General features: G+C 58.4%; 110 protein-coding genes (2 of these 110 only partly in view). 70 read left to right on the top strand and 40 right to left on the bottom strand.

Annotation, left to right across the window (positions count from 1 at the left end; genetic code table 11):
• Window positions 1-703, top strand: the final stretch of a protein-coding gene (locus PKC29_09970) for a GNAT family N-acetyltransferase (GenBank protein HML95743.1). It extends 1,148 nt beyond the left edge of the window; only the last 703 of its 1,851 coding nucleotides appear in the window; the start codon falls outside the window, past its left edge; it ends in the stop codon at window positions 701-703.
• A 70-nt stretch (window positions 704-773) separates the two neighbouring features.
• Here the strand turns inward: PKC29_09970 and PKC29_09965 are convergent, their stop codons facing one another.
• Window positions 774-1,991 (bottom strand): MFS transporter, encoded by a 1,218-nt coding sequence (locus PKC29_09965; protein ID HML95742.1) that lies wholly within the window; start codon window positions 1,989-1,991, stop codon window positions 774-776.
• 84 nt (window positions 1,992-2,075) lie between these two features.
• Complete coding sequence (locus PKC29_09960) at window positions 2,076-2,732, bottom strand: FadR/GntR family transcriptional regulator (GenBank protein HML95741.1); 657 nt, start codon at window positions 2,730-2,732, stop codon at window positions 2,076-2,078.
• A 458-nt stretch (window positions 2,733-3,190) separates the two neighbouring features.
• On the opposite strand from PKC29_09960, the gene PKC29_09955 reads away from it, so the two are divergent.
• Entirely contained in the window at window positions 3,191-3,394 is a 204-nt protein-coding gene (locus PKC29_09955; GenBank protein ID HML95740.1) for a 4Fe-4S binding protein, read from the top strand.
• Window positions 3,395-3,412: 18 nt separating this feature from the next.
• On the opposite strand, the gene PKC29_09950 is transcribed toward PKC29_09955, so the two are convergent.
• Window positions 3,413-4,018 carry a DUF3793 family protein gene (locus PKC29_09950; GenBank protein HML95739.1) on the bottom strand — a complete coding sequence of 202 codons (606 nt, stop codon included), beginning with the start codon at window positions 4,016-4,018 and terminating at the stop codon, window positions 3,413-3,415.
• A 158-nt stretch (window positions 4,019-4,176) separates the two neighbouring features.
• On the opposite strand from PKC29_09950, the gene PKC29_09945 reads away from it, so the two are divergent.
• Window positions 4,177-4,647, top strand: a complete 471-nt coding sequence (locus tag PKC29_09945; GenBank protein ID HML95738.1) for a DUF3574 domain-containing protein — start codon at window positions 4,177-4,179, stop codon at window positions 4,645-4,647.
• A gap of 23 nt (window positions 4,648-4,670) precedes the next feature.
• On the opposite strand, the gene PKC29_09940 is transcribed toward PKC29_09945, so the two are convergent.
• Window positions 4,671-4,958 carry a helix-turn-helix domain-containing protein gene (locus PKC29_09940; protein HML95737.1) on the bottom strand — a complete coding sequence of 96 codons (288 nt, stop codon included), beginning with the start codon at window positions 4,956-4,958 and terminating at the stop codon, window positions 4,671-4,673.
• A 123-nt stretch (window positions 4,959-5,081) separates the two neighbouring features.
• On the opposite strand from PKC29_09940, the gene PKC29_09935 reads away from it, so the two are divergent.
• Together PKC29_09935 and PKC29_09930 are read left to right on the top strand one after the other, a co-directional pair.
• Window positions 5,082-5,399, top strand: coding sequence for a hypothetical protein (locus PKC29_09935; protein HML95736.1), 318 nt, complete (start codon window positions 5,082-5,084; stop codon window positions 5,397-5,399).
• Between the two features lie 52 nt (window positions 5,400-5,451).
• Window positions 5,452-6,780: an alpha/beta hydrolase gene (locus tag PKC29_09930; protein ID HML95735.1), complete on the top strand. Its 1,329-nt coding sequence runs from the start codon at window positions 5,452-5,454 to the stop codon at window positions 6,778-6,780.
• Between the two features lie 13 nt (window positions 6,781-6,793).
• Here the strand turns inward: PKC29_09930 and PKC29_09925 are convergent, their stop codons facing one another.
• Entirely contained in the window at window positions 6,794-8,410 is a 1,617-nt protein-coding gene (locus PKC29_09925) for a bifunctional GNAT family N-acetyltransferase/carbon-nitrogen hydrolase family protein (protein HML95734.1), read from the bottom strand.
• An 848-nt stretch (window positions 8,411-9,258) separates the two neighbouring features.
• On the opposite strand from PKC29_09925, the gene PKC29_09920 reads away from it, so the two are divergent.
• Both PKC29_09920 and ppc read left to right on the top strand, forming a co-directional pair.
• A complete protein-coding gene (locus PKC29_09920; GenBank protein HML95733.1) occupies window positions 9,259-9,573 on the top strand; it encodes a transcriptional regulator in 315 nt (104 codons plus the stop codon).
• Between the two features lie 18 nt (window positions 9,574-9,591).
• Window positions 9,592-12,366, top strand: a complete 2,775-nt coding sequence (gene ppc, locus PKC29_09915; protein ID HML95732.1) for a phosphoenolpyruvate carboxylase — start codon at window positions 9,592-9,594, stop codon at window positions 12,364-12,366.
• Window positions 12,367-12,980: 614 nt separating this feature from the next.
• Here the strand turns inward: ppc and PKC29_09910 are convergent.
• From PKC29_09910 to PKC29_09900, 3 genes are all read right to left on the bottom strand, one after another.
• Window positions 12,981-16,295 carry a PAS domain S-box protein gene (locus tag PKC29_09910; protein ID HML95731.1) on the bottom strand — a complete coding sequence of 1,105 codons (3,315 nt, stop codon included), beginning with the start codon at window positions 16,293-16,295 and terminating at the stop codon, window positions 12,981-12,983.
• Window positions 16,296-16,613: 318 nt separating this feature from the next.
• Window positions 16,614-17,609 carry a diguanylate cyclase gene (locus PKC29_09905; protein ID HML95730.1) on the bottom strand — a complete coding sequence of 332 codons (996 nt, stop codon included), beginning with the start codon at window positions 17,607-17,609 and terminating at the stop codon, window positions 16,614-16,616.
• A 241-nt stretch (window positions 17,610-17,850) separates the two neighbouring features.
• Complete coding sequence (locus tag PKC29_09900; protein ID HML95729.1) at window positions 17,851-18,120, bottom strand: hypothetical protein; 270 nt, start codon at window positions 18,118-18,120, stop codon at window positions 17,851-17,853.
• A gap of 156 nt (window positions 18,121-18,276) precedes the next feature.
• Here PKC29_09900 and PKC29_09895 point away from each other — a divergent pair, with 156 nt between their 5' ends.
• On the top strand, window positions 18,277-18,915 hold the full coding sequence (locus PKC29_09895) for a hypothetical protein (GenBank protein ID HML95728.1): 639 nt from the start codon (window positions 18,277-18,279) through the stop codon (window positions 18,913-18,915).
• Window positions 18,916-18,974: 59 nt separating this feature from the next.
• On the opposite strand, the gene PKC29_09890 is transcribed toward PKC29_09895, so the two are convergent.
• Entirely contained in the window at window positions 18,975-19,391 is a 417-nt protein-coding gene (locus tag PKC29_09890; protein ID HML95727.1) for a hypothetical protein, read from the bottom strand.
• Window positions 19,392-19,604: 213 nt separating this feature from the next.
• Here PKC29_09890 and PKC29_09885 point away from each other — a divergent pair, with 213 nt between their 5' ends.
• A complete protein-coding gene (locus tag PKC29_09885; GenBank protein HML95726.1) occupies window positions 19,605-19,928 on the top strand; it encodes a hypothetical protein in 324 nt (107 codons plus the stop codon).
• A 96-nt stretch (window positions 19,929-20,024) separates the two neighbouring features.
• A complete protein-coding gene (locus tag PKC29_09880) occupies window positions 20,025-20,555 on the top strand; it encodes a carboxymuconolactone decarboxylase family protein (GenBank protein HML95725.1) in 531 nt (176 codons plus the stop codon).
• 739 nt (window positions 20,556-21,294) lie between these two features.
• On the opposite strand, the gene PKC29_09875 is transcribed toward PKC29_09880, so the two are convergent.
• The 6 genes from PKC29_09875 to PKC29_09850 form a co-directional block, all read right to left on the bottom strand.
• Entirely contained in the window at window positions 21,295-22,056 is a 762-nt protein-coding gene (locus tag PKC29_09875; GenBank protein HML95724.1) for an ABC transporter permease, read from the bottom strand.
• The gene (locus PKC29_09870; protein HML95723.1) at window positions 22,053-22,979 is read right to left on the bottom strand and encodes an ABC transporter ATP-binding protein; all 927 of its coding nucleotides are present in this window, start codon (window positions 22,977-22,979) and stop codon (window positions 22,053-22,055) included. The genes PKC29_09875 and PKC29_09870 overlap by 4 nt, the downstream gene beginning before the upstream one ends.
• Before the next feature lie 300 nt (window positions 22,980-23,279).
• Window positions 23,280-23,594, bottom strand: coding sequence for a hypothetical protein (locus PKC29_09865; protein HML95722.1), 315 nt, complete (start codon window positions 23,592-23,594; stop codon window positions 23,280-23,282).
• A 277-nt stretch (window positions 23,595-23,871) separates the two neighbouring features.
• Complete coding sequence (locus tag PKC29_09860; GenBank protein ID HML95721.1) at window positions 23,872-24,333, bottom strand: DUF3237 domain-containing protein; 462 nt, start codon at window positions 24,331-24,333, stop codon at window positions 23,872-23,874.
• Between the two features lie 93 nt (window positions 24,334-24,426).
• The gene (locus tag PKC29_09855) at window positions 24,427-26,274 is read right to left on the bottom strand and encodes a chloride channel protein (protein HML95720.1); all 1,848 of its coding nucleotides are present in this window, start codon (window positions 26,272-26,274) and stop codon (window positions 24,427-24,429) included.
• A 191-nt stretch (window positions 26,275-26,465) separates the two neighbouring features.
• Complete coding sequence (locus PKC29_09850) at window positions 26,466-26,747, bottom strand: hypothetical protein (protein ID HML95719.1); 282 nt, start codon at window positions 26,745-26,747, stop codon at window positions 26,466-26,468.
• A gap of 137 nt (window positions 26,748-26,884) precedes the next feature.
• Here PKC29_09850 and PKC29_09845 point away from each other — a divergent pair, with 137 nt between their 5' ends.
• Window positions 26,885-27,775: an IPTL-CTERM sorting domain-containing protein gene (locus tag PKC29_09845; GenBank protein ID HML95718.1), complete on the top strand. Its 891-nt coding sequence runs from the start codon at window positions 26,885-26,887 to the stop codon at window positions 27,773-27,775.
• On the opposite strand, the gene PKC29_09840 is transcribed toward PKC29_09845, so the two are convergent.
• The 7 genes from PKC29_09840 to PKC29_09810 all read right to left on the bottom strand — a co-directional run bounded on the left by PKC29_09840 (window position 27,717) and on the right by PKC29_09810 (window position 37,356).
• Window positions 27,717-28,973, bottom strand: a complete 1,257-nt coding sequence (locus PKC29_09840) for a Glu/Leu/Phe/Val dehydrogenase (GenBank protein ID HML95717.1) — start codon at window positions 28,971-28,973, stop codon at window positions 27,717-27,719. The genes PKC29_09845 and PKC29_09840 overlap by 59 nt on opposite strands.
• 341 nt (window positions 28,974-29,314) lie before the next feature.
• Entirely contained in the window at window positions 29,315-30,415 is a 1,101-nt protein-coding gene (locus tag PKC29_09835; GenBank protein ID HML95716.1) for a cytochrome-c peroxidase, read from the bottom strand.
• 149 nt (window positions 30,416-30,564) lie between these two features.
• On the bottom strand, window positions 30,565-30,849 hold the full coding sequence (locus tag PKC29_09830; protein HML95715.1) for a hypothetical protein: 285 nt from the start codon (window positions 30,847-30,849) through the stop codon (window positions 30,565-30,567).
• A gap of 268 nt (window positions 30,850-31,117) precedes the next feature.
• On the bottom strand, window positions 31,118-34,213 hold the full coding sequence (locus tag PKC29_09825; protein HML95714.1) for a CusA/CzcA family heavy metal efflux RND transporter: 3,096 nt from the start codon (window positions 34,211-34,213) through the stop codon (window positions 31,118-31,120).
• A 12-nt stretch (window positions 34,214-34,225) separates the two neighbouring features.
• Complete coding sequence (locus PKC29_09820; GenBank protein HML95713.1) at window positions 34,226-35,425, bottom strand: efflux RND transporter periplasmic adaptor subunit; 1,200 nt, start codon at window positions 35,423-35,425, stop codon at window positions 34,226-34,228.
• Window positions 35,422-36,789, bottom strand: a complete 1,368-nt coding sequence (locus PKC29_09815) for a TolC family protein (protein HML95712.1) — start codon at window positions 36,787-36,789, stop codon at window positions 35,422-35,424. The genes PKC29_09820 and PKC29_09815 overlap by 4 nt, the downstream gene beginning before the upstream one ends.
• A gap of 114 nt (window positions 36,790-36,903) precedes the next feature.
• Window positions 36,904-37,356: a hypothetical protein gene (locus tag PKC29_09810; protein ID HML95711.1), complete on the bottom strand. Its 453-nt coding sequence runs from the start codon at window positions 37,354-37,356 to the stop codon at window positions 36,904-36,906.
• A 231-nt stretch (window positions 37,357-37,587) separates the two neighbouring features.
• Here PKC29_09810 and PKC29_09805 point away from each other — a divergent pair, with 231 nt between their 5' ends.
• From PKC29_09805 to PKC29_09780, 6 genes are all read left to right on the top strand, one after another.
• Window positions 37,588-37,872, top strand: a complete 285-nt coding sequence (locus PKC29_09805) for a GIY-YIG nuclease family protein (GenBank protein HML95710.1) — start codon at window positions 37,588-37,590, stop codon at window positions 37,870-37,872.
• A 309-nt stretch (window positions 37,873-38,181) separates the two neighbouring features.
• The gene (alr, locus tag PKC29_09800) at window positions 38,182-39,270 is read left to right on the top strand and encodes an alanine racemase (GenBank protein HML95709.1); all 1,089 of its coding nucleotides are present in this window, start codon (window positions 38,182-38,184) and stop codon (window positions 39,268-39,270) included.
• A gap of 68 nt (window positions 39,271-39,338) precedes the next feature.
• The gene (locus PKC29_09795; protein ID HML95708.1) at window positions 39,339-41,009 is read left to right on the top strand and encodes a hypothetical protein; all 1,671 of its coding nucleotides are present in this window, start codon (window positions 39,339-39,341) and stop codon (window positions 41,007-41,009) included.
• 3 nt (window positions 41,010-41,012) lie between these two features.
• Window positions 41,013-41,780, top strand: a complete 768-nt coding sequence (locus tag PKC29_09790) for an ABC transporter permease (protein ID HML95707.1) — start codon at window positions 41,013-41,015, stop codon at window positions 41,778-41,780.
• Between the two features lie 11 nt (window positions 41,781-41,791).
• Window positions 41,792-42,646 carry an ATP-binding cassette domain-containing protein gene (locus PKC29_09785; GenBank protein ID HML95706.1) on the top strand — a complete coding sequence of 285 codons (855 nt, stop codon included), beginning with the start codon at window positions 41,792-41,794 and terminating at the stop codon, window positions 42,644-42,646.
• 6 nt (window positions 42,647-42,652) lie between these two features.
• The gene (locus tag PKC29_09780; GenBank protein ID HML95705.1) at window positions 42,653-43,645 is read left to right on the top strand and encodes an MlaD family protein; all 993 of its coding nucleotides are present in this window, start codon (window positions 42,653-42,655) and stop codon (window positions 43,643-43,645) included.
• Window positions 43,646-43,689: 44 nt separating this feature from the next.
• On the opposite strand, the gene PKC29_09775 is transcribed toward PKC29_09780, so the two are convergent.
• Both PKC29_09775 and PKC29_09770 read right to left on the bottom strand, forming a co-directional pair.
• Complete coding sequence (locus PKC29_09775) at window positions 43,690-44,211, bottom strand: GNAT family N-acetyltransferase (GenBank protein ID HML95704.1); 522 nt, start codon at window positions 44,209-44,211, stop codon at window positions 43,690-43,692.
• Window positions 44,208-44,510: a DUF1778 domain-containing protein gene (locus PKC29_09770; GenBank protein ID HML95703.1), complete on the bottom strand. Its 303-nt coding sequence runs from the start codon at window positions 44,508-44,510 to the stop codon at window positions 44,208-44,210. The genes PKC29_09775 and PKC29_09770 overlap by 4 nt, the downstream gene beginning before the upstream one ends.
• A gap of 405 nt (window positions 44,511-44,915) precedes the next feature.
• Between PKC29_09770 and PKC29_09765 the strand changes: the two genes are divergently transcribed.
• Window positions 44,916-45,815: a MaoC/PaaZ C-terminal domain-containing protein gene (locus PKC29_09765; GenBank protein ID HML95702.1), complete on the top strand. Its 900-nt coding sequence runs from the start codon at window positions 44,916-44,918 to the stop codon at window positions 45,813-45,815.
• An 84-nt stretch (window positions 45,816-45,899) separates the two neighbouring features.
• Here PKC29_09765 and hflX read toward each other — a convergent pair whose 3' ends face one another.
• Window positions 45,900-47,363 (bottom strand): GTPase HflX, encoded by a 1,464-nt coding sequence (hflX, locus tag PKC29_09760; protein HML95701.1) that lies wholly within the window; start codon window positions 47,361-47,363, stop codon window positions 45,900-45,902.
• Between the two features lie 436 nt (window positions 47,364-47,799).
• On the opposite strand from hflX, the gene PKC29_09755 reads away from it, so the two are divergent.
• Window positions 47,800-48,558, top strand: coding sequence for a L,D-transpeptidase family protein (locus PKC29_09755; GenBank protein ID HML95700.1), 759 nt, complete (start codon window positions 47,800-47,802; stop codon window positions 48,556-48,558).
• 153 nt (window positions 48,559-48,711) lie between these two features.
• Here PKC29_09755 and PKC29_09750 read toward each other — a convergent pair whose 3' ends face one another.
• The 3 genes from PKC29_09750 to PKC29_09740 form a co-directional block, all read right to left on the bottom strand.
• Window positions 48,712-49,482: an IPTL-CTERM sorting domain-containing protein gene (locus tag PKC29_09750; GenBank protein ID HML95699.1), complete on the bottom strand. Its 771-nt coding sequence runs from the start codon at window positions 49,480-49,482 to the stop codon at window positions 48,712-48,714.
• A 246-nt stretch (window positions 49,483-49,728) separates the two neighbouring features.
• Window positions 49,729-51,708, bottom strand: a complete 1,980-nt coding sequence (locus PKC29_09745) for a hypothetical protein (protein HML95698.1) — start codon at window positions 51,706-51,708, stop codon at window positions 49,729-49,731.
• A 116-nt stretch (window positions 51,709-51,824) separates the two neighbouring features.
• On the bottom strand, window positions 51,825-52,019 hold the full coding sequence (locus PKC29_09740) for a hypothetical protein (GenBank protein HML95697.1): 195 nt from the start codon (window positions 52,017-52,019) through the stop codon (window positions 51,825-51,827).
• 216 nt (window positions 52,020-52,235) lie between these two features.
• On the opposite strand from PKC29_09740, the gene PKC29_09735 reads away from it, so the two are divergent.
• A complete protein-coding gene (locus PKC29_09735; GenBank protein ID HML95696.1) occupies window positions 52,236-52,742 on the top strand; it encodes a hypothetical protein in 507 nt (168 codons plus the stop codon).
• Window positions 52,743-52,745: 3 nt separating this feature from the next.
• On the opposite strand, the gene PKC29_09730 is transcribed toward PKC29_09735, so the two are convergent.
• Window positions 52,746-52,907, bottom strand: coding sequence for a hypothetical protein (locus PKC29_09730; GenBank protein ID HML95695.1), 162 nt, complete (start codon window positions 52,905-52,907; stop codon window positions 52,746-52,748).
• 204 nt (window positions 52,908-53,111) lie between these two features.
• Between PKC29_09730 and PKC29_09725 the strand changes: the two genes are divergently transcribed.
• Window positions 53,112-53,681: a hypothetical protein gene (locus PKC29_09725; protein HML95694.1), complete on the top strand. Its 570-nt coding sequence runs from the start codon at window positions 53,112-53,114 to the stop codon at window positions 53,679-53,681.
• Window positions 53,682-53,879: 198 nt separating this feature from the next.
• Window positions 53,880-56,309, top strand: a complete 2,430-nt coding sequence (locus PKC29_09720) for a hypothetical protein (protein HML95693.1) — start codon at window positions 53,880-53,882, stop codon at window positions 56,307-56,309.
• A gap of 68 nt (window positions 56,310-56,377) precedes the next feature.
• On the opposite strand, the gene PKC29_09715 is transcribed toward PKC29_09720, so the two are convergent.
• Window positions 56,378-57,136: a phosphatase PAP2 family protein gene (locus PKC29_09715; protein HML95692.1), complete on the bottom strand. Its 759-nt coding sequence runs from the start codon at window positions 57,134-57,136 to the stop codon at window positions 56,378-56,380.
• A gap of 188 nt (window positions 57,137-57,324) precedes the next feature.
• On the opposite strand from PKC29_09715, the gene PKC29_09710 reads away from it, so the two are divergent.
• Both PKC29_09710 and PKC29_09705 read left to right on the top strand, forming a co-directional pair.
• Window positions 57,325-58,221, top strand: a complete 897-nt coding sequence (locus PKC29_09710) for a radical SAM protein (protein HML95691.1) — start codon at window positions 57,325-57,327, stop codon at window positions 58,219-58,221.
• Between the two features lie 117 nt (window positions 58,222-58,338).
• A complete protein-coding gene (locus PKC29_09705) occupies window positions 58,339-59,277 on the top strand; it encodes an LLM class flavin-dependent oxidoreductase (GenBank protein ID HML95690.1) in 939 nt (312 codons plus the stop codon).
• Between the two features lie 155 nt (window positions 59,278-59,432).
• Here the strand turns inward: PKC29_09705 and PKC29_09700 are convergent, their stop codons facing one another.
• Window positions 59,433-60,446, bottom strand: a complete 1,014-nt coding sequence (locus PKC29_09700) for a DUF4238 domain-containing protein (GenBank protein HML95689.1) — start codon at window positions 60,444-60,446, stop codon at window positions 59,433-59,435.
• Between the two features lie 130 nt (window positions 60,447-60,576).
• Window positions 60,577-61,005, bottom strand: a complete 429-nt coding sequence (locus PKC29_09695; protein ID HML95688.1) for an IPTL-CTERM sorting domain-containing protein — start codon at window positions 61,003-61,005, stop codon at window positions 60,577-60,579.
• Window positions 61,006-61,481: 476 nt separating this feature from the next.
• Here PKC29_09695 and PKC29_09690 point away from each other — a divergent pair, with 476 nt between their 5' ends.
• The 6 genes from PKC29_09690 (at window position 61,482) to rpsT (ending at window position 65,899) form a co-directional block, all read left to right on the top strand.
• On the top strand, window positions 61,482-61,946 hold the full coding sequence (locus PKC29_09690; protein HML95687.1) for a hypothetical protein: 465 nt from the start codon (window positions 61,482-61,484) through the stop codon (window positions 61,944-61,946).
• 171 nt (window positions 61,947-62,117) lie between these two features.
• A complete protein-coding gene (xseB, locus tag PKC29_09685) occupies window positions 62,118-62,336 on the top strand; it encodes an exodeoxyribonuclease VII small subunit (GenBank protein ID HML95686.1) in 219 nt (72 codons plus the stop codon).
• A gap of 10 nt (window positions 62,337-62,346) precedes the next feature.
• A complete protein-coding gene (locus tag PKC29_09680) occupies window positions 62,347-63,240 on the top strand; it encodes a polyprenyl synthetase family protein (protein HML95685.1) in 894 nt (297 codons plus the stop codon).
• Complete coding sequence (locus PKC29_09675; protein HML95684.1) at window positions 63,240-64,001, top strand: TlyA family RNA methyltransferase; 762 nt, start codon at window positions 63,240-63,242, stop codon at window positions 63,999-64,001. Before PKC29_09680 ends, PKC29_09675 begins: the two co-directional genes overlap by 1 nt.
• A gap of 326 nt (window positions 64,002-64,327) precedes the next feature.
• Window positions 64,328-65,332 (top strand): copper-containing nitrite reductase, encoded by a 1,005-nt coding sequence (gene nirK, locus PKC29_09670; protein ID HML95683.1) that lies wholly within the window; start codon window positions 64,328-64,330, stop codon window positions 65,330-65,332.
• A 264-nt stretch (window positions 65,333-65,596) separates the two neighbouring features.
• The gene (gene rpsT, locus PKC29_09665; GenBank protein ID HML95682.1) at window positions 65,597-65,899 is read left to right on the top strand and encodes a 30S ribosomal protein S20; all 303 of its coding nucleotides are present in this window, start codon (window positions 65,597-65,599) and stop codon (window positions 65,897-65,899) included.
• Window positions 65,900-65,905: 6 nt separating this feature from the next.
• Here the strand turns inward: rpsT and holA are convergent, their stop codons facing one another.
• Window positions 65,906-66,907: a DNA polymerase III subunit delta gene (holA, locus tag PKC29_09660; GenBank protein HML95681.1), complete on the bottom strand. Its 1,002-nt coding sequence runs from the start codon at window positions 66,905-66,907 to the stop codon at window positions 65,906-65,908.
• Between the two features lie 88 nt (window positions 66,908-66,995).
• Here holA and lipB point away from each other — a divergent pair, with 88 nt between their 5' ends.
• A complete protein-coding gene (gene lipB / locus PKC29_09655) occupies window positions 66,996-67,679 on the top strand; it encodes a lipoyl(octanoyl) transferase LipB (GenBank protein HML95680.1) in 684 nt (227 codons plus the stop codon).
• 80 nt (window positions 67,680-67,759) lie between these two features.
• Entirely contained in the window at window positions 67,760-68,941 is a 1,182-nt protein-coding gene (locus PKC29_09650; protein ID HML95679.1) for an ATP-binding protein, read from the top strand.
• Window positions 68,942-69,232: 291 nt separating this feature from the next.
• Here the strand turns inward: PKC29_09650 and ndk are convergent, their stop codons facing one another.
• Entirely contained in the window at window positions 69,233-69,649 is a 417-nt protein-coding gene (gene ndk, locus PKC29_09645) for a nucleoside-diphosphate kinase (protein ID HML95678.1), read from the bottom strand.
• A 297-nt stretch (window positions 69,650-69,946) separates the two neighbouring features.
• On the opposite strand from ndk, the gene PKC29_09640 reads away from it, so the two are divergent.
• The 11 genes from PKC29_09640 (at window position 69,947) to PKC29_09590 (ending at window position 83,322) form a co-directional block, all read left to right on the top strand.
• Window positions 69,947-71,947 (top strand): DnaJ domain-containing protein, encoded by a 2,001-nt coding sequence (locus tag PKC29_09640; protein ID HML95677.1) that lies wholly within the window; start codon window positions 69,947-69,949, stop codon window positions 71,945-71,947.
• 188 nt (window positions 71,948-72,135) lie between these two features.
• Window positions 72,136-72,411, top strand: a complete 276-nt coding sequence (locus PKC29_09635; GenBank protein ID HML95676.1) for a hypothetical protein — start codon at window positions 72,136-72,138, stop codon at window positions 72,409-72,411.
• Between the two features lie 52 nt (window positions 72,412-72,463).
• Window positions 72,464-74,260: a carbamoyltransferase gene (locus tag PKC29_09630; protein HML95675.1), complete on the top strand. Its 1,797-nt coding sequence runs from the start codon at window positions 72,464-72,466 to the stop codon at window positions 74,258-74,260.
• 339 nt (window positions 74,261-74,599) lie between these two features.
• Entirely contained in the window at window positions 74,600-75,085 is a 486-nt protein-coding gene (locus tag PKC29_09625) for a hypothetical protein (protein ID HML95674.1), read from the top strand.
• Window positions 75,086-75,548: 463 nt separating this feature from the next.
• Entirely contained in the window at window positions 75,549-75,728 is a 180-nt protein-coding gene (locus PKC29_09620) for a DUF5989 family protein (GenBank protein ID HML95673.1), read from the top strand.
• Window positions 75,729-75,961: 233 nt separating this feature from the next.
• Window positions 75,962-76,561 (top strand): adenylyl-sulfate kinase, encoded by a 600-nt coding sequence (gene cysC / locus PKC29_09615; GenBank protein HML95672.1) that lies wholly within the window; start codon window positions 75,962-75,964, stop codon window positions 76,559-76,561.
• A gap of 41 nt (window positions 76,562-76,602) precedes the next feature.
• On the top strand, window positions 76,603-77,547 hold the full coding sequence (locus PKC29_09610; protein HML95671.1) for an SDR family oxidoreductase: 945 nt from the start codon (window positions 76,603-76,605) through the stop codon (window positions 77,545-77,547).
• A 142-nt stretch (window positions 77,548-77,689) separates the two neighbouring features.
• Entirely contained in the window at window positions 77,690-78,982 is a 1,293-nt protein-coding gene (locus tag PKC29_09605) for a glutamate-5-semialdehyde dehydrogenase (protein ID HML95670.1), read from the top strand.
• Between the two features lie 29 nt (window positions 78,983-79,011).
• Window positions 79,012-80,358 carry a sigma-70 family RNA polymerase sigma factor gene (locus PKC29_09600; GenBank protein HML95669.1) on the top strand — a complete coding sequence of 449 codons (1,347 nt, stop codon included), beginning with the start codon at window positions 79,012-79,014 and terminating at the stop codon, window positions 80,356-80,358.
• 5 nt (window positions 80,359-80,363) lie between these two features.
• Window positions 80,364-82,019, top strand: coding sequence for a DNA repair protein RecN (gene recN / locus PKC29_09595; protein ID HML95668.1), 1,656 nt, complete (start codon window positions 80,364-80,366; stop codon window positions 82,017-82,019).
• A 70-nt stretch (window positions 82,020-82,089) separates the two neighbouring features.
• Entirely contained in the window at window positions 82,090-83,322 is a 1,233-nt protein-coding gene (locus PKC29_09590; GenBank protein HML95667.1) for a DNA recombination protein RmuC, read from the top strand.
• Window positions 83,323-83,420: 98 nt separating this feature from the next.
• On the opposite strand, the gene PKC29_09585 is transcribed toward PKC29_09590, so the two are convergent.
• Window positions 83,421-83,969 (bottom strand): arginine decarboxylase, pyruvoyl-dependent, encoded by a 549-nt coding sequence (locus tag PKC29_09585; GenBank protein ID HML95666.1) that lies wholly within the window; start codon window positions 83,967-83,969, stop codon window positions 83,421-83,423.
• 305 nt (window positions 83,970-84,274) lie between these two features.
• Here PKC29_09585 and PKC29_09580 point away from each other — a divergent pair, with 305 nt between their 5' ends.
• The 11 genes from PKC29_09580 to PKC29_09530 all read left to right on the top strand — a co-directional run bounded on the left by PKC29_09580 (window position 84,275) and on the right by PKC29_09530 (window position 94,432).
• A complete protein-coding gene (locus tag PKC29_09580) occupies window positions 84,275-84,496 on the top strand; it encodes a hypothetical protein (protein ID HML95665.1) in 222 nt (73 codons plus the stop codon).
• Window positions 84,497-84,779: 283 nt separating this feature from the next.
• On the top strand, window positions 84,780-85,811 hold the full coding sequence (locus PKC29_09575; GenBank protein HML95664.1) for an NAD-dependent epimerase/dehydratase family protein: 1,032 nt from the start codon (window positions 84,780-84,782) through the stop codon (window positions 85,809-85,811).
• 103 nt (window positions 85,812-85,914) lie between these two features.
• Window positions 85,915-86,643 carry an ABC transporter ATP-binding protein gene (locus PKC29_09570; GenBank protein HML95663.1) on the top strand — a complete coding sequence of 243 codons (729 nt, stop codon included), beginning with the start codon at window positions 85,915-85,917 and terminating at the stop codon, window positions 86,641-86,643.
• A 327-nt stretch (window positions 86,644-86,970) separates the two neighbouring features.
• Window positions 86,971-87,645, top strand: a complete 675-nt coding sequence (locus PKC29_09565) for a heme exporter protein CcmB (GenBank protein HML95662.1) — start codon at window positions 86,971-86,973, stop codon at window positions 87,643-87,645.
• A 4-nt stretch (window positions 87,646-87,649) separates the two neighbouring features.
• The gene (ccsA, locus tag PKC29_09560) at window positions 87,650-88,309 is read left to right on the top strand and encodes a cytochrome c biogenesis protein CcsA (GenBank protein ID HML95661.1); all 660 of its coding nucleotides are present in this window, start codon (window positions 87,650-87,652) and stop codon (window positions 88,307-88,309) included.
• Between the two features lie 97 nt (window positions 88,310-88,406).
• Window positions 88,407-89,114 carry a TMEM198/TM7SF3 family protein gene (locus PKC29_09555; protein ID HML95660.1) on the top strand — a complete coding sequence of 236 codons (708 nt, stop codon included), beginning with the start codon at window positions 88,407-88,409 and terminating at the stop codon, window positions 89,112-89,114.
• A gap of 117 nt (window positions 89,115-89,231) precedes the next feature.
• A complete protein-coding gene (locus PKC29_09550; protein HML95659.1) occupies window positions 89,232-89,891 on the top strand; it encodes a CcmD family protein in 660 nt (219 codons plus the stop codon).
• A 41-nt stretch (window positions 89,892-89,932) separates the two neighbouring features.
• Window positions 89,933-90,364: a cytochrome c maturation protein CcmE gene (locus tag PKC29_09545; protein ID HML95658.1), complete on the top strand. Its 432-nt coding sequence runs from the start codon at window positions 89,933-89,935 to the stop codon at window positions 90,362-90,364.
• Window positions 90,364-92,370, top strand: coding sequence for a heme lyase CcmF/NrfE family subunit (locus PKC29_09540; protein HML95657.1), 2,007 nt, complete (start codon window positions 90,364-90,366; stop codon window positions 92,368-92,370). Before PKC29_09545 ends, PKC29_09540 begins: the two co-directional genes overlap by 1 nt.
• Window positions 92,371-92,403: 33 nt before the next feature.
• Window positions 92,404-92,961, top strand: coding sequence for a zinc ribbon domain-containing protein (locus tag PKC29_09535; GenBank protein ID HML95656.1), 558 nt, complete (start codon window positions 92,404-92,406; stop codon window positions 92,959-92,961).
• Window positions 92,962-92,989: 28 nt separating this feature from the next.
• Window positions 92,990-94,432 carry a c-type cytochrome gene (locus PKC29_09530; GenBank protein ID HML95655.1) on the top strand — a complete coding sequence of 481 codons (1,443 nt, stop codon included), beginning with the start codon at window positions 92,990-92,992 and terminating at the stop codon, window positions 94,430-94,432.
• Here the strand turns inward: PKC29_09530 and PKC29_09525 are convergent, their stop codons facing one another.
• Window positions 94,433-95,155, bottom strand: a complete 723-nt coding sequence (locus tag PKC29_09525) for a 16S rRNA (uracil(1498)-N(3))-methyltransferase (GenBank protein ID HML95654.1) — start codon at window positions 95,153-95,155, stop codon at window positions 94,433-94,435.
• Window positions 95,156-95,291: 136 nt separating this feature from the next.
• Window positions 95,292-96,824: a uroporphyrinogen-III C-methyltransferase gene (gene cobA / locus PKC29_09520; GenBank protein HML95653.1), complete on the bottom strand. Its 1,533-nt coding sequence runs from the start codon at window positions 96,822-96,824 to the stop codon at window positions 95,292-95,294.
• 179 nt (window positions 96,825-97,003) lie between these two features.
• Here cobA and PKC29_09515 point away from each other — a divergent pair, with 179 nt between their 5' ends.
• From PKC29_09515 to PKC29_09440, 16 genes are all read left to right on the top strand, one after another.
• On the top strand, window positions 97,004-97,594 hold the full coding sequence (locus tag PKC29_09515; GenBank protein ID HML95652.1) for a CBS domain-containing protein: 591 nt from the start codon (window positions 97,004-97,006) through the stop codon (window positions 97,592-97,594).
• Between the two features lie 109 nt (window positions 97,595-97,703).
• Window positions 97,704-98,120, top strand: coding sequence for an iron-sulfur cluster assembly scaffold protein (locus PKC29_09510; GenBank protein HML95651.1), 417 nt, complete (start codon window positions 97,704-97,706; stop codon window positions 98,118-98,120).
• A 4-nt stretch (window positions 98,121-98,124) separates the two neighbouring features.
• Window positions 98,125-99,372 (top strand): cysteine desulfurase, encoded by a 1,248-nt coding sequence (locus tag PKC29_09505; protein ID HML95650.1) that lies wholly within the window; start codon window positions 98,125-98,127, stop codon window positions 99,370-99,372.
• A 301-nt stretch (window positions 99,373-99,673) separates the two neighbouring features.
• The gene (locus tag PKC29_09500; protein ID HML95649.1) at window positions 99,674-100,066 is read left to right on the top strand and encodes a cytochrome c; all 393 of its coding nucleotides are present in this window, start codon (window positions 99,674-99,676) and stop codon (window positions 100,064-100,066) included.
• A gap of 34 nt (window positions 100,067-100,100) precedes the next feature.
• Entirely contained in the window at window positions 100,101-102,149 is a 2,049-nt protein-coding gene (nosZ, locus tag PKC29_09495; protein ID HML95648.1) for a Sec-dependent nitrous-oxide reductase, read from the top strand.
• Window positions 102,150-102,239: 90 nt separating this feature from the next.
• Entirely contained in the window at window positions 102,240-102,716 is a 477-nt protein-coding gene (locus PKC29_09490; protein HML95647.1) for a hypothetical protein, read from the top strand.
• Window positions 102,713-103,366: a cytochrome C gene (locus tag PKC29_09485; GenBank protein ID HML95646.1), complete on the top strand. Its 654-nt coding sequence runs from the start codon at window positions 102,713-102,715 to the stop codon at window positions 103,364-103,366. Before PKC29_09490 ends, PKC29_09485 begins: the two co-directional genes overlap by 4 nt.
• Before the next feature lie 12 nt (window positions 103,367-103,378).
• Window positions 103,379-104,815, top strand: a complete 1,437-nt coding sequence (locus tag PKC29_09480) for a nitrous oxide reductase family maturation protein NosD (protein HML95645.1) — start codon at window positions 103,379-103,381, stop codon at window positions 104,813-104,815.
• On the top strand, window positions 104,812-105,711 hold the full coding sequence (locus tag PKC29_09475; GenBank protein HML95644.1) for an ABC transporter ATP-binding protein: 900 nt from the start codon (window positions 104,812-104,814) through the stop codon (window positions 105,709-105,711). Before PKC29_09480 ends, PKC29_09475 begins: the two co-directional genes overlap by 4 nt.
• Window positions 105,701-106,540: an ABC transporter permease gene (locus PKC29_09470; protein HML95643.1), complete on the top strand. Its 840-nt coding sequence runs from the start codon at window positions 105,701-105,703 to the stop codon at window positions 106,538-106,540. Before PKC29_09475 ends, PKC29_09470 begins: the two co-directional genes overlap by 11 nt.
• On the top strand, window positions 106,537-106,968 hold the full coding sequence (locus PKC29_09465; protein ID HML95642.1) for a nitrous oxide reductase accessory protein NosL: 432 nt from the start codon (window positions 106,537-106,539) through the stop codon (window positions 106,966-106,968). The genes PKC29_09470 and PKC29_09465 overlap by 4 nt, the downstream gene beginning before the upstream one ends.
• Window positions 106,969-106,984: 16 nt before the next feature.
• Complete coding sequence (locus tag PKC29_09460; protein ID HML95641.1) at window positions 106,985-107,572, top strand: TetR/AcrR family transcriptional regulator; 588 nt, start codon at window positions 106,985-106,987, stop codon at window positions 107,570-107,572.
• 131 nt (window positions 107,573-107,703) lie between these two features.
• Complete coding sequence (locus PKC29_09455; protein HML95640.1) at window positions 107,704-108,099, top strand: CBS domain-containing protein; 396 nt, start codon at window positions 107,704-107,706, stop codon at window positions 108,097-108,099.
• A 43-nt stretch (window positions 108,100-108,142) separates the two neighbouring features.
• Window positions 108,143-108,598, top strand: a complete 456-nt coding sequence (locus PKC29_09450; GenBank protein ID HML95639.1) for a universal stress protein — start codon at window positions 108,143-108,145, stop codon at window positions 108,596-108,598.
• 66 nt (window positions 108,599-108,664) lie between these two features.
• A complete protein-coding gene (locus PKC29_09445) occupies window positions 108,665-109,495 on the top strand; it encodes a DUF2092 domain-containing protein (protein ID HML95638.1) in 831 nt (276 codons plus the stop codon).
• A gap of 12 nt (window positions 109,496-109,507) precedes the next feature.
• Entirely contained in the window at window positions 109,508-110,476 is a 969-nt protein-coding gene (locus PKC29_09440) for a DUF6515 family protein (GenBank protein HML95637.1), read from the top strand.
• Window positions 110,477-110,491: 15 nt separating this feature from the next.
• On the opposite strand, the gene PKC29_09435 is transcribed toward PKC29_09440, so the two are convergent.
• The 3 genes from PKC29_09435 to PKC29_09425 all read right to left on the bottom strand — a co-directional run.
• Window positions 110,492-113,164, bottom strand: coding sequence for a cation-transporting P-type ATPase (locus tag PKC29_09435; protein HML95636.1), 2,673 nt, complete (start codon window positions 113,162-113,164; stop codon window positions 110,492-110,494).
• 198 nt (window positions 113,165-113,362) lie between these two features.
• Window positions 113,363-114,952, bottom strand: a complete 1,590-nt coding sequence (locus PKC29_09430; GenBank protein HML95635.1) for an AAA family ATPase — start codon at window positions 114,950-114,952, stop codon at window positions 113,363-113,365.
• An 18-nt stretch (window positions 114,953-114,970) separates the two neighbouring features.
• Window positions 114,971-115,343 carry the 3' portion of a universal stress protein gene (locus tag PKC29_09425; GenBank protein HML95634.1) on the bottom strand. It continues 536 nt past the right edge of the window, so the window shows 373 of its 909 coding nt (coding positions 537-909); its start codon lies beyond the right edge, outside the window — the gene reads right to left on this strand; it ends in the stop codon at window positions 114,971-114,973.

Here is a 115,343-nt window from a genome sequence, read left to right as displayed (position 1 = left end):
CGACGCCGGGAACTTGCAGCGATTCCTTCATCCTCTCGTTATCTTCCTTCAGCGTATCGGGCGGCGGACCGCCGTTCGTATCTACGTAAATCACGAACAGCCCGGACCCGGTAGCCTTTACGATGGAGGCTACTTTGCCGAAAGGAACCGAATGCTCCGTGTCCTTGTAGTCGCACGAGAGCGCTATGCGCTCGATCGTTTTGTATTCGTAGTCGCCGGGGACGATGATTACCGGAACGTCTATTTTCCTGGCGACGGAAACCGCGCTGCTTCCGATGATTTTTTCCACGAATCTCCCCGAGCCGGTAACGCTCATGACGACGTATGCGGCCCCGTGCTTTTCGGCGGCATGTGCGACGCCGTAATCGAGGGGGTTGTAATCTATCTCCTTTATAATCTCGACGCCGCCTCCCGCCGCCTTTTTCACGGCCCCCGCGAAGGAGCTCATCCATTCGTCGTTCGCCGCCTGTATCTCGTCCTCGTTGACGAGTGTCATGCCGGGCATGTTGATATCGACGACGTTCGACTGCTGCCACGCGTGATAGAGCACGAGGCGCGCGATGCCGAGCTGGTTGCCGAGGGCGACCGCGTACGCGGCCGCGCGGTGGGCGACTTCGGAAAAATCGGTTGGAATCAGTATCGACTCGTCCATGCCTGTATAAGTTATAATGCGTCTGCGTCCTTTTTACATCCCCGCGCGTGATAATTCCCGAAAAAACCGCCCCCCTCTTTCGAGAACCGGCCCTTACGTGACCTGGCCGGATGCATGCTTTTCACTTCGGTTGCCCGGCCGGGGCGAGCGCGCCGTACCTTATGTTCGGAAGGAACGTGGCGACGATACCGATCAGCGGCAAATACGCGCATACCCTGAAGACGTATTCGATGCTTATCTCGTCAGCCATCCAGCCGAGCACCGCCGAGCCGATGCCGGCCATGCCGAACATGAAGCCGAAGAAGAGCCCCGCCATCATGCCGATCTTTCCGGGCACGAGGTCCGTCGCGTAGACCAGTATTGCGGAGAAGGCCGACGCTATGACCACGCCTATGACTATGGCCAGCACTATGGTCCAGAAGAGGTTCGCGTGGGGGAGCAGCAGCGTGAAAGGGGACGCCCCCAGTATCGAGAACCATATGATGTACTTTCTGCCGAAGCGGTCTCCGAGCGGGCCCCCGATGATGGTCCCGAGGGCGACGGCCGCGAGGAACGAAAAGAGGCAGTACTGCGACTCGCGCACGGAAATGCCGAATTTATCTATGAGGAAAAACGTGTAGTAGTTGATCATGCCCGCCATGTAGAAATACTTCGAAAATATAAGCGTCAGCAGGATGCCGATGGAGAAATAGACCTGCCTTTTGGACAGTCCCGGCGGGGTTTCCGCAACAACGGAGGACGGGTTCGTTCTCCTTAGATACAAGCGGCTCCTGTACCATCTGCCCACCCTTATAAGTATGGCGATGCCTATCATGGATATGATGCAGAACCATATCATGGAATGCTGGCCGTACGTGAGGACGATGACAGCGGCCAGGAGCGGGCCTATAGCCGTACCCGTATTCCCCCCGACCTGGAAAATCGATTGGGCCAGCCCTTTCTTTCCCCCGGAAGCGAGATAGGCCACGCGGGACGCCTCGGGATGGAAAACGGACGAGCCCAGGCCGAAGAGGGCGACGGCGACGAGGAAGAAGTAAAAGCTCGAAGCTATGGACAGGGCTATTATGCCCAGCGACGTGAACAGCATGGCCAGCGCCAGGGAAAAGGGTTTCGGCTTTTTGTCGGTATAGGCCCCGACGAACGGCTGCAGTATAGACGCCGTAAGCTGGAAAACGAACGTTATCACGCCTATCTGCGTAAACGAGAAATCGTACTTGTCCTTGATGATCGGATAGACCGCCGGAATGACCGACTGCATCAAATCGTTCAGGAGATGCGCAAAGCTGATCGTAAAGAGTATGGGATAGACTGTTTTTTGCACGCCGGCTTTCTGTTGCACTGGAGCTGCCGCCTGTAATTGTTTTTTCTTCAATCGTAATGATGCGGTCATATCATCTGATGACCAGGCTTAAAAAAAGAAGGCCTAGTCGTGGTTTAAAATATTGAGGACCATGTTAAGGGCCCCGGGGGCGTCCTTCGCTATGATGTATTTGCCGAGCTGCTCGTGGAGCTTCTGGGTTTTCACAAAGCTGTCGGTGTCGTCGTAGATGTGCTTAAAGCCCTTGCTTATGTGCATGGCGACGGACCTGTACAGGTCGGCAAGAATTTCATTGTGCGTCGCTTCAGCGATCGAAATGTGGAAATTGACGTCGGCCTCGATGCACTCTTCGAGCAGTCCTTCCTTGGCCGTCCGCGCCCGCTCGGAAAGATATTTTTTGATCCTGGCGATGTCTTCTTCGTTCCGCGTCAAAGCGGCTTTCTCCGCTATTTTTATCTCGAGTATCCGCCTGACCTCGTCTATCTCGTGCATGTCGGCGCGCTTCAGGCGCTGGCTTATGGGTTCGTTCGCCGTCTGGGATATGACGAACGTTCCTACCCCTTGCTGCACGTTCAGAAAACCCAGGTTGGATAGAATCTTGATGGCTTCGCGTATGCTCGAGCGGCCGACGCCGTATTTTTTCATCAGTTGCGGCTCGGCGGGCAGCTTGTCCCCGGTTTTGTACTTCCCCGAAGTGATCTGCTTCCGCAGCCGCTCGGCCACTTCGTCCGCCAGGGATTTCTTTTGAATTATCGCGCTCACAGATAAACATTATATCATCTGATGATTAGAAGGGCAAATTTTCTTTTCAATTAATGTGCCGGCGGGGAAGGCTGCCCGAGCTGTTTCATCGACACCTACGATAGTCACTCGTGCGTATTGCCGGATGTGCCGCGCTATGCAACAGGCGGCAGCGGCCGAAAGGCTTATATCAATTGGGGCTCTCAGGCGGTGGCGAGTGCCTCCGGCCCCGGCTGCGTGCCGAAGCACCGTGCGCTCGAGGCTCTTCTCAGGCGGGCGCCGCGTGATGAAGGTCATGACACTCATGACGCTCGGCCCGTACGACCATTCCGAATCCGTGGATGCCGTCCGTTGTCCTGCCGATTCGCCGGGGCGGTTCCGGGGGCTTTCGGGGCGCTCGCGATTTCGCGCGGAGTATGGACAAATCGACAGAATTATTACATAATTAAAGTATAGAACGTTATGAACGGGAGGTCATAATGAGCTACTTCATCATCCCAGAAAAATGCGTCCTCTGCGATGCATGTCGTCCGATGTGCCCCAGGAATGCGATCAGCGCGGCGGCGGTCGAAAAGACGTACATCATCGATCCCGACCTCTGCAACGATTGCCAGAATATCTCTCACGTTCGCTGCGTTCCGCAGTGTCCGGTGGATGCGATAGTCGCTTCCCGGCCGAACTGAGGGCCTGGCGCTTCCAAATCACGCGGCGAGAAATGCTATCGCGCCTTGTCTTGCCTGCGTGAACATGCGGCACCTTTCCAGCGAAAGGGCCGGGTTTCCGTAAATCCGCCATCCGCAGGTTCCCCTGCATTCGAGGGGAAGGAGGCCCATGTATCCCAGCACGTCCTCGGCCGGATATCCGAGCGCGATCCCTATCTCGTGTGGAATCCTGCCCGACTCTTTCCATCTCCGCCCGATTTCCGCCAGGAATTCGCCGGGCGACATGCCGGCGCTGTACCCGAGCTTGTCCTCTAGTATGCAGGGCGGCACGGTCGTCAGGGCTTCGCTCACCTTCTTCCGCTTGTAGAATATGACCTTCGCCGATTCTTCGCTCCGGCAAAGGGGGAGGTAGGAATAATTCCACTTCGCGGAAAGTTTTTCGATGACCTTCACCTGCCGCTCGTACCCGAGCCCGCACTGGCCCTCGGGTATGGTCAGGAGCTCGCCGGCCTTGCCGCCGAACAGTACCCCGGCGACGTGGACGAAGAGCCACTTCTGAAACTCGGGCTCCGTGCCCGAAAGAGTCCTCAATTCCTTTTTCCAGTCGAGGAATCCGCGGGATATCTTCTCAACAGTTTCCAGCATTCAGAACGTGGGGCCTGCGGGAGGTTAGGCCCCGACCTCCGGGATAATGATAATCATAATCAATATAAATACCAGCAGTTCGCGTGTCTGTCAAGATGCGCGAAATCGCTTCACGACCCGTTTACAACGCCTCGCGGTTAGAACTATAATTAGGGGCTATGAAAGGCAGGCGTGGTTCCATCCCGGGGGCCGGCTCTTTTAAGAGCGGCGTCCTGGTATTGCTCGTTCTCGTGGCGGCCCTCGGCGCGGGGTGCGCCGAAACCGAAATCAATGCCTACCCCGGCCGGCCGCAACTGAGAGGCGATCGTTACGTTCAAACCATACTCGTATTCGGCCTCTCCGGGACCGGCGGGAGCGCCGTCACCCAGGACGAGTGGCAGGCCTTCATGGATGCGTACATAATCCCGCGCTTCGGAGAGGGCCTCACGATAATCGACACGGACGGGCACTGGATGATGCAGTCGGGGGAGATGATAAAGGAGGACTCGCGGACAATACTCCTCCTTTACGACGCTTCCTCGGCGCAGCAGGCCGACGCCGACATAGAGAGCATAAAGGCGGAGTATAAAGAGCTTTTCGACCAGGAGGCCGTCCTCAGGATCGACAGCGAAGCGGCCGTTTCGTTCTAGCTAAAACCAGTGTGAGGAGTAGTTTATTTGTGAAGCGCTTCGATTGCGGCTTCGGCGTCCTTGTCTATTATCCCGAGGAGCGCCTGGGCGGGCCCCTGCGGGGCGCGCTTTCCCTGCTCCCACTGCCTGAGCGTCGATAATGGAATCAGGAATACCCCTGAAAATTCCTTCTGTGTGAGCCCGGTCTTTTTCCGAATGTGAGCCACGGCCATCGCTGTGTACCGCCTGACGCGCGCGCCGGTTTTCTTTCCCTTCTTCCACTCGCTCGCCTCTTCCACGCCTTTGCGTATAGATTCGAATCTTTCGCTCATATTCTATTAGAAAGTAACTCAGTGACTTACTCCCTGCAACTGTTTTCAGGCCGTATTGATTTCCACTCCGCGCTGTTCTATCATTTGCAAATCACATCCGCAGGACAAGGGAGGGGCAGGCTTATGTTCATCGCCAGATGGCAGGTAGAGGCGCGTTTCGGATACAAGCAGCCGGCATTGGATTCCATGAAAAAATGGATGGAGGAGATCGGGTCCCAGATAGGCTGGAAGCCCGACAAGGTAAGGACCGTAACGGGCTCCATCGGGGCGAACGAGTCCACGATCGAGACGGAGATAAAGGTCAAGAGTCTCAAGGACCTCGAAGACTCCTGGGCCAGGCTCGCAAAGCTCAAGGACCACAAGAAATGGGGCAAGGAGCTCGAGAAGTATATAGTCTCGGGCACCGCCCGGTGGACGATCTACAGGATAGTGAACGACTGACTCGAACATAAGGCCGCGGTTCTGACGGCGGAATCCACGAAGGAGGCCTGTTATGGATCTCGTAAATCCCGTGATCGTCGTGCCCGGGATAACGGCCACGTATCTCAGGAACGAGTACAAGCTGCCGCCCGACTTCGTCTGGACCGTGATGACGAAGGAGTACGAAAAGGTGGCGCTCCACCCGGACGACCTCAGGTACGAGATGCAGGAGCCGGCGCGCCTACGTCCCGACCAGCTCTACGAGATCGCCTACAAGGAGCTTATCGAGGAGCTAAGGTTTAATCTCAGCCGGAGCGAGGGCGAGAAGGTCCCCGTATACCCCTTCGGGTACGACTGGCGCATGAAGCTCGAGGACATCGAGTCGGCGCTCGACGAGTTCATCCGCGAAGTGATAGACAGGACGAAGCTCCTAAAGCACTACCACAACAACGGCTACGGAAAAGATCCCAGGGTCAACCTCATCGGCCACTCGATGGGCGGGCTGATTATCGCGGGCTATCTGAAGGATAAGGGAGCCGCCGCCCCGGTGGACAAGGTGGCCACGCTCGCGACTCCGTACCAGGGCTCGTTCGAGGCGGTGATAAAGGTCACGACGGGAACGGCGAATCTCGGCACGTCCCCTCCGTCTTCGCGCGAAAGGGAGGCGGCCCGCGTCACGCCGTCGCTCTACTACCTCGTTCCGAGCTTTAAAAACGGCCTGGTTATACTTCCGGAAAACTCCGGCCTGCCCGATACGCTCTTCGACCCGGCTCTCTGGCAGTGGAGCATAATAAAATCCATCGAAGCGTGGGTGAAGCTGAAGGGGCTTCCCGACAATACCCGCACTCATCTCCAGCGGGCGCAGGAGATATTCGAAAGGATGCTTTCGTGGGGGAGGGAGCACCGGAACAAAATAGACGGCTTCAGGCTGTCGGATGCGAAGCTGACTCCGAACAGGTGGCTTGCCGTCGTGGGCGTCGGCGCGGAGACGAGGGTTAAGCTCAGGATCGAGAAACGGGGGCGGTATCCCGAATTCGTCCTGAGCTCTTCCGACAGGGCGAACTTCTGGGACAAGGACAAGGTGTTGAGCCCGGTGTGCAGGTTGACGGGCGACGGCACCGTCCCGTTTGAGGGAGCCGTGCCGAAGTTCCTGGCTCTCGAAAATCTCGTCTGCGTCACGCCCGACGATTACGGCTATTGGGAGATAGGCGACAAGCTGCTGAATGAAGTCGGCGGGTTCCACGGCATACTGCCCAACATGAACATGCTCCACAGGCTCCTCGTCAGGTTCTTCACGGGCGCGCCGGATAAGTACGGCAACACGTGGGGCAGGCGTGCGCCCGGCGTCGCGAAAGGAGCGTGGGCCCCGCCGCTGGATCTCGCCGACAAGACGGAGAGATAAGTCCCCGTCGGGGCTATTTCCCGCTCTTCCGGTTCCACTGGACGCTGTAGAGGTCGAACCTTCTGTCCTTGAGGTTGAGCACCGTCCCGGCGTTACGGCTGGCGAAGAGGTTCTCGAGCTGTAAATCGGCGAATGCGATCGTCTCCGTGTTGGGCGGGGTCGTGGCCGCGATGCCGTCCCTCGCGAAGGGGAAGTCGCACGGCGTAAGTATGCAGCTCTCGGCGTAATTGATGTCCATGTTCTCTACGTCGGGCAGGTTGCCGACCGTCCCCGACATCACGACGAAGCACTGGTTCTGGACGGCTATCGCCTGCGAGCAGTACCTCACCCTTAAATAACCCTGCCTCTCGTCCGTGCAGAACGGGACGAAGATTATCACGGCCCCCTGGTCCACGAGATAGCGCGCCGTCTCGGGGAATTCCGTGTCGTAGCAGATCAGCACGCCTATGAGCCCGCAGTCGGTCGGGATCGTATGCAGCTCGTCGCCGCCCCGTATGTCCCACCAGTATTTTTCGTTCGGCGTCGGGTGTATCTTCTCCTGCGAATGGATGGCCCCGTCGCGGAGGAAAATGTACGAGATATTGTGTATGTCGCCGTCCTGCATCTTGGTCGGGTGCGAGCCGCCGATGATGTTGATGTTGTAGGAGATCGCCATCTCCTGCATGAACTTCGTATAGCGCTCCGTGTATTCCGTCAGGTGGTCGATCGATTCCTCGGGCCGCATCTTTTTCCTGGCCGCCGACAGCAGGGCGAGCGTGACGAGCTCGGGGAAGACGACGAAGTCCGAGCCGTAGTCCGAAGCTATGTCGATGAAATATTCGAGCTGCCCCTCGAACTGCTTTTCGGAGTCCACCTTGCGCATCTGGAACTGCACCGTGGCCACGCGGACGGACCGCGGCAGCCTGCCGCGCTTCTTCTTTTCCTTCGACTGGTTTTCGACGGCCAGCGGGTTACGCCATATCATGTGGACGGCGTTGCCCCCGGACTCGTGGTCGAACGGCAGGTAGTCGTGCAGTATGCCCATCGGCTCGAAATCGTTCGACAGGTGAAACATTATGACCTGGTCGCGTATCTTCCTGGCCTGGACGAGACGGAGATATTCCTCGGGGCTCCCGACCTTCGCGGCCCGCCTCTGGTATCCCGGCATGCGGCCGCCGAACACAATGCCCTTGAGCCCGAGCTCCTGGCAGAGCTTACGCCGCTCGTCGTAAAGCCGCGTCCCTATGCGGAGCCCCCTGTATTCCGGATCGACGCAGACCTCCATGCCGTAGAGGTAGTCGCCCTCGGGGTCGTGCCGCGAGGCGAAACCGCCGCCCGTTATCTCCTTCCACGTATGGGGGCGGAGACAGAGGTCGCCGCTTATCATGAACGTCGAGCAGTAGCCGACAATCCTGCCCTCGTATTCGACGAGGAACTGCCCCTCGGGGAATATCGATATCTGCCCGCGGAGCATCCCGTCCGTAACGCCGGCGGCGCCGTAGACCCTGGCGCTCAGCGCCACGAGCGCCGGGATGTCCCTGAACTCGGCGAGACGCGTGACGAGCTTGGGCCTGCGCCGCTGCCTGATGTGGTTCCCGTTCGCGTCGGGCTTTTTGTCTCCCCCGGGTTTTTTGTCTTCGCGGTTATCCATGCAGGGATTATTATACAGGCCGGGAGGACTCACTCCTAAATATTTTCCATGAATCCGTCGTCGCGGCATTGCCGCGGCATCACTCGTCCGTCATTTTGAACTCGATTCAGAATCTCGGTTTAATCCTTGAAAAGCAAAGACAAAAATAATTGCTTCTACTTTTGACTGACCAAAAGTACACACGTACGTGTGATTTTCGACGAATCACATTCAGAGGCATATGCATCGGAAGCGCGTTTGGAGGTTATAGCGGAAGGTGGCTACTTCGATTGCGTGCGGCTGCGAGCCGCCGGGCCGGACACATAGTGTCTTTTTCGACGTAGCAACGAAGTTGCTAAGACCACCTGAAGCGCGTCAGATGGTAATAGCAAGACTGCTGCTACTTCGGAATCCTGCACGCGAGGCGTGGACACGTAGTGTCGTTTTCGGCGTAGCGCGGGAGGTGCCGAGACCACCTGAAGCGCGGCTGGTGTCAAGGGCAGAGCGCTGCCGCTTCGATTGTCTGCGGACACAGTCCGCACGGCCCGGAGGGGTATTGCTGCGCTGCTTATGCAGCTTGCAATATGATTGCATTTCGACATAGCACCTCAGTCGCCAAAAACCACCGGAAGCGCGGCGGTCGATAATGGCAATGACCTTGCCGACTTCGATTGTCCGCGGACACAGTCCGCCGATTTCCAGCGCACGTGGTGCGCCGGGCGCAGTCCGTGGTAGATTTATCTGTAATGTCCGGGAGGATGACGAGCGCCATGCCGGGGTATAATCCCGCCTGTCTGCCCTTTCCCTGTTCGGGAGGCCGGGGCTATAATTCACTGGACAGACATCACATCACGAGGGAGTGTTATAAAGTGTCTACGCGGGGTATTAAGGATACCGTCCGCGCCAGGGTCAGGCGCGATCCGGAGTTCAGGGCAGGGCTTTTGAAGGAGGCTATCGAGCGTCTCATGGCCGGGGACCTCGCCGCCGGGAAGGCGGTGCTCAGGGATTTCATAAAGGCGACCAGCGGGTTCGAGGGGCTTTCCCGCACGATGCACAAAAAGCCCGAAAGCCTCATCCGGATGCTGAGCCCGAAGGGTAATCCGACGGCCCAGAACATCTTCCGTATCATAGCCGAGGTGCAGAAGCAGGAAGGGCTTCACCTCGAGATAAAGATCGTGCACTGACGACACCGGAGGCGCGTCATGGCGAAAAGGGGTTTCACCCGCAGCACCGAAACGATTGACAAGGAAAAGCCGCTTCGTAACGACGTCCGCTTTCTGGGGAACATCCTCGGATGGGTGCTCATAGGCCAGGAAGGCCGGGAGATCTTCGACATCGAGGAGAAGATAAGGGCCCTTACCAAGGAGATGCGGACCAGCTATCACAAGAGCCAGAAGGACGAGCTGGTAGCGACGATCAGGAGCCTTTCCGACGAAGACCTCTACAAGGTCACGCGCGCCTTCACCATATATTTCAAGCTCGTGAACATCGCCGAGCAGATTCACAGGATACGCCGTCGCCGGGAATATAAATACATCTCGGACGTAAAGGACTCGAGCGAGGGATCGATAGAAAGCCTTTTCGCCGTGCTGAAAGAAAGAGGCGTCCCCTACGATAAATTCAAGCCGCTCGTCGATTCGCTGTCGATAGACCTCGTCCTCACGGCGCACCCGACCGAAGTCAACCGCCACATCGTCCTCGAAAAGTTCCGCTACATCTCGTCGCTGCTCGCCGAGCTCGGGAGCGTCCGGCTGGACGAGGAGGGCAGGAAGGCCGTCGAGGACGAGATACACGCCGAGCTCATAGGGCTCTGGCAGACCGAGGAAGTCCCGCCGTTCAAGAAAACTCCCCTCGACGAGGCGCGAAATATTCACTATTACTTCCGCGAGACGATTTTCGATGCGCTGCTCAGGGTGTACGACGAGTTCGAAAAGAAGATAGAGGAGAGCTACGGCGTGCCCGATGTGCACCTGCCGTCGTTCCTCCGCTTCGGGTCGTGGGTGGGCGGCGACAGGGACGGTAACCCCTTCGTCACGCACGAGATAACACGGGAAGTCCTCGAAATGCAGAAGGCCATGGCCGTCGAGAAGCACCTCGAAAAGCTATGGCGTCTCAAGCGTCAATTGAGCTCGTCGGTAAAGATAGTCCCCGTGAGCCGCGAGCTCCGCCGCGCCGTCACGCCCGAGATGAAGCGCATGGCCGGCGAGAGGGGCATACACAACCCGGACGAGTACTACAGGATATTTCTGGAGCACGTCGAGATGAGGCTGGCCGCCGTTATCTCGGACCGCGAAGGCCCGGTGCGGCCATACGTCCTTTGCGAAGAATTCCTCTCCGACCTCTACATGATCGACAGGAGCCTCCGCGGGAACAAGGGCGGCAGGCTGGCCGACTCCACCCTCAAGATGCTCATACGCCAGGCCGAAGTGTTCGGATTCCACATGGCCCGGCTCGACATACGGCAGAACAGCGCCGTCCACACCGCGGCGCTGACGGAGATCACCGAGCGGCTCGGGCTCGCGAATTACGGCGGCATGACGGACGACAAAAAGTTCGAATGGCTCACGCGCGAGATCAAAAACCCCCGCCCGCTCGTCCCCGACTGGCTGCCGCTTTCGCCCGAGACGGACGAGCTCCTCCTCACATTCCGCACGATGAGGGAATGCCTCGACGAGGTGAGCCCCGACTGCATTAATACATACGTCATAAGCATGACGCGGAGCGCGGCGAACATACTGGAGGTGCTCCTGTTCCTCAAGGAGGCCGGGCTCTACCGCTCGGACGGCGGCAAGGTGACGAGCGCGATAAACATCGTCCCGCTCTTCGAGACGATAGACGATTTCCGCGCCGCCCCGGGCGTCATGCGGAGGCTCTTCTCCGAGCCCGTGTACAGGGAGCATATAAAAGCGCGCGGGAACTATTCCGAGATAATGATCGGCTACTCCGACAGCGGGAAGGACGGCGGCATATTCTGCGCCGGGTGGGAGATTCACAAGGCCCAGCGTCTCCTGAAGTCCATCGCCGACGAGTTCGGCATAAGGAACAGGTTCTTCCACGGGCGCGGCGGCACCGTCAGCAGGGGAGGGGGCCCGACGAACCAGGCGATACTCGCGCGCCCCGCGGGGACGGTAGACGGCGCGATAAAGATAACGGAGCAGGGCGAGGTCATTTACAGCAACTACTCCCTCCCGGAGATCGCCGAGGACAACCTGGAGCTCGTTCTCTCGTCCGTCGTGCTCACGAGCCTCAACAACGAGGACGTGAACCCCCTATGGGAAGACGTCATGGACGAGATAGCCGTCGAGGCGCGCTCCGCATGGCGCGGGCTCGTCTACGACGACCCGGACTTCTACACCTACTTCCGGCAGTCCACGCCGATTTCGATCATCCAGCAGATGGGCATCGGCTCGCGCCCCGCGCGCCGCTCGCGCTCGAAGAGCATAGAGGAGCTCCGTGCGATTCCGTGGGTTTTCAGCTGGACACAGAACCGTCATCTCATCACCGGTTTTTATTCCGTCGGCACCGCGCTCAAGAAATTCATCGACAAGGCACCACGTAAAAACCTCGAAATCCTCCGCGACATGTACGCGAACTGGCGTTTCTTCAGGTCGCACATCGACAACATCCAGATGACGCTCAGCCGCGCCGACATGTGGATCGCCCTCGAATACTCTTTTCTCGTCCGTCCGAGGGAGGTCGGCAAGCGGATCTTCGGCAGGATAAAGGACGAGTTCGATCTCACCGAGGAGACGATACTCCGCATAGCCGGCGAGAAGCGCATTCTCGACAACAACCCGTTCCTTCAGAAGTCGATAGAGCTCAGGAATCCCTACATCGATTCCCTCAGCTATATACAGGTGGGGCTGCTCCGCCGTCTCCTCAAGGGCGATTTCACCCCGGGAGAAAAGGCCGCCCTCGTCGACGACCTCAAGCTCAGCATAAACGGCATATCCGCCGGCCTCAAGAACACCGGCTAGGCGGGCCACGCCCGCAGACAATCGAAGTAGCGGCGTATTGCCATTATCACCAGCCGCGCTTCAGGTGGTATTTGGCAACCAAGGTGCTACGTCGAAATGCGACACTACGTGTCCGCCACGTGCGCTGGATATCGAAGCGGGGATATTTTTGTTGTCATTCCCGAATGCTTGTATCGGGAATCCAGTCTTTTAATAAAAAGAACAAATACAAAAAAGGCGAACGACTTCTACTTTTCCTTGATGAAAAGTAGCAAAAATCACGGGCCGGGAAAAATTGCGCTAAAAATCATCGTTTCTTCGCTAAATCTTCCACCTTCCCCATCCCCTGGTCAGATTTTTAACGCTCATCCACTCGATTTTCTTAACGCCAATTTTGACGGCCCGGGAATGTATTGCTGCGCCGTTTACACGGCTTGCAATTTATGTGTTGCATAGAACAGGCAGCGATTCTAAGGTGGGTAGTGTGCGAATGGTACTTTGAATCTCTAACCCTACTACGTCGAATTCCAGCGCACGCGGTACCAGATAGACGCCTGCGAGATAAGAGAACGGCGTCCAACTCCTCGCTCGCTCAAAATCGTTGGGAATGACAAACTGGTGGTGTTTGCTGTGTTCTACACATTCCTTCCCATAACCCCGGACAGCGTCCTCAGCAGCGTCTCGGCGCTGAAAGGCTTCGGTAAAAACGCATCGATGAGGTTGTCCTCGACACTTATGAGCTCGTGCTCCTTCTGGTAGCCGCTGACGGAAATGATCTTCAAACCGGGGAGCCTCTCCTTCAGAGCCTTCACGACCTGGGTCCCGTTCATGACGGGCATCATCATGTCCACTATGGCGGCGTCGATGTGCTTCTGCCCGCCGTCCACGATTTCGAGGGCCTTCCTCCCGTCCTCCGCCGTGAGGACGTCGTAGCCGAACTCCTCCAGCACCGAGCTCGTGATGTCGAGAATGGCCTTCTCGTCGTCCACCACCAGGACGGTCTCGCCCCTGCCGGTGATGGAATCATGCTCGGGACGAGCGTCCTCGGACTCCCTGCCGTCAGGCTCGATCGCGGGCAGGTAGACGTAAAACGCGCTTCCCTTCCCGGGCACGCTCTCGACGTGAATGGCCCCGCCGTGCTCGTTCACTATCCCGTACGCCGTCGCAAGGCCGAGCCCGGTCCCCTTGTCGGGCTCCTTCGTCGTAAAGAACGGGTCGAATATCTTGTCGATTATCTGCGGCTCGATTCCGCACCCCGTATCTTCTATCTTTAAGAGGACGTAATTCCCGGGCGGGAGCCCGTGCATCCTGTCGTCCGGGCCGCCTTTTCTGCGCACGTTCTCCGCTGTCAGCGAAAGCCGCCCCCCCTCGGGCATGGCGTCCCTCGCATTCAGGCAGATGTTGAGTGCCACCTGATGCATCTGCGTATAATTCCCCGAGATATTCCACAGGTCCTGGGGCGAGCTCAGCGACACTTCTATATTCTTCTGGAACGTCTCGTGTATTATCGACGCGATATCGTCCAGGAGGCATTTCATTATGATGGTCTGCTTCTCGGAGTGTATGCCCCTGGCGAAAGAGAGCACCTGTCGGATGAGGTCGGCCCCGCGCCGCGCGTTCGCTTCCAGAACGTCCAGTGTTCTTTCGTTCGCCGCCTCGCTTTTCCCCGATTTAAGAAGGCCTATGGACATCAGTATCGGCTGGAGGATGTTGTTGAGGTCGTGCGCTATTCCCCCGGCGAGCATGCCTATGCTTTCGAGCCTCTGCGTCCGCAGGAGCATCGCTTCGAGGCTCTTCTTTTCGGTTATGTCCGTGCCGACTCCGACGTAGCCGATTACCTCGCCGCTGTCGTTTTTTATCTCCGTGCTTACTACGTGCGTCGGGAACGTCGTCCCGTCCTTCCTCTTCGTAACCAGCTCGCCTTCCCAATGTCCGGTCGTCCTGAGACGCCTCATGATATCCCAGGCATTTTCGTCGTCCAGGCGGGGGAGGGATATTTCCCTTATATGTCGGCCGAGCACTTCGTCCTCCTTCCAGTGTATGAGCTCCTCGGCGAACTTGTTCCAGTATATTATCTCGCCGTCGAGGTCCGTCGCTATAACGGTATTCCTCACCTGGTCGAGGAGCGAGGCCTGAAAGCGTATCTTCTCCTCCGACAGCTTCCGCTCGGTTATGTCCGAGACCGTGCCGACGTATCCGTCTATCCTGCCGTCGCCGCTCTTGAGCGGCTGGGCCTGCACGGCGGCCCAGACGGCGGAGCCGTCGGTCTTCCTGTAGCGGTACTCCGATTTGAATTCCTTTCCCGCACTGGAGGTTTCCTTCCATAACCGCAATACGCTTTCCCGGTCGTCGGGATGCAGCCACGTCGGCCTGCTGCTGCCGTAGATCTCGGCTCTGCTCATGCCCGTAATGTCGCAGAAGCTCTGGTTGACGTATATGACCTTGCCCTTTGCGTCGGTCTGGAATATACCGAGCGGCGACACTTCGGTCAGTGTCTGGTAGCGCTCCTCGGAATACTTGAGCGCCTCTACGTGCCGGGCGTTGAGCATGGCCGTTTCTATCTGGGTTTTGATGATTTCGAGGAGTTTCACCTCGTCTTCGAAAAATACGTTTTTGGTGAACGAGTTTATGCCGATGCATCCTATCGTCCTCGTTCCCATCCTGAGCGGCATGGAGACGTAGCTTTTTATCCCGGCCGCCCTGCCCGCCGGCCCTATGGCCGTGTCCTCGTCCGTGTCCGGGACGACGAACGTCGAGTCCTCGATTATGGTTCTCCACGTAAGGCCCTTCGGGTAGGGGATTTTCGCCAGCTTCTCGGCGAGCCAGTCCGGGTGTCCCCAGTAGGATTGCATCACCGCATCGTCCCCGTCGACAAGGAATATCTGCACCATGTCGACGTACGCTATATTCTCTCCCATCACGCTGACGGCGTTCTCCATGATCTCCGCCGGGTCTATGGAGCTGTAGACGCTCTGCGTCACGATGTTGATTATCTTCTCGTACTGTTCTTTCTTCGATAGCTGCTCGACCTTCTCTTCGAGATCCCTTTCCGATTCCAGTATCGATTCGGTGAACCTGGCGTTGTTTATCGCTATCTCTATCTGCCTCGAAACTATCTCGAACACACTCAGCTCGCCGGCCCCGAATGCGTACGTCTCCCTGGAATTTATATTGATCACGCCTACGGATTTCCCTTCGGACTTAAGCGGTATGGACAGATAGCTCCTGGTCCCGAGCTCTCTGCCCGCAGGCCCCATTACGGTGTCGTTCTCCGTGTCGGGGACGTAGATCATCTTACCTTCCATCATCGTTTTCCACGTGAACCCCTTCGGGTACGGGATCTTGCTGACGCGTTTTATAAACCATTCGGGATATCCCCTGTAGGCCTTCATCACCGCCTCGTCGCCTTCCCTGAGGTATATGCAGACGGTCTCCACGGTCTCCATGTTCTGAGAGAGCGCTTCGACGGCGTTTTCGATGACCTCGTCGAGGTCGATCGATTTGTGGACCGCCTGGGTCACGAGGTTTATCACGGCCTCGTGGCTGTTGAGCCTGGACAGGTCTTCGAGCGTCTTCTTGAGCCGCTCCTCGGTGAGGGTCTTTCCGGTTATGTCGAGAGCGGACACCAGGAAGACCGGGTCGCCGGCGAGTGTCGAGAGCTTCATCTCGACCTCTACGGGATAGTGCGAGCCGTCTTTTCTGTGGTGAAACGTCGGGAACCTTACCGTGCCCTCGGGGTTTTCGGTCAGCCTCGAAAACAGCATGTCGATATATTCCGGGGAAAGCCCTCTTTTTATATCGGACGGAGCGAATCCCTTCACCTCGTCGGGGCTGTAGCCGAGGTTCTCGAGAGCCGTGTTGTTGGCGTAAAGGAGCAGCCTGCTCCCGGCGTCGCACACGTATATCTCGTTGACGAGGTCGTCGAAGAGACGGAAAACCTCCTCTCGCATGCGCGCCTTCTCCCGGGTATGTATCTCCCGCTCTGGATTATCCGGTTTGCCGATAGCGTATCTCCTTCCGTGCGTCGGATGCGGCTGTCTTCCGACCGGGCTCGACGGTTGAATCGCCGGCACAGACGCTGCTGTACTCGGAAGCCGCGTGAAGGAAAGCGTGCGGCATCTCCAGCCACTAATTATACGGCCGGTTTATCGAAATCTATAAATATACTTATGTGGGATTGCGGCGGGGCCGGCTTTATAAAAATGGCGTAACCGGCTGTAATGACGGGATAATACTGTGCCGCCCCGGGGCGGCCGAGGAGCGGCGGGCTATCTCGAAAGGGCGACGGTTTTTCTGACGAGCTTCATCCTGTACATGTCCCTGTCGGCCATGTCCACGAGGTCCTCGGCGGTGCGCTTGCAGCCCGGCGTGTATTCGGCCAGCCCGTAGCTGAACTCGATGCTGTAGGGCTTTTTGCTCCGGGCGTTCCGGGCATCGACCGCGGAGTGGATTCTCTTGAGAACTGTCCCGCTCCCCTCGATCGTCGTTTCGTGAAGCATGAGAAGAAGCTCGTCCCCGCCGAGCCTGCACATGACGTCCGATTCCCTCAGCACGCCGCCTATGAGCTTGACGATGGTGGTGATCGCCCTGTCGCCTTCCTTGTGCCCGTAGCTGTCGTTTACGAGCTTGAGGTTGTCGAGGTCGATATAGCACGCGGTAAAGCTCCTCCCGTGGCGCTCGCAGAGCTTTATCTGTTTCCGGAGCGCCTCGAGCCCCGCCCTCCGGTTGAGGATTCCGGTCATCTGGTCGGTCATGGAATGCTTGCGCGCGGCCAGCTCGGCCAGCTTCCTGGCGGTGATGTCCGAATAGGAAAGGACGGCGCCCGCCGGCTCGCCGCCGTTTATGAGCCTGGTTACGGAGAGCTGAAGCCACCTCTTTTTGCTGCCTGTGTGGCTCGGGATCTCGACGGTGAATTTCCCCTTATCGCCCCTCACGAGGCTCTTGATGTTCCTGATTACGGTCGAAATCTTGCCCCCTGCGGGGTTGTGCCTTCTCAGCCGCGCCAGGTAGTTGGTCCCGATGGGGGGCCTGTCGAGGACGCCCGCGGGCTGCCTGTCGGGGAAGCTTTCCCATGCGGTGTTTACGGCGACGATCCTGCCGGTTTTGTCGATTATGGCTATCTGCTCTTCGAAAGAATCGAGCGCAGCCTGCGCCATGCCTTCACGGTCGTCTTCGGCAAAGGGGTCTACGTACGTTTTCTTCGCGGCCATGAACGTGCTCGTGATGTCCGAATCCTGTGTTTGCAGCTCCGCAATAAATATCATTTTCCCGCCGACCGTCCTCCGGAATAAAAAACTCCGCTCTCGCGTTCTGTACCTATATACGTACGTACCGCGATAAACGGATTTGGTTCAGGGTTATTTTCCGGCCGCGGGCTTTTCGGCCTTCTTTAGGGTCGATGCCGCATCATCCTCAGAAAGTCTATCCTAATTTGTGCGAATATTGAAGTAAATAAAGGTAAAATGTATTTTTCGGCCGGCCGCGGGCAGCCCCGGGGGAGCGGGCTCAGGAGCCGCCCTGTTTTGTCGGCGGTTCCTTGTCGAGATTCGGGTCGTATCCGAGCTCGTCGAGGGCTTTCAGTATGCCGTCAAGGCAGCTCGAATTCGAGCCGGGCATGTTCTCTTCGGTGGCGACGTCGAGCTCCCTGGCGTCGTACTCCCACCTTTTAAGTATCTCCACCTTCTGCTCACGCGTAAGGCCTTCGGCCGAGAGCACGTCTTCGGGGCCGCTGAACACGGCCGAGGGGTTTAAGAGCGCTTTTTCGATATCTACCATTGGTCGTCCTCCTTTCCTCGACACTCTGTCAATAACTATAGTTTATTATACACCGATAACGAAGTCACCGCCTTCCAATTTCCCTCGTAATATATTATTCTTCGGTTTAACAGGCCCCGCGCTCACCAAAACAAGGGCATGCGTGGGAGGTGACTTATGGCGGATTCATGCCGCACGGTAAGGTACATTCTCGCTTTTTTAGTTCTCGTTCCTCTGTCGTTCTTTGCTTCGGGCTGCGATTCCGGCGGCGGCAGGGACGCCTTCGAGAGACGCTGCCTCGACGCCAACGGTGAAATCTGCGACCAGAGATACGCCCTCTGCATCGCCGCAAGTTGCGACCCCGACACCATGGACGGCGACACGATAGAATGCGGCCGCTGCGACGCGGACGACGGGAGCTGCGGCTACTGCTACGTCTTCGAGGGCAAGTCGTGCTCGTACAACGCCCCCTGCAGCGACGTCATACCGGACGGCGACGTCGTGTATTCGACGTATTCGGAGGTGCTGAGCCAAGAGTACGGCCTCAGCGTGCTCACGTGCAGCGAGCCCGACGGACTACAGGCCGGATGCATGGACGCCGAATGCAGGCTGACGGGGGAGACTGCCGAGATTACGGACAGCCTCGGCGTTACGCGGAACGTGCCGACTGCCATTTGCAGGTGCAGGCTCTTCAGCGGGAACGAGCAGTCGACGCTCGGCGGGAAGTGCGACACGGCGAACTGCTCGTCGATATGGTCGACGGCCGGCGATCACGGCGGGGCGGCGCTCAGCTTCGTTCCGCAGTGCTCCGATTGACGTCGGCCGCGGATATTGCGAGGCGGGGCTCGCGGCTCGCCGCCGGCGTGCGGCGGCGGTCAGCCGGGGACAATCGGCAGCGTGAGAAAATAACCCGCGGCTGCGCTGGCCGCGCCGATGGCTATGCCTCTTATGATTTCTCCAGCCGGGACTTTCAGCCCGGCGAGCGAAAATATCATCCCGGCCCACACGAGCGCCGCGAAGATGGTGAACTGCGGCGACTCGTAGAATATCGACGTGAAGGCGACGAGCATAAGGGCCCTCGCGATGTGGAGGTTCGAGCCCCGGACGAGCCTCGCCAGCAGGATCAGGACGGGCAGGGCGATCACCACCTGGGAGAGAAACGCGGGGTAGGGCCCTATAGCGGCCCTCGCCGCTACGAGCAGGTAGAACGGGAGCCCGCCGAGAGCGACGAGGTCCCTCGCGATTTCGCGTTTAACGTCTCCGGTTAGCTGCGGTGCATCGATCATGCTCATTTTCGGCCCTCCTTGCACTTACATAATACTGGACCCCGCCGGCCCCGGCTGCGGCGATTACATGCCGGTTTCCGAGCCGATTCCCCCCGCCGCATGCCGGGGGAGTTGATACGCGCCGCCCGGCGGGATACGTTATAGAGACGTTCTCTTCGTGAAAGGAGAACGGAAAAGGGCCGCCCGCCCATTCGGAACACACTCAAGGAGGTACAGGAATTGAACAGCTTCGATCTTTTAAGGGACGTGGAATTTAAAGAGGAGCATCCCGTCGCGGAGACGATACTCGCCGACAGGGACACGAGGCTGATAAGGTTCAGCCTGCTGCCGGGCCAGAGCATAAAGGAGCACAGCGCGCCGTCGTCGCCCGTGTATATAATCATCCTAGAGGGCAAAGGGCTATTCACCGACGGTGAGAGCAGCGTAAAGGAGCTCGGTGTAAACTCGTGCGTTAAATACGAGCAGGGCGAGAAGCATTCAGTCAGCGCTCAGGACGAAAAGCTCGTCTTCATCGCGCTGCTAAGGGGCTCACCGAGGGATTAACCCGGCTTGCATAGGGGCTTAACACTAATGTTAAGCCTTGCCCGCCTTTGTATGGATAATTAAATTCAAGGCATAGAGACCAGGAGGGGGTGAGACATGGCAAGAGTGCGGTACATAGAGGAAGAGACCTCGGATAATCCCGTGGTGAAAGAGGCTTTCGAGCGGATGAGGCTGAAGAGGGGGAAGGTTACGAACATCTACAAGGCGCTTGCGCACAAGCCGTCGATACTGGCCGCGATAGGGCCGTTCGTCGCGGCCGTTCAGGCCCCGGACGAGGTGGACGCGAAGCTCAAGGAGAAGATAATCCTCCGCGTCTCGAAGCTGAATCGCTCGGCATATTGCTGCCACGCGCACGAGCAGATAAGCGCGAAGATGGGCTTCACGCCCGAAGAGATAGCGGAGATGGACGCCCCGGCGGCCGCGGGCATCGGCCCCGGCGAGAAGGCCGCGCTCCGGTACGCCGAGGCTCTCACGCTTAACCCGGGGGACATCCCCGAGGACGTGTTCACCGAGCTGAAGAAGCATTTCAGCGAATCGCAGATCGTTGAGATAACGATGGTCGCGGCGCTTTACAACATGGTGAACAGGTTCAACGAGGCGCTCAAGCTGGATCCGGAGGAGTATTGAGGGGGGGGAGATAAGGAGCAAGGGCTTACCCGGAGGCAAATAGGGCTTGTCCCCCGGCATATTGTCCGGTATGGTAGCGGAGCGGAGGGCTCGATTCCGTATGCCGTTTTTTATTTTGTCATCTCGAACAACGATTCCGGGCGTGTGAGGAATTTCCCCGCTTCTGTCATTCCCAACGATTCCGAGCAAGTGAGGAATTGGACGCCGTTCCCTTATCTCGCAAACGTTCATCCAGTACCGCTCGCAACTTACCATCTTTAGCATAATGCCTGTATCGGGAATCCGGTTTTTAAAAGATAGATCTCTCACTTTGTTCGAGATGACAAAATTCTATGGGTGCGGGTTTTGGAGGCCTGACGGGGGACGTTTGCTACTTAACTGGTAACGTTTGAATAAGGCTTTTTACTTTGCTTCACCACACACGTATGTGTGATTCTCGGCTAGCAAGTTCTGAGACTATAACTAGGTGAAGCGCGACTGGAGGTTGTGGCAATGCCTTGCTACTTCGAAAGCTGGTAGAGGCTGCGGGGGTTGGCGGCCTTGCGGGGGACGTTCCGAGTTAGCTGGTAAATGAGGAGTAATATCTCTCTACTTTTGACTGACCAAAAGTAGCAAAAGTCACGGGCCGGACACGTAGTGTCGTTTTCGGCATAGCGCGATAGTTGCTAAGACCACCGGAAGCGCGTCGGGTGGCAATGGCAGAGCGATGCCACTTCGAATTCCCGCGGGCGTGGCCCGCCTAGTTCTTTATCTTGTGCCCCGTCCGGAAGATCCACCAGACCAGGACTATACACACCGTCAGGAAGACGAGGGTCATTCCGAGGCTTATGCGCACGTCCACGTCCGAGACGCCGTAGAAGCTCCACCTGAACCCGCTTATGAGGTAAACGACGGGGTTAAAGAGCGTCACCTTCTGCCAGAAGGGCGGCAGCATGTGGATCGAGTAGAAGCTGCCCCCGAGGAACGTGAGCGGCGTCACGATCATGAGCGGCACGATTTGCAGCTTCTCGAACCCGTCGGCCCATATGCCGATTATGAACCCGAACATGCTGAACGTGACCGCCGTCAGTATAAGGAACCCGACCATCCAGAGCGGGTGTTGTATGTGGTACGGGACGAAGACGCGCGCCGTTACGAGTATGAGCGTCCCGAGTATGACGGACTTCGACGCAGCCGCGCCGACGTATCCGAGCACGGCCTCCATGCTCGACACGGGGGCCGACAAAAGCTCGTAAATCGTCCCGGCGAACCTCGGCATGTATATCCCGAACGAGGCGTTCGATATGCTCTCGCTCATGAGCGTCAGCATCACGAGCCCCGGCACGATGAAGGCCCCGTACGTGACGCCGCCTATGTCGCCTATGCGCGAGCCTATCGCAGCCCCGAAGACGACGAAGTAAAGCGACGTCGAGATTATAGGCGAGGCGATGCTCCGAAAAAGCGTCCTCCACATGCGCGCCATCTCGAATTTGTATATGGCCATTACGGCGTAGAAGTTCAATTCCCGTTCCTCACGAGGTTGACGAATATCTCTTCGAGAGAGCTCTCGCTCGAATGCACGTCGCTGAAATCGACGCCCCGCTCGTCGAGCCGCTTCAGGAGCCCGGCTATGCCCGTCTCCCCGGCGTTGGCGTCGAAGTCGAATACGAGCGTCATCCCGTCCGGGGCGAGCTCGAGGCTGAACTCCGAAAACCCCTCGGGTATCCGGGATATCGGGCTTCTTAACGTGAGTCTGAGCTGCTTCCGCCCGAGCTTTCGCTTGAGCGTGTGCTTGTCCTCGACGAGTATGATCTCGCCGTGGTTTATTATCCCGATGCGGTCTGCAATCTGCTCGGCCTCTTCTATGTAATGGGTCGTCAGGATTATCGTTACGCCGCTTTCCCTGAGCCGCCTGACCATGTTCCACATGTCGCGCCTGAGCTCGACGTCCACCCCCGCCGTGGGCTCGTCGAGGAAGAGTATCCGGGGCTCGTGGGCGAACGCCTTGGCAATGAGGACACGCCGCTTCATGCCGCCCGAGAGCGTGATTATCTTCGTGTCCTTCCTGTCCCATAGCGAAAGATCGCGGAGAATCTTTTCGATGTAGGCGTCGTCGGGCGGCTTCCCGAACAGGCCCCGGCTGAAGCTCATCGTCGCCCCGACCGACTCGAAAACGTCCGTCGTCAGCTCCTGCGGAACGAGCCCGATGATGGAGCGGGTCTTCCTGTATTCGGTGATGATATCGTGCCCGTCGGCGAGCACCGTCCCCGAGCCGGGGTTCACTATGCCGCATATTATGCTGATGAGCGTAGTCTTCCCCGCTCCGTTCGGGCCGAGGAGGGCGAATATCTCCCCGCGCCTTATGTCGAGGTTGACGTTCTTGAGCGCGTGCTGCCCCGAGGCGTATGTCTTGCTCAGGTTCTTTACGGATATGATTGCGTCCATCTGTTTCCCGGAAAGCCGTATATTGTATCCTGAAAAAGCGCGTTTATCATACGCGCGGTGAACTGCTTTATTAGAGGTTAGATGCACGCATGCCGCTATCGGCTTCGCGGCGGCGGTCGGCGGTGATGAATTTCGGAAAATACGCCCGGCATTGGCGCGTCACGACAATATGCCGGACGTAGACAGCAACGAAAAGGGGGGAGAGCGGACTCCGCCCGCGCTCCCCCTCTGTCATGTCTTGGAAGAACCCCGGGGTCGGCCTCCTTCCGGCTTCCGCACCCGGGGGGCTATCGTAGCCGATTAGTCTTCTTCCTTCGACAGAATGTTGAGATGATGGTCCATCTTTATGTCGTACTTCTCGCCGTCGAAGCACAGGGCCTCCGTTTTGTAAATGCCCGGCATCAGTCCGCGCGGCTCGTCCTCGTCCACGACGTATACGCCGCTTACGGACTCGACCTCTATGTCGTCTGTAACCGTGCATCCCTGCGCCTTGAGGGCGCCGTAAACCGCGGCCTCCTCGGTCGGCGTCGCATCCCTGTCGGCGTACGAATTATCCGCCGCGAACAGGAATCCCGTGGCGAGAGCCGCTATTCCGAATACTATTCCCTTCTTCATGTCGTTCACCTCCGGTGTAGATTGGCGTGAGCGTTATTGCTCCCGCGTTCGGTCCCGCCCTTTACGGGACGGGATTATATGAAATGGGGCAAGAGCCGTGCCAGTTCGTAATATGTTAATAAATACAGTGCGTTATGAAGGGAAGAGTTTCCTGCCCTGGTATAAAAAGAGGCCGGGCCGTAGGATGCCGAACAGTATAAACTGTCCGTATAAGCACAAGCCGCGCTTAAAGCACGGTTAATTCCACTGGAGATATTTCAACAACCGCGGTCCGGGTTCAGCCGTTTTCGAGGGCGTAGATTTTGTACTCGACCTTGCCAGGGACGATACGCCCCTCGCCGGCCGAGACTACGCCGTTAAGCCACGCGTACCGCGGGTCGCCCGTCTCGAACCGGGGCTGTATCATGAAATACGCCTCGCCGAATTCCATGGCCCGCCCGGCCGCGCGCGCCTCGCGTATCCTGTCGTTCATTTCGAGAACGCCCGCATACTGTAGGTATATGAAAGCGCCGTCGTCGGTTTCGAGAACGAGCCGGACGTCGAGGTGCCACAGGCCGTCCTTGTCCGACAGTATGTAGTCGCCGCCGCCGGGGAGAACCTTCCCCATGAGGCGGGGCCCGTGGAACGTCCCTCCGGCGGCGCCGGCGACGAGCCGCGTGCCGAACGGGCCGGGGCCGACGGGGGAGGGGCCTTTGCCGCCGAGCTCTACGTTAAGCGTTACGAGGTATGCGAGTTTCATCCGTGCCTCCCGGGGATGCGTGCCGCGAGCGCTGCGCGTCCCTCGCCGATATTATCGCCGCCCGCCGCGCCGTCTGTCAAAGCCGCACCCCGGCTACCTGATCGCGAGCCACTGGATGCTGGCTTCGGAGCGCCTAGCTTCGTTGAGATGCTTCTTGTTGGCCGTCATGACGTCGCTCCGGGTGAGTATCCCGACGACCCTGCCGGGGTGCGAGCGTATCACGACGGGGAGCCTGCCTATGTCGTTCTCGGACATTACGTCCATGGCGTCGCGGAGCGTATCGTCCTCGTATATCGTAACGGGCCGGCGTGTAACCAGCTCGAACAGCCGGGCCGTGTCCGGAAGGCTGCTGCTAAAGACGTCCTTTCTGGTAAGCATGCCCTTGAGCTCGCCGTTTTCGTCGAGGACGGGGTAGCCCTGGTGCCCGCTGCCGTCCAGCCCGGAATTCAGCCACGATTTTATTTCGCGGAGCGTCCGCCCCGTTTCGAGCGAGCTCACCTTGTACGACGCGCATTCCCTGACGAGTATGCCCGCCAGGGCGTCGATACCGTATTCCGCCGGGACTTTTATCCCCCGGCGCTCTATCTTCTCGGTCATTATCGAGTACCGCATCATGAGGGCCGATACCAGGTACGCCGCGCCGCAGCCGCCGAGGAGGGGCAGTATGCCGTGGGGCTCGAGCGTCGTCTCGAACGCGAACACGACCGAGGTGAGAAAAGCCCTCGACGCCCCCGTGAACATCGCCGCCATTCCGACGAGCGCGGCGGTGTTGGGGTCTATTCCCGCCGCCGGGAGAAGAATCACCGCCCCCGCCCCGAGCACCGCCCCGAGGCCGCCGCCTATCGTGAAGAGCGGCGCGAGCGTCCCGCCCGACGTCCCGCTCGACAGCGCTATGGACCACGATACGAACTTCAATATGAACAGGACGGCGAGCGTTTTCCCCGCTATACCGCCCGACAGGATGTCGTCGATTACGTTGTATCCTACCCCGAGCGTATCCGGGGCGAAGTATCCGACCACTCCGACGGCGACCGCCCCTATGGCCGGCCACCACATCCAGTGCACGGGTATCCTGGCGAACAGGTCCTCAAGGCCGTACACGGCCCTGGTCACGTATACAGCCGCCAGGCCGGTCAGGGCGCCCAGGGCGACGTATACGCCGATTGCCGCCGCGCCCGGAGCGGCTATGTGGGGCATTGCGAAGATCGGGTCCGCCCCGAGAAACGAGATTCTCACGACCGTCGCGGCGACGCTGGCCATGGCGACGGGGATGAGCGAGCGCGCCTTGAATTCGAAGAGCAAAAGCTCCACCGCCAGCAGCACGGCGGCCACGGGGCTCCCGAACGTCCCGGCCATGCCCGCGGCGGCTCCGGCCGCTAGCAGCGTTTTCCGCTCGTCGTTGGTCGTGTGGAGGAGCTGGCCGAGGAGCGAGCCGAACGCCCCGCCCGTCGCTATGATCGGCCCTTCGGCGCCGAACGGCCCGCCCGTGCCTATGGCTATCGCCGACGAAACGGGCTTCAAAAACGTGAGGCGCGGCTGTATGCGGCTCCTGTTGGTGAGCACCTGCTCCATGGCCTCGGGTATGCCGTGCCCGCGTATAGCCTGCGATCCGTACCTGGCCATTATGCCGACGATGAGCGCGCCCGCGACCGGGACGATGACCACGAAGATGCCGAGGTGGTTGCCTGCCGGAGATACGAACTCCGTCGAGAGCCTGCCGTAAAAGGCGATGTTGGTTATGAAGCCTATGAGCGCGGTGAGGGCCTGTGCGACGAGCCCGCCGACGAGGCCGAGCACCAGGGAATATACTGTTATCCTGACGGTGCCGCCGTCGATAACGGAGCCCCCGCGCGGCGCTTTACGGCCGACGGTCGGGTCGTCGAGGGACGGCGCTACCGGGATCGGTGAATGCGATGGTTCTGAAGGTATATCTTCCGCCATAGTAGTTATCGATCGTAACGGGAAGGGGCCCCGCAGCGGGCCGGTGTCCCGTTCTATAATCCCCTCCTGCCCCTTAAATCTAAAAGATTATTCGAGATTATCAAACCCCGGCGCCCACGGACCGGGTCCGTACCCCGGGCTGTCCGCCCGGAGACGCCGGGGAAAGATAAGCGGGAAGTAATGAAAACGGGTCAATCGGCGGCGTCTGCCGGCCTGACTTTCACCTTCGACAGTATGTTGAAATCGGCGTCGAGCTCTACGTCGTAATTACCGTCCTCGCACACGACGCCGTCGGCCTCGAAGACTCCCTCGCCGTCTACCTCGACTTCATCGGAGAGGGCGCATCCCTCTCCACCGAGGGCCTCGGCAACGGAGGCCGTCTCGGCGGCGGTTGCGTCCCTGTCGTCGGAGGATGCCCCGTCCGCCGCGAAGAACAGGGCAACGAGCGCGAGTATGGATATCGCGTATTTCATATCTTCACCTCCTTGTTACAAGGCTACTCAACGGACGGGCCGGAACCCAGGATTTTTTTGCCCCACGTCCAAGGCATATGGAAAATTTTTTCGCGGTATTGTAAAATGAGTTAATTGTTTTAATAAAGGAGGATGTCATGCGGAAAGATGTCCTGTACATGCCTTTACGAGTGTTCCTATCGACCCTGATTTTCACTCTTGCGGCTTTCGGACTCACGGCATCCGCACAGGTGATTTTCTCGTCCGACGAGTCCCAGTTCCTGTCGGATAATCCGGACCTCGACTTTCAGAATTTCCTGAGCGCCCCGGCGCCAGACGGAACCTTCATTGTATGCAACGCTCCGGTCGACGCCAGCTCCAACGACGACTGCTTCACGCCGGGTCAGATTCTCCCGGGAATAGCGTTTATCGACAATCCCGGTCCCGATCTCGGCTCCATGCTCGTATTCGGCGCCAACTACGCATTAAATGCCAATCCGAGGGGCCCCTTGACCACCAATACGTTCGCCGACACCTTCGATATCGTCTTCTCAGCCTCTGACACGACCCGTGCAGGGTTCCTGGCCGGTTGTATGGGTTCGATCGGCCCGTGCAGCGATCAAATGACCGTGCAGGTTTTCGGGGCCGGCGACGCGCTCATCGGCTCGACGTCGGTCGCCGTTTCGAGCGCATTCAACACCTTCGTCGGCGTAACTTCGGACGAAACGATTACGAGGATAAACCTCTCGAATACAATCGACACCGCAAATAATGTAGAGGGTATTTTGAACATCAGCTTCGGGGCGCCGCCGACACCGACGCCCGCACCCGTCGTTACGAACATACCCACGCTCTCGGAATGGGGAATGATAGCGACTGCGCTAATGTTGGCAGCGTTCGGGATGCTCGCGCTCAGGAGAAGAAGGACGGCCCAGCGGCACGGTCGGGCGCTTAAACAACGTTCCGTAACGTGCGGGCTCGCATCCCGCGTCAGGGATACAGCCCCCGGAGCCTCTTCGCCCGGGCGACGCGGTCGATGCCGAGCATGAGCGCCGCGAGGCGCATCGGTATCTCCTCCTTCTCCGCGAATTCGGCCACACGCGTAAAGGTGGACTTCATGCGCTTCTTCAGCTCGTCGTGGACGACGTCCCTCGACCAGTAATATTCCTGGAGCCCCTGCACCCATTCGAAGTAAGAAACGATGAGCCCGCCGGCGTTGGCCAGGATGTCGGGCACGACGAGTATGCCGCGCTCGCGGAGTATGTCGTCCCCGTCGGCCGTCGTCGGGTTGTTGGCGGCCTCGACTACTATCTTGCACTTTAGCCTGGGCGCGTTGTCCTTGTGTATCACGCGCCCGAGCGCAGCCGGGATCAGCACGTCGCATTCGAGTGCGAGGAGCTCTTCGTTGGTTATCCTGTCGCCCCCGCCGTGCTCCGTCACGAACCCCTTACGCCTGACTATCTCGACGAGCTCTTCGACGGGGAGGCCCTCGGGGTTGTATATGCCGCCGCTGACGTCGCTCACTGCGACTACCTTTATCCCGAGGTCCCTGAGCTTGAGGGCGGTGTACGTGCCGACGTTGCCGAACCCCTGTATGACGACCTTCACGTCCGGCGAGCGCTTGTGGAATCTTTCGAGCGTATCCTCCGTTACGTACGCGACGCCGAAGCCCGTCGCCTCTTCGCGCCCGAGCGAGCCGCCTATGAGAACGGGCTTGCCCGTAACGATCGAGGGCACGGTAAACCCCTTCGACATGCTGTATGTGTCCATTATCCACGCCATCACCTGCGGGTTCGTGCCGAGGTCGGGCGCGGGGATGTCTTCATTCGGGCCGATTATGGGGAGTATCTCGGCCGTGTATCTCCGCGTGAGCCTTTCGATCTCGCCTTCCGAAAGTTTCCCGGGATCGACGGATATGCCTCCTTTCGCCCCGCCGAACGGGAGCTCCGCAAGCCCGCACTTCCACGTCATCGTCATCGCCAGCGCGGCGACCTCGCCCATGTCCACTTCGGGATGATAGCGGATTCCGCCCTTGTACGGCCCGAGGGTCTGGTTGTGCTGAACCCTGTAGCCGCTGAACACCTTCTGCGTGCCGTCGTCCATCCTGACGGGGCAGCTTACGACCAGAGTTCTTTGGGGAAGCTCGAATCTCTCTTCGAGGCCATCGTCGCTCGCGATGCGCTCGCTGGCCCTCCTGAACTGCATGACGGCTTCGTTATAGGCGGGTGAATCGAAAAGCTCGTACATGTAAACCCTCCCGTTTATTTTTCGGTGTAATCCCGGTCATAAGTCCGGCTATGAGAATTATATAGATATTTGGGGAGATAGCGAAAGGTGGTATGCAGGGAATTATATTTTTTGTCGTCCGGCTTGTCGTCAGGCTTATAAAGACGGGGCTCAAGTCTTCAGCACGTGGAATGAATTTATCCGGCACAATTTGACTGAAGAATGATTTCCCCCTTTGAAAAAGGGGGATTTAGGGGGATTCGATTTTTTGCATGCGCTCACCTGCTGCCTATGATGTAAGGCTGGGTAATAAGAAAGAAATAAATCCTTCCTATCCCTCCTTTTTCCAGGGAGGGAACTAACTAATTTCCCTCTCCTCCCGTCGTCTCCGGTATGTCGAGCACGGGGCGCGGGGTGTCGGGGCTGACCGGCGGCAGTATCGGAAAGACCACTTCCGGCTGCTTGCCGGTGAGCGAGCGGAGGAAATCGGTGATCTTGCCAGCCTCCTCGTCGGTGAGCGTCGTGCCTAGCTGCGCGTTGCCCATGATAACCACTGCCTCCTCGAGATCCCACACCTTTCCGGAATGGAAATAGGGCGGCGTGAGCTCGATGTTGCGGAGTGTAGGGACCTTGAACGCGTACTCGTCGCTCTTGGTCTTGGTCACTGCGAAGCGTCCCTTGTCGTCCGGCGGCCTCACCTCGTCGGACGGCTTTTCGACCAGCCCGAACGGGAAATAACCGCCGCCGCCGATGTTAACGCCGTTGTGGCAGCTCGCGCAGCCCTTGGCGATGAAGAGGTCGAGTCCCTGCTTCTGGTTGTCCGTAAGCGCCGTGGCGTCTCCTTTCAGGTACTTGTCGAACGGCGAATCGGGCGTCAGCAGCGTTGTCTCGAAAACCTCGATAGCCTTTACGACGTTGTCGAAGTTGACGGGGTCCTCCTCCCCGGGGAATGTCTTTTTAAAGTACTCCCCGTACGCAGGCATGCTCCGGAGCTTCCTCTCGACGCTCTCGGGGGTGCTGCTCATCTCGACGGTCGCCTGCACGGGGCCCCGGGCCTGCTCGGCGAGGTCCTTCGCACGGCCGTCCCAGAACTGGGCGACGTTGAACGCGGAGTTCAGCACCGTGGGCGCGTTCCTCGGCCCCTTCTGCCAGGCGTGCCCGACGGAGGTTTCCTGGAGGTCTACGCCCCCCGTGCCGAGGTTGTGGCAGGTGTTACAGCTTATGAGGTTGGACGCCGAGAGCCTCGGGTCGAAGAAGAGCATCTTCCCCAGCTCGACCTTTTCCGGCGTTACAGGGTTGTCCTCTTTTTCGGGGGCCTTGTCCGGCAGCGGCTTGAAAAGCGCCGCTGCCTTCGTCATCAGCTCGTCCTGCGCCTCGTCCTGCGTTCCGTCCTGAGCGTGCAATACAGCCGCCGTCAGAACCGCAAGGATCAAAAATGTCACGCCTGATACTTTTCCTGTCATGTACACCCTCACAATATTATCGGAAGACGCCCTCGGGCGATCCCGTATTTTTCAAATCCGCCCATTCCCGTCTCCCTAACGGGGGAGGGCGGAATTTACGCGCTACTGCTCCGGGCTATATCTTCCGGCGCACCGTTAGACCGGATGCCTTACGGTCTCCCGAAAGACATCCAGCCGGCGATTATAGCCGCGGGCGCCGCGGTGATAGCGGCTACGCTCAGCCACGAGTTTATCCCCTGCCACTCACCCCTCGTGAGGCCGAACAGGAGCGTATCGCTCCCTCCCGTGGAATGGGGCGCTATGCTCAGCACGAACCCCGTCCACGCGGCGAGGACGCACGCGGCCACGAGCGCAGCGATCATTATGTAACCGAGATATGTCGAGGAGCCTTCGCTGTAAACTATACCAGTTTCAGTTTCCCGTGCAACTTTCACTGAAACCTCCCTACAAGGTTAGTTTTACATTTATTTCTATGCAGATTTCTATTGCAAGAGTGGTGCCGAAAGAGATTATCAAGTGATAATAGTAACTATCTGCAAAAAGTGATTTTCATTTGCTGTCCGAAATCCATACATCACACATTACGTGCCACGGAAATGGAAGTAGCAAGGCAAGAGGATGCCCCCTCCCGGGCAACTTCCGGGAGGGGGGTCAAAACGCGGACGGGGTAGGGGGTTGCCTCGTTGCGGGTTGCTCGCTCTCCTACGCCGTATTGTCCGCGCCCTTTCCGAGCCACGAGTATATCGCCGGAAGGACGAGAAGGGTCAGCATCGTCGAAGTGATGATCCCGCCGATAACGACAGTCGCGAGCGGCCTCTGCACCTCGGCCCCCGCTCCCGTCGAAAGCGCCATCGGGAGGAACCCGGCGGCGGCTACGAGGGCAGTCATCATAACCGGCCTGAGCCTGATTCCAGCGCCCTCGCGGGCGGCGTCTGACGCGCTCTTGCCCTCTTTCTTTAGCTGGATTATGTACGACATCAGGACGACCCCGTTAAGCACCGCTATGCCGAAGAGGGCGATGAAACCGACACCGGCGGATATGCTGAACGGCATCCCGCGCAGAAAGAGCGCGAGCACCCCTCCCGTCGCCGCTAGCGGGACGTTCAGGTAAATGAGGAGCGCCGGACGCGTGGAGCCGAAAGCCGTGTAGAGAAGCACGAATATGAGGAAGAGCGCTATCGGCACCGCTATCGCCAGGGTCGAGCTCGCGCGCTCGAGGTTCTCGAACTGCCCGCCCCATTCGATCCAGTAGCCCGCCGGCAGCTTTACGTCCCTCGCCACCTCGGCCCTGGCGTCCTCGACGAACCCCGCGAGGTCGCGCCCGCGCACGTTCGTCTCGACGGACAGCCTGCGGTGCACGCTCTCGCGGCTTATCTGCGCCGGGCCTTCCTCGATGCGCACTTCGGCGAGCTGAGAAAGGGGGATAAGCTTCCCGTCGGGCGACGCGATGCGTATGTCCTTTATACGCTCGACGTCGGCCCTGTCCCCGGGGGCGATGCGCGCCTGCATGGCGAAGCGCCTCTGCCCTTCGAGCACCTGCCCGGCCTCCTTCCCGCCTATCGACTCGACGGCGTCCATCACTTGCCCGGCGTTTATGCCGTAGCGGGCGATGGCGTTCCTGTCTACCATCACGCGGAGGTAGGGGAGCCCGGCGACCTGCTCTGCCTTCGTGTCGGCCGCCCCGGTGACGCGCGACACCGCGCGCACCACCTCGTCGCCGAGGTCTTTCAGTCTTTCGAGGTCGTCGCCGTAGATATTTATCGCGACGTCGGACCTTACGCCTGCTATAAGCTCCTGCACCCTGAGCTCTATGGGCTGGGAATAGCTGAACGACGTCCCAGGCACCGACTTTTCGAGCTCCTCGTTCATCTTCTCCACGAGCCCGGCCTTGGTGTCCGCCGTCTTCCATTCCTCTTCCGGCTTCAGGATGACGTATATGTCGCTCGTCTCGACCCCCATCGGGTCGGTAGCGATCTCGGGCCGCCCCGTCCGTGAAATCACCGTCTTCACCTCGGGGAATTTCCCGAGCACCTTCTCTATCATCGTCGTGTTGCGGACCGACTCTTCTAACGAGACGCTCGGGAGGCGCCACGCCTGGAGCGCAATCGAGCCCTCGTCGAGCCTCGGTATGAACTCGGCACCCATGAACGGCACGAGTAAAAGGCTTGCGGCGAACACTCCTCCGGCGATCGCCGCGGTCCTCTTCGGGCGCTTTATCGTCCTGTCGAGAAGGGGGAGGTAGACCCTCTTCAGCTTCCTTATGAGGAACGTCTCGTGGTCGCCCTTTCCCCTTTTGAGGAAGAACGACGCGAGGACGGGCATGAGGGTGAACGACAGCACGAGCGAGCCGAGGAGGGCGAGGATTACGGTCAGCGCCATGGGCCTGAACATCTTCCCCTCGACGCCGCCGAGCGAGAGTATCGGGATGTAGACGATGATGATTATGCCGACGGCGAACATGATAGGCCGGAGGACCTCCTTCCCCGCGGCGAGTATCGTCTCCTTTATCCCCTCCGGTTTCGCCGGAGCGCCGCCGGGCGGCCCGTCGCCTGACAGCTTCCTGACGATGTTCTCTATCATCACGACCGAGCCGTCCACGATGAGCCCGAAATCTATCGCCCCGAGGCTCATGAGGTTGGCCGATATGCCGAAGTAGTTCATCCCCGTGAACGCTATGAGCATCGAAAGCGGTATGGCCGAAGCGACTATCAGCCCCGCACGGAGGTTCCCCAGCAGTATGAAGAGGACCGCGATCACCAGCACCGCCCCTTCGGTCAGGTTCGTGGCGACCGTCCTTATCGTCTTCCTGACGAGGTCGGTTCTATCGTAGTACGTGTCTATCTCGACCCCGGGCGGGAGGGACGCCCTTATCTCCTCCACCTTGTCCTTCACGCGGTTGACGACCGCCCGCGAGTTCTCGCCTATGAGCATCATCACTACGCCTGTCACGATCTCGCCGCGCCCGTCCCTCGTCACGGCGCCCTGCCTCACCATCGGTGCGAATCTCACGTCGGCGACGTCCCTGACGTAAACGGGCGTCCCCTCGCTCCCGGCAGCGAGGACTATGTTCTCTATGTCGACCAGGCTCGTTATAAGCCCCTCGCCGCGGACGAGGTACTGCTCCTGACTCCGCTCGATGTAGGCCCCGCCCGCATTCCGGTTGTTCTCTTCGAGGGCGTCGAAGACGTCGTTAATCGAGAGGCCGTACGACACCAGCTTTCCGGGATGGATTTGAATCTCGTACGTCTTGAGCTCGCCGCCGTAGGTGTTTACCTCGACGACACCGGGGACCGATTTCAATTTAAACGCGATGTCCCATTCCAATATCGATCGAAGGTCCATCAGCGAGTACCCCTCGCCCTTCACTTCGAACTGGTATATCTCCCCGAGCCCCGTCGAGATGGGCCCTGTCTCGGGGGTCCCGAGCCCCTCGGGTATCGACTCGCGGGCCGCGGCCAGCCGCTCGAATACGAGCTGCCGGGCGAAGTAGATGTCTACCTCTTCTTCGAACGTCACGGTCACGGAGGACAGGCCGAACCTCGAGACCGACCTTATGCTCTCGATGCCCGGAAGCCCGGACACGGCCGTCTCGACCGGGAAGGTTATGAGCTGCTCGACTTCCACCGGGCCCAGCCCGGGAGAATTGGTTAAAACCTGAACCTGGTTCGGCGTCACGTCCGGGACGGCGTCCACGGGGAGCCTCAGCATCGATATCACCCCGCCCACGACGAGGAGGAGCGTGATCACGATTATCAAAAACCTGTTTCCAAGCGAAAATTCGAGAATTCTGTTAAGCATCGGCGCCCTCCGTCAGTGTGCGTGCCCTTCGCCCATCTCGTCCCTCAGCATGAGCGATTTCAGGTAGAATCCGCCTTCGGTCACGACCTCGTCGCCCTGGGATACGCCCGACGACACCTCGACGTATCCGCCCGCCTCGCGCCCTGTCGTGATCTCTCTCGCCCGGAAAACCCCCTCGCCCTCGCGGACGAAGACGGCGGGTTTCCCGCGCACCTGCTGCACGGCCGACGCGGGCACGGTGAGCGCGTCTCCGCCCTCGGCCGGGGTGGATATCAGCGCCGAGGCGAACATGCCGGGCTTGAGCCGCCCGTCCGGGTTTTCTATCTCGACGCGGGCCCTTGCCGTCCTCGTCGATTCGTCGAGGACGTCGCTCACGTACGTCACCTCGCCCGTGAACTTCTCGCCGGGGTAGGCGTCCACAGCGACGTCCACCGGCTTCCCCTCGCCGACGTGCCGGAGGTCCTTCTCGTAGACGTCGAGCTGTATCCACAGGTGCGTGAGATCGACGATAGTGTAGGCGTTATTCTCGGGCGTTATGAGCTCGCCGAGGACTGTGTGCTGCTCGATTATCGTCCCGTCGAAGGGGGCCGTCAGAGGGAATATCGACGCCTGGTACCTGCGCCCGGTCCACGATATTTCCTTAACGTCCGCGTCCGAAAGCCCGAGGAGCCTTAACGTTTCGGCCGAGGCGTTGAGAGCCGCCTCCGCCCGGAGGAATTCCCCCCTCGCGTCGAGGTATTCCTTCTCGGAGGATATCTGCCTTCCGTAAAGTCTCTCCTCGCGCTTGAAGTTGGCGCGCGCGACTTCGAGGTCGGCCCCGGCCTTGAGATACTCCGCCTTCGCCTGCCCCAATTCTATACTGTCGAGCTCGGCCAGCACCTCGCCTTTCGTCACCCTGTCGCCGAGAAGGGCGTTAACCGACGACACCCTTCCCGGTATGCGCGGGCTCACGTGCGCGATCCGCGTCTTGTCGGGCTCTATGACGGCCGTGGTTCTTATCTCTCCGCCGATCGCCCTTATCTCGACGGCGGCGGTTTCGAGGCTTATCGTTTCTAGGGCCTCGGGCGTGAGCTCGAGGCGACCTTCTTCGTGCGCCTGGCCGTTTCCCTGCGGCTCTTTCGGGGGCGCTTCGCCCTGTCCGCATCCCGGCGCGAAGAACGCCGCGAGCACTATCGCAAGTAATATCGGGGTCATTGCTGCGTATTTTTTCATTTCGAGTCTCCTTCCCTGTCGGTGGGGATTTCAGGCCATGCCCGCATTTCGTTAAGCGGCCTTCCCGTAAGCCTCTCGACGTCGGCGAGCGCGCGGTGATAGGCGCCGAGCGCGTTCACGTATTCGAGCTTCGTATCGAAAACGGTCCTCTGCGCGTCGAGGACGTCCAGGAGCGAGAACTTCCCCTCCCTGTACCCCTCGAATATGGACGAGTACGCCTCCTCCGCGCGGGGTACGACGTCCTGCCCGAGTAAGGACGCGGCCTCGTATGAAGACCGGAGCTCCGCATACGCGGCGGCGAGTGATGCCCCCGCGTTTACCTCGGCCTCGCGCCTTTCGTGCTCGCCCTTCGATATAAGCCTTCGGGCCTCGGCGATCGCGCCCTGGTTCCTGTCGAATATGGGTAACGGTATGGACAGCCCGACGACGAATGCGTTGTCGTCGTTCTCGCCTATCCGCCTGTAGCCGCCGCTCACGACGGGCTCCGGTATGGCGCGCGCCTTTTCGAGGCCGAGGACGGCCTCCCGCTTTTCCATCTCTGCCGCCCACCTCGCGACGTCGGGGTTCATGTCGATATAAGCGGCGAGGTCCTCGTACGGCGGCACGGGCAGGAGCGTGTCGAGGCTCCCCTCGGCCTTGCCGAAGTCCGCCTTCGTGCTCCCCCACTTCGCCGCCAGGGCCTTTCTCGCGGCCTCCACCTCGCGCCTCGCGCGTCCGAGGCTTATCTCCGTCCGGGAATAGGCGACCCGCGTGCGCTTCGCCTGTATGGGCGAAATCCCGCCGGCGTCCGCCTGCTCGGCCACCGTGTCGTAGACTCGCTTCGAAAGCCCCGCCAGCTCCTCCATTATCCCGAGCCGCCTTTCGGCCGCCACGAGGTCGGCGAAGGCCTTGGCCGTGTCCGTAAGCACGTCGAGGCGCGCGGCCTCGTAGTCCCACCCGGCGAGCCCGGCGTCGAGCCCCGCCACCTTCTTCTGTTTCGATATCCGCCCGCTCAAGGGCACTAGCTGGCTAAGGAGTATCGTGGTTTCCACGCCCCTGAAACCCTCGACCGACCCCGTCCCGCCGAAGTCTTCGACGAATGCCTCGATGCCTGGGTTGGGCGGCAGCCCTTCCTGTATGGCGCGGGCCTCCCTCGCCCGTATCTCGAGCGAATAGGCCTTTAACGCGGGGCTCCGCTCCAAGGCGAGCGCGAGCGCCTGCCGCAGCGTTATCGGGCTTCCGGCCGCCGGCTCCGGCGTCCCGGTCCGAACGGCTTCCCCGGCCTCCGGAGGGGAGGGGGGCAAAGGGGCGTATTCCTCCGCCGGCGCGTAATACGCAAGTGTCATGAACAGCGCGGCTGTCAATGCCGCAGTTTTGAGATGCATTCTGTTTCTCCTCGTCTGTCGATTGCCTGAAAGAAATCGGGGCCGGCCCTTCGGACGGAGCAATGCATAAAGCTCCGCCGTCGGGCGGCCCGTGCGCTCAGCTATATCGAGGGTTTAACAGACGAGGACAGTGGACTTGATGAGGGCCTTCGTTTCGGACTTCAAACGGCCGGGAGGAATGGGAATCCTCTCCGCGATTACGGGGGGACGCGGGGCGGCGTACGCGACGGTTACGGCAAGCGCATGCGCCAATACCTGTGCGTCGATGTCGTTCTGTGCTTGCGCCTTCTTCTCCGTCCGCTTTCCCGAAAGGGGAATGTCGACGCACTCCAGGCGGTGGGCCTTGTTGGCGCATTCGAGCGAATGGAGGTCGTCGCCGTCCGATTGGTAAGTCGCGGCGAAGGCGTAAGTGCAGAGCCCGTTTACGTAGCCCTCGACGGACACTCTCCCGCTTGCCTGGAGGCAGAGCGCCGCGCCGGGAATGGTGATCTGGAAGAGGAGAACAAGCGGCAGGACGAGCCCGGCCGCTTTGGCAAATCTCCTCGCAAACGCTTTTATACGTCTCATACGTTTCGTACTCATAACGCACCGCCCCTTCGGGCCATGGATAGAAATTATATTGTATCCCTCATTAATTGCCAAACAGTACGCGATGTCTACATGATTGGCGTAGCAGCTGTGAGTAGCGGAACCGCACTGTCCGTCATTTTTATAATTTGTCATCCTGCCTGTCCGGCGTAGTTTCAACGAAGACGGAAACTTGTTTCAGGATCTAATCTTTCAATATACTGTTCACAAATGTCGTCCTATATCTACATTATGAGTAACAAGAAACGGACAACTCTCTACATCGGCGTTACTAACAATCTCGAAAGGAGAGTTCTGGAGCATAAACTCGGCGACATCCCCGGGTTTACGAAAAGATACAGTTTGACAGACCTCATTTATTTCGAAGAAGGCGGCTCGATGATTGATGCAATAGCGAGGGAGAAGCAGCTCAAAAGATGGCATAAGGAATGGAAATGGAACCTGGTCAAGGGGATGAACCCGACTCTGGCAGATTTATCCGATGGGGTGGTATGACAGCGAAATGATAAAAACGAGATCCTGAAACAAGTTCAGGATGACAGAAGTGTGGTGTCGTCTCAAAGTGCCGCGACATACCGACAAGGAAAGTCCCCAATGCCGAATCCCTGTTTGTCCGCCCGTCCCTTGGGTTGTATCGCGTCTTTTTCATCCTCCCTTGGGAAAAGGCCCGCCGCGGCGCAGGCTGTGCCGAAGCCGTAGGGGTAGGGGGGATTTAATTCGGCGATTCTTCCGAATATGGTTGGATCGTCACTCCGGGCCGCCGGTTGCCACGTCACTCAATAATAGGATAATCTAATAGTGCAAATGCGACCGACCTGGGCTGAGATAAACCTCGATTCCCTTATCCATAATTTCAACGTAGTAAAGGCTCTGCTCGAACCCGGCGTCGCCGTGCTTTCCGTAGTAAAGGCGGACGCTTACGGGCACGGCGCGGTCGAGGTCGCGGGGGCGCTGGCCGAGGCCGGTACGGATATGTTCGGGGTCGCCACGGTCGAGGAGGCCGTCGAGCTACGGGACTACGGCATCGAGCTCCCTATACTCCTCCTCGGCGGGATGAGGCCCGAAGAGGCCTGGGTCACGGTCGAGCACGAGCTCACGCCCACTATATACTCCCTCGAAACCGCAAGGGCCCTCGACTACGAATCCGTGCGCGCCGGGAAGCGGACGCCCTATCACCTTAAAATCGACACGGGCATGGCGCGGCTCGGGGTCGATCCGCCCGACGCGGGCGAGTTCGCCGCCGCACTCGCCGGGCTCACCAACATCTACATGGAAGGTTTATTCACGCACCTCGCCTCGGCCTTCCTCGAAACGCCGGAAACGACGGACAGGCAGCTCGCGCTCTTCGCCGGTGCGGTCGCCGCCGTCAGGGAAAAGGGGTTCGCCCCCCGCTACGTTCATTCGGCCAACAGCGTCGCCACGGTGCGCTTCCCGGCCTCGCACATGGACCTCGTCCGGCCCGGCATAATCCTCTACGGCGCTGGCGTCGAAGGGGTGCCCGGTCTCAAGCCGGTGATGAAGCTCAAGACGAGGATAATCCAGACGAAGAAGGTCCCGAAAGGAACGAGGGTCAGCTACGGCGGCACGTACGTCGCCGAAAAGCCGTCCGTCATCGCGACGCTCCCGATAGGCTATGCCGACGGCTACGCGCGGAGCCTGTCGAACAGGGCGAAGGTATCGATAAGGGGGGGGCTCGCCCCCGTCGCCGGCACGATCTGCATGGATCTTACGATGATTGACGTCACCGACATACCGGGCGCGTCCGTCGGGGACGAGGTGGTCCTCTTCGGCGACGGGAACGTTTCGGCCGACGCCGCGGCGAGGTGGGCCGACACCATATCCTACGAGATACTATCGACGACCGGAAAGCGCATCCCCCGAAGGTACGTATGAGCGGGGCGCATTCCCGGGATTTCTTAAATTAAATAGATATTAGAGAGGGATAGGTTAAATTTAAGAAGATGCGTTTTTGGAGCGGTATAAATTTTGCGGGACTCGCGGCCGTACTCTTCTGCCTTCTGCCCCAGGTTTCGTCGCACGGCGAGGAAGTGATCAACCTCGGCCCCCTTCTTTATATCGACAGTGACGAGGAAACGGGTACGAAGACCGTGGACGCCCTCGGGCCGTTCGTCTCGTACAAAAAAACGCCCGACACGACGGAGTACGGCTTCAGGCCCATATTCTACGACTTCGAGAACGAGGCGCGCGACAGGTCGAGCTTCGATTTCCTCTACCCGCTCTTCACGCACAGGAACTTCGAGGGCGACACGAAGCTCCAGCTCCTGGTTTATCTCTTCTACTACAAGTCCGACCTCCGTCCGAGCGGGTTCCGCGAGTACGAGTACACGCTCATTCCTTTCATATTCGGGCGGAAGGACGAGCAGCCCGAAAAGAGCTACTTCGCATTTTTCCCCCTTTACGGCAACATCAAGCACAAGTACGGAAAGGACGAGATAGGCTTCGCTCTCTTCCCGCTTTATCTGAGGACGAAAGACGAGGGCATGACCAACCGGAATTTTATATGGCCGTTCTTCGGCATTTATTCGGGCGAAGGGGTTTCGGGCGGGCGCTTCTGGCCGGTTTACGGCATACGGCAGAAGGGGGACGACTTCAAGGACGAGTTCGCCCTCTGGCCCATATACATGCGGAGGGAAAAGGATTTCTACGGCGAGCGCATAACCTCGACGGCGTTCATGCCGTTCTACTATTCCATCGAATCCCCTTCGAGGACGCAAAAAACCTACCTCTGGCCGTTCGTCAACGTCATCGACAACCCGGCCGAGGACTACAGGCGCTGGGACATTCCGTGGCCGTTCGTCACGATCTCCCGCGGCTCGATTCACACGAACAGGATCTTCCCCCTCTACGCGCAGAGGACGGAAAAGAACTACGAAACGGGCTCGTTCCTCTGGCCGATGTACTGGTACAGGATGTACAAATTCCAGGACTACGAAAGGAAAAAGACGGTCGGCGGCCTCTTCTTCGTGAAGAGCACCGTCGATACCCCCACGAACGAAAGGGGCAAGAGCGGAAAGTCCGTTCACCTGTGGCCGATATTCAGCTACTACACCGCCCCCGACGGGTCGAGCAGGCTGCATTTCCTGTCGATACTCGAAACCTTCCTCGGCGACAACCCCCCGAGGGAGCGGAACTGGTCGCCGCTCTGGCAGATAATCGTCTGGCGTATGGACGCCCGGGGCAACCAGATGTCGTCGATCCTGTGGAACACTATAAGGACCGAGCGGACCGAAACTTCAATGAAATTCGAGTTGAGGCCCGTCATTCCGGTGATATCATTTGAGAAGTCCGAAGAGCGCTCGAAGTTCTATCTCCTGGGCGGTCTCCTCGGATTCAAGTCCGAGGACGGCCGGAATATAATGAAGCTCCTCTACGTGCCGATACCGGTCGGAGGCGGCGGGGACGGCGGCTCCGAAGAGGCTTCGGAGGAAAGCGGATTCGCGTCTCCCGTATACAAGCCCGGGTTTTCGGGGGCGCTTGGACAGGGGAACGTTTTTACGGGATATTTCTTACGTGACGGCTTGCGCGAATACGAAGAAATATATAATAACGATAATGAGGATAAGTCTATCAATGCCGCGAGAGAAGGCGGCATCCACGGGGGAGGCTCCTAGAGGATGAACGGAGTAATGTCATTCTTCAAGGTTACGGGCGGGCTGGTGAGCCTCCTCATGGAGACTCTATACTGGTGCAAGTCCGTCTTCGGAAACCTGGACAAGATAACGGACCAGCTCCTGGTGATCGGCTACCAGACGCTCCCCGTCGGCGCGCTAATCGGCCTCTTTTCGGGCGGGGTGCTCGCGCTCCAGGCGGGCCCGACGCTCGCGCAGTTCGGCGTCGAGGAAAACGTCGGCGGGCTCGTCGGGCTCTCGATGGTTAAGGAGATAGGGCCCGTCATGGCGGCGATACTCGTCGCCGGCAGGGTCGGCTCGGCGATGGCGGCCGAGCTCGCTTCGATGAGCGTCTACGAAGAGATAGACGCCCTTAAGACGATGGACATAAACCCCGTCCGCTACCTCGTCATGCCGAGGTTCGTCGCGACGGTACTCGCGCTCCCGGTGCTCGTCATATACATGGACGTCATAGGATGGTTCGGCGGGGCTATCGTGTCGTCCATAAACCCCGACGTTCACCTGACGTTCTCGGTTTACTACCGTAACCTCTCGGATCTCGTCGACTTCACGGCGTTCGTCAACGGGCTAATAAAGGCGGGGCTCTTCGGCGTCATAATATCCATCGTATGCTGCTACGTCGGGCTAAAGACCAAGGGCGGCCCGAGGGAGATCGGCACGTCCGTGACGAAGGCCGTGGTGCTGTCGTTCGTGCTGGTTCTTATCTTCGATTACTACGCGACGAGGATTTTGTTATTCCTCGATATAGATTAGACTAATTGGCTATGTCGGAACAGGGAGAAACAGTGAAGGAAAGCGGCGGTAACGGCGGGCTCGGCACGGCCGGGCGGGGGAGCGGCCGCGCCGGAAACGGCCTCCTCGGGTACCTCAACTCGACCCCCGTCGGAGTGAAAATATCGGGCCTTACGAAATCCTTCGGCCGGAACCGCGTTCTCCGTGGCGTAGACCTCGAAATCGAGCCCGGCGAGACGGTCGTCATACTCGGGAAGAGCGGCACGGGGAAGAGCGTCCTCCTCCGCCACATAATAGGCCTCGAAAAGCCCGACAGCGGCGCGATACTCATCGGCGGAGAGCCGGTCGAGTACGATGCCCCGGGCAAGGGCGGGCACGTCGTCGCGATGGTATTTCAGAGCTCGGCCCTCTTCAATTCCCTTTCGGTGGCCGACAACGTCGCGCTTTATTTAAAGGAGCACAAGGTCTTCAAGGACGACAGGAAAGTGAGGCAGATAGTGTCGAGCGCGCTCGAAATAGTCGGCCTTTCGGAGAAAGAGGACGTCATGCCCTCGGTGCTTTCGGGCGGCATGAAGCGCCGCGTCGCCACGGCGCGGGCGCTGGTCATGAACCCTGACCTCCTTCTCTTCGACGAGCCCACGGCCGGGCTCGACCCTATGATGACGAGAACCATAGGCGACCTCATACTCGACCTCAGGCAGAAAGTCGAAATGACCCAGATAGTGGTCACGCACGACATCGACCTCGCGTTTTACGTCGCCGACCGCATAGCCGTGCTCAGCGAGGGGCGCATTATAGAATTCGGCCCGCCGGAACAGATAAAAAACTGCGCCGAGGAGGCGGTCAGGGAATTCATAGCCCCGCAGTTCGGAGAAAACAGGAGGTAGCGTTACATGAACAAGCACGTAAAGGTCGGGATATTCTTCATAGTCGGGCTTGTCATACTGCTCGCGGTGTTCGACTTCGTCGGCGACATACCGTTCCTGAGGAGCGACTACAAGCTTAAGACCTACTTCCAGTCGATCGGGGAGCTCAGGGTGGGGAATCCCGTAAAGCTCGAAGGGTACGAGGTCGGAAAGGTCTCGGGGATAAAGATCGCCGACAGGAAGATAGAGGTCTCGATACAGGTCGAAAAGAAGGCCGGGGTGCGGAAGGACTCCGTCGCTTCGATAAGGCTCACGAGCCTCCTCGGCACGAGCTACATCAATCTCACATTCGGCACGCCCGAGAGCCCGCTCGCCCAATCGGGCGATACGCTCCCGAGCGAGGAGCCGGCCGACATAAACGACATACTGGTCAAGGTGGACGCCGCCGTGGGGTCCATCGAAAACGCGCTCGGCGCGTTCGACGTCCTCGGCGACAACAAGGAAAACCTCACGAAGATAGTCACTAACCTCGACCTCATACTCGAGGGCCTCCAGAAAGGGGAGGGCACCTTCGGAAAGCTCCTCAAGGACGACGCCGTCTACGAAGAGGCCAAGGGCGCGCTCGCCAACATCAACGAAATCAGTGCGTCCATAAAATCCGGCAAGGGGACGCTCGGGAAGCTCGTAAACGACGACAAGCTCTACGAGGACGCCCGCGCCGCCCTGTCGGGGCTCGGCAACATATCCGAAAAGCTCAACAACCCGGACGGCACGATAGGCAAGCTCCTCAACGACGACACCCTCTACAACGAGGCGACCGGGGCCGCGACAAACCTCAACCAGATACTTGAGAAGGTCAACTCCGGGCAGGGGACGCTCGGCAAGCTCGTAAACGAAGACCAGCTCTACAGGGACGCACAGGACACGCTCCTCAAGGTGGACAAGAGCATCGACACCCTCGACGACCTCGCTCCCCTCGGCGTCTTCGGCACGGCCCTCGGCGTGGTTACGCTGTTCTGACGGGGCGGGACTGCAAATAAAAATGGCTTGGGATAGCTTAAACCTCAGCTCTCTTTTATCAGGGTCTCGATGGTTTTCATGGGCAGGAATAGTTGGTATTTGTCGTCTGGAAATGGTACGAACCCGTATCTGAGATAAAAACCTTCAGCACCGTGTTTGGCGTCTACCACGACGGCAAAGGCTGCAATCTCACCGCTGTGTTCATAACTGCGTTTTAGGGCATCGAATAAAATAATTTCGCCCAGACCACGGCCCCGGTATTTCACATCAATACCCATACGGCCAAGTAAGACTGCAGGGACTTCCGGATAACGGGGTAGTTTCTTTTGTGCTTCTGGTTGGAGCTCGGCAAGTTTAACGCTCTTCATGGAAAGCGTATAAAAACCAGCTACGGTGCCATTTGTCTCGTCGATTACAACGAAAGGTGCAGCGACTTTTTTCCTCGCGTCCTGACTTGCCCGGGTTTTGAGATAAATATCCAGTTCCTCAACGCCACACGAGAAAGAACTGCGGTCGTGGGAGTCCAGGTGTTCTATGTAAAAATCGTTTCCCTGGGGATCGGTCACTTGGAGCTAATAACCTTTTTATGGCGGGCCGCAACTCTCTTAAGATGCTCGTTAGGGGCTGGTGGATTTAGCAACGCCTCGACAAATCTTGCGCTATCTCTGACCGATAGGATAATCCGGTTATGTTTTTCGATAATGTCCACGGCAGCGGCCTGCGCGTGCTCGACCATGAAATCACTTACTGACCGGCCTTCCAGTGATGCCGCTTCTTCAATTAGCTTCTTGATGCGTGGTGTAGTACGAGCTGCCAGGCGCTCATTTTTAGTCTGTTCATCTTCTATAAATTTAGCTGTCTGCATATGCATATCCTTATGGAAATTAAATGTACGTCAAACCGGCGTACAATGCAAGATGCATTTTTATATTAGCTGGCAGCGGCTTCGCATCGGCGGTCAAAATGCCCACCCTATTTGCATCTGCGAATAAAACCACTTGACATATCCACTCGAAACTGATTAAGTTATATATGTAGTGTATAGGTAAACGGGCCGGATTTGCCGTGACGGAATGTCTAAATATGAATAAAGACAATCTGTTGCGGTGTTAATCGAGAGGTCGTCTGCCTATAAGACTACACCTTGCGGTTCTTTGCAGGATTTGTAAGCTAGTGCGGTATGATTTGCCGGTACGGCATGATTCAGGGTAGGGGAAGAGGCCATGCGGATGGCGGAAACCGGAAATAATCGCTACGGGAGACGTTAAAAATGGGACTTAACAGGGATTACATCGGTAAGGAATTTCCTCCACAGGAGCACGTCGTAAAGCCCGAAGAGGTAGCGGCCTACGCTCTCGCCATCGGTTCGCGTAACGCGAGCTTCTTCGGCACGAACGGCTTCGATTCCGGGCTCTCCGTCATGGCCCCGCCGAGCTACACCGTCACCTACGAGCTTCCGCTCCTCGAAAAGGTCTGGGCCGATCCGGGCCTGAACGGCGGCGAAGAGCAGGCGAAACAGAACGTCCTCATGCTCGTCCACGGCGATCAGAACATGAAATTCTACAAGCCCATAAAACCGGGCGATAAAATCGTCTTCACGGCTAAAATCGACGATGTAGAAGACAAGGGCTCGGGCGAGCTTTTGAAGCTCAGCGTCCTCAGCAAGGACGAGAAGGGCGAAAAAGTCGCCGAAAGCCACTGGGGCCTCTTCATCAGGGGCATCGGCAGCGGCGAGAAGCCGAAATCGTCGGCCCCGAAGGCTGCGCCCGCAGCGCCGCCGGAGCCTCCGCCCCTCGCGTTCAGGGACGTCATACGCGTCCCCGAGGACGTAACCTACAAATACGCCGACGCGTCCAACGACCACAACCCGATCCACATAAACGAGCAGGTCGCGAAGGAAGCGGGCCTCAAGGGCATAATCGTCCACGGCCTCTGCACCATGTCGATGACCATGAAATCCATAATCGAAAGCTACCTCGACGGCGACCCGGGGAAATTAAAGGCGCTCGGCGTCAGGTTCACGGCCCCCGTTTATCCGGGCGACACGCTTATCGTGGACGGCTGGGAGACGGGCGAAAAGAACGGGCATTCCTCAATCGCTTTCGAGGTTACGAGGGAAAGCGACGGGGTCAAGGTGATAAAGGGCGGCACGGCCGAGGCCGCTCTCTAACGGCAATAGTAAGTACCTTCCTTAACTTGCTTTGGTGAATGATTTATAGAAGCGGCGGAACCAGGAACCGCCGCTTCTTCATTTTCAGGCGGTGTAGAGCCTGAAATCGTTTCCGGCTCCATCCACTTCGGTATGCAGTATTCCGTTGATAGACTGCTCCAGCATCTCCGTGAGCCCGGGGAGTGAATTCTTGTCCCTGGCCGAAATAAGAACCGCGTTAAACCTCCGCGCGAGCCTCGCCGCAAGGGCGGGATCGGCCTTGTCGGCCTTGTTGAGGACTATCACGCGCGGTATGGATTCGTACCCCGTCTGCTCCAGTATCTTGTCTACGGACTCTACCCTCTCCTCGACCATCGGGTCGCTCGCGTCGGCCACGTGCAACAGGAGCGTCGAGCCCCCTAATTCTTCCAGCGTCGCGCGGAAGGCGTTGACGAGCTCCTTCGGGAGGTCGCTTATGAATCCCACGGTGTCGGTTATCAGCACCTCGCGCCCGCCGGGCAGCATTATCTTCCTCGTCGTCGGGACGAGCGTCGAGAAGAGCTTGTTCTCGGCCACGACGCCGCTGCCCGTGAGCGCGTTGAAGAGGGTCGATTTGCCGACGTTCGTGTAGCCGATGAAGGTTATGGTTGGTATGCCCGTTTCCTTACGCTTCTCGCGGGTCCTTTCGCGCCGGCGGCTTAACTGGGATATCTCCTTTTCGAGGAGCTCTATCTGCTTCCGGATGCGGCGCCTTTCTTCTTCGAGCTTCTTTTCGCCGGGGCCCCTGGTGCCGATACCGCCGCCTAGCTGCGAGAGCTCCACGCCCCGGCCCACGAGGCGCGGAAGGTTGTACTTGAACTGGGCGAGCTTAACCTGCAGCTTCCCCTCGGCCGTCGTCGCGTGGCGCGCGAATATTTCGAGAATGAGCTGAGTCCTGTCCATGACTTCGAGGTTCGTCTCGTCGGATATGGACTTCACCTGCGCGGGCGTGAGCTCGACGTCGAAGATAAGCTTCCTCGCGCCGACTTGCTTGGCTTCGAGTATGGCCTCGCCCAGCTTACCCTTCCCGATGAGATATCTCGGGTCGGGCATCTTCCTCGTTTGTACTGTCGCCGCGAGGACTGCCTTGTTCGCCGACTGCGCAAGTGACCTGAGCTCTTCCAGCGACTCCTCGGCCTCGGAGCGGAACTTCGTCGAGAAGCCGACGAGCATTACTCCCTCCCTGTCCTTGTCGCCGCCCTGCTCGAAGTACGACTTTTCGAGCCCGCTTTCTATCTCGCGTATAAGCTCGTCGCAATTCACGTCCACCTGACCGAGGTCCCTGAATTCCTCGACGCTCCACTTGCCGTCGCCGCCGCGCGGCGGGACGATGTGCGCGAGCGTGAACCTCCCCGGGTCGCCGTCGTGCCTCACTTCGATGAGCCCCATCATGTCGAGCCTCTCGTTCACCATAGTGACGAGGTCGGGCTCCGTGAGGCCGGTGTTCTTTATGTGCGTGTGGACGAGCCGCGCGCCCCGGAGCCTGTAGACCGACTCCCTCGACCTCCCCAGTATCTCGTCGTACGGCAATTCGTACGAGTCGCCGAGGAAAACGGCCGCGACCTTGCCCTTCCTGTTGATGAGGACGGATATCCCCCGGCCGAGCTCGTGCGTGAGGCGCGTAATAGTCCTCGCGAGCTCGAGCGTTATTATTTCTCCTGGCGGGATTTTCCTTCGGTAAAGCCTTTCGAGACCGGCGGTCTCGCTCTTCGAAAGTCCGGACGTCTTTCCGTATACCTTGCTTATAAATGACCCCCCTGAGCTCTTAAAAGCGGTGCTCTCTAATCCTTATGATAAGCATTCGCGGGGTTCAGTCAAGCGCGCCCGCAGCTTCCGTCCGCTATCCTCCCGTTCCCGCTCCGGCTTTTTAGACGGCCGATGTTGACTAATCGAGCCTTGCTGGAATAAAATGAATAAGATAATCTCCGGGAATCTCCGGACAAATTCCGCCCAAAGAGGCCGCCTGATGAAAATTACCGCTCTTGTTAGCCTGCTGCTCCTGTTTTCCTTCGCCGCCGCTGCGGCGGGGGCTGAATATGACGGCACGAAGTATGTCACCCGGTGCAAGGACAGAGCCGGCGCCGCCGTTCCCGACAAAGGCGTTAAGCAGCCCGGGTATTCACCCGAAGAGATCAAAACGATCGAGCAGAAGCTGGTCGAGCTCTTCTACAACCCCGGCGAGGTCGACGGCAGGATAGACCCTCAGTTCGAATGCGCCGTCATGGGGTTTCAGAAAATGAACGGCCTGGAAAGGACGGGCGAGATAAACATGCAGGTCCTGGAAGCGCTCGAAAACCCCGTTTACCCGAGCCCTGCGCAAAAACATCAGGGCATACATACGGAGGCCGATCTCGAGCGCCAGGTGCTCACCGTGTATCGCGATAACGAGATCGTCCGCATCATGCCCGCATCGAGCGGGGCCGACAAGCCGTTCAAGGAGCCCGGGGGAGGGTACGGGAGCGCGAGGACGCCGCTCGGCGATTTTAAATTCTTCGCCCGCATCTGGGGCCTCCACGCGGACCACCTTGGCGACCTCTTCAACCCCGTGTACTTCGATGAGGGCGGATACGCCGTGCACGGCGATACGCAGGTCCCCTCCTATAATGCCAGCCACGGCTGCATACGTATCTCTATCGAGGATTCGGTCTGGTTCGAGAAGACTGTCCCCCTCCAGACGCCGCTCCTCGTCTCGGCGACAGCGCTTCCGACGACGCGGCGGGAGTGAACCTCCCCGGTATCCGGTCTAACGGTCCCTGGTGCGAATTCTGCCTGATGCATATCGACTATTTGGATTGTCGATAAACTTTGCGGAGTGCCGGCGATTTCTTCTGGATTATCATCATAGCCGTAAACAGCTTCGAGACGTTCGGTCCCCCTGTCAGGCCCCGGCCTTTCTCCGCCTCGCGGCATAAATCATCCCGATAAGTGCAAGCCCCGCCGCCGCCGCGATCATTCCCCATTCCGACAGGGTCGGGATAGGGGCTACGTTCGGGGTGGGCTCGAACCATATTCTCTCGACGCCCTGAAAGACCGACGCGTCCTGCACAGTGAGGTATATCGAAACCCTGCTTATAGGCTCGGCGCTTTCTATCCCGAGGAACGAGTCGAACGATTCCCCCGCGAGGACTGTCGTCGAGCCTATGGGCCCGGAACCGCTGCCGAACACATCCACGAGAAGCTCGGTAATACATGCTTCTTCATCGTCCGTAACGCATCCGATATCAAGCCCGACGGCGGTGGCTTTGGGGCCCTCAAAGAGTATGTCGAACGACGAGACGGGGATACTCGTTATGAGAACGTTCGGCGGGTTGCCGCCCCCCTCGAAATCCGCGCCCAGGAGTGCGAAGAGGGTAGGGTCCGACATCAGGTCTACCAGGAGCGTAAGGAACGGCGATATGAATCCTGGCGTGAAGCAGTCGTCGTTGCTGCTCACATCGACCGGCGAGGTGCAGTTTACGAACGTACCTTCGGCAAACTGCCTGCTGTTAAACCGCTGGAGCTCCACCTCCGGGTTGTTTTCGAGGAATACAACCTCTTCATTCGTGAATTGGACCGCATCTGCGGAAACGACAAGCGGGAGAAATAAAAACGCGAAGACGAGAAAACCGGAAAGGCGTCCTGCACGGCCCAGGCATGGATATCTATTCATCCGCCTCCTCCTCAATAGGTGTTAATTAACCATATTACTATCTTCAGCGATAAAAAACTACACTCTTGTTGAGCTTCGAGGCAACGAGATATTCGACCGGCGGGAAGAGAGGGCGTCTCCCGCCGGGAAAATCGGCGTAGCCGCGGAGGAAGCCGGAGCGGCATAAAAGGATGCCGTGATCATCCGGCGCTCGTAAGCTGCGGTTGGTATGAGAAGCAGGTTCGTTCCGGAATGCGCGCGGTCCGCTTAAGGCTGCTGCGGTGGGCCCACCTGCGGCGTTTTCACGGGGGCCGCGAGCCCGTAGAACACGACAACGCCGTCGCCGGCGCACTCGGTCGATACCTGCCTGCATCCCTCTTCCGACATCCTGAGGCAGGCTTCGAGGTCGTTCACGTTGTTGAGCACCCATACGTTCCCCGAGCTGTCTACCGCGACGTCCGTCACGTGCTGGAGCGCGCCGCCCCCGTCGTATCCGGCGGGGGGCGAAATAGGCTCACCTGTGGCGAGCCCGTGGGGGCAGTTCCCGCGGCGCACTCCGCAGAGGTTGACGAGCGCGCCCGCCTGGAAATCCGCCACCCAGACGTTGTCGTTGCCGTCCACCGCTATGCCCCACGGCCCGGCGATGCCGCCGCCCCTGAAGGGCGAGCCGGGCGCGTTCTCGCCATATGGGTCGAGAAGCGTCACGCTGCCGCCGGGGTCCCCGGTGAGGTTGGCCGCCCACACGTTCCCGAAGCTGTCTATCGCTATCCCCCTCGGGTCGCTTAGGCCGCAGCACCCCGGCGCGGTCTGGAGCACGGGGTTCCCGAAATGATCTATGCGCGTAATCGAATTCCCCGTGCCGTTCGTTATCCACAGGTACCCGTCGATATCGACGGCCAGGTCGAACGGCCCCGACAGCGTGTCCGTCCCCGGATAGGCGAATGTGAGCGGCGTGCCGGGGTCGCCGCCGGGGAATACCGTGAGCGAGTTCCCGCATTCGGGGCATCCGGGCGAAGGCCCGCTGTTCACGAACCAGACGTTGCCCTCGTAGTCCACGATGGTCCCCTGCACCTTGCTCGCGAATCCTCCCGCGCTGAACCCCCTCCGGCCCGGCGATAGCGGCGCGCCGTCCGGGCGGAGGAGCGATATGCTGTCGCCCCTGAAATTCCCGACCCATATATTCCCCGTCTCGTCTATGGCTATGCCGGGGCCCGCGCCGTCTACTCCCCCGCCCGCGAACCCCAGCCTCGGCGACAGCGGATAACCGGCGGGGTCGAGCTTCGTCGCGCCGAGGTTATCGGTAGTGCAGTCGGCAAGCCCGGCGTGGGGGCCCGAGAGAAAGTTGTTGGTAATCCAGGCGTTGCCCTCGGCGTCTATGGATATGCCGCCCGGCGCGTCGAGGCCGCCGCCCGTGAACTTGAGCGCTATGGTCCACGCCGCCGGAGGGGCGTTGAGCGCCGGCCTGTACGGCCCCTCTCCCGCGAGATCGTATATTTCCTCTACGTTGTGCCACGGGTTGAGCGCGATGCCGTGCGCTGCCGCGAGCGTATCGCCCGGTATCCGGCCGCCGGGCGGCGCCGACGCCGCGAAGAGGTTTTTGCATGCGTCCGAAGGCGAGAGCGTCACGCACGCCGCGAGAATATTGCCAAGTGTGTTGAGCTCGGCGAGGGTACCCGTCTCGGAGCCGTTGACGGCGTTCTGTACGACCCATCCGAGCCTGCCCGTCTCGATATTGACGAGGTTCCCGACGTTAAGCGCCGCGTTCCTGACGCCGACGAAATTCCCCGATATCGAGCCCCCGCCCAGGAACTGCGCGCTCGTCCAGACGGAGGCTATGGTCGTAAGCTCGTTTATCGTTATGGAATCCGGGCGCCGGTCGACGTCGCCGACGACTGTAAGAAGCGCGATTGCTCCGTTGGCGGCCGACTTCCCGGCCGGTATGCCGCCCCTGGCGACGGCGTAGATTATACCGTCGCCCGACGGTCTTCCGAATTTTATCTCGAATTCGCCCGAGGAGTTGGTAATTCCCGAGCCGATTTCCTCGGCGGGAGAGGCCGAGCCCGCCTCGTACAGGGTTACGGCCGCTTCCCTCACCGGCTCGCCCCCGCCGAGAACCCTTCCGCTCAGCGTGAGGTCGCTGCCCCCCGGGGAATCGCATCCCGCAAGCACCGCCGCAAAAAATAAAAGCCCTATGTATCTCGTAACGAAAGACCCAGGGCCCGATGTAAACCTTTCCCCACAACGCATGGTAATTATGCGGAATACGATAACCGGTACGGCGGGAAATTCAACCGTTGGAAAGGGCGGGCGAAGACTTCACACAGCGGCGGGGCCGGCCCCCGCCCCCGGGCTCTTCGCAGCCCTCAGTCGGTGGCGAAGTCCCCGTGCTCCGAGGCTGCGGCGCTGTTCGCCTTGGGCTCGTGGAGGTCGATATAGCTTTCTATGGCCTCGTTTATTACAGCGCTTACGTTCTTGCCGTAGGCCCTGGCTATCCTGTCGAGCGCCAGGCGCTTTCCGGGTGTCGTTACGAATGAAACTTTCGTGGATTCGTCAGCCATGATTCTGCCCTCTTTTAAAATAGCCTATCACACGCCGCACCGGCGGCTCAAGGGGTTTTCTCGGACCGGCAGGATTTTTGGTGTATATACCGGCCGTTAGGGAGGGGGTAATTTTTATCACGGGACGCGTGTCCCGCGCCGCCGCGCCGGAGGTATGCCGCGGCCCTCGTGCGCCCGCGCCTTTACCTCGCGCACAGCGCCGTTATAATTCAATTCATGGACAATGATTTTAACGACGAGATAACGAAAATAGCCACGGCGCGCGCGGCCGAAAGAGCCGCCCGTCACGAGCCCCCGGACGCCGCCGAAACGGAGAAGGAAAAGACCGTGCACGCCGCTATGGAGGAATTCTACGCCGTAAGCCGCCGCGCCATCACGATATACAACGGTGTCTCGGGCGCCTCGAAGCTCGCGCTCAACAGGCTCACGCCCGACTTCCTCGACCTCTTCCTCAACATACCCGGGCGACTCGCGGGTTTTTCAATAATCTCATCCACGGGGATAGTCATAATCTTCGACGAGGACCCGAGCATCATTACTGTCATCGGAAAGAAGCGTAAATCCGGGGGGCAGGACGCGGGGAAGCTGTCGCCGGCGGTGCAGCTCATGAAAATTCACTACCGGACGGACGAAAACGGAATAATCTTCAGGGACAATTCGGGCGCGGCGGTCGAGCCCGAAGGACTCGTGCCGCTTTTCATAAGATGGGTGTCCGAGGGCTAGTCCTCAGGGCGCGAGAATGACGTTTGTGAGTGCGGCGAGGCCCACGATCAATATAATCAGCACAACCACGCCGACTATATAAACCGCGCCTTCCTTTTCGCGCTCGTCGAGCTCGAACATCTTCTTGATATCCAATTCGTGCTGTTCTTTTCCCTGTTCGCTCATGGCCGAAACATTATAACAAGGGATAGGGGTTTGTAAAGATGCCGGCGATTGATAATTCTTTGTTCTGCCTTTTCAATAGCCCGGAAATATTGTATTGTGTCGTATTGTTATTTTATGACCAAACGTATAATATAAATACTGAATACATTCATGGAAGCCTCCTGGTATATGAGTATAACTTGTCTAAGGATTTCAATTCTGCTTGTGTCTACCCTTTTACTCGCTCCCTTGGAAGCCGCGGCCGCTATCTCGTTTGAAGTCAATGATCAGAATTACCGGTTAGAGGAAGTCGACCTTGGAAGCCTGGTCGGCTGCAGACCGGACAGCGTCATAGGAGTTGCGCTTAAACATGCAGTGACGAACAAAACGATTTGGTTGTTCCCCAAGCTGGAGGATATAAAGCAGGATTATGTATCCGAGAATGGATGTTTTGCCAGTATCGATCAGACAATTATCCTGAATGTGTGGCAGAACCCCGGGTGGGTCCAGTTCGGAGTTTCAAGAACGCAATGCGGCGCATCATGTCATGGCAGCTCCGGCGATATCTATAAATTCGATGGTAAAAAAGTCGACCTGATATTCGAAACCTTCGGGGACAACATCATATTCGAGCCGCCTATTTTAATCAAAATCTACGCGGTGAGAGGGAACGAGTGCATGGCCTGTCCCGTAATATGGGCCAGGGAAATCTACCGCTGGAACGATGAAACCTACCAGCTAAAAGATAAAGAAGTTTCCGATAAAAAATCCATCGAACCTCCGTGGGATCGTTAAGGAGCCTATATGTGGTATTTCCTGCTGAATGCAATATTGATAGTCTGGCTTGTACGAGATGGTTTACGACGTAAGACCAAAGTCCTGTTATGGGCATTGGCCTGTTTCTTTTTCGGTCCGGTAGTCGTACCTGTATACCTGACATTAAGACCGCTCAAGTCGGGTGAAACCAGAGAGGGAGGTGCCGGATGGAACATAATGAAGAATTTTGCCCTCTTCTGGACCATAACTTGGATAATCGGGGCATTATGGGGTCTTCTCGAAGTTGGAAACCTTCTATCCCGGATTGAAAATGAGTACGAGGCTGCCGGAGCGGCTATAGGTTCGGCAATTGGATTGTCTTTTATCGCCGCCATATGGTTTTTCCCAGTCGTCGGCGCACTCGTATTAGGCATCTTTCTGAAGAAATCTATCGTTGAAGTCGGGCCGACAGGGCCGTTGGCGAACGAGCCTGCCGAAGCGAATGGCCCTGCTGCGCAGGAATTGTCTCCTTCCATGGAAACGCGAAGCAAGTCCGCCGACGAAACGGAGAAAACAAATACTAATACGAACCTATTTTCTCCGGGAATGTCTTCGGCTGACCCGGCTCCTGCTACAGCGGGAGCTGCTGCTTCGAGCCCCGGATTTTCCCATGGCAAGTATAAATATCCAATCATAATAGTGTCAGGGTTTTTGATAATTTTAGCCGTTATCGGAATTCTATCCGATTCAGGAATAAACCCGGGGGCTGCGAACAGGGAAACTAGGAAAGAATGGGTTGAAGCGATACGAGTTGCGGGATCCAATTCAAAAAATACTCCTCCGTTTCAATTGACTGGAGGTCCTGTGAGGATGAGCTATTCATTCCAAGGAGGGGATTTTGCTGTATTTAGTGTTTATCTGCTCAAAGCCGGGCAGGATTTGATGGAAACAGGCGGGTTCCCCGAAATCATGCTTATGCAAGCGGACTCCGGAGAAACAATGTTATATAAAAAAGATGGAGAATATTATCTGAGTATCGACTCCGCCAATGGAACATGGGAAGTTGTTATTCTGGAAGAACGGGAAATAGTAGTTGAGAAAGAACCTGAGAAGCAATTGGTTGCTGGCGGGGAAAATATTCCGGCTGGTAAAGAGCTGGTTGAAGTACAATCGAATGAAACCAATATCGTATCCCAAACCGGTAAAGAATGGGTTTCATTAATCAGCATGTCCGGCAGATCTTCAAAGAATTCCTCTCCGTTCGAGCTGGGTGGTAATCCCGTAAGGATTCGGTACTCGCTTGAAGGGGGAGACTTTTCCATGTTGTACGCATATGTTCTGGAATCAGGTACCGATTTGATGGAAACAGGCGGGATTCCCGAGATCATGATAGACGGGCCCGAAAATGGAGAGTCCAGATTATACAAGAAACCCGGGACTTATTATATAAGCGTTGATTCAGCAAACGGGTACTGGCATATAGACGTAGAAGAAGAAAAAGCTATCACAAGCGTTGCCGGCGGGGTCAAAACCGAAACGAGGGACAGCTCGGTCGTTTCGAAACAAAGGGATGTCTCCGGAACGGGATCGGACGGAGCTGACACATTTAAACGAATAGCAGAATTCTGTGGAATGGATTACAACTGTCACGAGACAAGCTGCAGGAATGAATTCCAATCTGATTCCCAAACTATGAACTGCATGTCAAGGGTTGAGGATCTTTTAGCCGCACGATCAAGTACGCTCGGTTCAAGTAGCGACAGTACGCCGAGCGAGTATATATACGAAAACTCAACGAGCCTCGATGATGAGAGTAACGTAAACGAAGGAATATCGGAATTCTCTAAGGATTTCGTCTACGCGCTTAATTCAGGAGATGCCGATCGGCTTAGAGGTTTTTATAATGATTTTGTGCAATACCGCGGCAAAAACCTGACGAACGATGAAATAATAAAGGGCATGTCGGATTATTATAAAAAATGGCCCAATGTAAATTTTACGCTCTACGAGGATATAACAATCATACAAAAGGGCAATGTCGCCGAACTAACCATTCCAATGAAATTCATGGTTGAAAATGTGAAGAAAAACCAGGCCATATCCGGAAAAACAGAACGAAAACTCATTATAACCAAAACGGAAGACAAGTGGAAAATTATCGGCGATACTGAAAATACGGCCGAGGCAAGGAGTTATTCGAATAATCGCCCAAAATCCGAAGCCCCTTCAAAGGAAGTTAAGTCGAACGAGGACCGGGAAGCCGCAACAATACAGAAAGCGGAGGAAAAATCTTCGGTTCAGGAACAACGGGCGGTGAATACCGGGGCAAATCCGAATACCCGCGAATCGGGGATGCAGCGCCAGGATGCAAGGCCCCAATCGGATCCTAATTATCATTTTAGCAGGACTGTGAACACATATGTAAACTATCTTTATGGACTTAATGAAAATGATAGAGCAGTATCGTGCTACCAGTATTCGAAAGCCGATAACTTAACCGAATACGAGAAAGCCGCTTTCAAGAAAGCTTGCGAGATAACAGTCCGGGACAGATACACGGCGACTCCTACGGAGCGACCCGCTCAATATCCCGAACAGCCTCAACAGCAGGTCGATATTAACAGCGTATTCCGAGTAATCGAAGAGGTTATAAGAAGAGTCGATTAATCGAGTTTATTGCAAGGCGATTTCGGCGCCGCTGTACGGTTTATCCCGCGATGGTACGCGCCGGGAAGTTATCTCTCCCCACCGGTCTCCTTCCCCGCATCCCGCACCTTGTATTTGTTCATGTAGTAGTGGGCGGCGATCCAGAGCATAATGGCCCATGCCGTCCCGGCCAGCCACCCTGCCAGCACGTCGCTCGGCCAGTGAACGCCGAGGTATATCCGGCTTATGCCCACCAGGAAAGTCAGCACGATCGCGACGGAAAGGATGTATATCCTGAGCCGGTACCGCGTCTGGGCTTCGGTCAAAAGCACTCCTAGCGTAAGGTATATGACGGCGGCGACGAGAGAATGGCCGCTCGGGAAGCTCGCGGTATAAACGACTATCTCGTGCGGGACGACGTCGGGCCTCGGCCGGCTGAACCCCGCCTTCAGGAGATTACTGAATATGGTTCCCGTTATCGCAGCCGCGGCCAGGTAGAGCATGAGGTCCCTTCGCTTTATCAGGAGGAGGTAAACCGCTGAAAATATGGTGACCAGCGTCAGCACCGCCACCCCTCCGAGGCCGGTTATGTCGCGCATCATCTCCTCGAACCACGGCGGGCCCAGCGGGTTGGCGAGGTCGCTCCCGTTACGCATCATCAGCAGTATCGTCGTATCGATCTGGTGATTTTCGCCTTCGAGCACGTCGCCCGCCAGCTCGGCGAAGGCCAGGAATCCGGCGGCGGATAAAAGGAGGGCCAGCGCCGGGACAGGGTGGCGGCGGATGCGGCTGTATATTCCCAGGGCCGCCCTGTACAGTTTCGCGCTCAGCTTCGATTCGCCAGTCATCGTGATCTTCCTTAAGGCCCGTCCACGGCATGAGCTCCCGGGCCCGGCGGTTTAAGAAGAATACCATGTCTTTACGGGGGCTTTACGGGCGGGTTTCCCCGTTCGGCCGCACCGGCGGGCGAAGGAAATTCCCGCCGCCTTGCCCGTCCCGGGTTGTAAACCGTTCAGAAATAGTTAATCCTAATAGCATGATAGAGTACGTAACGCCTTATTTCCGCCCGCCGAGCGAGGCGAAGAGCTTCATACTCCAGGCGACGATAGGCTGCTCGCACAACCAGTGCACCTACTGCGCCATGTACAGGAAGGACGAGCAGAGGTTCCGCGTCCGCCCGATGGACGAGATAAGGGAGATAATCGACGCCGCGAGCGAGCGCGGCGAGATAGGCGGCCGCGTTTTCATAGCCGACGGCAACGCCCTCGTCCTCGCCCGGAAAAAGCTGGTCGAGATAATCACGTACCTCCGCGAAAGATCGCCCCACGTCGAGCGAGTCCGCATGTACGCCAACGTCGGCGACATTCTGCGTAAGGGCGTCGATAACCTCCGTGAGCTCCGCGAGCTCGGCCTCGACATGGTGTACATCGGCTTCGAGAGCGGCGACGACGCCGTCCTCGAAAGGATTAAGAAAGGCGCGGGATTCGAAGATACCGTGAAGGCGTCACGCATGCTGAAAGAGGCCGGCGTCATGAATTCGGCCATGGTGCTTCTCGGAATGGGAGGTGTCGAAAGGAGCGCCGAGCACGCCGAGGCCACTGGCCGGCTCCTCACCGCGTCCGACCCCGAATACGTGGGCGCGCTGTCGCTCCAGATACGCCCCGGCGCGCCTCTATACGACGAATGGCAGCGAGGCGAATTCACGCTCCCCGACAAGTTCCGGATGATAAAGGAGCTCGAAATCCTGGTCGAGAACACCGACCTCACGAACGGCTATTTCTTCTCGAACCACATATCGAATTATCTCCCCATCAAGGCGAAGTTCCCCGGCGACAAGGAGCGCGTCCTCGCGCAGATAAGGGCCGTCCTCGCTGCCGGCGACGAGTCGCTTCTCCGCCCCGATTACTACAGGGACGTCATAAACCAGTACTGAGCTTGCCATAATCCCGATTCTTTATATACTGAGATAGGCGTATCTGCATTCGCGCCTGATCTTTGGCCGTCCGGGGTTCATAAAATAGTCGATACAAACCAATAAAGGAGGAAAATTATGCCGAGGATAGCAACCATATCACCCGTCTGGGGGGCGAGCGTCGCCGAGCTTAGGGACCTTGCGAAAATAGCGGAAGGGGCGGGATTCGAAGCCATATTTTCGCCCGAAGTGCCGCCGTGGAACGGCCTCTCGAACGCCCAGGTGTTCGCCGAGGTGACGACCCGGATAAAGGTCGGGACGTGGATCGCCAACATCTACATGCGCCAGCCCGCCGTCGCCGCGGCCTCGGCCCTCACCATACAGGAAATCACCGGCGGCCGCATGGTGCTCGGCCTCGGCGTCAGCCACAAGCCCGTGAACGACAGGTTCGGTATCGACATGGGCGACCCCATAGACAAGATGCGCGAATACGTCAAGGCCGTAAGGGCCATCATGGACGGGAGCGCGCCCCAGATTACGATGAAACGCAGCCTTCCCGCGGTGCCCGTCTACATCGCGGGGCTCACGAAGGGCGCGGCCTCACTCGCGGGCGAGACGGCAGACGGCATATTCCCCTACCTCTCGACGCCGGAATACCTTACGACGCTCAAGGGATACGTCACGGAGGGCGCGCTTAAGGCGGGCCGCGACCCGGCCGAAATAGACATCACGCTCGGCATTCCCGCGGTCGTTTCGGACGATCTCGAGCTCGCGCGCTCGTCCGGAAAGAAGGGGCTTTCGAACTATCTCAGGCTGCCTTTTTACCAGCGCATGGTCAGGAACAACGGCTTCGGCGACGTCGTCGATGCGATCCAGGGCGGGGCCAACCCGGCCGAAGTGTTCAGCGACGAGCTCCTGGACGCCATAGCCCTCGTCGGCCCGGCCGACAGGTGCAGGGCGCGTCTCGAAGACTACAGAAAGGCCGGGGTGGACCTTCCGATAATAATCCCCGGGCCGGCAGGGAAGCAAAGCACGGTCGAGACGATGGAAGTCGTCGCCGAGACTTTTGGGTCGTAAGATCATTATTTTTAATCCCCCTTCTCCGCTTTTAAAGTGGAGAGGGGGTAGCATTGAGCCGATGTAGCTTGCCTCAGAGACGTTTAAAAGTTCAGGATATAATCCCTCAATAATTGAAATTCCATTTGTTATCTGAGATATATCACATATTGTAGTTATTCGTCTTCGGAAATTTCTAACAAATATCTCAGTCGATCTTTGTCAATTCTCGGTGTATGCAAAGATTTTGTGGCCCAATTAGTTAGTTCTCGTAAATAGTTTGTTTTTATGGATGATATTATCATTTTTTCAGCATTCCATGCCGTCCTTCGATTAATCTCTATTACGAAATTTTTATTAGCTGGACGGTACTTTTGTATCGGTTTTCGCGTCATATAGATACATAAAAAAGGTGATATTGGTATAGTAATTTCTACATTATCTAGTCCATATCCCGCACCAATTAATGCTGATCCATCAGGTCTTGATGCAAAAGGTACTAAGGGAGCATCAGAAGTAATAAATAAATTGCCAGATGGAGCCTTACAAAGGCACCAATTCATTTCTCTTAATTCATAATAGATATTTTTTGATTGGTCGATACTCATTATCATGGCGAATTTTTCATTTACTGATAAATTGAAATACTTTTCGATGTCTTTGTAATATTCCTGCAATTGCTCCAATGTTAATATTGCATCCTTCTCTGTTTGTTTCAGGTAGTCAATTGCATTTTCAAGCTCATTTGTATTTGCAGAATCCTTTTTTAGTTTATGAATAACAAATTCTTTGAATAGTTCTCGTGCTTCTTCAATATTTTTGGGAACCCTTGTGGCTAAAAACGAGAAGAAAATTGCAAGTTTCTCTATATCATCTTCATGAAGTCTATATTTAGGCTCAACTGCCTTTTCCATAATTGTTCTTAAATCGTTTTCGGTCATGCTCAGTACCTTTTCTAATGAATCATCAACTGAGCCATCCGGACCCCTAAGGTTATAAATATTTTTCTTAACACCAGTATTTACCGGAGTTTGCGCTACTGGCTTGTTTCTACCTTTGTAATAAACCCAAAAAACGTCATTTGTTAGGAATGATTTCAAATATACTTGGGGTAGATAGTGATTTCTTCGTGTAGGTCTATTGGTCAATTTTATTCCGATTTCTAGTGGTATTGTGGTTAATATAATCATAAAGAAATTTCTTTCTATAGGTCAGAAAATTTGAATGTGGGATTAAGTACAGTTGAACAAAAAAAGCCCGTTCCGCCATGCAGGCGGAACGGGCTTTCCCATCCTTTAAATTTATTCTATTAGATGAAATCTAGGCCGAGGCCTTTCTCCTTCTAACCGCATAGAAAACGCCGATCAGTCCGAGAGCGGCGGCAACTCCTGTCATTCCCCATTCCGACATCGTCGGCACATTCAAAGAGCCTATCCGGTTGACGAAGGTGCAGGTCGTGAGCTCGCGCCTGGCTTCGTCGCATGCAACGAGTATGCCGTTTTCGACCTCTATAAAATCGATGCCCGTGCCTTCGCACTCGACGGATTCGAGGCTGTATCCGCGGCGTGGGAGCTGCGTAATCTGTGCGCCGCCGAACTGCTGTACTATGAAAGCCGGGCACTTCTGCACATTCGCGGCGACTTCGAACGTTTCGGCGCCGAAGGAGTCGATGTATTCGTAATCGAAGAAAATAAGCTCGCTTTCCGATTCCGATGGCGGCAGGCCCGGAATAGTCGCGCAAATTGCCACCGGGCATCCTTCTGTCGGCTGCGCATTCGATTCCGCCGTGAAGAACGGGGTAAGCAAAACCACTGTAAAAAGCACGGACAAAGACAAATTAAATCCGTAAACGAGCTTTCTGGCTATTTCTCCTCCAGGATGAAGTAATTCCTACGATATTACAATTAATTCGCTATGAATACAATTGGTGAATGAAGAAAATTTTACAGGTCTGAACGGCCGTAAACGACTGATATAATGGAGTATTTGCCCGCATGTTTTTGTCTCTTCCCTTTGCGGGCGATAAAACCTCTGTATTCGTCGCCACTAATTCATGGCGGAGGGATACGCAGCCAAACGGGGCGGCGCTCGCCCCCCGCCTCGCCGGGCTTCTCCGGCCTCCCGAATGACTTACTGGTGGAAATCGCACAACAAATATAGTATGTTGTTTGAATTAAGTCGATTAAATCCTGAATCTGATAATAATTACATTAAGGAGGTATGGTATGACTCTATTCAGCAGGTTTATGATTCTCGTTGCAGGCGCTGTATTCGCCCTCGGGCTCGCCGCCTGCCAGCAGCCCCAGCAGGGCGCCGAGGAAGTGGAGGTGGAGGAAGTAGAGGTCGTGGATCCGGGCGACGCCGCGGACGCAGCCGATGCAGTGAACGACGCCGCAACCGAGGCCACCGACGCCGCTGGCGATGCGGCCGACAGCGCGGCTGATACTGCAAACGATGCAGCCGATGCCGCGGGAGACGCAGCGGACGACGCCCAGGACGCGGCCGGCGACGCAGCCGACTCTGCGGACGACACGGTAGAGGAAGGCGCCGCCATGGTCGAGGAGACCGTACAGGACACCGCTGACGGCGTTACGGAAACCGTCGAGGGCGTAGTCGAGGACGTGCAGAATGCCGACGAAGCGGCTCCCGACGCACCGGAGAACCCGGTAGAGAACGCTCCGGCTCATTAACGAGTATTGACCACGAGCGGGGCGGACGCCTCGGCGCACGCCCCGTTACCTTCCGGCTTTTATAATCGTCTGATTAATTACCGTCTGCCTCATGGCTCGTCTTCGCCCTTCGGCCCACTCCGGATGCGCTCTCGTCTTGTGCCCGCCCTGCTTCAGGGATAAAATACCCTCATGAAATCTTTCGAAGACATGATGAAGGAGCTCAGGGACATAATCCGCCGGCTCGAAAGCGGAAACCTCCCGCTCGAAGACTCTATCAAGCTCTTTCAGGAAGGGACGGAGCTTATATCCCAATCCCACACGAAGCTCAATGAAATAAGGAAAAAAGTCGAGTTGCTGGTCGAGAAAAACGGCGAGGTCGTCCCCGAAGACTTCGATCCCGAGAAGTGAGCCGTACGTAATGGAATTCGATATAAAGAGCTACATCGCCCGGAACAGGGCCGAGATAGACGCGGCGCTCGGCTCGCTCATCCCCGCGCCCGAGTCCCCCTCTACGCGTCTCGTGGAGGCCGTCCGCTACAGCCTGCTCGCCGGGGGAAAGAGGCTCCGCCCTATACTGATGATAGCCGCCTGCGAGGCAGTGGGCGGCGACAGGCGGAGGGCGGTTCCCGTAGCGTGCGCCCTCGAAATGATTCACACGTACTCCCTTATTCACGACGACCTTCCGTCGATGGACGACGACCCTCTCAGGCGCGGCATTCCGACGAGCCACGTCGTCTTCGGCGAGGCGACGGCCATACTCGCGGGCGACGCGCTCCTGACGGATGCATTCCGCCTGATCGTCACTGAAGGCAGGGCGGCGGGCATCGACAGCGCCGTCATATGCGACATCATCGAGGACATGTCGGCGGCGGCCGGCTCGCGCGGGATGATAGAGGGGCAGGCCCTGGACCTCGCCCTCGAAGGCAGGCTGGCGACGTCCCTGTCCGAAATCGAGAGCATGCATTCCTTAAAGACGGGCGCGTTGATGAGGACGGCCGTGACGACGGGCGCCCGCATCGGCGGGGCTTCGGACGACGAAATCTCCGCGCTGGCGTCCTACGCCGGGGCGCTCGGGCTCGCGTTCCAGATACGCGACGACCTCCTCGACCTCGACGCCGCGAGCGACACCGGGAAGGCCAAGGGGAACGACGCCCGCCGCGGAAAGTCTACGTACCCCGGGCTTGCCGGGGTAGACGAATCGCGGCGTAAAATGAGCGAGCTCATACGCGAGGCGGTATCCCGTCTCTCGGCGTTCGACGAGAGGGCCGAGCCGCTGAGGCGGATAGCCATATACCTCGGCGGGGAAGGGTGATGCCCGCAAGGGGCGGCGTCAAAAAAGGGGGAAAGCGCCTAGACGTCGTGCTCGTCGAAAGGGGGCTCGTCGATACGAGGGCCCGCGCCAGGGCCGTCATCATGGCGGGGAGCGTCTTCGTCGCGGGCGAGCGCATGGACAAGGCCGGGGCGCTCGTCGGGGACGACGCCGAGATCGTCCTCAAGGGCGAGCCGCTTAAATACGTCTCCCGGGGCGGCCTCAAGCTCGAAGCCGCCCTCGACGCATTCGGCGTGGAAGTCTCAGGGAAAACCGCCGTCGATATAGGCTCCTCCACCGGCGGATTCACAGACTGCCTACTCCAGCGCGGGGCCTCCAGGGTCTACGCGATAGACGCCGGGCGCGGCCAGCTCGACTGGAAGCTCAGGCAGGACCCCCGCGTCGTCTCGATGGAAAAATTCAACGCCCGGTATCTAAAGCCAGGGGATATAGGCGGAGAGCCGGTCGGCGTCGCCGTCATCGACGTCTCCTTTATTTCCCTCACTAAAATCATCCCCCCGGCCGCGGGGGTGCTCGCCCCGGGCGGTGTGCTGATAGCGCTGATAAAGCCCCAGTTCGAGGTGGGGAAGGGCGAGGTCGGAAAGGGCGGCATAGTCAGGGACGAGACGAAGCGAAAAGAGGTCGTCGATAAGATCACGGCCTTCGCCTCGGGCCTAGGGATGAGCGTGAAGGGCGTCGTCGAATCCCCCATAACAGGCGCCGACGGCAACGTGGAATACCTCGTCTGCGCGGAAAAAAGCTGATCTCCCTCCCGCGTAAGGAGCTGCATCCTCCCTCGTGTATGAATCACGGCCGATACGCTGCCTGGTCGTCTGAAAATCCCTTTTTTATGCATCGGCATATTTCGATTGCCGTGCTGAAACTATGCGGGTTTTAACTCCGGCGAAAAGCTCATGGAAGCTTTATCGAAGGCTTAATACCTGTCATTAAAATTGCCCCCTTTTATCGTGAAAATTGCCCCTTATATCGCGACAGGCCCTGTGCTAGATATAACTGAGAATGCCCATTCCCAACGGGATTCGCGCTGAAATGCGTTTATCGAATATCGAATGTTTATTGGAGGATCAGAATGAGAAAGATCGATTCAGTCATGCGCGCGGATGTCCTTTTAACCATGTTTCTCCTGGTTTTACTGTCGGTCCCCGGTCTGACCGGATGCGGTAACGATAATAACGGTGAAGCAACGGCCCAGCCCACCGAGAAGAATATAACGCGCGACCCTGCCGACGTGCCGCCGCCCAATGGGGACTCTCAACCGAAAACGGTCCAGGTAAACCTGGAGGCCGTGGAAGTGGTGGAAGATCTCGCTTCGGGGGCGACTTTCAGGTATTGGACTTTTAACGGCAAGGTTCCCGGGCCTTTCATACGAGTAGGCGTCGGGGATACCGTCGAGCTCCATTTGCACAATAATCCGGATAGCACGCAAATGCATTCCATAGATTTGCACGCGGTAACCGGGCCGGGCGGCGGAGCCGACGCCACCCAGACCGCGCCCGGCGAAGAGAGCGTGCTCACGTTCACGGCCACGAAACCCGGGCTCTATGTTTACCACTGCGGCACGCCCATAGTCGCGCATCATATCGCCAGCGGGATGTATGGGTTGATACTCGTAGAGCCTGAAGGCGGATTGACGCCCGTGGATAAGGAATTTTACGTGATGCAAGGCGAGATATACACCGAAGAGCCGTTCGGGCAGAAGGGGGAGCTTACGCCGAGCATAAGCAAATTGCTGGCCCAGACGCCGACCTATTTCGTTTTTAACGGTTCTATGGGCGGGCTTACGGAGGCGTATCCCATGCACGCCCGGGTCGGCGAAACCGTACGTATCTTCTTCGGAGTAGGGGGTCCGAATTTCATTTCATCCTTTCACGTTATCGGGGAAATATTCGACGAGGTCTATCCCCAGGGATCCCTTTCGTCGATTCCCATGAACGACGTGCAGACCATACAGGTCCCTCCCGGCAGCTCCACCATCGTCGAGTTGACGCTCGATGTCCCCGGCACATATATTCTGGTGGACCATGCGCTTTCCAGGGTGATGCTGGGATCGGCGGGATACCTCATAGTCGAATAGCCGGTCGAGCTTTACCGGCTTTCAGGCCCGGGCCGGGGGCCTCGTGCATGGGGCGTAACGCTGACCATGGCGAAGCCCCCCGGACGGCTCGAAAAAAGAAGCCGGCGTAGTCACGCAAATCCCCGGGCAAAGGACCGGAACCCGGTATGGAGAGGCGAAAAATAGAGGAAATAATCCAAGTGCTTAAAGTTATTGGATTTCATTTGACAACCGCTTAAATCCCGGCAAACTATTCCGGATAATCGCTGGAGGGAAGTTTATATAATGGCTAACAGAATAAAGTCGGGTATTAAAAGGCATCGCCAGAGCTTAAAGAGAAGGGATAGGAACACGGCTGTAAAGTCCGACCTCAAGACCCAGTTAAAGAAGTTCAGCACGACGGTTGCCGAGGGCGACGCCGCTGCCGTGGACAACGTTCTCAGGGAAACCGAATCCAAGCTCAAGAAGGCGGCCACCAAGGGCGTAATCCACAAGAAGACCGCTTCGAGAAGGACCGGCAGGCTCGCGAAGAGGGTCTCCAGAGAGCGTGCCGCGGATGTTCCGGCCACCGAAGCGCCGGCCTCCTGAGCCCGCTCAACGCGCTCCGCATAAATCTATAACCATCTTTGTAAGAACGAAGCTTTTGGGCGCGTAGCTCAGCTTGAGCTTCTTATCGTACTCGGACAGCGTCTCCATTATGCGGAGAAGCTCCGCGTATTTGAACTTCTTCAGGTCCTCGCCGAGGTAGTAGAGCTGCCCCGGCGAAATCTTGAGCCGCTTTATCATTTCGTCCCGGGGTGTGCGCTTCTCCGAAAGCTCCTTGGCCCTCCACAAAAGCCTGAACCGCCACGTTACGAGCCCGAGTATCGAAAGCGGCTCCTCCCCGGCGGCTTCGAGGTCTAAAAGCACCCTGTAGGCGGTCTTCCTGTCCTTTCTCGATATGGCGTTTATGAGCTGGTAGATGTCGGCGTGTTTTGTTCTGACAGTCAGGGCGTCCACGTCGGCGGGGGTAATTTTCCTGTCGTCGCCCTTGTAGAGCGCTATCTTTTCGAGCTGGTTCTGGATGTCGCGCATGTCCTCGCCGACGAGCGTGACAAGCGCCTCCGCCGCGGGCCTCGATATCTCGAACCCGAGCACGCGCGCGGCCTCTACGACGGTGCCCGTCGTCCCGCCCTTTTCCATCGAAAAATCGTACTGCGCCGCGTCGCCCTTGGGGAGCTTCGGTTTTTTCCCGCCCGTATAGTCGAGGACGAGGCACGTCGCGGGCGAGGGCGATGCGAAGTACCCTTCGAGCGGCGTCAGCTCCTTCGCCGGGAGCTTTTCGGCGTTCCGGACGACTATGAGCTTCTTTCCCGAGAACATCGGGTACGTGCTCGCGTTGTCGGCTATCTCCTTCCCCGACGCGCTCTCGCCGTAGACGAGCGTGAACCCCATGTCGCCGTCCCCTCCGAAGAGGCTCTTTCTGAGCTCGGCCACGGCCTTCTCGCCGAGATACGTCTGGTCGCCGGTGAATACGACTATCGGCGCGAGCTTCCCCGAGGCGAGGTCACGCGAGAACTCTTCGTATCCTGGTTTTGCTGCAGCTTTTTTCTTCATGGCTCGGGGCTTCCGGGAAGGAGAAAAGATGACTTGAGTATATTCGACCTCCGGGCGCGGCGCAAGGCCGCTGGAAAGCCCGCCGGGATTGTATACAATCAATGCCGTGGACTCCGGATCGAAGCTGACAGTACACTGCGAATGGCATGGGACAGTCCCCTACGCCGACGGCCTTACGCTCCAGGACGAGCGGGCCGGGGCCGTGAGGCGGGGCGGCTCCGTCGGTACGCTCATCCTCCTCGAACACCCGCCCGTCCTCACCGACGGCAGGTTCGGGAAAGGCGGGAATTTCCTCCTGCCCGAGGACGAGATAAGGCGGCGCGGCGTCGGGATACACAGGACGGGCAGGGGAGGGGACGTCACCTTCCACGGCCCGGGCCAGCTCGTTTCCTACCCCATAATAAGGCTCCGGGATTTCGGCCTCGGCGCACGGGCCTACGTCGGCGCGCTCGAAGAGACGATCATGCGGACGCTCGCGGATTACGGCGTGGAAAGCGGGCGCAGGGAAGGCTACCCCGGCGTCTGGACAGGGGGAAGGAAGATAGCGTCCATAGGCGTCGCAGTGCGCGGGGGAGTGACGATGCACGGCTCGGCGCTCAACGTGAACACCGACCTCTCCTACTTTTCACTGATAGTCCCCTGCGGGATTACGGACGTCACCGTGACTTCGATGAAGGAAATGCTCGGGAAAGAGCTCGACGTAAAGGACGTCGCCCGGAGCTTCGCCCGGAACTTCGGGGAGGTCGTAGGGGCAAAAGCCTTATTCTCTTAATTCGTTTCACTGGAAATGACCAGTCCGGAAAAACTTCCCATAACCATGTATTTCTAACATGAAATGTTATAATTACGTACATGCTAATCAAGCGGCGGCTCGAAAAAGAAATGGTGAAGGCTCTCGAACGGAGCCCTTCGGTCGCTCTGACCGGGCCGCGCCAGGTGGGAAAAACCACGCTGGCTCTCAATATAGCCGAAACCGAACCTTCCGTTTATCTCGATCTCGAAAACCCCCTCGATCTTGAGAAAGTCCGGGACATTGCCGTTTTTCATGCCGCGAACAGGGACAAGCTGATTATTCTCGACGAGGTGCAGCGTCTGCCCGAAATCTTCCCTCGGGTCCGGGGCATTATCGACAGAGAGCGCCGGAAGGGAAGGAAAACGGGACAGTTTCTTTTTCTTGGCTCGGCTTCTCTATCGCTTCTGCAGCAGTCGGGCGAGTCGCTCGCGGGGCGAATCGCCTATCTCGAGCTTTTTCCTGTAGATGTACTCGAGCTCACTGATACTGAAACCGGGGGTGTAAACACTCTGTGGCTCAGAGGCGGATTTCCTGAAAGTCTTCTCGCCGCTTCCGATCACGACAGCCTTGCGTGGCGGCGCGATTTCATCAGAACATACCTGGAGCGCGACATTCCGCAGCTGGGTCCCAGGATACCGGCCGAGACGCTGCAGAGGTTGTGGACGATGCTAGCGCACAACCAGGGCGCGCCGGTAAACGCCGCACAGCTTGCCAGGAGCCTTGGGGTTTCCGGAACGACCATAGCACGCTATCTAGATTTGATGGTCGATCTTCTCCTGGTAAGACGGCTCCAGCCATGGACTTTCAACGAGGGGAAGCGCCTGATCCGCTCTCCCAAGGTTTACGTCAGGGACAGCGGCATAACTCACGCACTCCTCAATATTACGAATTACAACGATCTCCTCGGACATCCGGTCGCAGGCGGCAGCTGGGAAGGGTTTGTGCTGGAGAATATCCTTTCGGTAGCTTTTCCCGGGGCGCGTTCGTACTATTACCGCACGCCGGGCGGGGCCGAAATAGACCTGGTGCTGGAATTCGGCATGAGAGACAGGTGGGCGATCGAAATAAAACGGAGCTCGGTACCGTCTTTGTCGAGGGGGTTTCATATAGGCTGCGAAGACGTTAAAGCTTCAAGGAGATATGTCGTGTATTCGGGCCCGGATACATTTTCAATGGAGAGCGGCGTAATTGCAGTTTCCTTGGCCGACCTGATGCGGGAGATCGCCAAACAGGGGAAATAGGAACGATGTTTTCCCCGGGGGCTGAAACTCTCCCCTCCGCTTGGCGCTGTTTCTGCGAGGGAGTGCTTTCCGCGACCGCGGCAATCTTCTTGTAGAGTCTGAACCCCGCTCTCAACCGCAGATCGTTACTCGACCATGCATTTCCAACATGAAATGTTAATTTCGCATGGTTGGACAATTCGGTCAAAACACATCTGTATATGTGGGCATATGTGGGCTCGAGGAAAGAAACCCCTCCGGCTCCATATGCCCGGCCGGAGGGAGGATTGTTTTTAAGCGGGTGCTCCCCGGTTACCTTACGAGCTCGAATGCGTTGAAGAAGTATCCGATCTCGAATGCGGCCGATTCGGGCGAGTCCGAGCCGTGGACGGTGTTCTCCTCGATGTTGGTGGCGAAGTCCTTCCTTATGGTTCCGGGCTCGGCCTGCTCGGGGTTGGTCGCCCCCATGATCTCCCTGTTCTTCGCTATGGCGTTTTCACCTTCGAGCACCATGAGCACCACGGGGCCCCTCGACATGAAATCCGTGAGCGAGCCGTAAAACGGCCTCTCCTTGTGGACTATGTAAAACCCCTCGGCCTCCTTTTTCGAAAGGTGAACCATCTTGAGGGCGGCTATTTTGAGCCCGTTCTTCTCGAACCTTGCGATGATCTCGCCAATTACGTTCTTTTCGACTCCGTCCGGCTTTATTATAGATAACGTGCGTTCCAATTTATGCCTCCGGCGATTTTTTGCCATTAATTTTTTCCGTAAATTACGTTTTGTCAAATATTCCGGCCACTTCAGGCGTCTCACCCGCGTAAAATACGGAGCGGAGCGATTTACCCCAAATACTTGAATAAATAGCGCGATTTAGGGTAAAATCATTACTGGTGGCGTGCGGTAATGGATTAGAGTGCACGATGGAGGGGATTTTGGCCGCGCTGCCTGTTCGATATACCGCTGATTTTTTATAGCTTTTAGTCTCCTTAAGGAAGATGATGAGACCACCTTTCAGGCGGAAAGACCTTGATAACACTGGATAAATGGAGATACGAGAGGATCGTATCCGAGCTCATTGACGGTAAGGACATAAGAATAATAGCGGAGCGGTTCTCGAGGGACAGGGTATTTTATTTCCACGTCCTCCGCGATATTTCCAGCGGCGAGCGCTCACCGAATTTCAAGCTTCTAAGGAAAATCGCCGAGAAGAGAAGGGTCAGCACCGATTTCATAATCGAGCAGGCCCGGCTCGTCGTCAACTACACGATCCCCAACTACCAGTCCGACGCACCGGATTATTATAAAACCCTCGGCGTGGACCGCGAAGCCGGCGACGAAGAGATCAGGCGGAACTGGATCGAGCTCATGAAGTCGAACCACCCCGACCTTGCAGGGGCAGAAGCTTCCGAAAAAGCGAAGCTCATAAACGAAGCCTACGGTGTCCTCGGCAACCAGGAAAAGCGCGAGGCGTACGACCGCAAATTCCTCCCGCCCGTGCCCGTTCTGGTGCCCACGTTCGACCTCCAGAAGAATGTTTACATAGGCGCGCCGATTGTCGTCGTGATACTCATAGCCCTCATATACGCGGCGGGCTCGGGGCTCATATTCAAATCGCAGGAAGAAAAGGAGCAGATGGCGAGGGTGATAGAGCAGCCCTCTCTCCCGAACCACGTCTACAGGGGCGATACGCTGGCCGAGCGCGCCGAAAAGCTCGAACAGTCCGTAAAGATCGAGGAGGAAGTGATTGACTACGACCTGCTGTCCTCCGGCGAAGAGATGGACAAACGAGTCCCGCTTGCAGCAGCCGAAAAGAACCTCCCGGAAGCCGCGCCTGAAAAACCCGCCGAAAAGAACGCCGAAGCCCGGCCCGAATCCGAAGAGGCGGAGCCGGCGGGCGAGATAATCGCCGCCGCTCCCGGGGCCGGCAATCCCGCACAGGGCGAGGCGATGGTCCCGATCGTAAACCTCCCGGAATCGAGGGTATCTCCCGAAATAGTCGGGGGAATCGCGGTCGCGGAAGCTACCGACGCCCCGGCGCCTACGGAAATCCCGCACAGGGCCGAGCCTGAAAGCCGGGCGGAAATAGCGGACGCCGAAAAGAAAGAGACAGCCCCGGCGGAAGAAGTGAAGGTCGCCGAGGCTACGGACGCACCTGCGCCCACCGAAATCCCTCGCCGCGCCGTCGAGCCCGAAAAGCCCGCCGAGCTGGCCGCCGCGCCGGAGCCCGAAAAGGCCCCGGAAAAACAGGCGGAGGCCAAACCCAGGCTCGAAGATGGCAAGTACTACACCGTATCGAGCGGCGATTCTCTCTGGACGATAGCCAGGAAGTTCGACACGACTACGGACAAGATCAAGAGGCTTAACAACCTCGACGAAAGCAAGATTAACATCGGCGACAGGCTGGTGGTATCCGGCGAGCCCCCGCCCGTGACGGCGAAAGCGAAAGCACCCGAAACCGCTGCGGTGAAGGCCGGGCCCGTAAAATCCACGCCTGCAAAGGAAATAAAAACGGCAGCCCGGCAGGCCGAGCCTGTAACGCCGCAGGTCAAGGGTGCGCCGGCCGACGTTTTCGATCCGGGGCCCTCGACTACCGCCATAGCGCACGGTACGAGCGTCATGCGCCGGCCCGAGCCGGTCCCGGCGGGTCCCGACAAGAGCACGCTCTACGGGTTCGTAACGGAATACATCACCGCCTACAGGGGCAAGGACCTCCCGAGGCTGAAGACGCTCTTTTCATCGGGCGCGGTAGAGAACGGGGTCGATTTCGCCACCGTTATGAAGAAGTATGACTCCAGCTTCAGCTCGATCGACATCCTCAACTACGACGTCAAGGTCAAAAGGGCGCTGGTTCAGAACGATTTCGGTTTCGTAAGGGGCGACTTTTTCGTAACCTACAAGGACGCGCGCACGGGTGCGCTCAAGAGCTCGAAGGGCAACATCAACTGGAAGCTCGCCTGGAAGGACGCAAGCTGGAAAATAATCGAGCTGAATTACAGGATAGAAACTTCGGGCGGCGCCGACGGGTGACGTAATCCCTCGGGCCGGCTTCCGGGCGGCCTTGCCGCTCCGGCGTCGATTAACCGGCCGGAATCACAATTTGCTTTTAAACGTGATAAATGGACTGTATTCTTTTCCCTTCGAAAAGAAATCCGACAGGAACACTTTAAGCCGTAAAGCCGCGTATAATTTCCCCGTACGTCTTATAAGGAGATATGATGGCTCAGAATAAAAAGGACAAAAAAGACGATTCCAAGGCCGGCCCGTTTCGCCGGGCGTGGAACTGGTGGAAGAAGATCGCCAGGAAAATCGGCGACTTCAACGCAAGGGTTATTCTCACGCTGTTCTATCTCGTCCCGCTCCTTCCGTTCGCTCTCGCCGTGAAGGCGTTCACAGACCCGCTTCAGATGAAGAAAAAGACGCCCCACGGCTGGCATGTAAAAGAGGAGAAGGAAGGCACTACACCCCTAGAAAGGGCGCAGAAGCAGTTCTGACGCCAACGCCGGGCCCACGCCCGGTATTTATTCCCGGAGGCCGGAATATATTATGAACATATTAGGTATATCCTGTTATTTTCACGACGCCGCTGCAGCCCTTCTGAAAGACGGCGTGCTCGTCGCGGCTGCGGAGGAAGAGCGCTTCACGCGCATAAAGCACGACTTCGAATTCCCCGAGATGGCCATAGAGTTCTGCCTCGAAACGGGCGGCATAGAGGCCGACGACGTCGACTACGTCATGTTCTTCGAAAAGCCGTTTGTAAAGTTCGAACGGCTCCTTCTCTGCACGATGCAGACGTTCCCCCGCTCTATGAAGCTCTTCCGCGAGGCGATGGTAACGTGGCTCGGCGACAAGCTCTGGGTAAAGCATCTCCTCCTCAATAAGCTCGGCATCCCGCCCGAGAAGATTCTCTTCAGCGAGCACCACCTGTCGCACGCGGCGAGCGCGTTCTTCTGCTCGCCCTACGAAGAGGCCGCTATTCTCACGGTGGACGGCGTCGGCGAATGGACCACGGCGGCGCTCGGCGTCGGCAAGGGGACGGACCTCAAGCTCATAAAGGAAATAAGGTTCCCGCACTCGCTCGGCCTCCTTTACAGCGCATTCACGGCCTTTCTCGGGTTCGAGGTGAACGAGGGCGAATATAAAGTCATGGGCATGGCCCCCTTCGGAAGGCCGCTCTACGTAGACAAGGTCTACGAGCTCATCCGCGTCGACGACGACGGCGGCTTCGAGCTCGACATGGACTATTTCTCGTTCCACTATTCCTCCGAAAAAACCTTCAACAAGAAATTCGAAAAGCTCTTCGGCACGCCGCGCGACCCGAAGGCGCACTTCTTCACCCCCGGGAGCGGCTACCCGTCGTACTTCGGCGAAAAGCCCGCCAACTTCGAGGAGGTCGGAAAACAAAACCAGTACTACGCCGACATCGCCGCGAGCATACAGGTCGTCGTCGAGGAGATAATGGTCAAGATGGCCAACTACGCCTACAGGGAAACGGGCATGAAGAACCTCTGCATGGCGGGCGGCGTCGCACTCAACAGCGTAGCCAACAGGAAGGTCCTGGCCCAGACGCCCTTCGACGAGATTTATATCCAGCCCGCCGCGGGCGACGGCGGCGCGGCCGTGGGCGCTGCGCTCTACGGATACCACACGCTCCTCGGCAACCCCCGCAAGTTCGTCATGGAGCACGCCTACTGGGGGCAGGAGCACTCCGCCGCCGACACAGAGGAATTTTTAAAGGAGAACAACATCCCCTACGAGCGCATCGAGGACGACGAAAAGCTCATAGAGCGCGTAGCGTCTCTTCTTGCCGACGGGAAGGTCGTCGGCTGGCACCAGGGCCGCTTCGAGTGGGGCCCGCGCGCCCTCGGCAACAGGAGCATCCTCGCCAACCCCGGAAGGCACGACATGAAGGACATCGTCAACGTGAAGATAAAATTCAGGGAGCCCTTCCGCCCCTTCGCGCCGTCCGTCCTCGAGGAAAGGGCGCACGAGTACTTCGACCTCGAACACCCGGAAAAGCACTACCCGGCCCGCTTCATGCTCTACGTGACGAACGTCTACGAGGACAAGCGCGACAAGCTCCCGGCGATAACGCACGTGGACGGCACCGGCAGGCTCCAGACTGTAAAGAAGGAGCTCAACCCTAAATACTACAGGCTTATAGAGGCCGTCGGCGACGCGACGGGAACGCCGGTCGTCCTGAACACGTCCTTTAACCTAAAGGGCGAGCCCATAGTGAACACGCCGGCCGAGGCCTACAGCTCCTTCAGCAAGAGCGGCATGGACGCGCTGGTGCTGGGGAACTACCTCGTCGTGAAGAAGGACTCCGAGCAGGAGCAGTGACTGCCCTTCGCGGATAAGGTTGCCGCAGCGTTTCGATTCCCTCTCCCGCACTTGGAGAGAGGGCAAGTTGAGGGGGCGACCCTCAGCTCGTCTTTGCGAGGGAGCGCCTTCTGTGACCGCGGCAATCTTCTTTAATCCATCATCCTGAACCATGTCCCGGACTCGATCGGGATCTATTCGATATCTGTCTTTTTCTTTCTTCTTCTCCTGGTGTGTAGTTCCTATGTCGATGGAAATCCCGAATCGTTCGGGTTTTACGGAAGACCTTTTTATGATAATGTCAACCGAATATAACTAATAATGTAAATTGCGCTGAAGATTATTTCCCTGGAGGCTGAGATGAAAAGTGTTAAGTTCTTGCTCACCATTCTGTTTTTACTTTTTGCCCTCGCCTGCGACGACGGCAACAATTCGGGACCGACTCCTACCCCTACGCCGACGCTGAGCCCCACGCCCACGCCGACCCCGGTGCCGACGCCTCCCCCGGATTGTATAGAGCTCAGGGACGAGCCGGATGCATTAATGGATTTCGAGGATTGCCCAACCGAGGGACTTGCACAGTTCTGTAACGTATATGGATGCAATTTCTACGAAAGCGAGATTCATACGAGCCCACCTGTATTCCATGGATTCGTATTCTTTTCGGACTGCGAAGTAATTGACTGTTTTAACATAGAATGCGAATTCCTCGGCACCGGGATCGAACCGCCGGCTTTCGGAATACTGACAATCGAGGAGATTCTTGGAAATAGTAATATCTCCGGTATTTCGTCCCTCGACACCGGCGAATTTTCTTACGAATGCAGCCCGATTATAGCTGACTGAGCCGTGTATTAAGCTTTTCATTCCCTCTCCCCTTGCAGGAGAGGGATAAAGGGTGAGGGGGTACCGCTATTCTGTCTTTGCAAGGGAGCGCCTCGCACGGCCACGGCAACCTTGCTGACCACGCCCGCAGGAATTCGAAGTAGCAGCGCATTGCTACCGCCACCTATCGCGCTTCATATACGTAGAACCTGCGAATTAGCCACGTCGAAAATCACACTACGTGCGGTGGCCGACAATCGAAGTAGCAATACCGTTGCTATTACCACCCGCCGCGCTTCATGTACGTAGAACCTTCGAATTCGCTACGTCGAAAATCACACATACGTGTGTGTCATTTTCGAGCGAATGCCAGAAATCTCTTTTCCAGCCCCTCCCGGCCTCGAATCCTACCTTCAGAAACTTCCTATACCCCTTTCCCGATTTACATGTATACTGTTACAAAATCTCACACGGGGATGAAAATATGTCCTTTTTGAAAGGCCTTACGAACAGGATGGGTATCGCGGGCGAGCTGCTCCAGTTCTTCATACAGAACAAGTGGTGGTGGATCACCCCCATGCTCCTCATCCTGCTTCTGTTCGGGCTGCTGATAGTTTTCGCGCAGAGCTCAGCCGTAGCTCCGTTCATATACACCCTTTTTTAATCGAGTGTGCGGCCGGGCTTCGGATAAGGATAATCCGGCGCAATACGGAAAAATTCCGCCCGAAGCAGCCGTACAGGCCCGGCTCGCCCGGCGTCCGGGACGGGAGGAGGCGCTTTCCCCGAGGCCGCATCTTTCGGACGCTTTTGACCTTTCCGAAATATCACATAAACTCATTAGCCAAAAATCCGCCTTCAGGGGGGATTTCAGCTACAGCCAAGGAGGTTTTTATTTTAATGGAGAGATTTATAATTCCCCACGACCACGAAATAACCAAGGAAGACAGGCGAAACCTTAACGGCCACGGCTCCGTCATACTGTGGTTCACCGGGCTTCCGAGCTCGGGCAAATCGACGCTTGCGAACGAAATCGAAAAGAAGCTCATATCCACCGGCGCAAGGACGTTCATACTCGACGGCGATAACGTAAGAATGGGGCTCTGCAAGGACCTCGGCTTCTCCGAAGAGGACAGGGCCGAGAACATCCGCCGCATCGGCGAGGTGTCCAAGCTCTTCGTTCACGCCGGCATGATAGTGCTTTCGGCTTTCGTCTCCCCCTACAGGCGCGACAGGGACGCCGTAAGGGCGCTCGTCGAGGACGGCGAGTTCGTCGAGGTATACGTAGACGCGCCGCTCGAAGTGTGCGAGGGCAGGGACGTAAAAGGACTTTACAAGAAGGCGCGCGAGGGCGTCATAAAGGGCTTTACAGGCATCGACGATCCCTACGAGGCCCCTCTCAATCCCGAGATAACGATAAAGACGGCCGAGACCGGCCTCGACGAGGGCGCCGAAATCGTTATATCCTATCTCAGGGACAAGAACGTGCTCAAGGGCTGATTCCGAAACGCTGAAGAGCCCCTGGCACTGGAATAAAACGTATGGGCAAAAGGATACTTGTGACGGGAGGGGCCGGTTTCATCGGCTCCCACCTCTGCGACAGGCTCGTCTCCGAGGGCAACGAGGTCATCTGCGTCGATAATTTCTTCACGGGCCGGAAGGACAACATCAAGCACCTCCTGCCGAACCCCGCGTTCGAGGTCATACGCCACGACATCTGCTTCCCTCTCTACGTCGAGGTGGACGAGATATACAACCTCGCCTGTCCCGCGTCGCCCGTCCACTACCAGTACGACCCTGTGCAGACGACCAAGGTCAACGTCTCGGGCTCGATAAACATGCTCGGGCTCGCCAAGCGCCTCCGGATAAAGATTTTCCAGGCCTCGACGAGCGAGGTCTACGGCGATCCGGCCGTCCACCCGCAGCCCGAATGGTACTGGGGCAACGTGAACCCCATAGGCCCCCGCGCATGCTACGACGAGGGCAAGCGCTGCGCCGAGACGCTCTTTTTCGATTACCACCGCCAGCACAGGCTCGACGTCAAGGTCCTCAGGATATTCAACACCTACGGGCCGCGCATGCTCGCCAACGACGGCAGGGTGGTCAGCAACATCATCGTGCAGGCCCTCCGCGGCGAGGACGTCACGATCTACGGCGACGGCTCGCAGACGCGCTCGTTCTGCTACGTGGACGATACCGTCGAGGCCATTATAAGGATGATGGCGACGGAAAACGGGTTCACCGGGCCTGTCAACGCCGGCAACCCGGACGAAGTAACAATAAGACGGCTCGCCGAAAAGATAGTGGAGCTCACGGGCTCACGGTCGAAGATCGTCTCCTGCGATCTTCCTCACGACGACCCCAAGCGGAGAAAACCCGACATCACGCTGGCAATGGACAGGCTCGGCTGGAGGCCGACCCTCGGACTCGACGAGGGGCTCGGCCGAACGATAGATTATTTCAGGGAATCTCTCGGCGCGGAGTAGCCTTTCCGCCCGGCTCCGTTATATTATTAGAGAAGCTTCAAAGCCCGTGTTTACAGTGCAGGAGCGTAAAAATTGCTCTTGACTTTGCTTCGCCGAATGTATTATCATTTAAATACCAGTGTTAGGGCCATAGACCAGCTAAATGTCTGAGATTACAACGAAAAATAAATCTAAAGATACTCGAATATCGACCCTCCTGAGAGAAATCGCCGAAAAGGCCAAAAACGCTTCGCAAAAGCTCGCAAGAACAAGCACAAAATCACGTAATGCAGCCCTTCTGGGGATGGCCCGGGGGCTCGTGGACAACGCCCCCTACATACTCGAAGAAAACGCCCGGGACCTTGCCGACGCCGAGGCGAAACATCTCTCGCTCGCCATGACGGACAGGCTAAGGCTCGACGATGCGCGTATCGAAAAGATAGCGCTGGGCCTGAAAGAAGTCGCTGCGCTTCCCGACCCGGTCGGCGAGGTCGTCCGCATGTGGCGCCGCCCGAACGGGCTCCAGGTCGGGCGCATGCGCATTCCCCTCGGTGTAATCGCCATAATCTACGAATCGCGGCCCAACGTCACGGCCGACGCCGCCGGGCTCTGCGTAAAATCGGGCAACGCCGTCATACTTCGCGGCGGCTCCGAAACCATCCGCACCAATATCGCGATAGGCGGGGTCCTCAGGCGCGCGGCCCGCGAGGCCGGCATTCCCGAGGACTCCGTACAGATCATCCCCGTAACCGACCGCGACGCGGTTTTGGAAATGCTCGGGCTCGAAGAGTACATCGACCTCGTCATCCCCAGGGGAGGCGAGGGGCTCATAAGATTCGTCGCGGAGAATTCCAGAATACCGGTGCTCAAGCACTATAAAGGCGTCTGCCACATATTCGTGGACGCAAGCGCCGACGAGGACATGGCCGAAAGCATATGCCTCAACGCCAAGGTCTCCCGCCCGGGCGTATGCAACGCCCTCGAAACCCTCCTGGTTCACGAAAGCATAGCGCCGGGTTTTCTGCCGCGGATGGCCCGTGCGTACGAGGCGGCGGGGGTCGAGCTCAGGGGATGCGCGGCGACCAAGGCGATAGTACCGGGGGTAAAGGAAGCGACAGAGGCCGACTGGTACGAGGAATACCTCGATCTCATCCTCAGCGTCAAAGTCGTCTCCGGCCTCGAAGAAGCCATAGCTCACATCGAAAAATACGGCTCAATGCACACCGAATCGATAATCACCCAGGATTACGGCAACGCGCGCGCGTTCGTCGACGGCGTCAATTCCTCCGCCGTCATGGTCAACGCATCCACGCGTTTCGCGGACGGGTTCGAGCTCGGTTTAGGCGCCGAGATAGGCATCAGCACGTCCCGCCTTCACGCATTCGGACCAATGGGCCTCGAGGAGCTGACCACGACCAAGTTCATTGTATTCGGCGAAGGTCAGGTCAGAGAGTAGTACCCATCTTAATAGAGGAGGATGGCAAGATGCGACAGGCAAGATTAAAGAGTAAATCCCTTACTGTGTCCGATCTCCCGAAATCGAGGGTAGGTTCCATTTCCAAGAAGAAGGACAAGGGCGCGGAAAAGTTCGAGGACTCGGCTGCGTTCGAGGCCTACACCGAAGAAGCGGACTCCTCGCAGCAGGAAGAATTCCTGCTCGAGCTCGACGAAAAAGTCCTGGCCGACATATCCGAGGCCGAGATGGAGCTTAAGGACGAAGATTCCGAAGAGGACGATTCGGGCGAAGAGGGCGGAAAACAGTTCACTCCCGACGAGGAATTCAGGCTCCTCCAGGTTTACTTCAAGGAAATGGGCATGGAGCCGCTCCTCACCCCGAAGGAAGAGATAGAGGTCTCGGCCAAGATAAAACGCTGCGAGGCGAGGGCGGCCGAGGTGAAAACCGTGCTCGACGTTCTCTTCCAGAAGAAGCTCGAAAAGACGCTCGGCCGGAGCGTCCGGAACGCCGAGGGCATTAAAGCCGGCAGGGCCGCGGGCGACCCCAAGGCCGTCAAGAACCTCCGTCTTCGCGTGCGGAAGCTCGACGGCGACACGGCGAGGAAGAGCATAAAACGCTCGACGACGCTTTCCAAGGCCTATCTCCTTCGCGCGAGGCGGTTTAAAGAAAGGTTCATAAAGGCGAACCTCCGGCTCGTCGTAAGCATAACCAAGCGCTACATGAGCCGCGGGCTCCCGCTCCCCGACCTTATCCAGGAAGGCAACGTCGGCCTCATGCGCGCCGTCGAAAGATTCGATCACACGAAAGGCTACAAGTTCTCGACGTACGCCTCGTGGTGGATCCACCAGGCCATCTCGCGCTCGCTCCTCGACCAGACGAGGACCATACGCGTTCCCGTCTACGTGCTGGAGCAGGCGACCAAGGTGCACAGGGTAAGCTCCGCCATGAATAAAGAGATGGGCCGGAAGCCCCTCCCCGAAGAAATTTCCCGCAAAACGGGTATCTCGGTCGAGGGCGTAAAGCGCGTGCTCGAAGCCACGAAAGAGGTCGTCCAGCTCGACTCGCCCGTTCTCGACGGCGAGAAATCGACGCTCCTCGACTTCATCCCCGACGACGTAACCGGCACCCCGGACTACGCCGTCGCCAAGGCGACCCTCACCACCAAGATAAAGGACGCCCTCTCGACGCTCACGCCGAGGGAGGAGCAGATTCTAAAGATGAGGTTCGGGATAGGGTTCGAGGCGACGTTTACTCTCGACGAGATAGGCAAGCACTTCAGGCTCACGAGGGAGCGCATAAGGCAGATCGAAAAGCGCGCGCTCGAAAAGCTCGAAGGCTCGGACGTGGGGGCGATACTTAAAAGCTTTATCGAGTAGAGCGAATGCTGCTCGGACTCACGCTCAGGAACTTTACCATCATCGACGACATATCCGTCTCGTTCGGCCCCGGTCTCAACATTATCACCGGCGAAACGGGGGCGGGTAAGTCCGTCATCATAGACGCGCTCGGCATAATACTCGGCGGGAAGGCCTCGGCCGGGGACATCAAGACGGGGAAGGACGAGGCCCACCTCGAAGCCCTTTTCGAAATTCCGTCCGCGAGCGAAACCGCCGCCGTGCTCGAGGCCGCCGGCGTTGACGTATCCGGGGGCGAGCTCCTCGTAAAGCGCATCATTCCCCGCAGGGGCAGGCCGCGCTCGTTTATCAACGGCGGCATCGCGACGCTCCGCATGGTCGAGGACGCTGCCTCGGGGCTGGTGGACATATTCGGCCAGCACGAGCACCAGGTGCTCCTTAAAGAAGAGAACCACCTCCGGGTCGTGGACGAGGCCGGGGGACTCGCCGATCTCGCGGCGGGCGTAAAAGAGCTCTACCGCAAGTACAGGTCTCTCGAATCCGGGATCGCGAAGCTCTCGGAAGACGAGAAAACCCTCGCGCAGCGCGAAGACTTCCTAAGGTTCCAGTGCGCCGAGATTGACGACGCGCTCCTCCGTGAAGGCGAGGACGACGAGCTCGAAGAGGAGAAGAAAAGGCTCCTCAACTCCGAACGGCTTTTGTCGGCGGCGGAGGGGGCCTACGGCAAAATCTACGAGAGCGAGGGTTCGATACTGGGCGCTCTGGCCAGGATATCGTCCGACCTCGGCGACGCTTCGCGTATAGACCCGTCCCTCTCGGCCCCGGCCGAGGCGGTCGAGAACGCGGTCATACAGCTCGAAGACGCCGCCGCCGGTCTCCGGGACTACGTCTCGGGCCTCGAATTCCCCGAGGGGCGGCTCGAAGTCGTCGAGGACAGGCTCCAGGAGATCGGCACGCTCAAGAGAAAGTACGGCGACACGATAGAAGATATACTCGGGAAAAGGCGGGAGCTCGGGGCCGAGCTCGGGCGGACGGCCAACTTCGAGGAAGAGCTCTCACGGCTCCGGGCCGAGTCGGCGTCCGTCAAAAAGGAGCTCGACGAGCTGGCGCGGGATCTCTCCGCCAGGCGAAAGGAGGCGGCCTCGGGGCTCGTGAAGACGGTCGAAAAGGAGCTCAGGGAGGTCGGCATAAAGAGCGCACGATTCTCGATGCCGTTTGCGGAAAAACCGGTCTCCGAGGACGGCGCCGATTCGGCGGCGTTCATGTTCTCGGCCAACCCGGACGAGGATTTAAAGCCGCTCGTAAAAGTGGCCTCGGGGGGAGAGCTGTCGCGCATAATGCTCGTCCTCCGCGAAGCCGCTTCGAAGTCGGGCGGCGGCTCGGTCGTGATATTCGACGAGGCCGACTCGGGCGTGGGCGGCGCGGTCGCCGAGACGGTCGGCAAAAAAATACACGCCCTCTCGCGGCGCACCCAGGTGATATGCATAACGCACCTCCCCCAGGTCGCCAAGTTCGCCGACTCGCACCTTGCCGTCGCGAAGTCCGTCGAGGGCGGAAAGACGAAGGTCGTCATACAGGCGCTGGGCCGCGAGGAGCGCGTGAAGGAGCTCGCCCGTATGATAGGCGGCGTCAACATCACGCAGAAAACCCTCGACGCCGCGCACGAAATGCTGGGCGGATAACCGCTGCGCCGCACTTATAACTCGCAGGCCCGATATAATAATCTGACATACGGGACACACCTGAAAGACGATGATAGAAGCTTATCTCACACCCCATAACCTCGCGGTATTCGGCGCCGGCCTCGTGCTCGGCGCGCTCGCCGTCGTGATAATAAACCTCTCCGCGAAGGGGAGGGCGAGGAAGATAGCCGAGGAAATATTCAACGAGTCGGAAACCCGGAAGCTGGAAGAGCTCGACCGCATCATCGACGGCATACGCGATTCGTTCGGGGCCCTCTCGCACGAGGCGCTTTCGCGTAACTCGGAGCAGTTCATGAGGCTCGCCGGCGAGTCGCTGTCGAAGCAGGCCGAGCTCGGCGGAAAGGAGCTCGAAAACAAGAAAGGCATGATAGACCAGACCCTCGCCGTCATACGGCAGGAGCTCGAAAGAACGCAAACGAGGATAATCGCCTTCGAAAAGGACAGGGAACAGAAGTACGGCGAGCTCGCGAGCCAGCTAGGGATAGCGGCCGAAAGGACGGCCGAGCTCCAGGCGACGACGAGCCGGCTCCGCGAGGCGCTGGCCAACACGAAGCGCCGCGGCCAGTGGGGCGAGCGCATGGCCGAGGACATACTCGCCTTTATCGGGTTCAAGGAAGGGGTCAACTACCACAGGCAGAAAATGCTCGCCGCCTCGTCGGCCATACCGGATTACACCTTCATCCTCCCCGACGGGCTCAAGGTGAACATGGACGTGAAATTCCCGCTCGACAATTACGTCAAATTCCTCGAGGCCGAATCCGACGCCGAAAAGTCGGCCCTTAAATCCCAATTTATAAAAGACGTCCGGGCGCGCGTCCGCGACGTCACCCGCCGCGAATACATCAATCCCGAGGACAACACGATAGACTACGTCATAGTCTTCATCCCGAACGAGCAGATATACTCGTTCGTCCAGGAGCACGACGCCCTCATACTGGACGAGGCACTCCGGTCGAAGGTCATACTATGCTCGCCGATAACCCTCTACGCCGTCCTCGCCGTCATCAGGCAGTCGGTCGACAACTTCAACCTCAAGCGCACGACGGGCGACATACTGTCGCTATACAACGAATTCGGGAAGCAGTGGCGGGCATACGTCGAGTGCTACGAGAAGCTCGGGAAGAAGATCGCCGACGTGCAGAGCGAATACGATAATCTCAAGGGCACCCGGACCAACATGGTAGAAAGACCGCTCAGGAAAATAGAGGCCCTAAGGGAAAGCCAGGGTATTTCAGGGGAGGAGCCACCGGCGCGGCACGTGCTGAAACCCGGCGACGAATAGCGGCGCTCGATTCGCGCGGGCGGATCGAATAGAGCTCCGCCTTCGGCCACGGGTTCACACCCGGTCGTAACGGAAGCTTCGGCCCTTTCCGGCATTTTTCAGAACTCGCAGAAAACGACCGCCGAGATGACGGTCGTCCAGAGCCCGCTCTTGTCGCCGACGGCCGTCTGGGTCGTGTTCGTCGTCTTGACGATGTGGCCGCTGATCTCCCAGGTGTCCTTCTGCTCGTCGTAGCTCTTGTCCGGATCGAACGCGGCGCCGAGAGTCGTCGCGAGCATGTACGCCGCGAGGTCTTCGGCGTACTCGCCGGCTATCGTGTCGTTCTGCCCGTAGCTATGATGCTCGGATATGTAGCCGTGGCGGGATGTGTCTTTCGGCAGGGCGATGCCTGTCGCCGCGGCGATGAGCCTGTTCGGCTCGTTTGTCGCGTTCTCGCTTATAACGACGTGCACGATCTGCCCCGGGAAAAGATTCTTGAGCCCCTTCGAGCGCGGCACGAGCGTGCAATGCGGGGGGAATATGCTGGATACCCTCACCAAATTGAATTCTGCAATTTTAGCGTTTCTCAAAGCCATCTCGAAGCTCGTGAGCTTTTCCTTATGTTTTCCAACGCCCTTCGTGATAAAAGCCTGTTTAGGTAGAAGCAATGACATTCCCTCCGTAAAATTTAAGCGTGGCTCCTGAAATAAAAGCAGAATTTTCTACTATAAAACCCCCCTTGTCAACATTCTATACCGGCCCTTAATTCGGGCGGTTCGTATGTGGTGGATATTGTTGCACATATGTGCCGTTTTTTGTGCACTTGCGGTAAATAGCGGGCGGTACGATCGGGGACTTTCGATGTAAGGCCTTGAAATCATGTAACTCATGATTAGATTCAATACTGGCATGAAAATTGCTTATAATCTCCGATAGAGATGATTGGCAAAAAATCAAACTGAGAGGTGAAGACATGGATATACGAGTAGCACCGTGCACGATCACACCGTCCTGCGATTGTTCACCCGAGGTTTATGGATTCGACAAGGAAGCACACATGGAGTCGGTTCACGCGCCGGTCACTTACTGGGGCGTTTTCCTGAACGACACGCGTGTCTCGGCCGCTTCGAGCAGGGAGCTTGCCGAGAAGACGAAGGAGTGGATGGAGAACTGGCTTTCTGACAACCAATACTGATACCAACCAACACCATACCTCTAAAGCCGTGTTCGTACGTCGAAAGACGCACGGGCGCGGCTTTTTTTATCCGGGAGGCGGGCTTGTCGCTCCGAATGCCCTTGCTCGCCGCGGCTGAGGACGCTTCGCACAGGCATCGGAATTCCATTATTACGAACGGGGCAGGCAGCCGCGGCCGATACCTCCCCGAACATTCTCTTTCTTTTCTTTGGCTTCATCGGCCTTTGGGAGTATATTAATTCCTGAAGCCGCCCGGCCCCGGGCGGCCGGGAGTATAGTCACGATGAAAGCCGCAGTCACCGGAGGGACGGGGTTTATCGGCGGGAGGCTGGTCGAAGAGCTCGTCTCGCGCGGGCACGACGTCACATGCCTCGTCCGCGACACGAGCAATGTCGCGACGCTAAAGGAGCTCGGAGTAAGGCTCGTGCACGGCGACCTCGGCGACCCCGACAGCCTCGTGCGCCTGCCCGGGGGCGCGGACGTCGTCTTCCACGTGGCAGCCATGGTTTCCGACTGGGGCCCCAGGGAAGACTTCTTCAAGTACAACGTCGAAGCGACGAGGACGCTCCTCGAGGCATCCTCCGCCTCCGGCGTAAAGCGGTTCGTCCACATGAGCTCCTCGACTGTCGTGTGGCAGTCCGACTTCTGGAGCGTCCACGACCTCGTCGACATAGACGAGACCTTCCCCTACAGGGACAGGTATAACGACAGCTACAACGCCTCGAAGGCCGAGGCCGAGAGGCTCGTGATAGCGTACAACGGCGCGTCGGGCCTCGAAACGGCCGTCATAAGGCCGTCCAACGTTTGGGGCGCGGGCGATACCGTCATACTCCCGCGCGTCGCGGGGGCGGCGAAAAAGGGGATACTCCATCCCATGGGGAGCGGCAAGCGAACAGTCACACCGTGCCACGTAAACAACCTCGCGCGGGCGATGATACTCGCCGCCGAAAGCCCCTCGGCCCCCGGCAACATCTACTTCATAAACGACGGTGTGAAAATCGGCTACATGGAGTTCCTGACGAAGCAGCTCCGCGCGTCGGGCCTCGAATGGAAGCCCGGATTCTCGATCCCGTACAAGCTCGCGTACTCTGTCGCGGCAGTGATGGAGGCCCTGTTCAGGCTCGCGGGCTCGAAGAAGCCGCCCGTGCTTACGCGCTTCGCCGTCGCCGCACTCGCCGGGAGCCGGAGCTATTCGATAGACAAGGCCAGGCGCGAGCTCGGCTACGAGCCGTCCGTCCCTCTCGACGAGGGCATGGCGAAGCTCGCCGACTGGGTAAAGCTCCTCGGGGGCACGGACGAGCTCCTTAAATTCTGAAGCGCGGTTTTTCTCCCGTCGTTCCAGGCGTAAAAACATCTACTGCCCGGCGCCGGGGGCAAATTGAAACATTCCCTTATATAATGTAGCTTTCTTTCCGCTCATGGCTCAGCCGCTAACCAACGAAGCATGGATCGAGGCCCGGGGGCTCACGAAATCCTTCGGCACGTTCGAGGCGCTCCGGGGTATAGACCTCGCGATAGGGAAGGGGGAGTTCTTCACCCTCTTCGGCCCGAACGGCGCGGGAAAGACGACGTTTATTAAGCTCCTCTCGACGTTGACGAAGCCCACGACCGGCTCGCTCACGATAGCGGGACACGATTCCGGGAAGGAGGCCGACGAGATACGGCGGATCACTGGGGTCATCTCGCACGACCCCTATCTTTACGAGAACCTCTCCGCCCTCGAAAACATAAAATTCTTCGGCGCTCTCTACGGCGTCGCGGACCTCGACACCCGGGCGAAGGAGGTCGTAACGGCCGTCGGGCTCGGGAAGCGGATGCACGACCTCGTCCGGAACTTCAGCCGGGGGATGAAGCAGCGCCTCGCCGTCGCCAGGGCCACGGTGCACGAGCCGTCTATTCTCCTCCTCGACGAGCCCTACACCGGGCTCGACCAGCACGGCGCGAAGGCGTTCGGCGAGATGCTGGCGGCGCTCAAGTCACGCAGCAGGACGGTGCTCATGACGACCCATAATATAGACGAAGGTCTTGGCATGAGCGACAGGGTCGGCATAATCGCCGGGGGCAAACTGGTCTATCACGGGGCATCGGGAGACCTCGACGGGGACAGTTTTAAAGAGCTCTATATAGAGAGTGTCGAAAATTTATAAGATGCGAGCTGAACCACAATACTTTAAATATTATCTGGAAGATATTCTCAATATAAACAGGTGGATAAAAGCCATAAGTAGAAAACAGCTTGAAACGATAATTTAAGTTTTAGGGGTTTCAGGGGCTACCAAGAATAGCGCCTGGAAAGCCGAGAATATTGATAATATCAAACATTAGATATGCATAATAGCATACTGGTATTATTATGATAATATGATATATGTCACTGCTTTGGGTCTCCTGAAGCGAATTATCGTGTTTGAAAATTGTCACGGGTGACGTAAAGCGTCCGAAGGACTGACGCAAAGGGTGGAAAAAGGAATTGTATGCTGGATAAAATCTGGGCGATAGTAAAGAAGGACCTGATAACCGAGATGAGGACGAAGGAGCTCTTCACGTCCATGCTCACGTTCTCGATCCTCGTCGTCGTGATATTCAGCTTCGCCTTCGCTTTCTCGACCGGGCTCATAAGGCTCGCCGCCCCGGCCATGCTCTGGATAACGTTCACCTTCGCCGGCGTTCTCGGCCTCTCCCGCTCGTTTGCGCTGGAGAAGGAAGGCAACGCCGTCCTCGGCCTCCTCCTCACGCCGACCGACCGTAGCCTTATATATTTCGGCAAGCTCATAAGCGGGACGATATTCGTGTTCGTCGTCGGGATGATAATCGTCCCCATGTTCGTCATATTCTTTAACCTCGATTTCGTCGCCACCGTCCTGCCTCTCATCCCCGTCGTGCTCCTCGGCTCGCTCGGCTACGTCGCCGTCGGGACGCTCTTCTCCGCGATGGCGGTAAACACGCGGCTAAGGGAAGTCCTCCTCCCGATACTCCTCTTCCCTATAATCATCCCGCTCATCGTGAGCGCGGTTAAGCTCTCGTCGCTCGTCCTCGAAGGAAAGCCTCTCTCGGACGGCTATTCCGCTTTACAACTCCTCATCGCATTCGATATAATCTTTGTTGCCGCGTGCGCGGTCGTGTTCGAATACGTCATAGAGGAATCCTGAAAATATGAGACGCGCCCTGACAGTCATAACGTTCCTGCTGCTTGCCGCCGCCACGTGGATGGCGCTCGTTTACGCCCCGACCGAGCCGCTCATGGGCCACGTGCAAAGGCTCTTTTACTTCCACATGGGGACGGTATGGGTCGCGACAGTCGCGTTCATAATCGTCTTCGTCGCGAGCATCATGTATCTATGGAAGCAGACGCGCCGGTGGGACATACTCGCATACTGCTCGGCCGAGATAGGGGTGCTCTTCCTCACGATAACGATAATCACGGGGGCCATCTGGGCGAAGCCCATATGGGGCACGTGGTGGACGTGGGACCCGCAGCTCACGACGACGTTCATACTCTGGATTCTCTACATCGTCTACCTCATACTCCGCTCGTCGGCGGGGACCAACACCAGGAGGGCCAAGTTCGCGGCCGTCTTCGGCATAATCGCGTTTATCGACCTCCCGCTCGTGTATCTGTCGGTGCGGGTCATGCGCGGAATATCCCCGGTCGTCTTCGGGCCGGGAGGGGGCGGCATAGAGCCCGGGATGATGCACGCGCTTCTCGTGAACCTCGCCGCGTGCTCGCTGCTTTTTATCGTGCTCCTTCTCGAAAGAATGGATCTCGAAAGAATGGGCGACGTGCTGGCGCGCCTCCGGACGAGGGAAGGCTGATCCCCGCGCGCTTCGCCTGGCCGCGCGCCTTCCGCCCGCGTAAGACAGGACCCGAATCACAGAACGCGGAGACGCGGCCCAACGGAGAAAAATCTATATGCCGACCGGCGGAGAAGCCGACATACTTTTCTACTACGCAGCGATTGCAGTAGCTGCCGGCCTCGTCGAATGCTTCTTCGGCTACAGGATCTTCCGGTTCATTCTCGGCGTCGCCGGGTTCGTCGCGGCGGCCGTGTTCTTCGGGAGCCTCGGCTACGAGCTCTCCGGCGGGAGCGAGCCCGTCTCGATAATCGCGGGCCTCGCGGGCGGCGTCCTCGGGGCGTGCCTCTTTTACTACCTCTACATTATCGGCGTCTTTTTTCTGGGGGCTATTCTCGGCTTCACGATCGCTATGTACGTCTTCAGCCTAATTAACGTGGAAGTAATCCCCGCCGTCCTCTACGGCGCGGCCATAATCTCGGGCGCGCTCGCCGCAGTCTTCCAGAAGCCGATGCTCATAATCGCGACGGCGTTCGGCGGCTCGTTCGCGGCCGTCACGGGCGGCGCATACCTCATATACAGGAACTTCTATCCGCTCGACCCCGGCTTTTTGGGGAACCTCGGCGAGGACCAGCTCTACAGGATGGCGATGATATGGTTCGCCCTCGGGGTGTTCGGCCTCGTGGTGCAGCTCATGACCCTTCCCCGGAAGAACGGCCCCGCGGCGTCTTCGGGGGGATACGAGCCCGAACCTTCGGAGCCTGACGAAGACGACGACCCTTCCGAAAACAAGGCCCACGCCGATGACTGGCCGGGCCGGGCTTAACCCTCAGCCCTCCGGAAAAAAGTCCCCCCAGGCACTACATTAAATTGGTTCTATCAACTAATTGTAGATTGGTAAACCTGCGGGTATTCTATAATTTCGCCACTCAAGAAGCCCATTATGAGATACGTAACGCTTGGCCTACTTCTGTCTTTCGCCTGGGTGCTTTCGGGCTGCTTCAGCTCGTCGGAAAAGGAAGATTCGGTAACTATTTTCCCGACTTCGAGCACGGACGACGTAATTGACGGCGAGGCCGTCGAATACGACGCGGGGGCGTCTTTTACGGGCGGCGACGGCTCCATACTCGTGGACGCCGGCAAGCCTGTAACGCTTACGCTCTTCACCCCGGACCCGTCAGATTTAAACCACTCGAGAATCGTATACAAGGCCAGGCTTAAAACCGAGGGGCTTACCGGCACGGGCGAGGAAAGGGGCATCGCATACCTCGAGCTCCGCGCGCTCTACGCCGGCGGCGAGGAAGTCGTCTCCCGCGGCCCGCGCATACCGCCCTCGGGCACGACCGACTGGGTGCCGGCCGAGACGGACCTCTACCTCGACACGGGCCCCGAGCCCGAGAAAGTCACGCTGGCCCTGGGCGTCGAGGGGCGCGGCAAGGTGTGGATAGACGACGTCGTTTTAGAGTCGCGTCCGCTCAGGATAGATTATCTTTTCTGGGGGAGCGCGGTTGTCTGGATTGCCCTGATTATATATATTTATCATTTGTTTACGAAACAAAAGAGCCTCAGGCGAGAGCTCGAATCAATAAGGACCGGCACGTAGGGAGCGCACGCCCGTCCCGACCGTGTGAGAGGTGGGTGTAAATGCTTAAAGGTAAGCTTAAGTTCATCATAGCGATAGGTGCGATAGCTTTCGCGGTCGCCTATCTCGTATACGGCGGCGTGAGGGAGACGATGGTCTACTACCTCACGGTCGAAGAGCTCCACGCCAGGGTGCCCGACGTCTACGGCGAAAGGGTGCGGGTATCCGGCAACGTAATCCCGGGCACGATAAAGCACGGGGCCGACGGCGCCCTCGAGTTCAGCATTACCGACGGCGGAGGGGCTGTGAACGTCAACTACAACGGCATAGTGCCGGACGTCTTCAAGGACGACGTCGAGGCCGTGGTCGAAGGCGTCTATACCGAAAACGGCGTTTTCCAGGCCGACATTCTCCTGGCCAAGTGCCCGACGAAATACGAATCGACCGACGTTCTTTACAACGACCAGGGCGCGGTCCAGGAGACCTCGTACTAATGGCCGAAACCGGGTACATATCGGTTCTGGTAGCCTTCGTTTTGTCGATATACGTCGTCTTCGCTTCCGTATACGGCGCGAAATCCGGCAGGCGCGATTTCGTAGACAGCGCCCGTAACGCCGCACTGGCGATCTTTTTCCTCCTCCTCATTGCAACGCTCGCTCTCCTGCATTCGCTCGTAAACCTCGACTTCAGCCTGAAGTACGTCGCCATGAACACGAGCACCGATCTTCCGGTGATCTTCAGGATGACCTCGCTCTGGGCGGGGCAGGCGGGCTCGCTCCTTCTGTGGGCCTTCGTTCTTTCCATTTATATGGCTCTGGTCGTGATGTCGACGAAAGGCAAGTCGCGCGAGCTCATGCCCTACGTCATAGCGACCCTAGGCGCGATAGCCATATTCTTCACGTTCATAGTCGCATTCGTCGAAAGCCCCTTCGAAAGGCTCCCCGTTGCGCCGCTCGAGGGCAGGGGGCTCAACCCCATACTCCAGAACGCATACATGGCGATCCATCCCGTAACGCTCTACCTCGGCTACGTCGGCGTCGCCGTGCCGTTCGCGTTCGCCATGGGCGCTCTTCTCAGCGGCAGGCTCGGCGACGAATGGATAAGGTATTCCCGAAAGTGGACTCTATTCGCGTGGACGTTCCTCAGCATCGGCCTCATACTCGGCGCGAGGTGGGCCTATCTCGAGCTCGGCTGGGGCGGCTATTGGGCGTGGGACCCGGTCGAGAACGCGGCCTTCATGCCGTGGCTCGCCGCGACTGCGTTCGTCCACTCCGTCATGATCCAGGAAAGAAAGGGCATGCTCAAGAAATGGAACATGTCCCTCATAATCCTGACGTTCTTCCTCTCCATTTTCGGCACGTTCATCACGCGTAGCGGCGTCATCTCGTCCGTCCATTCCTTCGCCCAGTCCGACATCGGCCCGATGTTCCTCGGGTTCATAGCATTCATACTTCTTTTCTCCTTCTCGATGTTCCTTTACAGGATGAAAGACCTCGAATCGGAGAACAGGTTCGATTCCATACTCTCCCGCGAGAGCGCATTCATATTCAATAACCTCCTCTTCCTGGGGGCCGCGTTCGCGGTATTCCTCGGGACGATCTTCCCGATAATGTCCGAGGCGATAACCGGCGAGAAGATACTCGTCGGGCCTCCATACTTTAACAAGGTCAACTCGCCGATAGCCCTCGTCCTCGTGCTTCTCATGGGGGTAGGGCCGCTCATTTCGTGGCGCAAGGCGTCCAGGGAAAACCTGTTCAAGAACTTTTTCGTGCCGACGGTGATTGCGATAGTGACGGGCGTTCTTCTTTTCGCGCTCGGCATAGACGACGTCTACGCTCTTCTCGCATATTCGCTATGCGCGTTCGTCCTGATGACTGTATTCACCGAATTTTTCCGCGGCATACGCGTCCGCTCCAAGAGGGGCGAGAACCCGCTCGTCGCGTTCGGGCGCCTCGTGTCGAAGAACAAGCGCAGGTACGGCGGCTACATAGTCCACATCGGCGTCGTGCTTATCGTTATCGGGATCACTTCATCGTCCATATTCGTGACGGAAAAGCAGGTCACCCTCTCGAAGGGGGAATCCGTAACCCTTAACGACTACACGTTCACGTTCAACGGGATCAACCAGTATACAACCAACGCCAAGAACGCGACGGTCGCGAACCTCACGGCGTTTAAGGGCGGCAAAGATATAGGCATCATGTCGCCCGAAAAGAATATCTACAAATACGAAGGCAACAGGGAAATAAACCAGGAGACTGAAGTCGCCCTGAGGTCGACGCTTACCGACGACCTGTATATAATTCTCATGAGCTTCACCGACGACGGGAGCGCCACACTGCGGGTCATACTGAACCCGCTCGTAAGCTGGATATGGGCTGGCGGAGTGGTCCTCGTCCTGGGGGCGATCATCACCATGCTACCCGACGGGCGGAAGGGCAGGGAAGAGGTTTTCGTCCGGTATACGCTCGGCGAAAAGGACAGCGCGCTCAAAGTATAAACTCCCCGGCTTGAGCGCCGATTCGGAAACGAGATGGAATTGCAGCTTATACTGCCACTGGCGATAGCTTTACTCGCCGCAATATTTATATCGCTACCGTTCTTCAGGCGCGGGAAAGGCGCCGCTCCGGAGGATGACGCCCTCCGGCCCGACCCCAGGGCCGAGCGGCTGCGGACGCTCCACGTCCGTAAGGACACGCTCCTTTCGGCGCTGGCCGATATCGAATTCGACCACGGGCTCGGGAAGCTCTCGACAGCGGACTATAAAGACCTCAGCCGTAAATACCGCGCCGAGGCGGCGGCGGTGCTCAAGGAAATAGACGAGTCCACGGGCCGGAGCTGGGACGCAGCCTTCGCCGACGAGCTCGAAAACGAAATAAAATCGAAGAGAAAAAAGCTCGTCCTCAACGACTACGAGGACGAGGAGATAGAAAAGGAAATAATCCGCGCGCGCGAAAGCGCGTGGGGCTCGGCCGAAACGGCCGCGTGCCCCGAATGCGGCAGCGCATGCGGCCCGGACGACCTTTTCTGCGCCCGGTGCGGCGCGAGCCTTAAAGGAGGCCCCGAAGATAAAAAGGCTAAATCGGTTTAATAATCACGTTTCATTCCTCGCGGCCGTAATGACAGCGCTTTTTATGCTCGCCGTTCCGGTTCGCGACTCCATTGCCCAGAACCCGCACGACATGCAGGAGCTCGGCGGCAAGCTATTCATAGAAAACGGATGCGTCAGGTGCCACACCATCGGCAGAGGGCGTTTTGTCGGCCCCGACTTGAAGGGTGTCGGCCATCGTTATTCCCCCCAGGACATAGTCCGCTGGATAACGGACCCACAGGAGATTTACAGCAAGGAAGGGAAGATGCCCATAAACGAGGGCTATCCTCCCATGCCCCCGCCGCAGGACGTTCACCCCATGGAAGCCAAGGCCATAGCCGAATACCTTCTGAACGCAAAGGCCGGGAAAGTGAACCCCGACGGCGGCACGATAACCGGCAAGGTCGTGAATAAAACCACGGACGTTCCCGTGCCCGGCGTGACAGTTTCGCTCAAAGCCTTCATGGGCGACAGGGAAACGGGGGGCGAGGAGGCGGAAACCTCCGCCGACGGCGCTTTTAAATTCGACAAGCTCGCATGGGACAGGAGCTACTCGCTGACTCTCGCCTTCGAGGGGGCCGAGTACGCGACCGACAAGATGGTTTTCTTCCCGGACGAGAACGTAAAGACGCTCGATCTTCCCGTATACGAGCCCACAATGGACGATCCCGGCATAACCGTCAAGGAGGCCCACACGGTAGTAGAGATCTCCGAAAACGGCGTCAACGTCGGCGACATAATGATATTCGATAACCCTGGAGACAAAATCTTCGTCGGCTCCGCCGACATCGCCGAAGGCAAAAAAGAAACCCTAAGGTTCGACCTCCCGCCGCACGCCGCCAACGTAACGTTCATGCACGGGCTCGATCCCGAGTCCGTTGTGACGACGGAGCACGGCTTCTCCGATACCGAAAGCGTCATGCCCGGCGAGAAGAGGGTTATATTCGCCTACAGCATGCCCACCGATTCGGGGGCGGTAACGATAGAAAAAAATATCGTCTATCCGACCGACAGCTTCCTTCTGCTCGTTCCGGAAACGAAAAACGGCGTCGACGTCACGGGGCTCACCGCCGACCCAGAGCCGGTCCAGATGGAAAGCGTGAACTACTTCAAATGGCAGGGCAAGGACCTCGGGCCCGGCGACAAGATAACGGTAAAGTTCAGGGGGGCGGGCGGCCTCGCCGCTTACCTCGACGGCTACGTCAAATGGGCGGCGCTCGGGCTTATTCTCCTTCTGGTCGGCCTCGGGATACTCTACTCCTCGGTGGGGAAGGGCGGCGCGGCGAAGCGGAAAGAATCCGGAGACCGCGAGAGGAAGGAGCTCCTCGACAAGCGTAGCCTCCTCATTCGCGACATAGCGGCGCTCGACGACGATTTCGAAGCCGGGAAAATAGACGAAAGCAGGTACCGCAGGATGAGGGATTCGATGAAGGAAGAGCTTGTAGAGATTACACGGAGACTGCGATTGTGATCACAAGTCTCCATGTTGAAATTGGATTATGGAGAGAACCGCCAGGCTAGCGGTCTCAGTCCTTAGAATCCTGGGACCCAGACCCAGGGATGTAAAACCCATTTCAATAGCAAGGAGGACTTCGTTTTGCGAAAATCCACCTTCCGGTCCTATCAATACTATAATATTCTTGGCACCTTGTAAAGTATTCCTTAGAAATTCTTTTATGGACAGGCTCGAACCGGTATGAAGTATGATAGCCAAGTCGCTCTTGTCCTTGAATAATAATGCCTCTTTAAACTCTAAAGTGTTTTCTATTACCGTGGATTTCGTCCGTCCGCACTGCTTCGACGCCTCTAGCGCTATCCTTTCCCACCTCCGGTGCTTCCCCGTCTTCCTCACCTGGGACCTTTCCGTGACGACGGGCACTATTCTCGTCGCCCCGAGCTCGGTCGCTTTCTCGACGATGTAGTCCATCTTCTCCCCCTTGGGGAGTCCCTGGAGTATCGTTATATCTATCACGGGATCGGCGGCGATCAGACGGCTGCCTGTTATGTCGACGACCAGCTCGCGGCTGCCGACGGAGGATATCACCCCCGTGTACTCCCGCGAGTCCCCGCCGAAGAGCGTGACCTCGTCTCCCACGCCGAGCCTGAGCGCTTTTACCATGTGCCTGTAATCCGCGCCGCTTATCACGGCCTTTTCGTCTTCTATCCCGGGCGGGGGCAGCGGTATTCTGGGCATAAGAGAAAATATATTACATGATGCTGGAGGATTGCAATACGAACCGGAAGCTCCTTGGAGAGGATGTCAGAAGCGGCTTTACTTGACCGAGGATCACGTGAAGGAGTTTCGGAGATATACTGCCACTGCTCGCGGCTTACTTCAGGTCTTTAAAGTAATCGGCTACGGCCTCTGCAAGTCCGGCGGCCGTGTATCCCGACGGTACGATTGCCGCCTCGTAGCCCGAATCCGTAAGCGTCTTTGCCGTAACCGGGCCGATGCAGGCGAAAACGGGCTTCTTTCCCGAAAAAATGCGTACCTCGCCTACGGTCTCGAAGAAATTCTTCACCGTGGACGAGCTCGTGAACGTAATAACGTCTATACGCCCTTCGGAAATCTCCTTCCTAAGAGCAGCAGTTTTTGTTTTCCCGGCCCTCTTCGTTTCGTAAACGGGCGCGACGTCCACGCGGGCCCCCATGCCGCGGAGGCTCTCGGGCAATATCTCGCGCGCCTCCTTCGCCCTCGGTATGAGTATGCGCTTGCCCTCGAGATTAATTTTGCCGAAGAGCTCCATCAGCCCCTCGGCCCTGTAGTCGGCGGGCGTCATATCGGCGTTTATCCCGCGCGCGCCGAGCTCTTCGGCCGTGACCTCGCCTATAGCCGCGACTTTCGGGCCATGCATCTCCCTCACGTCGAGCCCGAGACGCCTGAGCCTTTCGAAGAACCCCCGGACGCCGTTTACACTCGTGAATATTATCCAGTCGTAGGAGCCGAGGGCCCTTATTGCCTTGTCGAGGACGGCGTAGCTCCCGGGGGGCGCGATCTCTATCGCGGGGAACTCGACGACCTCGGCCCCCATCTCTTCGAACAGCGACGACAGCGGACGGGCCTGCTCCCTCGGGCGCGTGACCACTATCCTCTTCCCGAAGAGGGGCTTCTTCTCGTACCACGAAATAACGTCCGAGAACCTTACCACCCCGCCCGTGACGACTATCGCCGGCGACCCGATGTCCTCCCTCGCGGCCGCCTTTCCGGCTATGTCGGCGACGGTGCCCGTGACGCTTGCCTGCGAGGGATAAGTCCCGCGCGAGATCACGGCCGCCGGGGTGTCGGGGCTCATGCCGAACTCGACCAGCTTCTTCATGTTCTCGGCCAGGTTCGTGACGCCCATCAAAAACACCACTGTCCCCATCCGCGCGACGACGTCCCACTCGATCCCGGACTCGCCCTTGGCCGGGTTCTCGTGCCCCGTAACGACGGCGAACGAAGAGGCTATCTTCCTGTGCGTGAGCGGTATCCCGGCGTATGCGGGCACTGCCGCGGCCGACGTCACGCCCGGCACGATCTCGAACTCTATCCCCTCGGCCGCGAGAGCTTCAGCCTCCTCGCCCCCGCGCCCGAAGATGAAAGGGTCGCCGCCCTTTAGCCTCGCGACCGTCCTCCCGCCGCGCGCCTTCTCGACGAGGAGACGGTTTATATTCCCCTGCGGCATGACGGTATGCCCCGCCTTCTTCCCGACGCAAATCAGCTCCGCCCCCGGCTTCGTGTACGACAAGAGCTCCAGGTTCACCAGGTAATCGTGGACGACGGTGTCGGCCCTCCCGAGAACATCTTTTCCCTTGACGGTGATGAGCCCCGGGTCACCCGGGCCGCCCCCCACGAGATACACCTTTCCGTATTTCTTCGTCATTTCTTTATCGGCCTGAATCTAAAGAAAACCGAAGCCCCGCCGGGTTGTCAAGGAAGCCCGGCCTGTCTCCTGGAATGTGTTTTAATAAAGGGTATGATTATTTACGTCAAGACTTATGCCGGGCCGATTATCCTGTTATGATATGGCTGGCAGAAGCAGAATAAGACAGGAGGCAACGAATGCTTGTCAAGGATTTCATGACCCCGGACCCGAAAACCGTATCGCCCGACGACGACGCCGCGGCAACTCTCGATCTCATGAGGGGCCTCAACTTCCGGCAGTGCCCCGTGGTCGAGGACGGGAATCTCGTGGGGATAGTTACGGACAGGAATTTGAGGACGGCGCTCGCCGCGGGCGGGAACCCCGTCGTCAAGGATATAATGGCTGCGAACCCCGTGACGATAATCGACTATGCCTCCATAGAAGGCGCTGCCGAGATAATACGCTCGGGCAAGTTCAACGCCCTTCCGGTCGTCAACAGCCGGAACGAGCTCGTCGGCATCCTGACGGTCACCGACCTTCTCGACGCGCTCCTCAAGATGATGGGCTTTCACGAAAAGCCGGTCAGGCTCGAAGTGCGCATGCTGGACGAGACGAACATGTTCGACATACTCCACGCCATACAGCAGAACTCGGACAAGGTCATTTCGTTCAGCGTCGCCCCCGAGGACCGGAAGCTCTACTACTTCTGGGTGGTTAACTGCAACTTCGGCGAGCTCGAAAAGGCGCTCAGAAAAGACAGCATCCAGATAAGCACTGTCGCACCGTAGGTCGCGCGGCGTGCTGTATCCGGCTCGTTCATCCCCGGGGACGTAGTCGGCACGGGCGGCTCTGGTATACTACCCACCTGAGGCCTCGCGCCCGAGGACGGTTACACGAATGGAAGCCGAGCACTACGAGCTCATACTCGACCACTTCAAAAACCCGAGGAATTACGGCACGCTCGACGACGCCGACGTCTCCTACGAAGAGGGTGTCCCTTCTTGCGGCGACCTCGTCCGCCTGGACGTCAAACTGGAGGGGGGGAAGATTGCGGCGGTGAAGTTCAGCGGCAAGGGCTGTGCGATAAGCCAGGCTTCGGCGTCGATTCTGACGGAGAAGGTTACGGGTATGGACGTCTCCGGAATCATGAGCCTCAGGGACGAGGACGTCCTCGAATCCCTCGGCCTCACGGTATCCCCCACGAGATACAAATGCGCGCTTCTCGGGCTCAAGGTGCTGAAGAAGGCGCTCGTTCAGAACGCGCAGAACGCGCGCGGCAATCCCGCCGCTGCGTCCGGCGCCCCCTCGGAGTGAAACGATGGAAAGCATACCGAGAATAGGAAAGAGGCTCGACCCGCTCAAGCTAAGGGAGGACTTCCCCGTCTTCGCCAGGAAGATAAACGGGAAGCCGCTCGTCTACCTCGACAACGCCGCCACCACTCAAAAACCCCGGGCGGTTCTGGACAGCCTCGCTGATTACTACGAAGCGCACAATTCGAACATCCACCGCGGCGTGCACACGCTCAGCTACGAGGCCACGCTCATGTACGAGGCCGCCCACAGGAAGGTGGCCGGCTTCGTCGGGGCCGCCGACTGGCGCACGATAGTCTTCACGCGTAACGCGACCGAATCCATAAACCTCGTTGCATACGGCTGGGGGCTCGGAAACCTCAAACCGGGTGACGAGGTGCTTATAACCATCATGGAGCACCACTCCAACTTCGTCCCGTGGCAGATGCTCCGGGACAGGCTCGGCATAACGCTCAACGTCGTCGGCGTGGATGCCGGGGGCCGGCTCGACATGGGCGAATTCGACAGGCTCCTCTCCGAAAGGACCAGGCTCGTCTCCATCGTCCACGCGTCGAACGTCCTCGGCGCCGTAAACCCCGTAAAGGAGCTCGCCCGGAAGGCGAAGGAGCGGGGCGCGCTCGTCCTCGTCGATGCGGCGCAGTCGGCCCCTCACATAAGGCTCGACGTCGAGGACATCGGCTGCGATTTCCTGGCCGTCTCGGGGCACAAGATGCTCGCCCCGACCGGTACGGGTTTTCTCTACGGAAGGGGGGAGCTCCTCGAACGTATGGATCCCTTCCTCTACGGCGGCGACATGATAGAGAAGGTCACGCCCGAGCGCTCTACGTGGAACGAGCTCCCGTGGAAGTTCGAGGCCGGCACGCCCGACATAGGCGGCGGCGTCGCCCTGGGCGCTGCCGTCGATTACCTGAGCGGGATAGGCATGGACGCTATCGCCGCTCACGAAGAGGGGCTCCTACGGCACGCCCTCGAAAGACTCTCCGCCTTCGACTGGGTCGAGCTCTACGGCCCGCGGGAAGGGGAGAGGGTAGGCGTGGTGTCCTTCAACGTAAAAGGCGTTCATCCCCACGACGTCGCGGGCATGCTCGACGAAGAGGGCATAGCAATACGCTCCGGGCACCACTGCGCCCAGCCGCTCATGGACAGGCTCGGTATGGAGCACGCCGCCCGCATGAGCTTTTACCTCTACAACTCCGGGGACGAGATCGACCGCGCCGTCGACACCCTCGAAAAGGTAAAGCGCCTCTTCGGCTGATTATCCCGACGCAGGATTAACCGTTTTCACCGTCCCCGGCATCCGCCGTTCTCCCGGCGGCCCTTCCGGCGCGCCGTCACTGCCCGCACGATCTCTTCTTCCCGGCAATGCCGCGCAGGTCTTGTCATCCCCCGTCCTCCTGTGTATTGTTCAGCAGTCGCTCATGTGAGTGAGCGCCCACTCATGTTGTGTACTGTTTTAAGACACTCGACATCGGCCGGTTTCGGACAGTCAATGATTACGGCGGGTTAAGAGTGGCATAAGGATTTCATAACTATTTGTGCAAGGAGGTTGTAAATAAATGTCAAAATCAAATTTCATCCCCACGCCGTTAAAAGCACTGACGGCGGTTCTTGTTGTCCTGACGGCTTTCCTCGCGTTAACCCCCGCTACGTTCGGGCAGACGGAGGCCGAAAAGGGTAAGCAGCTGTTTCAGCAAAAAACGTGCGCGGCGTGTCACACGATAGGCGGCGGGAAGCTCGCGGGCCCCGACCTTGCCGGAGTGACCGAAAGACGGGAAGAGGAATGGCTCAAAAAGTGGCTCAAATCCCCCGACACGATGGTCATGACCGACCCGGTCGCGAAGGAGATGCTCGGCGTTTACATGGTCCCCATGCCCAACCTGGGCCTGACCGACGAAGAGATAAACGCCCTCATCGAGTACCTGAAGTCCGAGGACGCCGCAAAAAAATGACTTGAAGGGAATCCGATATGAGGAGGTTATCAACATGAGTGGATATACAGGATGTAAAAGGTATGTAAGATATTTGGGGTTGTTTCTCGCGCCCATCCTCGCATTCGCTGTATTTATGACCGGGTGCAAGAATGAAGGTGCGGAAGACGAGGGCAAGCCGGTGCAGCTCGCGGCCGGAACCCCCGACAGCGTGAGGAAAATAGCCGAGGAGAGGCAGCTTTCGCAAAAGGACATCGAGGCCGCCCTCAAAACGTACATGCCGTCGGGCAGGTTCGACGATTACGTCCTCTTCGCCTCCGGCGGGCACTCGGGACAGGTTTTCGTGATCGGCGTTCCGTCGATGAGGCTTCTCAAGACCATCGCGGTCTTCACGCCCGAGCCCTGGCAGGGATGGGCCACCGGTTCGGCGGAGACCCACGAGATACTCACCAGCGGTGACATGCCCATAGGCGAGGACCGGACGCTCAACTGGGCCGACACGCACCACCCGGCCCTGACGGAGACGGAAGGCGACTACGACGGGCAGTTCCTCTTCATCAACGACAAGGCGAACGCCAGAGTGGCGGTTATAGACCTGAGAGACTTCGAAACGAAGCAGATAGTCAAGAACCCGAACACTATCTCCGACCACGGCGCCACGTTCGTCACGCCGAATTCGGAATACGTCATCGAGACGACCCAGTACGCGACCCCGCTGCCGTTCTACGAATTCGCGTCCCTCGACGAATACAAGGAAAAGTACAAGGGACTCGCCACCTTCTACAAGTTCGACAGGGAGAAGGGCCGCATAGACGAATCGAAGTCCTTTTCGATAGAGCTCCCGCCGTACTGGCAGGACCTCTGCGACGCGGGGAAGAAGGTGAGCGACGGATGGGTCTTCTGTAATTCCATCAACGCAGAGATGGCGACGGGCGGCATCAACGAGGGCAACCCGCCGTTCGAAGCCGGAGTATCCCAGCGCGAGGCCGACTATCTCCACATCATCAACTGGAAGAAGGCCGAGGAAGTCTACAAGGCCGGCAAGGTGAAGGAGCTTAACGGCGCGCACATTATACCGCTCGATACGGCCATAGAAGAGGGGATTCTCTACTTCGTCGACGTGCCCAAGAGCCCGCACGGGGTGGACGTAACGCCCGACGGCAACTTCATTATAACCGCCGGGAAGCTGGATACGCACACGACCGTCTATTCGTTCAACAAGCTCATGGACGCCATAAAGAAGGGCGCTCCCGAAAAGGACGAATTCGGCGTGCCGGTGCTGCCGTTCGACGACGTCGTCGAGGCGCAGGTCGAGATAGGCCTCGGCCCGCTCCACACCCAGTTCGACAACGAGGGCAATGCCTACACGAGCGTCTTCATCGAGAGCACGCTCGCCAAGTGGAGGCTCGGGCCGCCGATCTATAACGGTCCCGACCCGTGGACACTCGTCGAGAAGATACCGGTCCAGTACAACATAGGACACGCCGTCTGCGCCGAGGGCGATACGGTCAGCCCCGACGGGAAGTACTGCATCGCGCTCAACAAGTGGTCCATAGACAGGTTCCTGCCCGTGGGGCCGCTCCACCCGCAGAACTTCCAGCTTATCGACATATCCGGGGACAAGATGGAGCTCCTCTACGACATGCCGATAGGCGTCGGCGAGCCCCACTACGTGCAGATGGTAAAGGCCGACAAGTTAAAGCCGTGGCTCGTATATCCCGAAGTCGGGTTCGACCCGGCGACTATGAGCGTCGATCCCGAGGCAGCGTCGGTAGGAAACGAAAAGATCGAGCACGACGGCAAGACCGTGAAGGTCTGGATGTCGGCTATCAGGAGCCACTTCAATCCCGAGCACATAACGGTCAACCAGGGCGACACGGTCACCATGTACGTCACCAACGTCGAGCGTGCTAGGGACGCGACGCACGGATTCGCGGTCGAGGGCTACAACATCAACCTCAGCCTCGAGCCCGGCGAAAGCAGCAAGGTGGAATTCGTGGCGGACAAGCCCGGCGTGTTCCCGTTCTACTGTACGGAATTCTGCTCGGCGCTTCACCTCGAGATGATGGGTTATCTCCTGGTCAAGCCGGGTCCGGGATCGTAAGTACGGGCAGTGAGAGGCGCCCTTCCCGCACATCCCGCAATTGAGGGAGGGGCGCCGTTACCGAGTAAGGCGCTCAAGGAGACGACTCGAATGAGTCTTTCGAATATCAAAACCGGAACCGGATGGCTGCTCTGCCTGGTTTTCGCTCTCGCCGCCGTATATGCGGCGGGGGGTTCCCCGGCACGGGCCGACGAGGCGGCCTTCTGGATGAATAATGCCGCCGCCATGAAGGCGGAGGCGGCCGACGCGAGGGAAGTCGCCGCCGGGGTCGTTAGGACGCTTGCGAACGCCGACAGGAGAAACAGCCTCGTCGTGGATTTGATATCGCAGGCTGAATCGTACCTCGGCCGGGGAGACGACTTCACTGCCGCCGCGGACAGCGCGATGGGTGAGGAAAAGTACGAAAGGGCCTACAGGCTCTACAGCACGGCGAAGCTTTATTTTACGGGGTCGGCGACAGCCGGGCTCAATGCAAAAAGCGTTCTCCACGGAATCGAAGGGCCGCGGAACAAGCCGGCCGGAACGGAGAACGGAAAGCTTTATACAACGCAGGAGGCGATAAAATGAAAGAAAACGATCTCATACTCGGACCGCGAATCCCACCCGAGCTCTGGCAGAAGGAAAAGAAAAGGTTTCTCCTGCCCTCGCTCGTTCTCGTGGGGGCCGCAGTGCTTCTTTTCGCGTCGATATTCTTTCCATACTGGAAGATAACGCTGTTCGCGCCCCAGTACCCGGGGGGGCTCAAAGCGTCCATGTACGTAAACAGGCTGACGGGAGACATACACGAAATAGACGGGCTCAACCACTACATAGGCATGAAGCCGCTCGGCGAGGCGGCGGTGCTCGAACGCACGCTCAGCGTTTTCATCGTCATAGGCATCGCGCTCCTTCTGCTCGCCGCCGTGTACGTGCACAGCCCGCTGGCGCTGTTCCTGTGCGTCCCGGCGATCTTGTACCCGGCGTTTTTTCTCGGAGACCTCTACTTCTGGATGCGGAACTTCGGCATGAACCTCGACAAGAGGGCCCCGCTATCGGGCTCCATAAAACCGTTCGTGCCGCCGCTCCTCGGGGACGGCAAAATCGGGCAGTTCGTCACCACCGCGTCGTGGGAGACGGGGCTTTACCTGTCCATTGCGGCGTCCGTCCTGATGCTCGTCGGCATCTATCTCCACAGGCGCGCCTACAAGCCGCTCATCCTCAAATCCGGGGGCGGGTGAGGTAACCGCAAAATGACTTTACGGCCGACCATATCCTCCATCCTCTTATTCTGCCTGCTGGCGCTTACGGCGCCGCAGGCAGGCATTACTGAAGAAGCCGGCGCGGGAAAAACCGTCAGGGTCTCTCCGGAAGGGCCGCTGAGGACAATCTCCGAAGCCGTGGCCTCGGCCTCGCCCGGCGACGAAATAATCGTCGAGGGGCCCGGGGTCTACAAAGAACACGTCGTCGTGGACAAGCCCCTTACCATCACGGGCGAGGGGCACCCCGTAATCGACGGCGGGGGGTCGGGAACGGTCGTCACGATAAAAGGCGCGGGGACAGTCTTCGAGGGGTTTACAGTAAAGGGCTCGGGAACTCATCTGTCGGCCGAGGACGCGGGTATACTGATCGATTCAGCCCCGGACGCGGCCGTCGTCGGCAACAGGCTCGAAGACGTCCTCTTCGGCATATACGTCAAGGGCTCTAACGGCGTCGTCGTCGACGGCAACGTCGTAACGGGCAAAGACCTTCCCATGCCGAGGAGGGGCGACGGCATAAGGCTCTGGTACAGCTCGGGCACCAGGATACTCGACAACCGCGTCTCCCGCGTAAGGGACGTCGTGATATGGTGGTCGAGCGACACGCTTCTAAAAGGCAATGTCGTCGAGGGAGGGCGCTACGGGCTTCACTACATGTCGAGCAACCACAACCGGTTCGAGGATAACGTATTCAGGAACAACTCCGTCGGCGGGTTCTTGATGTACAGCGTGGACATACAGTTTTACAGGAACAAATTCACGGGCAACCGCGGCACGGGCACAGGGTACGGCGTCGGCTTCAAGGACCTCGACAGCGTCGTCGCGAGGGATAATGTCATCGCGGACAACCGCGTCGGGATATTCCTCGACAACTCTCCATACCTTATAGAAGCCTGGAACGAGATCGACGGCAACGTCATCGCCTACAACGACATCGGCGTCTCGGTCATGCCGTCGATACGGCGAAACGCTTTCGTGGCTAACAGCTTTACGGGGAACGACGAGCAGGTCGAGGTAAGGGGAGGAGGGGTCCTTTCGGGTAACGTGTGGTCGAGGGACGGACGCGGCAATTTCTGGAGCGATTACGTCGGCTACGACGAGGACGGCGACGGCGTGGGCGAGATCCCGTACAAGGCCGAGAGCCTCTTCGAGAGCCTGGTCGACGAGAACCCGTCGCTCCGCATATTCGCCTACAGCCCGGCGTCCAAGGCGCTCGAGCTCGCTTCGAAAGCCTTCCCGGTGATAAAGCCCGTGCCCAAGCTCACGGACGAGCACCCGCTCGTGCGCCCCGGGGTCGTCCTGGAACCGGCCGGAAACGGTGATATGCCGCGCGGGCTCCTCCTGGCCTCGGCGTCGATGGCGCTTCTCCCGCTCGCATTCCTCGGATACGCGGCCCTCGGCGGCCGCGCCGGCAACGGAGGCGCACGGTGATAGAGATAAAAAATGTAACCAAGCGCTTCGGGAAGCTGACCGCCGTCGATTCCGTGAGCCTCGCGGCCCGCGAGGGCGAGGCCGTCGCGCTCCTCGGGATGAACGGCGCGGGAAAGAGCACCCTTTTGAAATGCGTGCTCGGCCTCCTCGACTTTACCGGCGATATAACCGTAAACGGCGTCAGCGTCCGCGGCGGCTCGAAACGGGCCAAGGCGCTCATCGGCTATCTCCCACAGGAGCCCGTCTTCTACGACATGCGGGCGATAGACGTCGTTCGCTTCTTCGGGCGCATAAGGCGCGCCGGGCCGGGCGAGTGCGAGGCGGCCCTCGAAAAGGCCGGCCTCTCGGGCCACGCCCGAAAATACGCCTCCGAGCTTTCGGGCGGCATGAGGCAGAGGCTCTCGTTCGCGGTGGCGCTCCTGTCGAGCCCCCGGTTCCTTCTCCTCGACGAGCCGACGTCGAACCTCGACGCGGGCGGGAGGACGGACTTTCTCCGCCTCATAAAGGAATACAAGGAGAAGGGGAATACCGTCATATTCTCCTCTCACAGGTTGGGAGAAGTAGATTACCTGGCGGACAGGGCGGTCGTCATGCGGAACGGCAGGGTCGTCTTCGACGGCGAGCCCGAAAACCTGAGGCGCATTTCCGGCGCGGGGACGAAGGTAAGCCTGAGGGTTCCCGAAAGCGACATGACTCGCGCCGAAGAGGCCCTCGCCCGGGCGGGCATAGCGGTCCGCTCCCGGAACGGAAGCGGCCTCGTGATAGACGCCGAAGAGGGCGGCGCGGCCGTCCCCGTCACGGTGCTCGCCGAAACGGGCGTCCGCGTGCTCGGGTTCGGCGTCGAAGAGCCCACGATGGAAAGCATACTCGAAGGAGCGGGCGGCAATGGAAGCTAGAAACGTCCTCATGCTCGCGGGGAGAGAAGCGCGGGAATCCGTAAAGAACAAGTGGTTCGTCCTCTACACGATATCCTTTTCCGCGCTGGCCGTTCTCATACTCGCGATCTCCCCCGAAAAAGGGGCGCTCACGGAAGGGGCGGGCTACGGCAGGACGGCCGCGAGCCTGATAAACCTCGTCCTCCTGTTCGTGCCGCTCGTATCCCTCATCACGGGCTCGGGGGCGATATCCGGCGAAAGGGAGAACGGCACGCTTCAATACCTCCTCTCGCATCCCGTAACGAAGGCCGAGGTATTCGCGGGTAAGTTCGTCGGGATATTCATCCCCATATGCCTCTCGATTTCCCTCGGCTTCGGTCTCGCCGGGGTCGGCGCGGCACTGCGTGGCGGGGGAGGGGACGCCTCGGGGTTCATAACGACTGCTCTCCTTTCGGCGCTCCTCGCGGCGTCGCTCCTTAGCGTCGGGCTACTGGTGTCGGTATATTCGCGTAAGGCGTCCCGGGCGACCGGCATCGCCGTTTTCCTCTGGCTCGTCTTCATAATCCTGGGCGACCTCGGCGTCATGGGCACGGCCGCCGCCATGGAGCTCGGCATAAGGCAGGTGTTCGTCCTCGCGCTCCTGAACCCGGCCGAGGTGTTCAAAATAGCGTCCGTGCTGGCTCTCAGCCCCCGGTACGAGATACTCGGCCCGGTCGGGGTCTACGCGGTAAGGACGTTCGGGAGAGAGGGGATGGTGCTTTTACTGATGTCGATAATGGCGCTATGGACGATAGCGCCCTTCGCGCTGGCGCTCGCGTCGTTCAGCATATTCAGGAGGGAAGAACCATGAGATACGTTCTCTTTCTTTTATTGGCGTTGTCGTTCACGGCGTGCGGGGACAAGCCGCAAACCGGCCCCGTGGAAGTCCACTACGGCGAGGACGTCTGCGAGAGGTGCAGGATGATAATAAGCGACCAGAGGTTCGCCGCGCAGTACGTGACGAAGAAGGGCCAGGCGAAGAAATTCGACGACATAGGCTGCCTCGCGGCCGAGCTCAAGACCGACGGCGGCGAGGATGTCGCGTCGGGGATATACGTTGCCGATTTCGCCGCGGGCGGTTGGATAGACGCCCGGAAGGCGCATTATCTGAAGAGCCCCGAGATCGCCTCGCCCATGGGCTACGGCATCGCGGCGTTCGCGAGCGAGGAGGCCCTCAAGTCCGATCCCGCCTACAGCCCCGATGCCGAAATTGGCGGATTCGATAACATCATGGAATAATATCGGGATACCTTCCATGAGCAGAAATATTACAGAACCCGCCGAACGGATACGGAGCGCCGCTCTTTCTCTGTTTATCAGGAACGGAATCTCCGGCACGACGACGAAGGAGATCGCCCGGGAGGCCGGGGTTTCCGAAGGCTCCATATACAACCATTTCGAAAGCAAGGGCGACCTCGCCCTGAGGCTCTTCGTCGATTGCATGTCCATGTTCAGGGAAGAGCTCGATAAAAAGTCCCTCGAAGCAGAAACCCCCTCGGGGAAGCTTGCGGCGGCCATCGAGGTTTTTTTCGAGTTCGCCAGAAGGGAGCCCGAGGTCTACGCCTACATCATGATAGGCCACTTTACCGAGCTCGGTAAAATTCCCAAAACGATTAAAAAGCCCGTGGACGTTTTCTCCTCTATTATAAAGAGCGGCCTGAAGTCGGGCGAATTCTCCGGCCTTAACGAAAAGCTGGGGGCCGCCTACGTAACCGGCATGCTGACGCGTGCCATACTCTTCCACAAAACGGGCGTGCTCAAAATGCCCTACGGGGCCATCGTCAGGGAGACGGTAAAGTCTTCGCTGAAAGTCCTCGGCTCGCCCGGCGAGATAAAGAAATAATCCCGCTTTTCCCCCTTCCCCTTTAGCGTCAAGCGCCTTCTTCTGATAAAATATTCGGGTCCCCCGGACGGCGAAAGAGCCTTCGGGCCGGTGTATACTTTATTTATGTTTTACAGCAGAAAGTGAGGATTATGCTGCTCGTGAAAGATAACATGACAAAGGACCCGTTCACGGTTCCTCCGGGCGAGGACGTCCGCGTCGCATTCAGCAGGCTCACGGATTTGGTGGTCCGCCAGGCCCCCGTGGTCGAGGGCGGGAAGCTCCTCGGTATCGTAACCGACAGGGACCTCCGCCTCGCCGTCGCCGGGACGGTGGACGGCCCCGGGCTCACGGTGGCGGCCGTAATGACGCCCGACCCCGTAACGGTCTCCCCCGACATGTCCCTGAAAGACGCGGCGCGGATAATAAGCAGGAACAAGTTCAACGCGCTGCCCGTCGTCGGGCCCGACGGCTCGCTTCTGGGGATGCTGACGACGACCGACATACTGAACGGCCTCGTAAAGGCGCTCGACCACTCTCCCAAATGAACCATGCATAACCCGGGCGCACCCCCGGCGAAGGAGGATACGAATGAAGATAGCGAAGATAATGTTCCCGACCGATTTCTCGGAGGCGATGACCGCGGCGAAAGACCACGCCCTCTACCTGGCCGAAGCCCTCGGGGCCAGGGTGTCCATACTCCACGCCATAGAGCCGCTCGACTCTGACGGCATCGACGACGAGATAAGGGATTTTTACGAGGCCCTCGAAGCGAAGATGGCAGAGAAGATGACGGACGAAAGGGAGGCTTTCGAGGGCAGGGGGATCGAGGTCGAAACGGACATCATTATAGGCGAGAGGTGGAAGGTCATAAATAACGTCGCATCCGAAAGGGGGATAGACCTCATCGTAATCGGCTCTCACGGGATCACGACCTCCACGGGCGAAATTTCCGTCGGCACGACGAGCCACAAGGTGATGTTCACGTCCCCGTGCCCGGTGCTCGTCGTCAGGCGCGACGTGACGCACGACGCCCACGAAGAATAGGGGCATATGTTCCGCTCCGGCCGAAAGGGGTATAGACTTTGTAATCACGCAAGGAGGTATCTCCGAATGGAGTTAGGCTCGAATTTCTCACCCTGGTGCTTTGCCGTGCTGGTATTCGTCCTGTTTATCATTTCAGGGACGGTTGTTCCGGTGTCGTCCTCCGCAGCGGCGGAAACCCCGGCTTCACCGAAAGCCGCCGAAATAAAACCCGTAATCGATCCCGAGGCCGACAAATTGCTAAGGGCGATGAGCGCCGTTCTCGCCAGGGCGAAGGCCTTCACCGTATCAGCCGACGTCGATTTCGACAGGCTCATGCCTTCCGGCCTTCTCATAAAATACGGTGGAGCGGTCGACTTGACCGTCGAGAGACCAGGCAAGGCCTACGCCTCGTTCGACGGCGATCTCCAGAGCCGGAAGATCTGGTACACGGGCAGCGAAATAACCGTCCTCGACGCCGACAACGGCTTTTACGGCGCGCTTCCGACACCCGGCACGATAGACGAGACGATGGATTTTCTCATAAGCGATTACGGCATGACCATACCCCTCGCCGACATCCTCTCGGCGGATCCCTATAAAGCCTTCATATCCAACGCCGTCGCAGGGGTCGTAGCAGGCGAAAGCACCATCGACAACAAGTCGTGCACGCACCTGGCGTTCGTCCAGAAATATATAGACTGGCAGATATGGATATCAGACGGGGCCGACAGGCTCCCGTGCAAGCTCGTCATAAATTACAAGACGGTTCCCGGCAGTCCCCAGTACTCGGCCGAATTCTCTCACTGGAGCATCGACCCGTCCATTGATCCGTCCGTGTTTAAGCCCGAGATACCGCCCGGAGCGATGAAAATCGATTTCCTTAAAATGCAGGAAAAGAACAAGCAGGAAGGGCTTTAAGGGAGGCGCAGCATGAAAACGAATAAAACGAGAACGATATCGAAATTCTTGACCGTCACAGCGGCGGTGCTGCTTACGTTCACGCTGACGCTGCCTCTCGACTCCCATGCCAGGGGCGGCTTCGGAGGGGGCGGGCGCGGCGGCGGTTTCGGGGGTGGTGGAGGTTTCGGCGGCGGAGGGGGTAGCGTAAGGTACAGCGGCGGTGGCGGAGGCTTCGGCGGCGGGGACTACAGGGGCTTTCAGGGCGGCGGCTCGCAGTCTTTCGGGGGCGACAGGGGCGACAGCTTCAGCGGCCAGGGCGGCCGCAATTTCGATAACAGCAACGTAAACAGCAATATAAACAACGACAACGTGAACCGGAACATCGACAACAATAACGTAAACCGCAATATAGATAACAACGACGTCAACAGGAACGTGGACAACAATAACGTCAACCGGAACGTCGACAGCTTCAATAACAACACCGTAAACGTTTACAACGACAATCACTACGACAACTACTGGCACGGCTACTGGAATACCTGGGGCGGGTACTATTCCGGCTGGGCGTTCGCGGGAGGGCTCGCTGTCGGCGCGGCCGTGGCTTCCCTGCCGTCGTCCTACACGACGGTCTACGTATCCGGCGACCCGTTCTACTACACGAACGGCGTCTACTACCAGCCCCGGGGGACGCAGTACATCGTCGTTCCGCCGCCTCCGGGGGCGGTGGTGACTACGCTCCCGCCGTCGTGCTCCACGGTCTACGTCCAGGCGACCGAGTACTATAACTGCGGCGGCGCGTTTTATTCGAACACGTCACAGGGCTACCAGGTAGTGAACGCTCCCGTCGGGGCCACGGTGCAGGCGCTTCCCGACGGCGCGCAGTCGAAGACCATAAACGGCACGACGTACTACATTTTCGGAGGGGCGTATTACCAGCCGTTCTACAGCGGCAACAGCGTTATTTACCAGATAGTCCCCGACCCGACCAAGGGCTGATACGGGGGAGGGCGGCTACGCGGTCTTTCCGAAGTGCTTAAGGGCCTGCCCGATCACGACGGGCAAGAGGCTCATGACGAGTACGAGCGTCCACCCGCCGGCGTCCGGCGGGATTATCCTGAGCACCTCGGCGAGCGGCTTTACGTACACTGCCGCCGCAATAAGGATCGAGCACAGTGCGAGCGCGCCCCACACGTAGGGGTTACGCGTTATCTCGTTGTTTACGAGGCCCGAGCCCTTGTCCCGCATGTTGAACACGTGAAAGAGCTGCGCGAAGGCGATTGTCAGGAACGATACCGACACCGCCTCCCGGCTCTCGTACCCGAGCCCGTGTATCGCGTATAGCAGCGCCCCTAGCACCGAGAACATTATCACGGCGCCGTACCCCGCTATGCCGAGCCACCTCCGCCGCGTTAGGAGCGGCTCCTTCGGGTCCCTCGGAGGCTCCTTCATTACGTGCTCGCCTCCCTCTCCCATCCCGAGCGCGAGCGCCGGGAATATGTCCGTTACGAGGTTCAGGAACAGTATCTGTAGCGGCAGTATCGGGAGCGGTATCAGGGCGAACGACGCGAAGGCCACTATCATTATCTCGCTCACGTTGCACGATATGAGATAGAAGATGAATTTCTTTATGTTCCCGTAAATGATGCGGCCCTGCTCGACGGCGCTGACGATGGTCCCGAACGAGTCGTCCTTCAGCACAATGTCCGCCGCCTCGCGCGCGACCTGTGTCCCCCGTAGCCCCATCGCGATTCCGATGTCCGCCTGGCGGAGGGCGGGGGCGTCGTTAACGCCGTCCCCGGTCATGGCGACGACGAGCCCGTTCTCCTGCTTCATCTTCACGAGCTCCAGCTTCTGCTCGGGGCTCACGCGCGCTATGATGAGCGAATCCGAAACTATCTCCGAATCCTCGTCGGAAAGGCTCTCGACCTTTTTTATCACGTTCCCGTGCAGGGGCCTGACGTTACTGTCGTCCACGAGCCCGACGGCGAGGGCGATGTTTTTCGCCGTCGAGGGATGGTCGCCCGTCACCATGACGACCTTTATCCCGGCCTCTATACATTTCCTGATCGCGTCCTTTACGTCCGGACGGGGCGGGTCGAGAAGGCCCACGAGCCCGAGGAACGTGAGTCCCTCGTAAGGGTCTTCGGGCTCACTGTCCGTCTTCTTCTCCGCGTGGGCTATAACCCTGTACCCCTTTGCGGCGAGCCGGTCGTTCTTCTTCCTCCACGCCTCCCTGTCCTCGTCCGTGAGCTCCCTTTCGCCCTCGGGGGTCGATACGAACGCCGACGCGCGGAGGACCGGGCCCGGAGCCCCCTTGACTGCCGTCCTGAATCCGCCGTCCGCCCTGCGAGCCGTCGCCATCATGTTCACGGCGCTGTCGAAGGCGAAGAGCTTCGCCTCGGGGAAGCGCTCGAGAAGGGCCTGCTTCCCGATGCCGGCTTCCCTTCCCGCGGAGACGAGGGCCGTCTCCATTGGATCCCCGGCCGTCACCCCCTCGCCGTCGTAATCCACGGGGACGGTGTTGCATAGGACGCCGACTTCGAGCGCCCGGCGTATGGTCTCGCTCGAAGCCGGGTCCGCTTCCGCGCCGTTTACGAGGAACCGTACGACGCCCCCGCCGCGCTCGATTTCGAGCCCGGCCCCCTCGGTGTCCATCACCTCGACGGTCATCCTGTTCTCGGTGAGCGTCCCGGTCTTGTCGGTGCAGATGACGGACGTCGAGCCGAGCGTTTCCACCGCACTAAGCCTGTTTACGAGGGCGTTCATCCGCGCCATGCGCATCATCCCGCGGGCGAGCGCGATCGTCGCCACGACGGGGAGGCCTTCCGGTATGGCGGCGACGGCGAGGGCTATACCCGTCTCGATCATCAGGAACGCGTCGCGGCCCCTGAGTATCCCGGCGGCTATTACGACAGCGGCGGTGAAGAGGGTGGCCCATATGAGATGGTTGCCTAGCCTGTCGAGGTTCTTTTCGAGGGGCGTCGTCTCGCGCCCCACGCCCTCGACGAGCTTGCCTATGCGGCCGAGCTCCGTTTCCTTCCCCGTTGCCGTGACGGCCGCCTCGGCCGAGCCCCTCGTGAGAGCGGTGCCCATGTAGAGCATGTTCGCCCTGTCGGCGAGCACGGGCTCGCCGCTCAGCGCTTCCGTATTTTTGTGAACCGGGACGGATTCCCCCGTGAGCGAAGACTCGTCTACCTCCACTCCCGACGACTTTACGAGCCTCGCATCGGCGGGCACGACGTCGCCCGCTTCGAGTATCACGATGTCTCCGGGAACGATATCCTCGGCGGCGAGGACCTGCGTCCCGCCCCCGCGCCTCACGGTCGCCTCGACGAGAACCATCTTCCCGAGGGCCTCCATCGAGCGGGCCGCACGGAGCTCGGTAAAAAAACCGATGCCCGCGTTTATGATTATTACGACGATTATGGCGGCGAACTCCGGCACATCCCCGAAGGCGAGCGACACCCCGCCCGCGGCTGCCAGGAGGAGCACTATGAGGCTCCTGAACTGGTTAAGCAATATGCCCCACGCGCTGGCTGTCTTCGCCCCGCCCACGCGGTTTTTGCCGAACTCGCCGAGGCGCTTTCCGGCCTCGTCCGGCGAAAGCCCGTCCCCGGGCGCTACGCCGAGCGCGTCCAGCACTTCATCCGCGGTATGGTTGTAAGGTTTTTCCGGAAGATTCATAGAGGACCGTCCCGATGCCGTCAGGCGCTATTCATGACGGTACACGCATATCCCTGCTATGCAAGCCCTCTCTGAAAGTACCCGGCCTGGTAAGGGATGAAGGCCGCCCGGTCCCCGGCGAGGAAAGCGGCCGGGGCCGGCGCGATAGAAAGCTCGAACGTCTTTCCCGATCTCATCCCCGCCTCCCTCTTGAAAGGGTTAAACCCTTTTCGTTATCATGTCTTTAAAAAGACGGAGCAGCGTTTCTTCCGCCTCCCCGTCCGTATCGGCGGCGAACAGCTTCCCCGCGCCGAGCTCGTCCGGCCGCTCGAAATCCGCTGTGAACCTCTCCAGCATCTCGGGCCCGGCGTCGGAAACGGACGTGCCCTCTTCCTCACGCCTTGCCAGCCTGCCTCTCAGAACTTCTTCGGGTGCGGCGGTCTCCACGAATAGGGCGCCAAACCCGTTATCAGCCGATTTTTCAAACACCATATCCCGCCATCTGCGCTTCGAGAAGCTCGCGTCGAGTACGACGGTGTTGTGCTTCCCGAGCGCCTTCAGCCCCCGCGATATTATTTCTTCGTATGTCCTCGCGGTCGTTTCCGGGGAATATATGCCGCCCTCGTATCCTTCGCGCCTCCTCTCCGTCTCGCCCGTCCCGGTGATCTCCTTCCTCACCCTGTCGGACGATACGACGGGGCACGAGAGCTCTCTCGCCAGCATTTCGGCGAGTGTAGATTTCCCGGAGCCTATGACGCCGAAGGCCACGATCACGGTCGGCGTGGACCCGAGAAGCGCATACCTGAGGGCCAGGGTGAAGTACCTTCGGGCCGTCTCGGCGGCCTCTCGCCTCTCGTCATCCGGAACCCCCTCGCCGACGGACGTCAGGCCGCCGACCTTCCCGCGGACGTACGCCCTGTAGCACTTGTAGAAATCGAGGACTCCCCCGGCGGATTCCCCGAGCGCACCCGCCATGTCCGCGACGAACTCCCTCGCGAGGCCGAAATAGCCGTTGAAGTCAAGGTCCATCGCGAGGAAAGCCACGTCCGACGCCACGTCTATATACCTGAACCTGTCGTTAAACTCTATGCAGTCGTATATGCATATGTCGTCCGGGCCGATGTTGATGTGCTCCATGTGGAGGTCGCCGTGGCAGTCCTTTACGAACCCCCCGTCCTTACGTGAGGTGAAGAGGCCGGCCTTTTCGGCGAAAAACCTTTCGTTAAAGAAATGTATCGCCTCCCAGGATGTTCGGGAGATAGTCTTTCCGACAAAATTTTTAACGGTGCGCTCGTTGTCGTCGATTATGCTCCTTACCTTCTCCGGAGCACCGTTCGAGACGACCTCCCCGCCGGGCGTCTGTCCCCTGTAAAAATCGGAGAGCTTTCGGGCCAGTCGCCTGAAATCCTCCCCGGAACACTTCCCGTCACGGAGAAGGTTCTTGAGAAACCTATCCTCGGGGAGCTTTCTCATCCTTACGGCGTACTCGACCGTTTCCCCCTCGCCTCCGAACGAAAACCCGCCCGGGCCGAGCCGTATCTCCTCGACGCCGAGATACGTCCCCGGGCAGAGCCTCCGGTTGAGCTCTATCTCCCTTTCGCAGAAATATTTCCTTTTTTCGAGCGTGGTGAAATCGAGGAAGCCGAAATCGACAGGCTTTTTGACCTTGTACACGTAAGGCGGGGCGACGAACACGTCCGAAGCGTGGGTCTGGAGGTGCGTAACCTCCCCCGGGTTATGAGGGTACGACGCGGCCGAGCTCAGAAAGCGGATTAACCCCTGCCTGTCTTTGCTCTGGCTTTTACGCATGTCATACCGGCGAATTGTTTACGGCTTGAGCGCTATGACGGAGCAGGGCGACTCGGGTATGAGCCTTTCGGTTACGCTCCCGAGCACGAACCTTTCTATGCCCGTCCTGCCGTGCGTGTTGATCACGATGAGATCCGCGTCGTTCTCCTTGGCATACTGCGAAATAGAGAGCGCAGGGCTTATGCCGTGCACGATGTCCGTCGCCACGGGCCTTGAAAGCTTGACGTCCCTCGACTCCTCGTAGCCCTTGCTGAATTTAGACGCCGTCTTCGCGAGCTCGGAGTAGGATTCCCTGATGACTATATCGAGCGCCCCGGCGGGTATGTCCTGCGCGTACATGTCGAGCCTGAGCGCGTATACCGCCGTAACCTCGGCCCCGGTGAGCTCGGCG

The sequence above is a fragment of the Thermodesulfobacteriota bacterium genome (assembly GCA_035325995.1).
In the GTDB taxonomy this organism is placed as follows: Bacteria; Desulfobacterota_D; UBA1144; order Nemesobacterales; family UBA2774; genus JADLGH01.
Note: the sequence above shows the minus strand (reverse complement) of the source record. Positions and strands in the feature narration are given on the sequence as shown.

Excerpts from the sequence above, each read along its gene's own strand:
- PKC29_09720 (HML95693.1), top strand. The coding sequence starts at position 53,880 with ATGAAGAATTTTGCCCTCTTCTGGACCATAACTTGGATAATCGGGGCA.
- PKC29_09905 (HML95730.1), bottom strand. The coding sequence starts at position 17,609 with ATGATATTTATTGCGGAGCTGCAAACACAGGATTCGGACATCACGAGC.
- PKC29_09765 (HML95702.1), top strand. The coding sequence starts at position 44,916 with ATGGGACTTAACAGGGATTACATCGGTAAGGAATTTCCTCCACAGGAG.
- PKC29_09870 (HML95723.1), bottom strand. The coding sequence starts at position 22,979 with ATGGACGCAATCATATCCGTAAAGAACCTGAGCAAGACATACGCCTCG.
- PKC29_09890 (HML95727.1), bottom strand. The coding sequence starts at position 19,391 with ATGAGCATGATCGATGCACCGCAGCTAACCGGAGACGTTAAACGCGAA.
- ppc (HML95732.1), top strand. The coding sequence starts at position 9,592 with ATGGCGAAAAGGGGTTTCACCCGCAGCACCGAAACGATTGACAAGGAA.
- PKC29_09705 (HML95690.1), top strand. The coding sequence starts at position 58,339 with ATGCCGAGGATAGCAACCATATCACCCGTCTGGGGGGCGAGCGTCGCC.
- PKC29_09605 (HML95670.1), top strand. The coding sequence starts at position 77,690 with ATGTCTGAGATTACAACGAAAAATAAATCTAAAGATACTCGAATATCG.
- PKC29_09715 (HML95692.1), bottom strand. The coding sequence starts at position 57,136 with ATGACTGGCGAATCGAAGCTGAGCGCGAAACTGTACAGGGCGGCCCTG.
- xseB (HML95686.1), top strand. The coding sequence starts at position 62,118 with ATGAAATCTTTCGAAGACATGATGAAGGAGCTCAGGGACATAATCCGC.
- PKC29_09825 (HML95714.1), bottom strand. The coding sequence starts at position 34,213 with ATGCTTAACAGAATTCTCGAATTTTCGCTTGGAAACAGGTTTTTGATA.
- rpsT (HML95682.1), top strand. The coding sequence starts at position 65,597 with ATGGCTAACAGAATAAAGTCGGGTATTAAAAGGCATCGCCAGAGCTTA.
- PKC29_09710 (HML95691.1), top strand. The coding sequence starts at position 57,325 with ATGATAGAGTACGTAACGCCTTATTTCCGCCCGCCGAGCGAGGCGAAG.
- PKC29_09930 (HML95735.1), top strand. The coding sequence starts at position 5,452 with ATGGATCTCGTAAATCCCGTGATCGTCGTGCCCGGGATAACGGCCACG.
- PKC29_09540 (HML95657.1), top strand. The coding sequence starts at position 90,364 with ATGGCCGAAACCGGGTACATATCGGTTCTGGTAGCCTTCGTTTTGTCG.
- PKC29_09465 (HML95642.1), top strand. The coding sequence starts at position 106,537 with ATGAGATACGTTCTCTTTCTTTTATTGGCGTTGTCGTTCACGGCGTGC.
- PKC29_09855 (HML95720.1), bottom strand. The coding sequence starts at position 26,274 with ATGGCGGAAGATATACCTTCAGAACCATCGCATTCACCGATCCCGGTA.
- PKC29_09570 (HML95663.1), top strand. The coding sequence starts at position 85,915 with ATGGCTCAGCCGCTAACCAACGAAGCATGGATCGAGGCCCGGGGGCTC.
- PKC29_09735 (HML95696.1), top strand. The coding sequence starts at position 52,236 with ATGGACAATGATTTTAACGACGAGATAACGAAAATAGCCACGGCGCGC.
- PKC29_09600 (HML95669.1), top strand. The coding sequence starts at position 79,012 with ATGCGACAGGCAAGATTAAAGAGTAAATCCCTTACTGTGTCCGATCTC.
- PKC29_09510 (HML95651.1), top strand. The coding sequence starts at position 97,704 with ATGGAAGCCGAGCACTACGAGCTCATACTCGACCACTTCAAAAACCCG.
- PKC29_09565 (HML95662.1), top strand. The coding sequence starts at position 86,971 with ATGCTGGATAAAATCTGGGCGATAGTAAAGAAGGACCTGATAACCGAG.
- PKC29_09700 (HML95689.1), bottom strand. The coding sequence starts at position 60,446 with ATGATTATATTAACCACAATACCACTAGAAATCGGAATAAAATTGACC.
- PKC29_09590 (HML95667.1), top strand. The coding sequence starts at position 82,090 with ATGATAGAAGCTTATCTCACACCCCATAACCTCGCGGTATTCGGCGCC.
- PKC29_09945 (HML95738.1), top strand. The coding sequence starts at position 4,177 with ATGAAAGGCAGGCGTGGTTCCATCCCGGGGGCCGGCTCTTTTAAGAGC.
- PKC29_09485 (HML95646.1), top strand. The coding sequence starts at position 102,713 with ATGAAAGAAAACGATCTCATACTCGGACCGCGAATCCCACCCGAGCTC.
- PKC29_09740 (HML95697.1), bottom strand. The coding sequence starts at position 52,019 with ATGGCTGACGAATCCACGAAAGTTTCATTCGTAACGACACCCGGAAAG.
- PKC29_09620 (HML95673.1), top strand. The coding sequence starts at position 75,549 with ATGTCCTTTTTGAAAGGCCTTACGAACAGGATGGGTATCGCGGGCGAG.
- holA (HML95681.1), bottom strand. The coding sequence starts at position 66,907 with ATGAAGAAAAAAGCTGCAGCAAAACCAGGATACGAAGAGTTCTCGCGT.
- PKC29_09955 (HML95740.1), top strand. The coding sequence starts at position 3,191 with ATGAGCTACTTCATCATCCCAGAAAAATGCGTCCTCTGCGATGCATGT.
- PKC29_09530 (HML95655.1), top strand. The coding sequence starts at position 92,990 with ATGACAGCGCTTTTTATGCTCGCCGTTCCGGTTCGCGACTCCATTGCC.
- PKC29_09450 (HML95639.1), top strand. The coding sequence starts at position 108,143 with ATGAAGATAGCGAAGATAATGTTCCCGACCGATTTCTCGGAGGCGATG.
- nirK (HML95683.1), top strand. The coding sequence starts at position 64,328 with ATGAGAAAGATCGATTCAGTCATGCGCGCGGATGTCCTTTTAACCATG.
- PKC29_09785 (HML95706.1), top strand. The coding sequence starts at position 41,792 with ATGTCGGAACAGGGAGAAACAGTGAAGGAAAGCGGCGGTAACGGCGGG.
- PKC29_09575 (HML95664.1), top strand. The coding sequence starts at position 84,780 with ATGAAAGCCGCAGTCACCGGAGGGACGGGGTTTATCGGCGGGAGGCTG.
- PKC29_09635 (HML95676.1), top strand. The coding sequence starts at position 72,136 with ATGGCTCAGAATAAAAAGGACAAAAAAGACGATTCCAAGGCCGGCCCG.
- alr (HML95709.1), top strand. The coding sequence starts at position 38,182 with ATGCGACCGACCTGGGCTGAGATAAACCTCGATTCCCTTATCCATAAT.
- PKC29_09880 (HML95725.1), top strand. The coding sequence starts at position 20,025 with ATGGCAAGAGTGCGGTACATAGAGGAAGAGACCTCGGATAATCCCGTG.
- PKC29_09745 (HML95698.1), bottom strand. The coding sequence starts at position 51,708 with ATGCGTTGTGGGGAAAGGTTTACATCGGGCCCTGGGTCTTTCGTTACG.
- PKC29_09805 (HML95710.1), top strand. The coding sequence starts at position 37,588 with ATGTCGTCCTATATCTACATTATGAGTAACAAGAAACGGACAACTCTC.
- PKC29_09625 (HML95674.1), top strand. The coding sequence starts at position 74,600 with ATGAAAAGTGTTAAGTTCTTGCTCACCATTCTGTTTTTACTTTTTGCC.
- PKC29_09580 (HML95665.1), top strand. The coding sequence starts at position 84,275 with ATGGATATACGAGTAGCACCGTGCACGATCACACCGTCCTGCGATTGT.
- PKC29_09440 (HML95637.1), top strand. The coding sequence starts at position 109,508 with ATGAAAACGAATAAAACGAGAACGATATCGAAATTCTTGACCGTCACA.
- PKC29_09535 (HML95656.1), top strand. The coding sequence starts at position 92,404 with ATGGAATTGCAGCTTATACTGCCACTGGCGATAGCTTTACTCGCCGCA.
- PKC29_09815 (HML95712.1), bottom strand. The coding sequence starts at position 36,789 with ATGCATCTCAAAACTGCGGCATTGACAGCCGCGCTGTTCATGACACTT.
- PKC29_09430 (HML95635.1), bottom strand. The coding sequence starts at position 114,952 with ATGCGTAAAAGCCAGAGCAAAGACAGGCAGGGGTTAATCCGCTTTCTG.
- PKC29_09690 (HML95687.1), top strand. The coding sequence starts at position 61,482 with ATGACTCTATTCAGCAGGTTTATGATTCTCGTTGCAGGCGCTGTATTC.
- PKC29_09780 (HML95705.1), top strand. The coding sequence starts at position 42,653 with ATGAACAAGCACGTAAAGGTCGGGATATTCTTCATAGTCGGGCTTGTC.
- PKC29_09935 (HML95736.1), top strand. The coding sequence starts at position 5,082 with ATGTTCATCGCCAGATGGCAGGTAGAGGCGCGTTTCGGATACAAGCAG.
- cobA (HML95653.1), bottom strand. The coding sequence starts at position 96,824 with ATGACGAAGAAATACGGAAAGGTGTATCTCGTGGGGGGCGGCCCGGGT.
- PKC29_09795 (HML95708.1), top strand. The coding sequence starts at position 39,339 with ATGCGTTTTTGGAGCGGTATAAATTTTGCGGGACTCGCGGCCGTACTC.
- PKC29_09490 (HML95647.1), top strand. The coding sequence starts at position 102,240 with ATGAGTCTTTCGAATATCAAAACCGGAACCGGATGGCTGCTCTGCCTG.
- nosZ (HML95648.1), top strand. The coding sequence starts at position 100,101 with ATGAGTGGATATACAGGATGTAAAAGGTATGTAAGATATTTGGGGTTG.
- PKC29_09515 (HML95652.1), top strand. The coding sequence starts at position 97,004 with ATGCTTGTCAAGGATTTCATGACCCCGGACCCGAAAACCGTATCGCCC.
- PKC29_09860 (HML95721.1), bottom strand. The coding sequence starts at position 24,333 with ATGAAACTCGCATACCTCGTAACGCTTAACGTAGAGCTCGGCGGCAAA.
- PKC29_09555 (HML95660.1), top strand. The coding sequence starts at position 88,407 with ATGCCGACCGGCGGAGAAGCCGACATACTTTTCTACTACGCAGCGATT.
- PKC29_09910 (HML95731.1), bottom strand. The coding sequence starts at position 16,295 with ATGCGAGAGGAGGTTTTCCGTCTCTTCGACGACCTCGTCAACGAGATA.
- PKC29_09895 (HML95728.1), top strand. The coding sequence starts at position 18,277 with ATGGCGGATTCATGCCGCACGGTAAGGTACATTCTCGCTTTTTTAGTT.
- PKC29_09750 (HML95699.1), bottom strand. The coding sequence starts at position 49,482 with ATGAATAGATATCCATGCCTGGGCCGTGCAGGACGCCTTTCCGGTTTT.
- PKC29_09820 (HML95713.1), bottom strand. The coding sequence starts at position 35,425 with ATGAAAAAATACGCAGCAATGACCCCGATATTACTTGCGATAGTGCTC.
- PKC29_09470 (HML95643.1), top strand. The coding sequence starts at position 105,701 with ATGGAAGCTAGAAACGTCCTCATGCTCGCGGGGAGAGAAGCGCGGGAA.
- PKC29_09770 (HML95703.1), bottom strand. The coding sequence starts at position 44,510 with ATGCAGACAGCTAAATTTATAGAAGATGAACAGACTAAAAATGAGCGC.
- PKC29_09810 (HML95711.1), bottom strand. The coding sequence starts at position 37,356 with ATGAGACGTATAAAAGCGTTTGCGAGGAGATTTGCCAAAGCGGCCGGG.
- PKC29_09865 (HML95722.1), bottom strand. The coding sequence starts at position 23,594 with ATGAAGAAGGGAATAGTATTCGGAATAGCGGCTCTCGCCACGGGATTC.
- PKC29_09500 (HML95649.1), top strand. The coding sequence starts at position 99,674 with ATGTCAAAATCAAATTTCATCCCCACGCCGTTAAAAGCACTGACGGCG.
- PKC29_09550 (HML95659.1), top strand. The coding sequence starts at position 89,232 with ATGAGATACGTAACGCTTGGCCTACTTCTGTCTTTCGCCTGGGTGCTT.
- cysC (HML95672.1), top strand. The coding sequence starts at position 75,962 with ATGGAGAGATTTATAATTCCCCACGACCACGAAATAACCAAGGAAGAC.
- PKC29_09445 (HML95638.1), top strand. The coding sequence starts at position 108,665 with ATGGAGTTAGGCTCGAATTTCTCACCCTGGTGCTTTGCCGTGCTGGTA.
- PKC29_09505 (HML95650.1), top strand. The coding sequence starts at position 98,125 with ATGGAAAGCATACCGAGAATAGGAAAGAGGCTCGACCCGCTCAAGCTA.
- PKC29_09545 (HML95658.1), top strand. The coding sequence starts at position 89,933 with ATGCTTAAAGGTAAGCTTAAGTTCATCATAGCGATAGGTGCGATAGCT.
- PKC29_09940 (HML95737.1), bottom strand. The coding sequence starts at position 4,958 with ATGAGCGAAAGATTCGAATCTATACGCAAAGGCGTGGAAGAGGCGAGC.
- PKC29_09455 (HML95640.1), top strand. The coding sequence starts at position 107,704 with ATGCTGCTCGTGAAAGATAACATGACAAAGGACCCGTTCACGGTTCCT.
- PKC29_09850 (HML95719.1), bottom strand. The coding sequence starts at position 26,747 with ATGAAATACGCGATATCCATACTCGCGCTCGTTGCCCTGTTCTTCGCG.
- PKC29_09435 (HML95636.1), bottom strand. The coding sequence starts at position 113,164 with ATGAATCTTCCGGAAAAACCTTACAACCATACCGCGGATGAAGTGCTG.
- PKC29_09730 (HML95695.1), bottom strand. The coding sequence starts at position 52,907 with ATGAGCGAACAGGGAAAAGAACAGCACGAATTGGATATCAAGAAGATG.
- recN (HML95668.1), top strand. The coding sequence starts at position 80,364 with ATGCTGCTCGGACTCACGCTCAGGAACTTTACCATCATCGACGACATA.
- PKC29_09680 (HML95685.1), top strand. The coding sequence starts at position 62,347 with ATGGAATTCGATATAAAGAGCTACATCGCCCGGAACAGGGCCGAGATA.
- PKC29_09790 (HML95707.1), top strand. The coding sequence starts at position 41,013 with ATGAACGGAGTAATGTCATTCTTCAAGGTTACGGGCGGGCTGGTGAGC.
- PKC29_09480 (HML95645.1), top strand. The coding sequence starts at position 103,379 with ATGACTTTACGGCCGACCATATCCTCCATCCTCTTATTCTGCCTGCTG.
- ccsA (HML95661.1), top strand. The coding sequence starts at position 87,650 with ATGAGACGCGCCCTGACAGTCATAACGTTCCTGCTGCTTGCCGCCGCC.
- PKC29_09950 (HML95739.1), bottom strand. The coding sequence starts at position 4,018 with ATGCTGGAAACTGTTGAGAAGATATCCCGCGGATTCCTCGACTGGAAA.
- PKC29_09610 (HML95671.1), top strand. The coding sequence starts at position 76,603 with ATGGGCAAAAGGATACTTGTGACGGGAGGGGCCGGTTTCATCGGCTCC.
- PKC29_09650 (HML95679.1), top strand. The coding sequence starts at position 67,760 with ATGCTAATCAAGCGGCGGCTCGAAAAAGAAATGGTGAAGGCTCTCGAA.
- PKC29_09840 (HML95717.1), bottom strand. The coding sequence starts at position 28,973 with ATGTACGAGCTTTTCGATTCACCCGCCTATAACGAAGCCGTCATGCAG.
- PKC29_09900 (HML95729.1), bottom strand. The coding sequence starts at position 18,120 with ATGGTAGATATCGAAAAAGCGCTCTTAAACCCCTCGGCCGTGTTCAGC.
- PKC29_09925 (HML95734.1), bottom strand. The coding sequence starts at position 8,410 with ATGGATAACCGCGAAGACAAAAAACCCGGGGGAGACAAAAAGCCCGAC.
- PKC29_09460 (HML95641.1), top strand. The coding sequence starts at position 106,985 with ATGAGCAGAAATATTACAGAACCCGCCGAACGGATACGGAGCGCCGCT.
- PKC29_09755 (HML95700.1), top strand. The coding sequence starts at position 47,800 with ATGAAAATTACCGCTCTTGTTAGCCTGCTGCTCCTGTTTTCCTTCGCC.
- PKC29_09675 (HML95684.1), top strand. The coding sequence starts at position 63,240 with ATGCCCGCAAGGGGCGGCGTCAAAAAAGGGGGAAAGCGCCTAGACGTC.
- PKC29_09845 (HML95718.1), top strand. The coding sequence starts at position 26,885 with ATGCGGAAAGATGTCCTGTACATGCCTTTACGAGTGTTCCTATCGACC.
- PKC29_09835 (HML95716.1), bottom strand. The coding sequence starts at position 30,415 with ATGACAGGAAAAGTATCAGGCGTGACATTTTTGATCCTTGCGGTTCTG.
- PKC29_09630 (HML95675.1), top strand. The coding sequence starts at position 72,464 with ATGAACATATTAGGTATATCCTGTTATTTTCACGACGCCGCTGCAGCC.
- PKC29_09525 (HML95654.1), bottom strand. The coding sequence starts at position 95,155 with ATGCCCAGAATACCGCTGCCCCCGCCCGGGATAGAAGACGAAAAGGCC.